The 108,848-nt window shown below is 67.1% G+C and carries 114 protein-coding genes and 1 tRNA gene (2 of these 115 running past the window's edge); 68 read left to right on the top strand and 47 right to left on the bottom strand.

The features are described from left to right. The 11 genes from ACN9MV_RS30005 to ACN9MV_RS29955 form a co-directional block, all read left to right on the top strand. Positions 1–83 carry the end of a hypothetical protein gene (locus tag ACN9MV_RS30005; protein ID WP_426390641.1) on the top strand. 463 nt of this gene lie to the left of the window's left edge, so the window shows 83 of its 546 coding nt (coding positions 464–546); the start codon falls outside the window, past its left edge; its stop codon occupies positions 81–83. 169 nt (positions 84–252) lie between these two features. Next, positions 253–708, top strand: a complete 456-nt coding sequence (locus tag ACN9MV_RS30000; protein ID WP_093057764.1) for a PTS sugar transporter subunit IIA — start codon at positions 253–255, stop codon at positions 706–708. Next, entirely contained in the window at positions 677–946 is a 270-nt protein-coding gene (locus tag ACN9MV_RS29995) for an HPr family phosphocarrier protein (protein WP_093057763.1), read from the top strand. The genes ACN9MV_RS30000 and ACN9MV_RS29995 overlap by 32 nt, the downstream gene beginning before the upstream one ends. A gap of 10 nt (positions 947–956) precedes the next feature. Then, on the top strand, positions 957–2,759 hold the full coding sequence (gene ptsP, locus ACN9MV_RS29990) for a phosphoenolpyruvate--protein phosphotransferase (protein WP_093057762.1): 1,803 nt from the start codon (positions 957–959) through the stop codon (positions 2,757–2,759). Positions 2,760–2,892: 133 nt separating this feature from the next. Next, the gene (locus ACN9MV_RS29985; RefSeq protein ID WP_093057761.1) at positions 2,893–3,267 is read left to right on the top strand and encodes a DUF4148 domain-containing protein; all 375 of its coding nucleotides are present in this window, start codon (positions 2,893–2,895) and stop codon (positions 3,265–3,267) included. 126 nt (positions 3,268–3,393) lie between these two features. Beyond that, positions 3,394–3,861, top strand: coding sequence for a Spy/CpxP family protein refolding chaperone (locus ACN9MV_RS29980; RefSeq protein WP_093057760.1), 468 nt, complete (start codon positions 3,394–3,396; stop codon positions 3,859–3,861). Further along, positions 3,854–4,351 carry a DUF4260 domain-containing protein gene (locus tag ACN9MV_RS29975; protein ID WP_093057759.1) on the top strand — a complete coding sequence of 166 codons (498 nt, stop codon included), beginning with the start codon at positions 3,854–3,856 and terminating at the stop codon, positions 4,349–4,351. Before ACN9MV_RS29980 ends, ACN9MV_RS29975 begins: the two co-directional genes overlap by 8 nt. Next, complete coding sequence (locus tag ACN9MV_RS29970; protein ID WP_426390640.1) at positions 4,345–4,734, top strand: hypothetical protein; 390 nt, start codon at positions 4,345–4,347, stop codon at positions 4,732–4,734. Before ACN9MV_RS29975 ends, ACN9MV_RS29970 begins: the two co-directional genes overlap by 7 nt. A gap of 50 nt (positions 4,735–4,784) precedes the next feature. After that, positions 4,785–5,480, top strand: coding sequence for a response regulator transcription factor (locus ACN9MV_RS29965; protein WP_176928901.1), 696 nt, complete (start codon positions 4,785–4,787; stop codon positions 5,478–5,480). Between the two features lie 91 nt (positions 5,481–5,571). Beyond that, positions 5,572–6,954 carry a HAMP domain-containing sensor histidine kinase gene (locus tag ACN9MV_RS29960; protein ID WP_093057756.1) on the top strand — a complete coding sequence of 461 codons (1,383 nt, stop codon included), beginning with the start codon at positions 5,572–5,574 and terminating at the stop codon, positions 6,952–6,954. Between the two features lie 109 nt (positions 6,955–7,063). Further along, positions 7,064–8,107 (top strand): NADP-dependent oxidoreductase, encoded by a 1,044-nt coding sequence (locus ACN9MV_RS29955; protein ID WP_426390639.1) that lies wholly within the window; start codon positions 7,064–7,066, stop codon positions 8,105–8,107. Positions 8,108–8,132: 25 nt separating this feature from the next. On the opposite strand, the gene ACN9MV_RS29950 is transcribed toward ACN9MV_RS29955, so the two are convergent. The 10 genes from ACN9MV_RS29950 to ACN9MV_RS29905 form a co-directional block, all read right to left on the bottom strand. Continuing rightward, entirely contained in the window at positions 8,133–8,450 is a 318-nt protein-coding gene (locus tag ACN9MV_RS29950) for a hypothetical protein (protein ID WP_093057754.1), read from the bottom strand. 86 nt (positions 8,451–8,536) lie between these two features. Continuing rightward, positions 8,537–9,385, bottom strand: coding sequence for a DMT family transporter (locus ACN9MV_RS29945; RefSeq protein WP_093057753.1), 849 nt, complete (start codon positions 9,383–9,385; stop codon positions 8,537–8,539). 84 nt (positions 9,386–9,469) lie between these two features. Next, positions 9,470–10,177: a helix-turn-helix domain-containing protein gene (locus ACN9MV_RS29940; RefSeq protein ID WP_426390638.1), complete on the bottom strand. Its 708-nt coding sequence runs from the start codon at positions 10,175–10,177 to the stop codon at positions 9,470–9,472. A 50-nt stretch (positions 10,178–10,227) separates the two neighbouring features. After that, positions 10,228–10,779 (bottom strand): hypothetical protein, encoded by a 552-nt coding sequence (locus tag ACN9MV_RS29935; RefSeq protein ID WP_093057751.1) that lies wholly within the window; start codon positions 10,777–10,779, stop codon positions 10,228–10,230. A 43-nt stretch (positions 10,780–10,822) separates the two neighbouring features. Continuing rightward, a complete protein-coding gene (locus tag ACN9MV_RS29930) occupies positions 10,823–11,986 on the bottom strand; it encodes an SLC13 family permease (protein ID WP_426390637.1) in 1,164 nt (387 codons plus the stop codon). Beyond that, entirely contained in the window at positions 11,983–13,242 is a 1,260-nt protein-coding gene (locus tag ACN9MV_RS29925; RefSeq protein WP_426390636.1) for an MFS transporter, read from the bottom strand. Before ACN9MV_RS29925 ends, ACN9MV_RS29930 begins: the two co-directional genes overlap by 4 nt. Before the next feature lie 19 nt (positions 13,243–13,261). Continuing rightward, positions 13,262–14,059, bottom strand: a complete 798-nt coding sequence (locus ACN9MV_RS29920) for a hypothetical protein (RefSeq protein ID WP_426390635.1) — start codon at positions 14,057–14,059, stop codon at positions 13,262–13,264. Positions 14,060–14,210: 151 nt separating this feature from the next. After that, on the bottom strand, positions 14,211–15,572 hold the full coding sequence (locus ACN9MV_RS29915) for a sigma-54-dependent transcriptional regulator (protein WP_426390634.1): 1,362 nt from the start codon (positions 15,570–15,572) through the stop codon (positions 14,211–14,213). Continuing rightward, on the bottom strand, positions 15,557–17,017 hold the full coding sequence (locus ACN9MV_RS29910) for a sensor histidine kinase (RefSeq protein ID WP_426390633.1): 1,461 nt from the start codon (positions 17,015–17,017) through the stop codon (positions 15,557–15,559). Before ACN9MV_RS29910 ends, ACN9MV_RS29915 begins: the two co-directional genes overlap by 16 nt. 37 nt (positions 17,018–17,054) lie before the next feature. Continuing rightward, positions 17,055–18,587: a class I adenylate-forming enzyme family protein gene (locus ACN9MV_RS29905; RefSeq protein WP_426390632.1), complete on the bottom strand. Its 1,533-nt coding sequence runs from the start codon at positions 18,585–18,587 to the stop codon at positions 17,055–17,057. A gap of 179 nt (positions 18,588–18,766) precedes the next feature. Between ACN9MV_RS29905 and ACN9MV_RS29900 the strand changes: the two genes are divergently transcribed. Continuing rightward, a complete protein-coding gene (locus tag ACN9MV_RS29900; RefSeq protein ID WP_093057747.1) occupies positions 18,767–19,264 on the top strand; it encodes a hypothetical protein in 498 nt (165 codons plus the stop codon). Positions 19,265–19,279: 15 nt separating this feature from the next. Here ACN9MV_RS29900 and ACN9MV_RS29895 read toward each other — a convergent pair whose 3' ends face one another. From ACN9MV_RS29895 to ACN9MV_RS29885, 3 genes are read right to left on the bottom strand one after another with little or no spacing between them, the layout of a single operon-like run. Further along, positions 19,280–20,722: an efflux transporter outer membrane subunit gene (locus ACN9MV_RS29895; RefSeq protein ID WP_426390631.1), complete on the bottom strand. Its 1,443-nt coding sequence runs from the start codon at positions 20,720–20,722 to the stop codon at positions 19,280–19,282. 5 nt (positions 20,723–20,727) lie between these two features. Further along, positions 20,728–23,865, bottom strand: a complete 3,138-nt coding sequence (locus tag ACN9MV_RS29890) for an efflux RND transporter permease subunit (RefSeq protein WP_426390630.1) — start codon at positions 23,863–23,865, stop codon at positions 20,728–20,730. A 13-nt stretch (positions 23,866–23,878) separates the two neighbouring features. Continuing rightward, positions 23,879–25,069, bottom strand: a complete 1,191-nt coding sequence (locus tag ACN9MV_RS29885; protein WP_093079107.1) for an efflux RND transporter periplasmic adaptor subunit — start codon at positions 25,067–25,069, stop codon at positions 23,879–23,881. 138 nt (positions 25,070–25,207) lie between these two features. Here ACN9MV_RS29885 and baeS point away from each other — a divergent pair, with 138 nt between their 5' ends. Together baeS and ACN9MV_RS29875 are read left to right on the top strand one after the other, a co-directional pair. Continuing rightward, positions 25,208–26,593, top strand: a complete 1,386-nt coding sequence (gene baeS / locus ACN9MV_RS29880) for a sensor histidine kinase efflux regulator BaeS (protein WP_426390629.1) — start codon at positions 25,208–25,210, stop codon at positions 26,591–26,593. Next, positions 26,590–27,294, top strand: coding sequence for a response regulator (locus tag ACN9MV_RS29875; protein ID WP_426390628.1), 705 nt, complete (start codon positions 26,590–26,592; stop codon positions 27,292–27,294). Before baeS ends, ACN9MV_RS29875 begins: the two co-directional genes overlap by 4 nt. 53 nt (positions 27,295–27,347) lie before the next feature. On the opposite strand, the gene lipA is transcribed toward ACN9MV_RS29875, so the two are convergent. The 4 genes from lipA to ACN9MV_RS29855 are packed head-to-tail and all read right to left on the bottom strand — an operon-like array spanning position 27,348 to position 30,264. Continuing rightward, positions 27,348–28,331: a lipoyl synthase gene (gene lipA / locus ACN9MV_RS29870; protein WP_426390627.1), complete on the bottom strand. Its 984-nt coding sequence runs from the start codon at positions 28,329–28,331 to the stop codon at positions 27,348–27,350. 7 nt (positions 28,332–28,338) lie between these two features. Next, on the bottom strand, positions 28,339–29,034 hold the full coding sequence (gene lipB, locus ACN9MV_RS29865; RefSeq protein ID WP_093057741.1) for a lipoyl(octanoyl) transferase LipB: 696 nt from the start codon (positions 29,032–29,034) through the stop codon (positions 28,339–28,341). Between the two features lie 31 nt (positions 29,035–29,065). After that, positions 29,066–29,374, bottom strand: coding sequence for a YbeD family protein (locus tag ACN9MV_RS29860; protein WP_093079048.1), 309 nt, complete (start codon positions 29,372–29,374; stop codon positions 29,066–29,068). Further along, a complete protein-coding gene (locus ACN9MV_RS29855; protein WP_093079047.1) occupies positions 29,371–30,264 on the bottom strand; it encodes a D-amino acid aminotransferase in 894 nt (297 codons plus the stop codon). Before ACN9MV_RS29855 ends, ACN9MV_RS29860 begins: the two co-directional genes overlap by 4 nt. Before the next feature lie 158 nt (positions 30,265–30,422). Between ACN9MV_RS29855 and ACN9MV_RS29850 the strand changes: the two genes are divergently transcribed. The 20 genes from ACN9MV_RS29850 to ACN9MV_RS29755 all read left to right on the top strand — a co-directional run bounded on the left by ACN9MV_RS29850 (position 30,423) and on the right by ACN9MV_RS29755 (position 50,932). Then, entirely contained in the window at positions 30,423–30,908 is a 486-nt protein-coding gene (locus tag ACN9MV_RS29850) for an ATP synthase subunit I (protein ID WP_426390626.1), read from the top strand. Positions 30,909–30,912: 4 nt separating this feature from the next. Next, positions 30,913–31,782 (top strand): F0F1 ATP synthase subunit A, encoded by an 870-nt coding sequence (gene atpB / locus ACN9MV_RS29845; protein ID WP_093057737.1) that lies wholly within the window; start codon positions 30,913–30,915, stop codon positions 31,780–31,782. A 60-nt stretch (positions 31,783–31,842) separates the two neighbouring features. After that, entirely contained in the window at positions 31,843–32,106 is a 264-nt protein-coding gene (gene atpE, locus ACN9MV_RS29840) for a F0F1 ATP synthase subunit C (protein WP_007830191.1), read from the top strand. An 88-nt stretch (positions 32,107–32,194) separates the two neighbouring features. After that, positions 32,195–32,665: a F0F1 ATP synthase subunit B gene (locus ACN9MV_RS29835; RefSeq protein WP_093057736.1), complete on the top strand. Its 471-nt coding sequence runs from the start codon at positions 32,195–32,197 to the stop codon at positions 32,663–32,665. An 8-nt stretch (positions 32,666–32,673) separates the two neighbouring features. Further along, entirely contained in the window at positions 32,674–33,204 is a 531-nt protein-coding gene (locus ACN9MV_RS29830) for a F0F1 ATP synthase subunit delta (RefSeq protein WP_093057735.1), read from the top strand. Between the two features lie 48 nt (positions 33,205–33,252). Further along, entirely contained in the window at positions 33,253–34,806 is a 1,554-nt protein-coding gene (atpA, locus tag ACN9MV_RS29825) for a F0F1 ATP synthase subunit alpha (protein WP_093057734.1), read from the top strand. Positions 34,807–34,839: 33 nt separating this feature from the next. Then, complete coding sequence (gene atpG / locus ACN9MV_RS29820; RefSeq protein ID WP_093057733.1) at positions 34,840–35,715, top strand: F0F1 ATP synthase subunit gamma; 876 nt, start codon at positions 34,840–34,842, stop codon at positions 35,713–35,715. A 90-nt stretch (positions 35,716–35,805) separates the two neighbouring features. Continuing rightward, the gene (locus tag ACN9MV_RS29815; protein ID WP_093057732.1) at positions 35,806–36,192 is read left to right on the top strand and encodes a hypothetical protein; all 387 of its coding nucleotides are present in this window, start codon (positions 35,806–35,808) and stop codon (positions 36,190–36,192) included. A 137-nt stretch (positions 36,193–36,329) separates the two neighbouring features. After that, the gene (gene atpD, locus ACN9MV_RS29810; protein ID WP_093057731.1) at positions 36,330–37,730 is read left to right on the top strand and encodes a F0F1 ATP synthase subunit beta; all 1,401 of its coding nucleotides are present in this window, start codon (positions 36,330–36,332) and stop codon (positions 37,728–37,730) included. An 18-nt stretch (positions 37,731–37,748) separates the two neighbouring features. After that, on the top strand, positions 37,749–38,168 hold the full coding sequence (locus ACN9MV_RS29805) for a F0F1 ATP synthase subunit epsilon (protein WP_093057730.1): 420 nt from the start codon (positions 37,749–37,751) through the stop codon (positions 38,166–38,168). A gap of 230 nt (positions 38,169–38,398) precedes the next feature. After that, positions 38,399–39,568, top strand: a complete 1,170-nt coding sequence (locus ACN9MV_RS29800; RefSeq protein WP_093079044.1) for an ROK family protein — start codon at positions 38,399–38,401, stop codon at positions 39,566–39,568. Beyond that, positions 39,565–41,103 carry a sugar ABC transporter ATP-binding protein gene (locus ACN9MV_RS29795; protein WP_426390625.1) on the top strand — a complete coding sequence of 513 codons (1,539 nt, stop codon included), beginning with the start codon at positions 39,565–39,567 and terminating at the stop codon, positions 41,101–41,103. The genes ACN9MV_RS29800 and ACN9MV_RS29795 overlap by 4 nt, the downstream gene beginning before the upstream one ends. Next, the gene (locus ACN9MV_RS29790) at positions 41,066–42,097 is read left to right on the top strand and encodes an ABC transporter permease (RefSeq protein ID WP_426390624.1); all 1,032 of its coding nucleotides are present in this window, start codon (positions 41,066–41,068) and stop codon (positions 42,095–42,097) included. The genes ACN9MV_RS29795 and ACN9MV_RS29790 overlap by 38 nt, the downstream gene beginning before the upstream one ends. Before the next feature lie 43 nt (positions 42,098–42,140). After that, complete coding sequence (locus ACN9MV_RS29785) at positions 42,141–43,103, top strand: substrate-binding domain-containing protein (RefSeq protein WP_093057726.1); 963 nt, start codon at positions 42,141–42,143, stop codon at positions 43,101–43,103. A 37-nt stretch (positions 43,104–43,140) separates the two neighbouring features. After that, positions 43,141–44,268 carry a Gfo/Idh/MocA family protein gene (locus tag ACN9MV_RS29780; RefSeq protein WP_426393213.1) on the top strand — a complete coding sequence of 376 codons (1,128 nt, stop codon included), beginning with the start codon at positions 43,141–43,143 and terminating at the stop codon, positions 44,266–44,268. A 25-nt stretch (positions 44,269–44,293) separates the two neighbouring features. Beyond that, positions 44,294–45,001 (top strand): phosphatase PAP2 family protein, encoded by a 708-nt coding sequence (locus ACN9MV_RS29775; RefSeq protein WP_307617324.1) that lies wholly within the window; start codon positions 44,294–44,296, stop codon positions 44,999–45,001. Between the two features lie 77 nt (positions 45,002–45,078). Continuing rightward, positions 45,079–45,600, top strand: coding sequence for a DUF3617 domain-containing protein (locus ACN9MV_RS29770; RefSeq protein ID WP_426390623.1), 522 nt, complete (start codon positions 45,079–45,081; stop codon positions 45,598–45,600). A gap of 39 nt (positions 45,601–45,639) precedes the next feature. Then, positions 45,640–46,668, top strand: a complete 1,029-nt coding sequence (locus ACN9MV_RS29765; protein WP_426390622.1) for a ligase-associated DNA damage response exonuclease — start codon at positions 45,640–45,642, stop codon at positions 46,666–46,668. Beyond that, the gene (locus ACN9MV_RS29760; RefSeq protein ID WP_426390621.1) at positions 46,665–48,320 is read left to right on the top strand and encodes an ATP-dependent DNA ligase; all 1,656 of its coding nucleotides are present in this window, start codon (positions 46,665–46,667) and stop codon (positions 48,318–48,320) included. The genes ACN9MV_RS29765 and ACN9MV_RS29760 overlap by 4 nt, the downstream gene beginning before the upstream one ends. Beyond that, complete coding sequence (locus ACN9MV_RS29755; RefSeq protein ID WP_426390620.1) at positions 48,317–50,932, top strand: ligase-associated DNA damage response DEXH box helicase; 2,616 nt, start codon at positions 48,317–48,319, stop codon at positions 50,930–50,932. The genes ACN9MV_RS29760 and ACN9MV_RS29755 overlap by 4 nt, the downstream gene beginning before the upstream one ends. A 5-nt stretch (positions 50,933–50,937) precedes the next feature. Here ACN9MV_RS29755 and trxC read toward each other — a convergent pair whose 3' ends face one another. Further along, positions 50,938–51,387 (bottom strand): thioredoxin TrxC, encoded by a 450-nt coding sequence (gene trxC / locus ACN9MV_RS29750; protein WP_426390619.1) that lies wholly within the window; start codon positions 51,385–51,387, stop codon positions 50,938–50,940. Between the two features lie 77 nt (positions 51,388–51,464). On the opposite strand from trxC, the gene pdeM reads away from it, so the two are divergent. Further along, complete coding sequence (gene pdeM, locus ACN9MV_RS29745; protein WP_426390618.1) at positions 51,465–52,145, top strand: ligase-associated DNA damage response endonuclease PdeM; 681 nt, start codon at positions 51,465–51,467, stop codon at positions 52,143–52,145. Here the strand turns inward: pdeM and ACN9MV_RS29740 are convergent. The 3 genes from ACN9MV_RS29740 to ACN9MV_RS29730 are packed head-to-tail and all read right to left on the bottom strand — an operon-like array spanning position 52,142 to position 54,196. After that, the gene (locus ACN9MV_RS29740; protein WP_354336831.1) at positions 52,142–52,681 is read right to left on the bottom strand and encodes a TPM domain-containing protein; all 540 of its coding nucleotides are present in this window, start codon (positions 52,679–52,681) and stop codon (positions 52,142–52,144) included. The genes pdeM and ACN9MV_RS29740 overlap by 4 nt on opposite strands. 5 nt (positions 52,682–52,686) lie before the next feature. Continuing rightward, positions 52,687–53,586 (bottom strand): TPM domain-containing protein, encoded by a 900-nt coding sequence (locus ACN9MV_RS29735; protein ID WP_426390617.1) that lies wholly within the window; start codon positions 53,584–53,586, stop codon positions 52,687–52,689. A 10-nt stretch (positions 53,587–53,596) separates the two neighbouring features. After that, positions 53,597–54,196, bottom strand: a complete 600-nt coding sequence (locus tag ACN9MV_RS29730) for a LemA family protein (protein ID WP_371127398.1) — start codon at positions 54,194–54,196, stop codon at positions 53,597–53,599. Between the two features lie 46 nt (positions 54,197–54,242). On the opposite strand from ACN9MV_RS29730, the gene ACN9MV_RS29725 reads away from it, so the two are divergent. After that, positions 54,243–55,001: a hypothetical protein gene (locus ACN9MV_RS29725; RefSeq protein WP_093057717.1), complete on the top strand. Its 759-nt coding sequence runs from the start codon at positions 54,243–54,245 to the stop codon at positions 54,999–55,001. 1 nt (position 55,002) lies between these two features. On the opposite strand, the gene ACN9MV_RS29720 is transcribed toward ACN9MV_RS29725, so the two are convergent. The 7 genes from ACN9MV_RS29720 to ACN9MV_RS29690 form a co-directional block, all read right to left on the bottom strand. Then, complete coding sequence (locus ACN9MV_RS29720) at positions 55,003–55,677, bottom strand: cysteine hydrolase family protein (RefSeq protein ID WP_426390616.1); 675 nt, start codon at positions 55,675–55,677, stop codon at positions 55,003–55,005. After that, entirely contained in the window at positions 55,674–56,606 is a 933-nt protein-coding gene (locus ACN9MV_RS29715; protein ID WP_097197817.1) for an ABC transporter permease, read from the bottom strand. The genes ACN9MV_RS29720 and ACN9MV_RS29715 overlap by 4 nt, the downstream gene beginning before the upstream one ends. Continuing rightward, complete coding sequence (locus ACN9MV_RS29710; RefSeq protein ID WP_371258851.1) at positions 56,603–57,724, bottom strand: ABC transporter permease; 1,122 nt, start codon at positions 57,722–57,724, stop codon at positions 56,603–56,605. Before ACN9MV_RS29710 ends, ACN9MV_RS29715 begins: the two co-directional genes overlap by 4 nt. Positions 57,725–57,743: 19 nt before the next feature. Continuing rightward, positions 57,744–59,270 (bottom strand): ABC transporter ATP-binding protein, encoded by a 1,527-nt coding sequence (locus tag ACN9MV_RS29705; RefSeq protein ID WP_426390615.1) that lies wholly within the window; start codon positions 59,268–59,270, stop codon positions 57,744–57,746. Positions 59,271–59,286: 16 nt separating this feature from the next. Further along, positions 59,287–60,393 (bottom strand): BMP family ABC transporter substrate-binding protein, encoded by a 1,107-nt coding sequence (locus ACN9MV_RS29700; protein ID WP_093057712.1) that lies wholly within the window; start codon positions 60,391–60,393, stop codon positions 59,287–59,289. A gap of 68 nt (positions 60,394–60,461) precedes the next feature. Continuing rightward, positions 60,462–60,848 carry a VOC family protein gene (locus tag ACN9MV_RS29695; protein WP_093079022.1) on the bottom strand — a complete coding sequence of 129 codons (387 nt, stop codon included), beginning with the start codon at positions 60,846–60,848 and terminating at the stop codon, positions 60,462–60,464. Between the two features lie 94 nt (positions 60,849–60,942). Beyond that, entirely contained in the window at positions 60,943–61,944 is a 1,002-nt protein-coding gene (locus ACN9MV_RS29690) for an isopenicillin N synthase family dioxygenase (protein ID WP_426390614.1), read from the bottom strand. Positions 61,945–62,150: 206 nt separating this feature from the next. Between ACN9MV_RS29690 and rutR the strand changes: the two genes are divergently transcribed. Continuing rightward, positions 62,151–62,858 (top strand): HTH-type transcriptional regulator RutR, encoded by a 708-nt coding sequence (rutR, locus tag ACN9MV_RS29685; RefSeq protein WP_093057710.1) that lies wholly within the window; start codon positions 62,151–62,153, stop codon positions 62,856–62,858. 12 nt (positions 62,859–62,870) lie between these two features. On the opposite strand, the gene rutF is transcribed toward rutR, so the two are convergent. The 7 genes from rutF to ACN9MV_RS29650 are packed head-to-tail and all read right to left on the bottom strand — an operon-like array spanning position 62,871 to position 67,399. Further along, a complete protein-coding gene (gene rutF / locus ACN9MV_RS29680) occupies positions 62,871–63,425 on the bottom strand; it encodes an NADH-dependent FMN reductase RutF (protein WP_097197821.1) in 555 nt (184 codons plus the stop codon). A 12-nt stretch (positions 63,426–63,437) separates the two neighbouring features. Next, positions 63,438–64,040 (bottom strand): malonic semialdehyde reductase, encoded by a 603-nt coding sequence (locus tag ACN9MV_RS29675; RefSeq protein ID WP_307617310.1) that lies wholly within the window; start codon positions 64,038–64,040, stop codon positions 63,438–63,440. Continuing rightward, positions 64,037–64,843, bottom strand: a complete 807-nt coding sequence (gene rutD, locus ACN9MV_RS29670; protein WP_426390613.1) for a pyrimidine utilization protein D — start codon at positions 64,841–64,843, stop codon at positions 64,037–64,039. The genes ACN9MV_RS29675 and rutD overlap by 4 nt, the downstream gene beginning before the upstream one ends. Before the next feature lie 5 nt (positions 64,844–64,848). Further along, complete coding sequence (gene rutC, locus ACN9MV_RS29665) at positions 64,849–65,241, bottom strand: pyrimidine utilization protein C (RefSeq protein ID WP_093057706.1); 393 nt, start codon at positions 65,239–65,241, stop codon at positions 64,849–64,851. A gap of 22 nt (positions 65,242–65,263) precedes the next feature. Beyond that, the gene (gene rutB / locus ACN9MV_RS29660) at positions 65,264–66,055 is read right to left on the bottom strand and encodes a pyrimidine utilization protein B (protein WP_426390612.1); all 792 of its coding nucleotides are present in this window, start codon (positions 66,053–66,055) and stop codon (positions 65,264–65,266) included. Positions 66,056–66,068: 13 nt separating this feature from the next. Continuing rightward, the gene (gene rutA / locus ACN9MV_RS29655; protein WP_093057705.1) at positions 66,069–67,181 is read right to left on the bottom strand and encodes a pyrimidine utilization protein A; all 1,113 of its coding nucleotides are present in this window, start codon (positions 67,179–67,181) and stop codon (positions 66,069–66,071) included. Next, positions 67,178–67,399 (bottom strand): hypothetical protein, encoded by a 222-nt coding sequence (locus ACN9MV_RS29650; RefSeq protein ID WP_426390611.1) that lies wholly within the window; start codon positions 67,397–67,399, stop codon positions 67,178–67,180. The genes rutA and ACN9MV_RS29650 overlap by 4 nt, the downstream gene beginning before the upstream one ends. On the opposite strand from ACN9MV_RS29650, the gene ACN9MV_RS29645 reads away from it, so the two are divergent. The 3 genes from ACN9MV_RS29645 to ACN9MV_RS29635 are packed head-to-tail and all read left to right on the top strand — an operon-like array spanning position 67,399 to position 69,489. Beyond that, positions 67,399–67,851, top strand: a complete 453-nt coding sequence (locus tag ACN9MV_RS29645) for a YybH family protein (protein WP_093057704.1) — start codon at positions 67,399–67,401, stop codon at positions 67,849–67,851. The two genes, ACN9MV_RS29650 and ACN9MV_RS29645, sit on opposite strands and share 1 nt — an antisense overlap. Before the next feature lie 53 nt (positions 67,852–67,904). Continuing rightward, positions 67,905–68,927, top strand: a complete 1,023-nt coding sequence (locus ACN9MV_RS29640) for a YheT family hydrolase (protein WP_426390610.1) — start codon at positions 67,905–67,907, stop codon at positions 68,925–68,927. Between the two features lie 4 nt (positions 68,928–68,931). Beyond that, a complete protein-coding gene (locus ACN9MV_RS29635; protein WP_426390609.1) occupies positions 68,932–69,489 on the top strand; it encodes a DUF2946 family protein in 558 nt (185 codons plus the stop codon). 47 nt (positions 69,490–69,536) lie between these two features. On the opposite strand, the gene ACN9MV_RS29630 is transcribed toward ACN9MV_RS29635, so the two are convergent. From ACN9MV_RS29630 to ACN9MV_RS29615, 4 genes are all read right to left on the bottom strand, one after another. Then, positions 69,537–70,148, bottom strand: coding sequence for a c-type cytochrome (locus ACN9MV_RS29630; protein ID WP_093057701.1), 612 nt, complete (start codon positions 70,146–70,148; stop codon positions 69,537–69,539). A gap of 116 nt (positions 70,149–70,264) precedes the next feature. Next, positions 70,265–71,686: an efflux transporter outer membrane subunit gene (locus ACN9MV_RS29625; RefSeq protein ID WP_426390608.1), complete on the bottom strand. Its 1,422-nt coding sequence runs from the start codon at positions 71,684–71,686 to the stop codon at positions 70,265–70,267. Continuing rightward, positions 71,679–74,840, bottom strand: a complete 3,162-nt coding sequence (locus ACN9MV_RS29620; RefSeq protein ID WP_426390607.1) for an efflux RND transporter permease subunit — start codon at positions 74,838–74,840, stop codon at positions 71,679–71,681. The genes ACN9MV_RS29625 and ACN9MV_RS29620 overlap by 8 nt, the downstream gene beginning before the upstream one ends. 18 nt (positions 74,841–74,858) lie before the next feature. After that, on the bottom strand, positions 74,859–76,145 hold the full coding sequence (locus tag ACN9MV_RS29615) for an efflux RND transporter periplasmic adaptor subunit (protein WP_093057698.1): 1,287 nt from the start codon (positions 76,143–76,145) through the stop codon (positions 74,859–74,861). 177 nt (positions 76,146–76,322) lie between these two features. Here ACN9MV_RS29615 and ACN9MV_RS29610 point away from each other — a divergent pair, with 177 nt between their 5' ends. The 8 genes from ACN9MV_RS29610 (at position 76,323) to ACN9MV_RS29575 (ending at position 84,631) form a co-directional block, all read left to right on the top strand. Next, positions 76,323–76,994 (top strand): TetR family transcriptional regulator, encoded by a 672-nt coding sequence (locus tag ACN9MV_RS29610; RefSeq protein ID WP_426390606.1) that lies wholly within the window; start codon positions 76,323–76,325, stop codon positions 76,992–76,994. Positions 76,995–77,037: 43 nt separating this feature from the next. After that, positions 77,038–77,112 (top strand) — tRNA-Arg (locus tag ACN9MV_RS29605). A 67-nt stretch (positions 77,113–77,179) separates the two neighbouring features. Continuing rightward, positions 77,180–78,037, top strand: coding sequence for an inositol monophosphatase family protein (locus ACN9MV_RS29600; RefSeq protein ID WP_426390605.1), 858 nt, complete (start codon positions 77,180–77,182; stop codon positions 78,035–78,037). A gap of 239 nt (positions 78,038–78,276) precedes the next feature. Continuing rightward, the gene (locus ACN9MV_RS29595; protein ID WP_426390604.1) at positions 78,277–80,940 is read left to right on the top strand and encodes a type VI secretion system Vgr family protein; all 2,664 of its coding nucleotides are present in this window, start codon (positions 78,277–78,279) and stop codon (positions 80,938–80,940) included. Next, positions 80,940–82,355: an N-acetylmuramidase family protein gene (locus ACN9MV_RS29590; protein ID WP_426390603.1), complete on the top strand. Its 1,416-nt coding sequence runs from the start codon at positions 80,940–80,942 to the stop codon at positions 82,353–82,355. Before ACN9MV_RS29595 ends, ACN9MV_RS29590 begins: the two co-directional genes overlap by 1 nt. A gap of 16 nt (positions 82,356–82,371) precedes the next feature. Beyond that, positions 82,372–83,019 (top strand): hypothetical protein, encoded by a 648-nt coding sequence (locus ACN9MV_RS29585; protein ID WP_426390602.1) that lies wholly within the window; start codon positions 82,372–82,374, stop codon positions 83,017–83,019. Positions 83,020–83,310: 291 nt separating this feature from the next. Continuing rightward, positions 83,311–83,814: a pentapeptide repeat-containing protein gene (locus tag ACN9MV_RS29580; RefSeq protein WP_258352667.1), complete on the top strand. Its 504-nt coding sequence runs from the start codon at positions 83,311–83,313 to the stop codon at positions 83,812–83,814. A gap of 88 nt (positions 83,815–83,902) precedes the next feature. Then, positions 83,903–84,631, top strand: coding sequence for a glutathione S-transferase (locus tag ACN9MV_RS29575; RefSeq protein WP_093057693.1), 729 nt, complete (start codon positions 83,903–83,905; stop codon positions 84,629–84,631). On the opposite strand, the gene rsmI is transcribed toward ACN9MV_RS29575, so the two are convergent. Then, positions 84,628–85,581, bottom strand: coding sequence for a 16S rRNA (cytidine(1402)-2'-O)-methyltransferase (gene rsmI, locus ACN9MV_RS29570; protein WP_426390601.1), 954 nt, complete (start codon positions 85,579–85,581; stop codon positions 84,628–84,630). The two genes, ACN9MV_RS29575 and rsmI, sit on opposite strands and share 4 nt — an antisense overlap. Positions 85,582–85,633: 52 nt before the next feature. Here rsmI and ACN9MV_RS29565 point away from each other — a divergent pair, with 52 nt between their 5' ends. From ACN9MV_RS29565 to ACN9MV_RS29555, 3 genes are all read left to right on the top strand, one after another. Continuing rightward, positions 85,634–86,008, top strand: coding sequence for a YraN family protein (locus ACN9MV_RS29565; RefSeq protein WP_093057691.1), 375 nt, complete (start codon positions 85,634–85,636; stop codon positions 86,006–86,008). Between the two features lie 87 nt (positions 86,009–86,095). Next, complete coding sequence (locus ACN9MV_RS29560; protein WP_426390600.1) at positions 86,096–86,740, top strand: SIS domain-containing protein; 645 nt, start codon at positions 86,096–86,098, stop codon at positions 86,738–86,740. Continuing rightward, the gene (locus ACN9MV_RS29555) at positions 86,737–87,561 is read left to right on the top strand and encodes a BON domain-containing protein (RefSeq protein ID WP_177192832.1); all 825 of its coding nucleotides are present in this window, start codon (positions 86,737–86,739) and stop codon (positions 87,559–87,561) included. The genes ACN9MV_RS29560 and ACN9MV_RS29555 overlap by 4 nt, the downstream gene beginning before the upstream one ends. Before the next feature lie 51 nt (positions 87,562–87,612). Here ACN9MV_RS29555 and ACN9MV_RS29550 read toward each other — a convergent pair whose 3' ends face one another. Beyond that, complete coding sequence (locus ACN9MV_RS29550; protein WP_426390599.1) at positions 87,613–88,521, bottom strand: NAD(P)-dependent oxidoreductase; 909 nt, start codon at positions 88,519–88,521, stop codon at positions 87,613–87,615. Positions 88,522–88,608: 87 nt separating this feature from the next. Here ACN9MV_RS29550 and ACN9MV_RS29545 point away from each other — a divergent pair, with 87 nt between their 5' ends. Both ACN9MV_RS29545 and ACN9MV_RS29540 read left to right on the top strand, forming a co-directional pair. After that, the gene (locus tag ACN9MV_RS29545) at positions 88,609–89,091 is read left to right on the top strand and encodes a MerR family transcriptional regulator (protein ID WP_093057688.1); all 483 of its coding nucleotides are present in this window, start codon (positions 88,609–88,611) and stop codon (positions 89,089–89,091) included. Then, positions 89,088–90,638, top strand: coding sequence for an MFS transporter (locus tag ACN9MV_RS29540; protein ID WP_426390598.1), 1,551 nt, complete (start codon positions 89,088–89,090; stop codon positions 90,636–90,638). The genes ACN9MV_RS29545 and ACN9MV_RS29540 overlap by 4 nt, the downstream gene beginning before the upstream one ends. A gap of 7 nt (positions 90,639–90,645) precedes the next feature. On the opposite strand, the gene ACN9MV_RS29535 is transcribed toward ACN9MV_RS29540, so the two are convergent. Next, complete coding sequence (locus ACN9MV_RS29535; RefSeq protein ID WP_093057686.1) at positions 90,646–91,782, bottom strand: PilT/PilU family type 4a pilus ATPase; 1,137 nt, start codon at positions 91,780–91,782, stop codon at positions 90,646–90,648. Between the two features lie 27 nt (positions 91,783–91,809). Further along, positions 91,810–92,853: a type IV pilus twitching motility protein PilT gene (locus ACN9MV_RS29530; RefSeq protein WP_007833310.1), complete on the bottom strand. Its 1,044-nt coding sequence runs from the start codon at positions 92,851–92,853 to the stop codon at positions 91,810–91,812. Between the two features lie 51 nt (positions 92,854–92,904). On the opposite strand from ACN9MV_RS29530, the gene ACN9MV_RS29525 reads away from it, so the two are divergent. After that, complete coding sequence (locus ACN9MV_RS29525) at positions 92,905–93,606, top strand: YggS family pyridoxal phosphate-dependent enzyme (protein WP_426390597.1); 702 nt, start codon at positions 92,905–92,907, stop codon at positions 93,604–93,606. Between the two features lie 15 nt (positions 93,607–93,621). Here the strand turns inward: ACN9MV_RS29525 and ACN9MV_RS29520 are convergent, their stop codons facing one another. Continuing rightward, the gene (locus ACN9MV_RS29520; RefSeq protein WP_093057684.1) at positions 93,622–94,089 is read right to left on the bottom strand and encodes an Lrp/AsnC ligand binding domain-containing protein; all 468 of its coding nucleotides are present in this window, start codon (positions 94,087–94,089) and stop codon (positions 93,622–93,624) included. A gap of 148 nt (positions 94,090–94,237) precedes the next feature. Continuing rightward, positions 94,238–94,696, bottom strand: a complete 459-nt coding sequence (locus ACN9MV_RS29515; protein WP_426390596.1) for a hypothetical protein — start codon at positions 94,694–94,696, stop codon at positions 94,238–94,240. Positions 94,697–94,937: 241 nt separating this feature from the next. Here ACN9MV_RS29515 and ACN9MV_RS29510 point away from each other — a divergent pair, with 241 nt between their 5' ends. The 14 genes from ACN9MV_RS29510 (at position 94,938) to ACN9MV_RS29445 (ending at position 107,205) form a co-directional block, all read left to right on the top strand. Next, positions 94,938–96,212, top strand: a complete 1,275-nt coding sequence (locus tag ACN9MV_RS29510; protein WP_426390595.1) for a Glu/Leu/Phe/Val family dehydrogenase — start codon at positions 94,938–94,940, stop codon at positions 96,210–96,212. A 36-nt stretch (positions 96,213–96,248) separates the two neighbouring features. Further along, positions 96,249–96,902 (top strand): nucleoside/nucleotide kinase family protein, encoded by a 654-nt coding sequence (locus ACN9MV_RS29505; RefSeq protein ID WP_426390594.1) that lies wholly within the window; start codon positions 96,249–96,251, stop codon positions 96,900–96,902. Positions 96,903–97,047: 145 nt separating this feature from the next. Beyond that, complete coding sequence (locus tag ACN9MV_RS29500; RefSeq protein ID WP_426390593.1) at positions 97,048–97,671, top strand: DUF2242 domain-containing protein; 624 nt, start codon at positions 97,048–97,050, stop codon at positions 97,669–97,671. Positions 97,672–97,713: 42 nt separating this feature from the next. Then, a complete protein-coding gene (locus ACN9MV_RS29495; protein WP_426390592.1) occupies positions 97,714–98,187 on the top strand; it encodes a MarR family winged helix-turn-helix transcriptional regulator in 474 nt (157 codons plus the stop codon). Further along, positions 98,184–99,209 carry an FUSC family protein gene (locus ACN9MV_RS29490; RefSeq protein ID WP_426390591.1) on the top strand — a complete coding sequence of 342 codons (1,026 nt, stop codon included), beginning with the start codon at positions 98,184–98,186 and terminating at the stop codon, positions 99,207–99,209. The genes ACN9MV_RS29495 and ACN9MV_RS29490 overlap by 4 nt, the downstream gene beginning before the upstream one ends. 38 nt (positions 99,210–99,247) lie before the next feature. After that, on the top strand, positions 99,248–99,766 hold the full coding sequence (locus ACN9MV_RS29485; RefSeq protein ID WP_093057677.1) for an RDD family protein: 519 nt from the start codon (positions 99,248–99,250) through the stop codon (positions 99,764–99,766). 15 nt (positions 99,767–99,781) lie between these two features. Then, the gene (locus ACN9MV_RS29480; protein ID WP_093057676.1) at positions 99,782–100,501 is read left to right on the top strand and encodes an RDD family protein; all 720 of its coding nucleotides are present in this window, start codon (positions 99,782–99,784) and stop codon (positions 100,499–100,501) included. Beyond that, positions 100,498–101,490: a stage II sporulation protein M gene (locus tag ACN9MV_RS29475; RefSeq protein ID WP_426390590.1), complete on the top strand. Its 993-nt coding sequence runs from the start codon at positions 100,498–100,500 to the stop codon at positions 101,488–101,490. Before ACN9MV_RS29480 ends, ACN9MV_RS29475 begins: the two co-directional genes overlap by 4 nt. Then, entirely contained in the window at positions 101,480–102,211 is a 732-nt protein-coding gene (locus ACN9MV_RS29470) for a hypothetical protein (RefSeq protein ID WP_426390589.1), read from the top strand. Before ACN9MV_RS29475 ends, ACN9MV_RS29470 begins: the two co-directional genes overlap by 11 nt. Continuing rightward, positions 102,198–102,986: a DUF4129 domain-containing protein gene (locus ACN9MV_RS29465; RefSeq protein ID WP_426390588.1), complete on the top strand. Its 789-nt coding sequence runs from the start codon at positions 102,198–102,200 to the stop codon at positions 102,984–102,986. The genes ACN9MV_RS29470 and ACN9MV_RS29465 overlap by 14 nt, the downstream gene beginning before the upstream one ends. Beyond that, the gene (locus ACN9MV_RS29460; RefSeq protein WP_426390587.1) at positions 102,983–104,224 is read left to right on the top strand and encodes a DUF4350 domain-containing protein; all 1,242 of its coding nucleotides are present in this window, start codon (positions 102,983–102,985) and stop codon (positions 104,222–104,224) included. The genes ACN9MV_RS29465 and ACN9MV_RS29460 overlap by 4 nt, the downstream gene beginning before the upstream one ends. A gap of 14 nt (positions 104,225–104,238) precedes the next feature. After that, positions 104,239–105,234 carry an AAA family ATPase gene (locus ACN9MV_RS29455; RefSeq protein ID WP_093078969.1) on the top strand — a complete coding sequence of 332 codons (996 nt, stop codon included), beginning with the start codon at positions 104,239–104,241 and terminating at the stop codon, positions 105,232–105,234. Between the two features lie 8 nt (positions 105,235–105,242). After that, complete coding sequence (locus ACN9MV_RS29450) at positions 105,243–106,607, top strand: DUF58 domain-containing protein (protein WP_093078967.1); 1,365 nt, start codon at positions 105,243–105,245, stop codon at positions 106,605–106,607. A 46-nt stretch (positions 106,608–106,653) separates the two neighbouring features. Continuing rightward, entirely contained in the window at positions 106,654–107,205 is a 552-nt protein-coding gene (locus ACN9MV_RS29445) for a DUF805 domain-containing protein (protein ID WP_093057670.1), read from the top strand. A gap of 12 nt (positions 107,206–107,217) precedes the next feature. Here ACN9MV_RS29445 and rocF read toward each other — a convergent pair whose 3' ends face one another. Next, positions 107,218–108,147 (bottom strand): arginase, encoded by a 930-nt coding sequence (rocF, locus tag ACN9MV_RS29440; protein WP_426390586.1) that lies wholly within the window; start codon positions 108,145–108,147, stop codon positions 107,218–107,220. Then, on the bottom strand, positions 108,147–108,848 hold the 3' portion of the coding sequence (locus ACN9MV_RS29435) for a prolyl oligopeptidase family serine peptidase (protein WP_426390585.1). It continues 1,362 nt past the right edge of the window; only the last 702 of its 2,064 coding nucleotides appear in the window; its start codon lies off the right edge, out of view — the gene reads right to left on this strand; the stop codon is at positions 108,147–108,149. Before ACN9MV_RS29435 ends, rocF begins: the two co-directional genes overlap by 1 nt.

The raw sequence follows: 108,848 nt of genomic DNA, 5'->3' as shown, positions 1-108,848 counted from the left end.
CGCTTTACCAAGCCACCGTGCTGGGCAAGCCTTCCTCGGCCGAAGCGTCGAAGACATTCTTCGAGGGCCTGCGGCTTCCGTGAACGATCGCACCATTCGCTATTGTTTTGATAGTGCCTCCCGCGACAGGTGTGGACACACGGCTGTCTCATTTCGCGCGGCGTTGTCTGTTTTTCGGGGCTGCTGCGTTATGTCGTATATCTACTTCCCCTGGGCGCCCCCGCATAATCGACGAGTCGTCCTCCGTCCCGCATGAACAGCATCCTCATCATCGCCCACTCACCGTTCGCACACGCGCTGCGGCAGTGTGCGCTGCATGTGTTTCCCGATTGCGAGCAGGCCATCGTCGCGCTCGACGTGCTGCCCAACGTGTCGCCCGAAGAAACGCTGGCGGCCGCGCGCATCACCCTTGCGCAGCAGCTGCACACGCCGCGCTCGCAGGTGCTGGTGCTGGCAGACGTGTTCGGCGCCACGCCCTGCAACGTGGCGCAGAAGCTGGTGGACGGCGTCCGGTCGCGGCTGGTGGCGGGGGTCAATCTTCCGATGCTGCTGCGCGCCGTCACCTACCGGCATGAGCCTCTGGAGACGCTGGTGCAGCGCGCCCTCGCGGGCGGCACCGCGGGCGTCATGCAGGTGGCGGTGGCGGCTCCCCAGAATCAGGCGAAAAGAAAGCACAGTGATCAAGAAATCCGTGACCATCAGCAATAAGCTGGGCCTGCACGCACGCGCATCGGCCAAGCTGACCAAGCTCGCAGGCAGCTTTCCCTGCGAGGTGTGGCTCTCCCGCGGCGATCGCCGCATCAATGCCAAGAGCATCATGGGCGTGATGATGCTGGCCGCCGGCATCGGCTCGACCGTCGAGCTCGAAACCAACGGTGCGCAGGAAGAAGAAGCGATGAACGCCATCGTCCAGCTCATGGACGACAAGTTCGGCGAAGGCGAGTAAGGACCGTCCCATGACCTTCGCAGTCCACGGCCTCCCTGTCGCCCGTGGCATTGCCATCGGGCGCGCAGTGATGGTGGTGTCGAGCCGCATCGACGTGGCCCACTACTTCATCAAGCCCGAAGAGATCGAGACCGAGATCGACCGTGTGCGCACCGCGCGCAACGCGGTGGCCGACGAGCTCGCCAAGCTGCAGGCCAACGTCGCGCTGATGGGCCCCAACGACGCGCCGCACGAACTCGCGGCGCTGCTCGAGGTGCACCAGATGCTGCTGCAGGACGAGGCCTTGAGCGGCGGCGTCAAGCACTGGATCAGCGAGCGGCTCTACAACGCCGAATGGGCGCTGACCACGCAGCTCGAAATCATCGCGCGCCAGTTCGACGAGATGGAGGACGAGTACCTGCGCGAGCGCAAGGCCGACCTCGAACAGGTGGTCGAGCGCCTGCTGCACCGCATGAAGGGCACGGCCGCCGTGCTGGCGCCGAGCCCGCCGCGCCGCAAGCGCGCCGCCGCCTCGGACGACGACAACGACGACCCCACCGCGGGCGACGGCATCGACGTGCCGCTGGTGCTCATCGCGCACGACCTCTCGCCGGCCGACATGCTGCAGTTCAAGAAGAGCGTGTTCGCCGGCTTCGTCACCGACGTCGGCGGGCGCACCTCGCACACTGCCATCGTCGCGCGCAGCATGGACATCCCGGCCGTGGTCGGCGCGCGCACCGCGAGCCAGCTGGTGCGCCAGGACGACTGGGTCATCATCGACGGGGACGCCGGCGTGGTGATCGTCGATCCGTCGCCGATCATCCTGGCCGAGTACGGCTTCAAGCAGCGCCAGGGCGATCTCGAACGCGGCCGGCTCGCGCGGCTGCGCCACAAGCCGGCCATCACGCTCGACGGCCAGCGCGTCGAGCTGCTCGCCAACATCGAGATGCCCGAAGACACCGTGGGCGCAGTCAAGGCCGGCGCCGTGGGCGTGGGCCTGTTCCGCAGCGAATTCCTCTTCATGGGCCGCGAGTCGACCACGCGCCAGACCCGCCTGCCCGACGAAGAAGAGCAGTACCAGGCCTACAAGCGCGCGGTCGAGGGCATGCAGGGCATGCCCGTCACCATCCGCACCATCGACGTGGGGGCAGACAAGCCGCTCGACAGCAAGTCGGCCAACAAGCAGGAGCACCTGAACCCCGCGCTCGGCCTGCGCGCCATCCGCTGGAGCCTGGCCGACCCGGCGATGTTCCTCACGCAGCTGCGCGCCATCCTGCGCGCGGCGGCGCACGGCGAGATCCACCTGCTGATCCCCATGCTCGCGCACGCGAGCGAGATCCGCCAGACGCTGTCGCTGATCGACTTCGCGCGCACCGAGCTCGACAACCGCGGGGCGGTGCACGGCCCGGTGAAGCTCGGCGCCATGATCGAGATTCCCGCGGCTGCGCTCACGCTGCGCATCTTCCTGAAGCACTTCGACTTCCTGTCGATCGGCACCAACGACCTGATCCAGTACACGCTGGCCATCGACCGCGCCGACGAATCGGTGGCGCACCTCTACGACCCTGCGCACCCGGCGGTGCTGCGCCTGGTGGCCGACACCATCGCCGAGTGCCGTCGCCAGGGCAAGGGCGTGGCCGTGTGCGGCGAGATGGCGGGCGACGTGGCCTTCACGCGCCTGCTGCTGGGCCTGGGCCTGCGCAGCTTCTCGATGCACCCCTCGCGCATCCTCGCGGTCAAGCAGGAAGTGCTGCGCGCCGACACCAGCAAGCTCGAGGCATGGGCCAAGAGCGTGCTCGAGTCCGACGACCCTGCCGCCGTGATGGCGGGTTGAGCGTACTTTTCACTCACCCTTGCGGGTGAGTGAAAAGAAACGATACACGCCGAAACTGCGGCGAAAGGACTTGCGGGAACCCCGCAAGCACGATCAGGCCTCCTCTTCCAACCCTGAAAGAAAGGCCTGCATCATGAAATCTCTCTCCCTGACCCAGATCATTGCCGTTGGCTCGTTCGCCATGCTCGCAGCAGCCGGCGCCAAGGCTGAAAGCTACGAGGGCGTGCAGCCCGCCGTGTCGGCCAAGAGCCGCGCCGACGTCAGCGCCGAAGCCGTAAGCACTGCATCGGCACCCAACCAGAACGTGGTGCGCGGTTCGCGCGGCGCCGAGACCATGGCCGTGTCGACCGAGCGCGGTCGCATCGTCGCCGAAGCCGTGCGCGCCACCGCTGCGCCCGACCAGAACGTGTCGGCCAGCTCGCGCGTGAACAGCCAGGTCATCTCGACGATGCAGAACCCCGTCGACGCGCGCGCCTCGGCTGCCAACGCCAAGAGCAGCCGCCTGTAAGCCGCCTGGCTCGCCTCCACGCGCGTCGCAATAAAACGAAACACGCCGCAACCGCAGCGAGAGGACTTGGCCCGGTGCAGATCGCACCATGGAGCTTCCTCCTCACAGACAACACAAGGAATCACCATGAAGTACTGGATCAAACGAACTCTCTTCGGTTTTGCGGGCGCCGCGATGGTTGCCGGCAGCATCGCCGGCTGTGCCGGTCAACGGCACGGCTGGGGCGGTGGCGACAGCGCCGAGTTCCGCGCGAAGATGATCGAGCGCGTGGGCAGCAAGCTCGAGCTCGATGCCAACCAGAAGCAGAAGCTCACCGTGCTGGCCGAGAAGCTGCAGGCGCAGCGCGAAGCCATGCGCGGCGCCGGCGGCTCGGGCGACCCACGCTCGCAGTTCAAGGCGCTGTTCGCGGGCAACAAGCTCGACCAGGCTGGCGCCACGCGCCTGGTCGAAGAGAAGACCGCCGCAGTGCGCAACGGCAGCCCCGAGATCATTGCCGCCGCTGCCGACTTCTACGACAACCTGAATGCCGCGCAGCAGCAGAAGGTGCGCGACTTCATGGACCGAGGTGGCCGCCGCTGGAGCCATCGTGGATAGGCTCCAATCACCCCCAGGCTTCGCGCACTTCGTGTCGCTTCGCCTTCCCCCTCTCCGGGGGCGACAGCTGTGGACCGGCGAAGCCGGCTCCACCGTATCTCCCGAACAGGCAGCGGCAGCCGGCGGGGTGCGTGCGCTGCTGCGGGTCGAAGGCGCGGTGGTGCTCGGCGTGGCACTCGCTGCCTATGCCCAGTTCGGCGCGGGCTGGGGCGTGTTCGCGCTCTGGCTGCTCGCGCCCGATCTCTCGCTGCTGGGCTACCTCGCGGGGCCGCGCGTGGGGGCGGCTCTTTACAACGCGGCGCATTCGTACGTCGGGCCGGTGCTGCTGCTGGCGCTCGGCGTGCTTGCGGCCATGCCGTGGGCGGTGGCCGGCAGCCTGATCTGGCTGGTCCACATCGGCTTCGATCGCGCACTCGGCTACGGGCTCAAGTACGCGGCGGGCTTTGCCGCCACGCACCTGGGCCGCATCGGGAAGGCCGATCCATGGTGAGCGAACGCGGCACAGTCCCCGTCATGCGCCCGCAGGCCGCGCGCGCATGGATGCTGACCGAGGCGCTCGCGCTCGGCCTCGCATCGATGGTGCACGCCGGCCGCATCGTGCCGGGCTATGCGCATGGGCACGCCCGCATCGCCGAAGCGGTGATCGCCACCGTGCTGGTGCTCGCCACGGTCGAGACCTGGCTGCGCCCGGCGGACGCGCGCCGCGCCGCCATCTTCGGCCAGGGCTTCGCGCTGCTGGGCACGCTGGTCGGGCTCGGCACCATCGTGGCGGGCATCGGTCCGCGCACCGTGCCCGACGTGGTCTACCACGCGCTTTTGCTCTCACTCCTCGTGACGGGCCTGACCTGGGCGGTGCGATGCCGGCAGGTTTGATGGTCAGCGAGGTCATCCGCCATTTCCTTGCCAGGAGGCACAATCCCGCCATGCCGCGCATCCTGCTGATCGACGACGACGAACACCTCGCCGCGCCGCTGACCACCTACTTCGCACGCTTCGGCTGCACGCTCGAGAGCGCCGTGCGCCCGAGCGAAGGCCTCGCCAAGCTGCGTGCCGGCACCTACGACGCAGCCATCCTCGACGTCATGCTGCCCGAGATGGACGGCTTCGCGCTGTGCCGCGAGATCCGCAAGGAAAGCGACATTCCCATCGTCATGCTCACTGCCCGCGGCGAAGTGATGGACCGCGTGGTCGGCCTCGAACTCGGCGCCGACGACTACGTGCCCAAGCCCTTCGAGCCGCGCGAGCTGGTGGCGCGCGTGCAGACCATCCTGCGCCGCCAGCGCAGCGTGCCGCAGGCGGTGATCAACGGCACGCAGCACCGCGTGTTCGACGGCCTGTCGATCGACCTCGACCGGCGCCAGGTGCTGCGCCATGGCGAGCGCGTGGAGCTCACGGGCACCGAGTTCGAACTGCTGGCGCTGCTGGCCGCCGAACCCGGCAAGGTGTTCAGCCGCGACGACATCCTCAACCGCCTGCGCGGTCACGAGGCCGAGCTCTACACCCGCGCGGTCGACATCGTGGTGAGCCGCCTGCGCAAGAAGCTCGAGCCGCTGGACTGCATCAAGACGCTGCGCAACGCCGGCTATGCGCTGGCCGTGGCACGAAGCGAACCTGCATGAGCGCAGCGCCGGGCCGCCCCAAGCAAGCTCGCACCGCAGCGCGAAGCGCGAAGGTATTTCAATGAGTCTCGGCCGTCGGGAATCCCGCAGGATGAGGTGGCGCGGCGAGGAGTGCCGCGACGAGCAATCGCGTGAGGACTGGCATGCGAAGTGGCATGCGCGCTGGAACGAGAAGGTGCAGGGCAAGCGCCGCTGGCGCCGCTCGCTGCGTGTGCGGCTGGTGCTGATGTTCGTGGTGCTGGCCATGGTGATGGCGGCGGTGTTCATGGGCGGCATGAAGAAGGCCTTTTCCACCGGCTGGGCCGAAGCCGCCAAGCCGATGCTGACCGACTACGCCGACCGCCTGGTCTCGGAGATCGGCACGCCGCCCGACGTGGCGCGCGCACAGGCGCTGGTGGCCCGGCTGCCCATCACCATCCGCATCGTCGGACCCAAGGTCAACTGGGATTCCAACCCCGGTGGAGCGAACAGCCCCGGCGGTTGGATGCACGACCGCGAAGACGTGTTCGGGGGTGACAAGTGGTTCATCCGCCCCACCGCAGACGGCCACCGCGTGATCTTCGGCTGGGCGCCCAAGCTCTGGCAACTGGCGCCGCGTGCCACCGGCTGGGCCACGCTCGGCGTGCTGCTGTCGTGCGTGCTGCTGGGCTATGCCTACGTGAGCCGGTTGCTGCGGCCGCTGATCGACATTCGCGAAGGCGCGCAGCGCTTCGGCCGTGGCGAGTTCACGCAGCCCATTCCAGTGCGCCGCAACGACGACCTCGGCGACCTTGCCGAACGCATCAACACCATGGCCGACGACATCCAGGCCATGCTCGACGCCAAGCGCGGTCTGCTGCTCGCCCTGAGCCACGAACTGCGCTCGCCGCTCACGCGTGCCCGGCTCAATGCCGAGCTGCTGCCGATCACGCCCGAAGGCCAGGCCGAGCGCGAGGCGCTGCTGCGCGACCTCAACGAGATGCGCGACCTCATCAGCGACCTGCTCGAAAGCGAACGCCTCGCGAGCCCGCATGTGGCGCTGCAGCGCGAACCGGTCGACCTGGCGGCGCTGATCCGCGAGATCGTGGCCGAGATGCCCGGTGCGCAGAACGTGCACCTCGACCTGGCCGAAGGCCTGCCGCCGCATGCCGTCGATCGCATGCGCATCCGCCTGCTGGTGCGCAACCTGCTGGACAACGCACTGCGCTACAGCGCCGACGCGCCGCGCCCGCCGTGCGTGTCGCTGCGCGCGGTGCTCGACGGCAGGAAGCAGGGCATCGAGATCGAGGTGCGCGACCACGGCCCTGGCGTGGACGACGAGCAACTCGAACGGCTGACCGAGCCCTTCTACCGCACCGACGGCGCACGGGCGCGCGCCACCGGCGGCGTCGGCCTCGGCATGTACCTGTGCCGGCTGATCGCCGAGGCGCACGGCGGCGAGCTGACGGTGCGCAACGCCGGGCCGGGGCTGCAGATCATCGTCAGGCTGGCCTGAGGCAAGGCGGCTCGGCGGGCGCTGTCACCTGCGCTACCAGCCCGCCCGCAGGCCACGGCTACGATGCGCCTCCGTGCCAGCGTCCGGCATTCAAGGTCAAGGAGACACCATGAGCAGCTCACTCACCAACCACCAGGTTCGCCTCGCCAAACGCCCCGAGGGCACGGCCACCCGCGAAAACTGGAAATTCACCACCGAACCCGTCGGCGAGCCGGCCGAGGGCGGCGTGCTGGTCAAGACGCTGTCGCTGTCGCTCGACCCCGCCATGCGCGGCTGGCTCAACGACGCCAAGAGCTACATCCCGCCCGTGGGCATCGACGAAGTGATGCGCGCCGGCGGCGTCGGCCGCGTCATTGCCTCGAAGAACCCGCAGTTCGCTGTGGGCGACACCGTCTACGGCACGCTGGGCGTGCAGGAATACATCCTGATCCCCGAGGACCAGGTCAAGCGCAACGGCCTGGTCAAGATCGACCTGCGCGTGGGCACCATCACCCAGTGGCTCAACGTGCTGGGCATGCCCGGCATGACCGGCTACTTCGGCCTGATGGACGTGGGCATGCCCAAGGCGGGCGAGACGGTGGTGGTTTCCGGCGCGGCCGGCGCCGTGGGCCAGACCGTGGGCCAGCTGGCCAAGATCAAGGGCTGCCGCGTGGTCGGCATCGCCGGCGGCGCCGCCAAGTGCGACTGGGTGGTGAAGGAGCTGGGCTTCGACGCCTGCATCGACTACAAGGCCGGCGCAGGCGCGGTGCGCGAAGGCCTCAAGACCCACTGCCCGAAGGGCGTGGACATCTACTTCGACAACGTCGGCGGCGAGATCCTCGACATGGTGCTGGCGCGGCTCGCGCGCAAGGCCCGCATCATCATCTGCGGCGCCATCAGCCAGTACAACAATGCCAACAGCATGCCCGCGGCCGGCCCCAAGAACTACCTGAGCCTGCTGGTGAACCGCGCGCGCATGGAAGGCATCGTGGTGTTCGACTACGCCGACCGCTATCACATCGCCATCGCCGAGATGGCCGGCTACCTGAAAGACGGGCGCATGAAGAGCAAGGAAGACATCGTGAAGGGCCTGGACACCTTCCCCGAGTCGCTCAACAAGCTCTTTGCCGGAGAGAACTTCGGCAAGCTGGTGCTGCAGGTGGCGGAAGCCTGAAAAAGAAGCTGAAGAAGGCGCTTTTTCAGCTTTCGTCGGGCCGCATGGGAATGTCGCCCATCGCCTCGTCTTCGCGAAGGCCCCTCGCGGCCTTCAGCAGTTCGATCGACATGCCGTCGCCATGGCCTGCAAAACCCCTGGCGATGCCTTCAAGCACTGTCGACAGGCCGGTGTCGCCGTCGCCGCGCGCGTCCATGCTGATGTTGAGCACCCGGGCCGCCATCTGGCGGTAGGTGACGGCGCCCGCGCCCTCCAGCGCGGCCACCAGGTCGAGGTACAGCGCCAGGTTCAGGTCGAACACCAGCTTGGGCGTGATCTCGAAATCCCTGTTCTTGTCGTCCATGTGGGTTGGCTCCTTTATTCCTGAGCCTCCACTCTAGCCAGAAAAGAAGACGCCGAGCCGTCGGATACAGCCTGATTCTGCGCAAGTCAGCGCGCGCGCGTGCCCATGACCGCCGCCGAGACGATGAGCCAGGCCGCCACGGCGATGGTCCAGGTGAGCGGCCGGCCGGTGACGAGCAGCAGCAGCGCGGTCGAGCCCAGCGGCGTGAGGTAGCTCAGGATGCCGATCTGCCGCGCGTCGCCGCGCTTGAGCGCGATGTCCCACACGAAGAAAGCCGCGCCCAGCGGGCCGAGGCCGCAGAGCACGAGCAGCAGCCAGTCCCGGCCCGACAGCGCCACCGAGGGCTCGAGCACGGCGTGGCAGGCCAGCGAGAGCACACCCGAGACCAGCCCGAACAGGCCGATCGCCGAGGTCGGGAAGGCCGCCACGCGCTTCGTCCAGAGCGAATAGCTCGCCCAGACGAAGGCCGAGCCCAGCGCCGGCACGAAGCCCCAGTACTCCTGCGCCCCCGTTGCCGCCGCGCCGCCGCTGCGCGCGCCGAGGATCGCGATCGCTGCGCCCGCGAAGCCCAGCAGGGCAGCCACCACGTGCAGCGGCCGCAGCGACATGCCCGGCAGCAGCACCGGCGCCAGCACCACCATCAGCAGCGGCCACAGGTAGTTGACGAGGTTGGCTTCGACCGGCGGCGCATGCCGCAGCGCGATGAACAGCAGGAAGTGAAAGCCGAACAGCCCGTAGATGCCCAGCGCCAGCGTGCACGGCGGCACCCGCCAGGCCGAGCGGTCGCGCAGCACCAGTGGCCAGCTCGGCACGCTGCCGATGATCAGCGCAAGCCCGGTCAGGAGAAAAGGCGGCAGATGCGACAGCGCAGTGCCGAGCGAGGCGAGCGTGGCCCAGAGCGCGATGGCCAGCAGGGCGTAGACGGTGGACGACATGGGCGGCAAGGCTAAGCGACGCGGTCGTCGCGCAATGACGGTCCGTCGTCGCGCAACGACGGTCTTGCGCCGGGGAGGGCGCAGTCAGCGGCGCAGTGCGGCTGTGAGTGCGGAGGGCGACCGGTAGCCCGTGCGGCGTGCCGCCTCAGCCACGCTCATGCCGCCCAGCCGCAGCTCACGCGCATGCGCCAGCCGCAACGAGCGCAGCCAGTGCATCGCGCTCACGCCCTGCTCGTCGCGGCAGCGCTGCGCGAACTGGCTCGGGCTCAGGCAGGCGACATCGGCCAGGTCGGCCACGCTCAACGGCTCGTGCCAGCGGGCCCGGGCCCAGTCGGCGAGCAGGGGCCAGTCGATACGACGTCGGCGCGAATCGGCAGATGCCGGCGCCGGGCTCCAGGCCTCCAGCAACAGCGCGGGGCCGTGCTGCAAGGCCAGGGCCGAGGCCTGCGGCTGCTTCATGCATTGCGCCAGGTAGCGCGCCAGCGCGTGCAGTTGCGGCGAATCGGGCGATGCGCGCTCGGCGCAGCGGGCCCATGCCGGTTGCGTGGTGTCGAGCACCAGGCACAGGCTGCCGTGCTTGCGCGCGCTGAAGTCGTGCCGGTCGCCCGGGGCGACCACCTGCGCCTCGCCCGCGCCGATGCCGGCGCCCCGGCCTTCCACTTCGATCTCCAGCACGCCGTCGAGGCCGATCAGCACCTGGAAGTGGTCGTGCGCGTGGCTGCCATGCGAGTGGCCGTAGTCGCGCAGGGCGAGTTCATGGTGGGGCGACGGGGAGGAACCGAGGACAGGCATGGGCTGTCATGGATTGTCCGCGCAGCGCCCCGGCAATGCCACAGGCAGCATCAGCTTCCGTCGACGTCCTGCAGCGCCTGCCCGTTGACCCGCACCGCTTCGACCACGCGCCCCTGGCCCGTCGCCAGCGGCTGTGAGCGGCCCTCGGCCCGCACCTTGTCGCCGACCTTCAGCGCCAGCCGCGCGAGGCCGTCGGGCTTTGTGTGGACGAAGTCGCCGGTGTCCAGCACCACGCCGTTGGCCTGTCCGTGGCGCGCGTAGTTGAAGCGGACTACCGTGCCGTCGATGCGTTCACCGGCGTCCACCTGCCGCGGCGCCTTGCCGTCGACCGAGGCCAGCCGCTCGAAGCGGTAGACCGTGTGTTCGGTTTCGCCTTTGGGCGAGGGGTCTTGTTCGATGCCCTCGATCACCAGCGCCTGGCCGGCCTGCAGGCCGGCAAACGCGGGCGCGGCGCATTCGTCGTGGCGATCGAACACGAACTGCGTGGGCACGCCGTCGGTGTCGATCAGCACGCCTTCGATGTGGCCCTTGGGGCTGTAGACCAGGTGCTGGAAACGGCCTTCGACCGACCAGACGTCGAGAGTGTCGTGAGGATGTGGCATGGAATGTCCTTTTTCGAGTGTGGTTGTGAAACGGAAAACGCGATCAACCGAGCCGCAGCAGCACCGCCGATGCCGCGCACACGATCAGGAAGGGAATGCCGATGCGATGGAACTCGCGCAACCCGTGCGGCACCTTGGCCAGCCGCAGCGCGATGAGATTGGCCAGCGAGCCCAGCACGCAGCCGAAGCCGCCCACGCTCACCCCCGCCGCCAGCGCGGGCAGGTCGTGCACGTAGCGGTCCAGCAGGATGGTGGCCGGCACGTTGCTGATGAACTGCGAAGTGACGATGGCCGCCAGGTACGCACGCCAGCCCTCGGCAATCGGCCACTGGCCCATCAGCGAAGCCACGGCCGGCAGTTCGGCCAGCTGTCGCAGGTCGACGAACATCAGCGCGATGATGGCGAGCAGCGCCCAGTCGACGCCCAGCAGCACGCGGCGCTGGAACAGCAGGTAGGCGACAAACACCACCGCCAGGCCAGCCAGCAGCCAATGCCGGTCGAGCGCGACGACGAAGCCCACGAACAGCACGCCCGACAGCGCCAGCAGCCTCGGCTGCACCGGTGAGACCTCGGCCGCCGGCTTGAGCGCGATGGCCGTGCGCGGCACCAGCAGCCACACGGCCACGAACAGCCAGAACAGCATGACGAGCACGGTGGGCGCCATCATCAGCATGAAGCCGCCGAAGCTTTCGCCGGTGCGGTGCCACAGGTACAGGTTCTGCGGATTGCCGATGGGCGTGAGCGCGGAGCCCGCGTTCACCGCCAGGGCCTGGAGCACCACCAGCCGCGCCAGCGGCAGGTGCGCCTGCGTGGCCAGCACGCGCGTGAGAGGTACCAGCAGGAACAGGCTCACGTCGTTGGTGACCAGTGCCGACAGCACGGCGGCCGTGGCGGTGAGCAGCAGCGCCAGTTGGCGCAGATTGGTGGTGCGCGCCAGCAGCCGCTGGGCGGCCGACTGCAGCATGCCGCTCTTTTCCACGCCCTGCGTGATGGCGAGCAGCCCGGCCAGGGCCCCCACAGTCTGCCAGTCGATCAGCTTGAGCCAGTCCATCGGCGCGCGCGGGCGCACGAAGGCGAACAGCACCGCCACCGCCACCAGCACCCAGAGCAGGCCGTTTCCGCCGCTTTCGTGGGTTGCGGGAGCGTCGGCGGCGGCAGCGGCGGACGAGGGGGAAGATGCCAGGGTCGGCACGGTGTCTTTGGTCATGGAGCGGCGGTGGTCAGTGCGGAGGCGGCCGGCGCGTTCGCCATCGAACGGCGCCGGTCGCGAGTTTCCGGCATTGCGAGCGCAAACAGCGTCAGCGCAGCGGCCGCGATGCCCGCCAGCATCACGAAGGCCGTGCCATAGCCGGCCAGGTGCGCGACCGTGCCCGCCACCAGGTTGCTGAGCGCCGCGCCAAGCCCCACGCAGGCCGCGCCGATGCCCAGCGCGAAGTTGAAGTGCCCGCTGCCGCGCGTGATGTCGCCGATCATCAAGGTCAGCATCACGCCGAAGATGCCCGCGCCGATGCCGTCCAGCACCTGCAGCGACAGCAACGCGGCCGGGCTGTCGGCCAGCAGGTACAGCAGCCCACGCACCGGCAGCACCGCGAAGCCGGCCAGGAAGATGGGCTTGCGCGCCAGCCGCGGCGCCCAGCGCCCGACCGCCAGGGCAATCGGAATGGTGACCAGCTGCGTGACGATCACGCCGCCCGACAGCCACAGCGTGGCCGAGGTGCCGGCCTGCGTGCCGACCTTCTGCGCCACCAGCGTGAGCAGGGCGGCGTTGGCCAGGTGGAACAGGAAGGCGCAGACCAGCAGCACGATGAAACGGCGGTCGTACCAGCGTGCGGTGGAACGTGGCGTGTCGGCTTCGTGATCGGCATCGGCGCCGCGCGCCAGCCGTGGATCGACGTCGCGCTTGCGGATCAGCATGGCCGCCGCGATGGTCGGCAGCGCCATCGCCACCGCGTAGAAGAACATGGCATGCGGCCCGAACGCGTGGCCCACCCAGCCGGTGCCCAGCGCCCACAGCACCGTGCCGGCCGCTGTGATTGCGGCGTTGCGGCCGACGCGCGCATCCAGCCCGGCGCGACCCACCATGCCCAGGCTGACGGCCGCGATGGCCGGCGCCACCAGCGTGCCCGCAGCGCCGATGAGCGACTGGCCCGCCAGGATCACGCCGTAGCCCGGCCAGTTCGCCATGACCACCAGGCACACCGCGATGAGCGAAATGGCGCCCGCGATCCAGCGCGGCTTGTGCCGCGCGCTGTCGATCAGCGCACCGGCCGGCGCCTGCACCAGCAGCCCGACCAGCGCCGAGACGAACATCACGGTGCCGATGCGCTGCGGGTCCCAGGCCAGCGTGCCGGCCATGAAGACGATCAGGAACGGGCCGACGCCGCCCTGGATGTCGGGCGCGAAGAAGGCCAGTGCGTCGAGTGCGCGCAGGCTGCGGCGCGAAGGTGCGGCGGAGGAGGTCATGGCAGGCTGGACTGGAAGATCAGGATGCCGGCATCGGGGCCGGTGGCGCCATCAGCGGCGCGTATGGCGCGGGGCCGGCGCCCCTCGCGCCGCGGGGGCCGCCGGGGCCTCGGTGCGCAGGCACCAGCCCCGGGCCGCCGAACACCTCGCGCACCGTGTCCGCGGTCGGACCCATGCTGGTGGCCTCCAACGCCGTGCCCTGTGCGCCGCGCGTGCCCCAGCCGCGCGCATGGAACTGGGCGCCGGGCTGCAGTTGCGCGCCGTACATCGCGCCGATGTGCGGCGGAAAGCGCACGGTGGTCTTGTCTGCAAGCAGCACGCCGTGTACGTCGCCACGGTCGGTGTACAGCAGGCGATCGATGCGCCCGCCCGCCGACAGGGCAACGAGCGCGCCCGGTTCGCGCGGCGGCGGGGCCATGCCGGGCACCGGCGGCTCGTCGGTCACGCTGCGGCCGTTGGCGGCGAGCGACTGCATGCGCACCACCGGCACGCCGGGTGCGCGCCAGCCGCTGACCTGCACCGTATCGCCGGGCCTGAGTACCTGCATTACGGCGGCCGAGAGGTGCGGCGGAAATGCGACCTGCGTGCCGTCGGCCAGCAGCAGCCCGTCGGCCTCGCCGTTCGGGTTGAGCAGCCATTGCTGCACGCGGCCGCTGGCGACCGTGCCCGCTGTCGGCACGGCGTGTGGCAGTGGCGCGGTGGCGCCGGGCCGCTGCGGGGGGATCGGTCCGCCCGGTGATGGGGGCGGCATCTGGGCGAAGGCGGCGCTGCCGGCCAGCAGGCAGGCGGCGGCGATGAAGGTGATGCGGGGTGTCATGGTCAGTTCCTTGTGTGGATGGATGCCCAAGGACATCTCACACAACGTGCCAGCTCACGAATCCTTTGAAATCAACGACTTGCGTGCGTCCGGCGGCTTGCTGCCGCATGATCCGGAGACACCGGGTGTCCGGTTTGCGGACACCTGCGGCTCATTCGAGCCCGTACTGCGCCAGCTTGCGATACAGCAGTTGCCGGTGAATGCCCAGCCGGCGTGCCGTTTCGGCGCGGTTGCCCTGCGTCTGTGCGAGCGCGTGCGCGATCAGCAGGCGCTCGAGCCTCTCGACGGCGGCTGGCAGTTCGCCCTCGAGCCAGTCGGCGGGCAGCGTGGCGGGGGCTTCGCCGGGAGCCGCGGCACCGAGCGCGAGGTCCAGGTCCGCGCCGCCGATCACGCGGTGCCGCACCAGCGCCTGGCAGCGCTCCATCACGTTGCGCAGCTCCCGCACGTTGCCCGGCCACGGGTGGCTCAGCAGCCGCTGCGCCGCCTCGGCCGACAGCGCCTTGGGCACGGCATCGGGCGCACCCTGCAAGGCGGCGCGGCGCAGGAAGTGCTCCGCCAGCGGAATGATGTCGGCCAGTCGCTCGCGCAGCGGCGGCATGCGGATCGACAGCACGTCGAGCCGGTACAGCAGGTCTTCCCGGAAGCGTCCTTCGCGCACGGCGGCGGCCAGGTCGCGGTGCGTGGCAGCGACCACGCGCACGTCGACCTTCACCGTCTTGTGGCTGCCCAGCGGCGTGACTTCGCCCTCCTGCAGGGCGCGCAATATCTTGGCCTGCACGTCCAGCGCCATGTCGCCGATCTCGTCGAGCACCAGCACGCCGCCGTCGGCCGCGCGAAAGCACCCGGGCCGCTCGCCGGTGGCACCGGTGAAGGCGCCGCGCATGTGGCCGAAGAGTTCGCTTTCGAGCAGTTCCTTCGGAATGGCCGAGCAGTTGACGGCCACGAAAGGGCGTTCGGCGCGGGCCGAGTAGCGGTGCAGGGCGCGCGCCACCATTTCCTTGCCGGTGCCTGTCTCGCCGAGCACCAGCACCGGCATCGCGTTGGCGGCGGCCAGGCCGATGCGCTTGTGCACCTCGCGCATCGCCTGGCTCGGGCCGATCAGGTCGGTGTCGTCGTCCCCGGTGTTGCTGGCCGATGGCGAGGCTGCCGTGTGCCGCTGCAGCGCGCGTTCCAGCACCTCGCGCACCGCCTCGCGGCTGATCGGCTTGGCCAGGTGGTCGAAGGCACCCAGCCGCATCGCCTCGATGGTGTTGCCCGCGCTCGAGAACGCGGTGAGCACGATCACCGGCGGCAGCCGCGCCATGCGCGCCTGCAGGGCCGCAAGCGTCTGCAGGCCATCCATTCCGGGCATGCGGTGGTCGAGGAACACGGCGTCGAAGCGCTCGCGCGACAGCGTCTCGATGGCCTCGTTGCCGCTGGCGACGGCGACCGTCTCGTGGCCCAGGCCCTGAAGCGTTTCGGCCAGCGTGTCGCGGAAGGCGTCGTCGTCGTCGACGATCAGGAGGTGCGCCATGGAAGTTCCAGTTCGAAGCGGGTGCCCGGTGTCAGCGGCACATGATGCAAGTCACCGCTGTGCGCCAGCGCCACCTCGCGCGCCAGCGCCAGGCCCAGCCCGGTGCCGTCGGCACGGCCGGTGGCGAAGGGCTCGAACAGGCTGGCCTGCAGCGATTCGGGCACGCCGGGGCCGTCGTCGTCCACGCGGATGGCCAGCGTGCGCGCATCGGGCTGCAGGGCCGAGAGCACGACGTGGCCGCCGCGCGGCGCATGGCGCACCGCGTTGTCGAGCAGGTTGTCGACCGCGCGCGCCAGGTGCACCGGGTCGAACACGGCGCTGGCGGGCGTGTCGTGCTGCAGCGTGACCTGCACGCCGGCGGCATCGGCCTTGGGCGCCACGGCGGCCACACGCTCGTCGAGCCAGCGGTGCAGCTCCACTTTTACCGGTGCCAGCGTCACCGGCTGCACGAGCGCAAGAAGGCTCTGCACCAGCCCATCGAGCCGGTCGATCTGCCCGACGATCACGCGCAGTGCCTCGCCCTGCTTCTCGGGCGTGGCGGCCAGCGCGTTCTCGGCCTTCAGCCGCATGGTGGCGATGGGGTTGCGGATCTCGTGCGCGATGCCGCCCGTCATGCGGCCCAGCGCGGCCAGGCGCTGGTCGCGGCTGCGCTGCTGGGCGGCCGCGCGCAGGTGGGCGCGGGCCTCCTCGAAGCGCTGGCGGTAGTGGTTGAAGCCGTCGACGATGCGGTCGAGCTCGAGCACGCCGGTGCGAGGCAGCTCGGGCATGGCGCCGCCGTCGGCATCGGCCTGCGCCAGCCGGTTTTCCAGGCGTTGCACGTGGCGCAGTCCGCGCAGCAGGATGAAGCCCAGCCACAGGCCCGAAGCCAGCACCAGCAGCAGCAACACGCCCAGCCCGGTGCGCAGGCTGTCCTGCGCAGCCAGCGCACCGCCGTTGGTGCGGGTCATGGTCCAGGCCGCCAGGTCGTTGCCCGGCGCCGCCAGCGGACAGGCCGCGACGATCAGCGCCTCGCGGCTGCCGCGCACCACGTCGGTCTGCGGCTGTTGCGTGCGGGCCGCGAGCTGCGCCATTTCGGCGATCAGCGGCTGCTCGGCGGCAGGCACGTCGCGCTTCACGCCGCTGCCTTCGTAGGTGGGGTAGGCGTAGGCCAGCTGGCCGCCGCTGGCCTGCCACACGCCGCCTTCGACGTGCGGCGCCTCGACCAGCACCAGCTGCAGCAGCACTTGCAGCAGGTCGACCTGGGGTTGTGCGGGGGCAGGCGCGGTGGCCGACCTGGCATAGCGCGCGGCGATGGCCCGGCACGACTGCTCGGTGGCCGTGCGCCCCGCCGCCACCTGCGCCCCCGCACTGCTGCGGTACAGCGTCAGCATCACCACGGCCAGCGCGGCGCACATGCCGAACAACAGCACCCAGAAGAACAGCAACTGACCGCGCAGGGATTTCATCTGGCGCGGTCCTGCTCCGCCTTCGGGCTGCTGCGCATCAGCCGTGGTCACGTTCACGCAGTTCGCGCTTGAGCACCTTGCCGATGGCGCTGCGCGGCAGCTCGTCGATGAAGCTCAGCCGCGCCAGGCGCTGCGTCTTGCCGAGCTGCGCGTTGGTCCATTGCAGCAGCGCGTCTTCGCTCGTGGCGTCGCCCTCGCGGCGCACCACGAAGGCCACCGGCGTCTCGCCCCATTGCTCCGACGGTACGCCGACCACCGCCACGTCGGCCACTGCCGCATGGCCGCGCAGCACGGCCTCGAGGTCGCTCGGGTAGATGTTGAAGCCGCCGCTGATGATCATGTCCTTCTTGCGGTCGAACAGCGTGAGGAAGCCGTCGGCGTCGAAGCGGCCCACGTCGCCGGTGCGGATGAAGCGCTTGCCGGTGGCGTCGAACCACTCGGCCTCGCGCGTCTTCTCGGGCTGGCGGTGGTAGCCGGTCATCATGCCGCCCGAGTGGCCCACCACCTCGCCGGCCACCTCGGTGTTGCCGCGCGGCAGCTCGTTGCCTTCCTCGTCGATCAGGCGGATGTCGCTGCCCTCGGCGGGCTGGCCCACCGTGTGCAGCTTGGTCGGGTGCAGGTGCGCTTCCAGGATGCAGGTGCCGCCGCCTTCGGTCATGCCGTAGAACTCGATCAGCCCGCCGGGCCAGCGCTTGAGCACGTCGGCCTTGAGCGTGGCGTTGAAGGGCGCGCTGGTGCTGAATTTGTGGCGGAAGGAGGAGAGGTCGTGCTCGTCGAAGCGCGGGTGCGCCATCAGCCGCTGGTACTGCACCGGCACGAGCATGGTGTGCGTCACGCGGCGCTGCGAGGCCAGCTGCAGGTAGCCGAGCGCGTCGAACTTGGGCATCAGCACCACGCAGCCGCCGAAAGCCAGCGTGGGGAAGAACACCACCAGCGTGGTGTTGGAGTAGAGCGGCGTCGACAGCAGCGTGACGGTGTCGGTGCTGTATTCGTACCTGGCGCCGCGCTGCACGTGGGACCAGCGCATGCCGTGGCCCTGCACGATGCCCTTGGGCTCGCCGGTGGTGCCCGACGAATAGATGATGTTGAAGGCCCACGCGGGCTGCACCTCGACGGCCTCGGGCTGCGAACCGGCCGGCGCCAGCCAGCCTTCGATGTCGCGGCCGACCTGCGAGCCGTCGAGCGCGACGCGTGCAATGCTGCCTTCCTTCGCGGGGCCGATCACGTCGGCTGCCGATGCGTCACTGAACAGGATGCGCGCGTCGGCGTCGTCGATCATTCGGGCCAGGCTGGCGGGCGTGGAGCCGGGCGCCAGCGGGGCCACCGCGACGCCCGCGCGCAGCGCGCCCAGGAACACGGCCGCGTAGTTCACCGACGACGAGGCGCAGATGGCAATGGCGTCGCCCGCCTTGAGCCCGTCGCGCTGCAGGCTGGCCGCGACGCGGTCCATCAGCGCGTCGAGCGCGCGGTAGTCCAGCGTGCGCGTGGCATCCGCCAGCGCGGTGTGATCGGGGGTGTGTTGTGCGTGGAGGCGAACCAGATCGGCAATGGCGCCGAAACTGCGTTCCATAGAGGCTTGAACAGCGGGGTGCATGGGAGAGTCAGTCCTTCATCTTGGCCAGCCGGCAGGATAGCGGACCTGTTGCGCGTGGCCAGCGCCTGGGCGACGCCTGCCGGTGCAGGACACAGCGCCGTCAGTTGCCGATCAGGAAGGCGGGGCCACGATGCCCGACCACCAAGGAGCTCACCATGGGATTACTCGACATCCTCCAGCAGGCCATCGGCAACAACAGCAACAACGCCGAGGACCACATCGACCAGGTCGCGCAGCACGCCTCGCCCGGCGAACTTGGCGCGGGGCTCGCCGCAGCCATGCGCTCGGACCAGACGCCGCCTTTCGGCGACACGGTCGGCAAGCTGTTCGGCCAGTCGTCGCCCACGCAGCAGGCTGGTGTGCTCAACCAGATCCTGGCCACGCTGGGCCCGGCCGCCGCCTCGGCGCTGGCCGGCGGCGTGCTCGGGCGCGTGCTGCAGCCGGGGCAGACGCAGGTCACGCCCGACCAGGCCTCGCAGCTGTCGCCCGCGCAGGTGACCGAGATCGCCACGCATGCCGAGCAGCAGCATGCGGGCGTCATCGACGAGGTGAGCCAGTTCTACGCGCAGCACTCGGGGCTGATCAAGACACTGGGCGGCGCGGCCATCGCCATCGCGCTGGCGAAGATGAAAGAGAACGCCACGCGCGGCTGAAAGACTCCGGGTCGATCAGCGTGCCGACGCCGTGGTTTCGGCCTGCACCGTGTCCCCGCCGCCCATCACCTTGTAGAGCGTGATGCGGTTGCTCTGCTCCGACAGCCGCAGGCCGATCAGCGTCTGCTGCGCCGTATACAGCGAACGCTGCGCGTCCAGCACTTCGAGAAAGCTGTAGCTGCCGCTGCGGTAGAGCGCGTTCGACAGCGTGTAGCTCGTCTGCGTGGCATCGACCAGCGATTGCTGCGCCGCAATCTGCTCGCCGATCGAACCGCGCGTGGCCAGCGCATCGGCCACTTCCCTGAACGCGGTCTGCACGGTCTTCTCGTAGGTGGCGAGGTCGATCTCGCGCTGCGCCTTCGCCGAGTCGAGGCTGGCGCGGTTGCTGCCGGCGTTGAAGATCGGCAGGCTGACCGACGGTGCGAAGCTCCAGGTGCTGTTGCCGCCCTTGAACAGGCCCGACAGCGCCGTGCTCGACGAGCCCGAGCTCGCGGTCAGCGAGATCGTCGGGAAGAAGGCCGCGCGCGCCGCGCCGATGTCGGCGTTCGAGCCCTGCAGCGTGTGCTCGGCGGCCAGTACGTCGGGCCGCTGCTGCAGCAGCGTCGAAGGCAGCCCCGCGGGCACGTCGACCAGTGCGCTGGCCGTAGCCATGCCTGCGGCCGGCAATAGCTCGTCCGGCACGGTGGCGCCGGCCAGCAGGTCCAGCGCGTTGCGGTCGAGCGCTACCTGCGCGGTGTAGCTGGCCACGTCCACGCGCGCCGAATCAACGGTCGTCTGCGCCTGGGCCAGCGACAGCGCCGAGCTGGCGCCCAGTTCATGCATGCGGCCGGTCAGCGCATACGTGCGCTGCTGGCTGGCCAGCGTGTCCTGCGCGAGCTTCAGCCGTTCGTTGTCCGCGGCCAGCGTGAGCCAGGCCGAGGCGACTTCCGCCACCAGGCTGATCTGCGTGCTTCGGGTCGTGGCCTCGGTCGACAGGTAGCTTTGCAACGCCGCCTCGTTGAGGTTGCGCACACGGCCGAACAGGTCGAGCTCGTAGCTGCTGAAGCCCAGCGACGCGCTGTATGTCGAGCCGATGGACGATTCGCCGCTGCTGCTTGTTGCCGCCGAGGTGCGCGCGCGGGTGGCACCCGCCGTGGCCGCGATGCTGGGGAACAGTTCGGCGCGCTGCACGCCGTATTGCGCGCGCGCCTTCTCGATGTTCTGCACCGCCACGCGCAGGTCGCGGTTGTTGGCCAGCGCGAGCGCGATGGTGCGGCGCAGCCGGTCGTCGGTGATGAAGCTCTGCCAGCCGGTGGTGGCGGAGACGGTTGCATCCTTGGCCTCCTTCGCACCCGTGGAGGCGGGCCAGGTGGCGGGCACCGGCGCTTCGGGCCGCGAGTACACGGGCGCGAGGTTGACGCAGCCGGCCAGCAGCGCGGCTGCAACGAGTGCGGAGAGTCTGAAATGAATTCGGGTCATGGCGTTCATGCCTCAGGCAGCACGGTCAGCGGGGATGCCGCCGCGGGTTTTTTCTTTTGCGCGAAGAAGCGCCGGATCACGACGAAGAACAGCGGCACGAAGAAGATGCCCAGCGCGGTGGCGGTCGCGATGCCGCCGAGCACGCCCACGCCGATGGCGCGGCGGCTGCCCGAGCCCGCGCCGGTGCTGAGTGCCAGCGGCAGCACGCCGAACATGAAGGCCAGCGAGGTCATGAGGATGGGCCGCAGCCGCAGGCGCACGGCCTGCAGCGTGGCATCGACCAGCGCAACGCCTTCGTCCTGAAGCTGCTTGGCGAATTCCACGATCAGGATCGCGTTCTTCGCCGACAGCCCCACCGTGGCCAGCAGCCCCACCTGGAAGTACACGTCGTTCGACAGCCCCGCCAGCTTCGTGGCCAGCACCGCGCCCAGCACGCCCAGCGGCACCACCAGCATCACCGAGAACGGCACAGACCAGCTCTCGTAAAGCGCGGCCAGGCACAGGAACACGAACAAAATCGACACCGCGTAGAGCAGCGGCGCCTGTGAGCCCGACAGGCGTTCCTGATACGAGCTGCCGGTCCATTCGTAGCCGATGCCCTGCGGCAGCTGCTTCATGATGTTTTCCACCGCATCCATTGCTGCACCCGAGCTCACGCCCGCGGCGGGGTCGCCGATCAGCTCGAACGACGACATGCCGTTGTAGCGCGACAGCTGCGGCGAGCCGTACGTCCAGCGGCTGCTGGCGAAGGCCGAGAACGGCACCATCTCGCTGCTGGCGTTGCGCACGTACCAGCTGTTCACGCTATCAGGCTGCATGCGGAAGGGCGCGTCGGCTTGTACGTAGACCTTCTTCACGCGGCCGTTGTTGATGAAGTCGTTCACGTAGCTGCCGCCCATGGCGCTCGACAGCGTGTCGTTGATGTCCGAGGTCGACAGGCCCAGCGCCGCGGCCTTGCGGTCGTCGATGTCGATGGCGAACTGCGGTGTGTCGTCCAGGTTGTTGCTGCGCACCTGGCTCAGCGCGGGGTCTTTCTTGGCCAGGGCCAGGAACTGCTCGCGCGCCTGTGCCAGCGCATCGTGGCCGATGCCGCCCAGGTCTTGCAGCTGCACGTCGAAGCCCGCGTTCGAGCCCAGGCCGCGCACGGCCGGCGGCAGCATCACGAACACGTTGGCGTTGCTGGTGCGCGCGGCCATCTCCATCGTGAAGCGGCGCGACAGCGATGCGGCGTCTTGCCCGTCGCCGCCGCGTTCGCTCCAGTCCTTCAGCGTGATGAAGGCATTGCCCGTGGCCTGGTCGCCGCTCAGGCCGGTCAGCGTGATGAAGTGGGCAACCTCTTTTTGTGAGGACAGGTATTGCTCGAAGCTCTTCATGGTCTGCTGCAGCTGCTCGTCGGTGGCGCTGGCGGGCAGCTTCACCTGGGCCATCAGCGTGCCTTGGTCTTCGTCGGGCAGGAACGAGGTGGGCAGGCGCATGAAGGTCACGGCCAGCACGCCCACCAGCAGCGCGTACACCAGCAGGCTGCGCTTGCCGCGCCGCAGCAGGCCGCCGACGCCCGAGCGGTAGCGGTCTGCATTGCGCTCGAAGTTGCGGTTGAACCAGCCGAAGAAGCCGCGCTTCTCCTGATGCTGGCCGGCCTCCACGGGCTTGAGCAGCGTGGCGCACAGTGCCGGCGACAGCGTAAGCGCCACCAGCACCGACAACAGCATGGCCGCGACGATGGTCACCGAGAACTGGCGATAGATCACGCCCGTCGAGCCGCCGAAGAAAGCCATGGGAATGAACACCGCCGACAGCACCAGTGCAATGCCCACCAGCGCGCCGGTGATCTCGCGCATCGACTTGCGCGTGGCTTCCTTCGGCGAGAGCCCTTCCTCGGTCATGAGCCGCTCGACGTTCTCCACCACCACGATGGCGTCGTCCACCAGGAGGCCGATGGCCAGCACCATGCCGAACATGGTCAGCGTGTTGATCGAGTAGCCCAGCAGCGCCAGCACGCCGAAGGTGCCCAGCAGCACCACCGGCACCGCGATGGCGGGCACCAGCGTGGCGCGCAGGTTCTGCAAAAAGAGGTACATGATCAGCACGACCAGCACCATCGCCTCGCCCAGCGTCTTGGCCACTTCCTCGATGGAGATGCGCACGAAGGGCGTGGTGTCGTAGCCGACCACGGCCTTCATCTGGTTGGGGAAGAAGGGCGCCAGCTCCGCGAGCTTGGCCTTCACCGCGTTCGACACCGTGAGCGCGTTGGCGCCGGTGGCCAGCTTCACGCCCATGCCGGACGACGGCTTGCCGTCGAAGCGCGAGCTGACGGTGTAGCTCTCGCTGCCGAGCTCGATGCGCGCGACGTCGCCCAGCCGCACGATCGCGCCGCTGCTGCTGTCCGACTTGACGATCACCTCGCGGAACTGGTCGGCGGTGCGCAGCTTGCTGCGCGCGGTGATGGTCGCGGTGAGCCGCTGGCCCGCGGCCGCCGGCAGCGCGCCGAGCTGGCCGGCCGAGACTTCGGTGTTCTGGCTGGTGAGCGCGCTGGTCACGTCCGAGGGCATCAGCGAATACTTCTGCAGCCTGGCGGGGTCGAGCCAGATGCGCATGGCATAGCCCGAACCCAGCGTCTGCACGTCGCCCACGCCGTCGATGCGGCTGAGCACGTCGAGCAGGCTGCTGGAGATGTAGTCGCCGATGTCGGTGGCCGAGGCGCTGCCGTCCTGCGAGACCAGCGAGACGATCATCAGGAAGTCGGTGCCCGACTTGGTGACCGTCACGCCCTGGCTCTGCACCGATTGCGGCAACTGCGACTCGGCCTGCTGCAGCTTGTTCTGCACCTGCATCTGCGCCACGTCGGCGTTGGTGCCGGCCTCGAAGGTGAGCTCGATGCGCGCGGTGCCCGACGAGGTGCTGCTCGACGACATCGAGACGAGCCGGTCGAGGCCCTTCATCTTCTGCTCGATCACCTGCGTGACCGAGTCCTCGATGGTCTTGGCCGAGGCGCCGGGGTAGGTCGCGTTGATGGAGACCTTGGTGGGTGCGATGTTGGGGTATTGCTCCAGCGAAAGCGTGGCAATGGACAGCCCGCCGGCAAGCATGATGACGATGGCGATGACCCACGCGAAGATGGGCCGGTCGATGAAGAAGCGTGCCATGTGCGTTGCTTCCTCAGCGGCTGGTGCCGGCGCTTGCCGCGCTGGCCACCGTTGCGGTGGTGTCGGCGGTCACGGGTTTCACTGTGTCGCCCACTTTGACTTTGAGCGAGCCCTCGACGATCACGCGCTCGCCCGCCTTCAGCCCGTCGGTCACCTGCCAGCGGTTGCCGACAGCGCGCGACACCTTCAGCGCGCGCTTCTCGACCTTGTTGTCGGCAGTGACCACCAGTGCCGATGCATCGCCGCTGGCCGTGCGCGTCACCCCCTGCTGCGGCACCAGCAGCGCCCGTTCGGCCACGCCCTCTTCGAGCACTGCGCGCACGTACATGCCGGGCAGCAGCGTGCGTTCGGGGTTCGGCACCAGGATGCGTAGCGTGACCGCGCCCGTGCCTTCGCTGACGGTGACGCTCGCGAACTGCAGGCGCCCGGCGTGGGCGTAGACCGTGCCGTCTTCCAGCAGCAGCTTCACGGAGGCTTCGCTCTTGTCGCTGCTGCTCTTGAGCGTGCCGGCCGCCAGTTCGCGCTGCAGCCGCAGCAGATCGGTGGTCGATTGCGTCACGTCGACATGGATCGGGTCGAGCTGCTGCACGGTGGTGAGCGCGGTGGTCTGGCTGGCCGTGACCAGCGCGCCCGGCGTGACCGTCGAGGCCTCGATGCGCCCAGCGATCGGCGCGGTGATACGTGTGAAGCCGAGGTTGATGCGCGCCGTGTCGAGCGAGGCGCGGGCCACGCCGAGTTCGGCCTCGGCCTGCTGCAGCGTGGCCTGGCTGTCGTCGTTGGTCTGCTGGCTGACGGCGTCGATCTTCGCGAGTTCGGCATTGCGGCGCGCGGTGACCTTCGCGGAGTTGACCGTGGCCTCGGCCTTGGCGACGCTGGCCTGCGCGCTGGCGTAGGACGCCTTGTAGCTGGCGGGGTCGAGCTGGTAGAGCACCTGCCCGGCCTTGACCAGCGCACCTTCTTCGAACAGGCGCTGCTGCACGATGCCGCCGACCTGCGGGCGGATCTCGGCGCTCAGGCGGGCGCGGGTGCGGCCCGACAGCTCGGTGGTGATCGGCTGGTTCTCGGGCTGGATGGTGACCACGCCGACTTGCGCGGCGGGGAGCTGGGGCGGTGCGGAAGAAGAGCCGGAGCATCCCGCGATCGCGCCCAGCAGGCCGAAGGCCAGGGCGCACGCGAGGCCGGTGCGGATGAAGCGGGAAGACATGTTCAGAAGATTCCAATCGGGTTTGGAATCCATGGTCTTCAGTGAATGTGGAGCGAATGTGGAGGTCCCTGCGGCATGCACGGCCATGGGCGCCGAGTGCACCGCGCGGGCCTCATCTGGCTTATCTTGTGGCCCTTCATGAAGATCAGCATCACCACCAAGCTCTTTCTCGCCGTGCTGGCCACCGCCGTGCTGGCCGTGGTCGCGATGGGCGCGGCCTCGCGCTGGAACTTCGAGCGCGGCTTTGTCGGCTACCTCAACGAGCAGGGCGTGGAGCGGCTCGACTCCGTGCTGCCGAACGCCGTCGCGGCCTACCGGCAGAACGGCAGCTGGGACTTCCTGCGAGACGACCCTGGCCCCTGGTTCGAGATCATGCGGCCCGCGCCTTCCGCCTCGGGCGAGCGCTTCGAGCCGGGGCGCACCCCGGCGCTGGTGTCCGACCTGACGGGCGCCGTGCTGCGCATCGCGCTGCTCGATACGGACAGGAAGGTGATCGTGGGCTTCAGGGAGATTCGCAAGGGTGCCATTGAACGCGCCGTGGTGGTCGACGGCAAGACCGTGGGCTGGGTCGCGATGATGCCGTTCCAGAGCGTGAGCGAGGCCGGCGACCAGCGCTTCCAGAAAAACCAGCTGCGCGCGAGCTGGGTCATCGGCAGCCTGTGCGTGCTGCTGGCCGCGGGCATCGCATGGTGGATCGCGCGGGTGCTGCTCGCGCCCGTCAAGCGTGTGGCGGCGGCCACGCACCGATTGACATCGGGCGACTACGCGAGCCGCGTGGCGGTGGCATCGCACGATGAGGTGGGGCAACTGGCGCGCGACTTCAATTCGCTGGCCTTCACGTTGCAGCGCAACGAGCGGATGCGCCGCGAGTTCATGGCCGACGTGTCGCACGAGCTGCGCACGCCGCTGGGCGTGCTGCACGGCGAGCTGGAGGCGATGGAGGACGGCGTGCGCCGCCTCGATGCGCAGGCCGTGCGCTCGCTGCAGCACGAAGTGGGCATGCTCAACAAGCTGGTGACCGACCTGTACGACCTGTCGATGGCGGACGTGGGCGCACTCGCGTACCGCAAGGCCGACATCAACCTGCGCGAGCTGCTGGAGCTGAGCGTGGATTCGTTCCGCGAGAGGCTGGCTTCGGCTGGCCTGCGACTGGAGCTGGTGCTGCCCGCGCAGCCGCTGATGATGTTCGCCGACGAGCGGCGCATGCAGCAGCTCTTCAGCAACCTCGTGCTCAACGCCTGCCGCTATACCGACGCGGGCGGCGTGCTGCGCATCGAGGCGCGCGAGGCCGACAACCAGATCGCGATCGATCTCATGGATTCGGCGCCGGGCGTCGACGCGGCGCTGCTGCCGCGCCTGTTCGAGCGCTTTTTCCGCGGCGAGGGTTCGCGCAACCGGGCCAGTGGCGGCGCGGGGCTCGGCCTTGCCATCTGCCGCAGCATCGTCGAAGCGCATGGCGGCACCATCGAGGCCAAGGCTTCACCGCTGGGCGGGCTGTGGATTGCGGTGCGGCTACCGCAATGAACGACACGACCATGGCAACTGCTTCTTCTTCGTCCGCGCACATCCTGATCGTCGAGGACGAGCCGCGCATGGCGGCGCTGCTCGCCGACTACCTCCAGGCCTCGGGCTACACCTCGCAATGGATCGCCAACGGGCTGGAGGTTGTGCCCTCCGTGAAGGCTCGCCGGCCGGACCTTGTGCTGCTCGACCTGATGCTGCCCGGACAGGACGGCATGAGCGTGTGCCGCGAGCTGCGGTTGTTCAGCGAGGTGCCCGTCATCATGCTCACGGCGCGCGTCGAGGAGGCCGACCGCCTGATGGGCCTCGAGATCGGCGCTGACGACTACATCTGCAAGACGCCATTCAGTCCGCGCGAGGTGGTGGCGCGCGTGAAGGCGCTGCTGCGCCGCAGCGGCTATGCGTCGCGCGAGGCATCGCCCCTGCAGATCGACGAGCAGACGTACAAGGCGACGCTGCACGGCACCCCGCTGGGGCTCACGCCGATCGAGTTCCGCCTGCTGAAGGCGCTGGCCGATGCTCGGGGCCGCGTGCTGTCGCGCGACAAGCTGCTCGACCATGTGCATGCAGACCAGCGCGCGGTGACCGATCGGGCGGTGGACAGCCATGTGAAGAACCTGCGCCGCAAGCTCGATGCGGCGAGCCGGGGGCAGGAGTTGATACGGTCGATCTATGGGGTGGGGTACCGGCTCGATCTTCTCTGAATAGAAAAAGGCCCTCGATGGGGCCTTTCTTCTCTTTGCTGTCTTCGAAACGGTCAGACGCCGGCGGCGTGGGCCTGCTGATCGGCGTGATAGCTGGACCGCACCATCGCACCCACCGCCGCATGGCTGAAGCCCATCTTGTAGGCCTCTTCCTCGAACATCTTGAAGGTGTCGGGGTGCACGTAGCGGCGCACCGGCAGGTGCGAGCCCGACGGCGACAGGTACTGGCCGATGGTCAGCATGTCGATGTCGTGGGCGCGCATGTCGCGCATGACCTGCAGGATTTCCTCGTCGGTCTCGCCCAGGCCGACCATGATGCCGCTCTTGGTCGGCACGTTGGGGTGCAGCGCCTTGAACTTCTTCAGCAGGTTCAGGCTGAACTGGTAGTCGCTGCCGGGGCGCGCTTCCTTGTAGAGGCGCGGCGCGGTTTCGAGGTTGTGGTTCATCACGTCCGGCGGGGCGGCCTTGAGGATCTCGAGGGCGCGGTCGTCGCGGCCGCGGAAGTCGGGCACCAGGATCTCGATCTGCGTCATCGGCGAGAGCTCGCGGATGTTCTTGATGCAGTCGACGAAGTGCTGGCTGCCGCCGTCGCGCAGGTCGTCGCGGTCGACACTGGTGATCACCACGTACTTCAGGCGCAGCTTGGCGATGGTCTTGGCGAGGTTGAGCGGCTCGTCCTTGTCGAGCGGGTCGGGGCGGCCGTGGCCCACGTCGCAGAACGGGCAGCGGCGCGTGCACTTGTCGCCCATGATCATGAAGGTGGCGGTGCCGTTGCCGAAGCATTCGCCGATGTTCGGGCACGAAGCCTCTTCGCAGACGGTGTGCAGGTTGCTCTCGCGCAGGATCTGCTTGATTTCGTAGAAGCGCGTGGTGGGGCTGCCGGCCTTGACGCGGATCCACTCGGGCTTCTTGAGCACTTCGCCGGTCTGCACCACCTTGACGGGAATGCGCGAGAGCTTGGCCGCCGCTTTCTGCTTGGCCAGGGGGTTGTAGTTTTCGGCGCTCTGGGCGTCGCGGACGACTTCTGTGGTGCTCATTGGTGTGTCAAGGCGCCAGGAAAGTGGAGAGCTTCTGGCTCAGCACCGTGGCGGCTTCTTCCCATGTGGTTTGGATGCCGATTGTAGAAAGGTCGACCGTTTGCAGCCCTGCATAGCCGCAAGGGTTGATGCGGGAGAAGGGTTCGAGGTCCATCTGTACGTTGAGCGCCACGCCGTGGTAGGTGGCGTGGCGGCTCACCTTGATGCCCAGCGCGGCGATCTTTCCGAGGCCGCGGAACGGGTCGGCGGCGGGCATCGGGCCGGTCAGCGCGGCGTGCGAGAACGGGTCGTCCAGGCGCACGTAGATGCCCGGCGCGCCGGGCACGCGGTGGCCGGTCACGCCGAAATGGGCGAGCGTGCGCAGCACCGATTCCTCGATGCGGTAGACGTATTCCTTGACGAAGTAGCCCGCCCGGCGCAGGTCGATCAGCGGGTAGGCCACGACCTGGCCGGGACCGTGGAAGGTGACCTGGCCACCGCGGTCGGTCTGCACGATGGGGATCGCGCCAGGGTTCAGGATGTGGTCCTGCTTGCCCGCGATGCCTTGCGTGAACACCGGAGCGTGCTCGCAAATCCATAGCGCATCGGGTGTGTCGGGCGTGCGTTCCAGCGTGAACTGCTTCATTGCTGCGAAGGTATCGGCGTAGTCGACGCGGCCCAGAGGGTGCAGCTCGATGGCGGGGACGGTGGCGGTGTCTGTCATGGCATGGTCCGCCGCGCGGGCCGCTTGTGGGTCAAAGCACGACCTTGACCATCGGGTGCGCGGACAGCGCGCGATACAGGTCGTCGAGCTGTTCGCGGCTGGTGGCCGTGACGGTGATGGTCACGCCGAGGTAGTTGCCGGCCTTGCTGTCGCGCAGCTCGACGGTGGTGGCGTCGAAGGTCGGGTCGAATTGCTCGGCGATCTGCGTGACGGCATGCACGAAGCCGTCGACCTTGGCGCCCATCACCTTGATCGGAAACTGCGAGGGGTACTCGATCAGCGACTCCTTGCGCGGGTCGGGGATCGCGTTGGTGTCGGTGGTAGTCGTGTTGTCGGTCATGCCAGGGCTCCGTGCTTCTGTGCGTTGTGTTGCTTGGCCTGCTGGTAGGCCGCGTACAAGCTCTTGTAGATGGGGCCGGGGCGGCCGTTGCCAATAGGTTGGCCGTCGAGCGTGACGACGGGCAGCAGCTCCTTGCTGGCCGAGGAGATCAGCAACTCGTCGGCGGCGAACACCTCTTCGCGCGAGATGGGGCGCAGCGCAAAGGGAATGCCATGCGCCTTGCACAGGCGTTCGAACAGGCTGTAGCGGATGCCGGTCAGCACGAGGTTGTTCTTGGGCGGGCCCATCAGCTTGCCGTCCTTCACGATCCACACATTGCTCGACGAGGCTTCGCTGAGCCATTCGTCGCGGAACATGATGGTCTCGGCCGCACCGGCTTCCACGCTGATCTGCCGCGCGAGCACGGCGCCCAGCAGGCTGGTGCTCTTGATGTGGGCCTTCTGCCAGCGGAAGTCGGCCGCGGTGACGCAGGCCACGCCCTTGGCGCGGATGGCGTCGGAGATGGGCGGCAGCGGGTTCACCATCACGAACACCGTCGGGCGCAGGCCGCGCACCATCGCGTGGTCGCGTGGTGCCACGCCGCGCGTCACCTGAAAGTACACTGACTGGGGTTCGTCGCCGCCGGGCTCGACCAGCCGCATCACGATCTCGCGCCATTGCTCGAGCGAAAGCGGGTTCTCTATTTGCAGCTCGGCGAGCGAGCGGTCGAGGCGGGCCATGTGCTCCTCGAAGCAGAAGGGCTGGCCGAAGTAGACGGGGACGTATTCGTAGATGCCGTCGCCGAAAATGAAGCCACGGTCGAGGACGCTGATCTTCGCGTCGCGCAGGGCGGTGTACTCGCCGTCGAGGTAACAAAGCGTGGCAGGCAGGGCGTCGGTGATAGGGTGCATGAAGGAATTATGGTTGTGCGCGCCGCGTCGGGTTCGCGTCAGGGAATGCAGCGTCGATTTGCATGCGCGACAGCGCGGGGTGGCGGGACCGGCTGGGTTTTTACTTATAATCAATGGCTTTGTAGAAATTCTGGGTCGTCATCCGGGCTTCATTCGAAATGAAAACAATCGCCCGTCAAGACTCGGAGGTCGCTGAAGACCTCGATGCAGAATTCAAGCCGTTGACCGCCGATGAGGCGCGTGAACTGCGAGCAAAGAACCCTTCGGTCTCCCCATGGCGGGTGATCGCGGGTCAGTTGGTTGTCGGTCTGGTGGTGGCTCTGGCCGCCTGGGGACTGACGGGGAGGCAAAATCTGGGTTGGTCCGCCGCTTACGGTGCGATCGCGGTGGTTGTTCCATCGGCGGTTTTCGCACGCGGGCTGACCGGTCGGTTTTCTTCCTTGAATCCGGGCGCTGCGGTGTTCGGATTCTTCCTGTGGGAAATGGTCAAGATGGCCTTGTCCGTGGCGATGCTGATCGCCGCGCCAAGGCTGATAACGGCGCTGAGCTGGCCAGCAATGCTGATCGGCCTGGTGGTGACAATGAAGGCGGCCTGGTTGGCGGTGATGTTCTCGCCCCGGCGCCGGCAACAGAGAGACGAGTAACGGAATGGCTGCTGAAAACGCTGCGGAACATGGTCAGACCGCGGGTGAATACATCGTTCACCACTTGACGCACCTGCAAAGCTCCAAGCCCGGAGGTGTTGCTGACTTCTCGGTTTTCAATTTCGACTCGCTCTTTTTCTCGATCACGCTCGGCATCCTGGGTTGCTGGCTGCTCTGGCTGGCTGCCCGCAAGGCCACTTCGGGTGTTCCCGGCCGTTTTCAAGCGGCTGTCGAACTGCTCGTCGAAATGGTCGACCAGCAGGCCAAGGGCATCGTCCACAACGCCACGAGCCGCAAGTTCGTCGCACCGCTGGCCCTCACGATCTTCGTGTGGATCTTCCTGCTGAACGCAATGGACCTGTTCCCGGTCGATTTGTTCCCGGCAATCTGGGCCAAGATCTTCCACATCGCCGGCGAAGACCCGCACCACGCCTACCTGCGCGTCGTGCCCACCGCCGACCTCTCGGTGACCATGGGCATGTCGGTGGCAGTGCTGCTGATCTGCATCTACTACAACATCAAGATCAAGGGCGCCGGCGGCTGGATCCACGAGCTGTTCACCGCACCCTTCGGCAACCACTGGGCGCTGTACCCCTTCAACTTCGCCATGCAGATGATCGAGTTCGTCGCCAAGACGGTCTCGCACGGCATGCGGTTGTTCGGCAACATGTACGCCGGTGAACTGATCTTCCTGCTGATCGCCCTGATGGGCGGTGCCTGGTCCATGTCGGCCACCGGCATCGGCCTGGCCATCGGCCACATCATCGCGGGCACGGCCTGGGCCATCTTCCACATCCTGATCATCACGCTGCAAGCCTTCGTGTTCATGATGCTGACGCTGGTCTACATCGGCCAGGCCCACGATCACCACTGATCATCAGTTTTCGTTTCTGTTTTTTGTTTTCTCTTCAACCAAAGTCCTCTAGGAGTCATCATGGAAGTTATTAGCTTTGTTGCACTGGCCGCCGGCCTGATCATCGGTCTGGGCGCTGTGGGCGCATGTATCGGCATCGGCATCATGGGCAGCAAGTACCTCGAGTCGGCCGCACGTCAGCCTGAGCTCATGGGTGAACTTCAAACCAAGATGTTCCTGCTGGCTGGTCTGATCGACGCCGCTTTCATTATCGGCACCGGTATCGCTCTGTGGTTCGCAACGGCCAACCCGTTCCTGGCTCAGATCGCCAACCTGCCGAAGTAAGTCTTTCTCGTCGGACCTGCGTCGTCGTTCCCTAGTCCTCTGGCGTCTAGCGAATGGCTTCGATTCAATCCCAAAGAGAGGGTGAAAAGTGAGCATTACCGGTACCCTGATCGTTCAGATGATCGTGTTCCTGATCCTGGTCGGGTTCACGATGAAGTACGTGTGGCCGCCGATCGCGAAAGCGCTGGACGACCGCGCTGCGAAGATCGCCGAAGGCCTCGCTGCCGCCGACAAGGCCAAGTCCGAGCTGTCCGCCGCCAACAAGCGCGTGGAAGCCGAGCTGGGTCAGGCGCGCAACGAGTCCGCACAACGTCTTGCCGACGCCGAACGTCGCGCCCAGGCCATCGTTGAAGAGGCCAAGGCCCGCGCGACCGAGGAAGGCAACAAGATCGTTGCAGCCGCACGCGTCGAAGCCGACCAGCAGGCACTGAAGGCCCGTGAAGCACTGCGCGAGCAGGTTGCCGCACTGGCCGTCAAGGGCGCAGAGCAGATTCTGCGCAAGGAAGTGAATGCAGGCGTTCACGCCGATTTGCTCGCCCGTCTGCAGACCGAACTCTGATAGAAGCCATGGCAGAACTCGCCACCATTGCACGCCCCTACGCCGAGGCGCTCTTCAAGGCGTCGTCGTCCGACGTCGCCGGAACCAGCGCCTGGCTCGAAAAGATTGCCGCCATCGCGGCCGATCCGGAGCTCCAGCAGTTCGCCGACAACCCGAAGGCCACGGCCGAACAGGTGATCGGCGTGGTCGCCGGTGCATTCGGTGCACCGTTGGCCGCTCATGCCCAGAACTTCCTGGGTGCGCTCCTCGAGAACGGGCGCTTTTCGGTGCTGCCGGAAATTGCGAAGCAGTTCCGGGCACTGGCCAACGCGAAGAGCGGTTCGTCCGACGCCGTGGTCTACAGCGCCTTCCCGATCGACGGCGCTGCGCTGGCCAATGTGTCGGCCGCGCTCGAAAAGCGTTTCGGTCGCAAGCTCCAGGTCACGGTCCAGCAAGAGCCGGAACTGATCGGCGGCATTCGTGTGGTGGTCGGCGACGAGGTGCTCGACACCTCCGTCAAAGCGCGCCTTGAACAAATGAAAGTTGCGCTGGCAGCCTGACGGTTTCCAGCCCTCTACTTGTAGCCTCAAAGAAAGAAGGAAAGAGTCATGCAACTCAATCCCGCAGAAATTTCCGAACTGATCAAGAGCCGCATCGAGGGCCTCGGGGTCAGCGCCAACATCCGTAACGAAGGCACCGTGGTGTCGGTGACGGACGGCATCGTGCGCGTGCACGGCCTGTCCGACGCGATGCAGGGCGAAATGCTCGAATTCCCGCCCACGGCAGACGGCACGCCGTCGTTCGGCCTGGCGCTGAACCTCGAGCGCGACTCGGTCGGCGCCGTGATTCTGGGCGAGTACGAGCACATCTCAGAAGGCGACACCGTCAAGTGCACGGGCCGCATCCTGGAAGTGCCCGTGGGCCCCGAGCTCATCGGCCGCGTGGTGAACGCACTGGGCCAGCCCATCGACGGCAAGGGTCCGATCAACGCCAAGATGACCGACGTGATCGAAAAGGTCGCACCGGGCGTGATCGCCCGCAAGTCGGTCGACCAGCCGATGCAGACCGGCCTGAAGTCCATCGACTCGATGGTGCCCGTCGGCCGTGGCCAGCGCGAGCTGATCATCGGCGACCGCCAGACCGGCAAGACGGCAGTGGCCATCGACGCGATCATCAACCAGAAGGGTCAGAACATGACCTGCGTCTATGTTGCGATCGGCCAGAAGGCTTCGTCGATCAAGAACGTGGTGCGCGCACTGGAACAAGCCGGTGCCATGGACTACACCATCGTGGTTGCGGCTTCCGCTTCGGAATCGGCTGCCATGCAGTACGTGTCGGCCTACTCGGGCTGCACGATGGGCGAATATTTCCGCGACCGCGGCGAAGACGCCCTGATCGTCTATGACGACCTGTCCAAGCAGGCCGTTGCCTACCGCCAGGTCTCGCTGCTGCTGCGCCGCCCGCCGGGCCGCGAAGCCTACCCCGGCGACGTGTTCTATCTCCACAGCCGTCTGCTCGAGCGCGCAGCCCGCGTGAACGCCGACTACGTCGAAGCCTTCACCAAGGGTGAAGTCAAGGGCAAGACCGGTTCGCTGACCGCACTGCCGATCATCGAAACGCAAGCCGGCGACGTGTCCGCTTTCGTGCCGACCAACGTGATCTCGATCACCGACGGCCAGATCTTCCTGGAAACCAACCTGTTCAACGCAGGTATCCGCCCCGCCATCAACGCCGGTATCTCGGTGTCGCGCGTGGGTTCGTCGGCTCAGACGAAGATCATCAAGGGCCTGTCCGGCGGTATCCGTACCGACTTGGCGCAGTACCGTGAACTGGCTGCGTTCGCGCAGTTCGCTTCCGACCTGGACGAAGCCACCCGCAAGCAGCTCGACCGCGGTGCCCGCGTGACCGAACTGCTGAAGCAGGCGCAGTACAGCCCGCTGCCGATCTCGCTGATGGGCGCGTCGCTGTTCGCCGTGAACAAGGGCTTCATGGACGACCTCGAAATCAAGAAGGTGCTGCCGTTCGAACATGGCCTGCACCAGTTCCTGAAGTCCAGCCACGCCCCGCTGCTCGACAAGATCGAGAAGGCCAAGGCGCTCGACAAGGAAGCGGAAGCCGAATTGCTGGCAGCCGTCACCGCGTTCAAGAAGTCGTTCGCCTGATCGACCCCTTGATCGACGCAAGAAGGAGCTCTCATGGCAGCTGGTAAGGAAATCCGCGGCAAGATCAAATCGGTGGAAAACACCAAGAAGATCACCAAGGCCATGGAAATGGTCTCGGTTTCCAAGATGCGCAAGGCGCAGGAACGCATGCGCGCCGCTCGCCCCTACAGCGAAAAGATCCGCAACATCGCAGCCAACCTCGGCAAGGCGAACCCGGAGTACACCCACGCGTTCATGAAGACGACCGATGCCAAGGGCGTCGGCTTCATCATCGTGACCAGCGACAAGGGCCTGTGCGGCGGCTTGAACACCAACCTGCTGCGTGCCGTCACCGGCAAGCTGCGCGAAGCGCAGGCAGCGGGCAACGTGGTCGAGTCGGTCGCCATCGGCAACAAGGGTCTGGGTTTCCTGAACCGCATCGGCGCCCGCGTGGTGGCCCATGTGACGCAGCTGGGCGACACGCCGCATCTGGACAAGCTCATCGGGCCGGTCAAGACGCTGCTGGACGCCTATGCCGAAGGCAAGCTGTCGGCGGTGTACCTGTGCTACACGAAGTTCATCAACACCATCAAGCAAGAGCCGATGGTGGAGCAACTGCTGCCGCTGAAGGCCGAGACGCTGCAAACCGAGTCGGGCCATCATTCGTGGGACTACATCTACGAACCCGACGCGCAAAGCGTGATCGACGAGCTGTTGGTGCGCTACGTGGAATCGCTGGTGTACCAGGCCGTGGCCGAAAACATGGCGTCCGAGCACTCGGCGCGCATGGTGGCCATGAAGGCTGCCACCGACAACGCGGGTAACGTGATCAGCGAACTGAAGCTGGTCTACAACAAGACCCGTCAGGCAGGCATCACCAAAGAGCTGTCCGAAATCGTGTCCGGCGCGGCCGCGGCCGCAGGCGTTTGATTGAAGCAATGCAACAGGCCGCGTTGCTGATCGGATGCGCTCTGCGCGCCCGGTAACCCAAGGCCTTTATTTAAGGGGACTCTGCGCAAAATGAAGAAGATTCTTGCTCTGGTGGCTATTGCTGCCGCTCTGACTGCTTGCTCCAAGAAGGAAGAGGCGCCCGCGCCTGCACCGGCTCCCGCTGCTGCACCCGCCGCTCCGGCTCCTGCCCCCGCTCCCGCAGCAGCGCCGGCTGCTCCCGCTGCAGCCCCGACGGCATCGGCCGCCGACCTGCCGCAGGAGTGCAACGACTACCTGGCCAAGGTGCAGACCTGCGTGGGTTCGCAAAGCGGCGCCGCTGCTGACGCGATGAAGGCCAGTCTCGACCAGACGAAGGCCACCTGGGCTTCGATGGGCGCCGACAAGGCCGCGTTGGGTCAGGCCTGCAAGGCTGCTTCGGACGCTTTCGCTGCGCAAGCGACGGCCATGAAGTGCTGATGAACTGACGAGAAGAAGTAGAGATTCAAGGGTGCCGGCCCGTCCGGCATTCTTGCAAAAGCGGCCCGTTTTGGCACCAGGACGCTTCTGCAAGAACCTGTCGCAAATTTATTGAGATCCATCCAGAAGGAAACGCCATGGCTGAAGGAAAAATTGTCCAATGTATCGGCGCCGTGGTCGACGTGGAGTTCCCGCGTGACCAGATGCCCAAGGTGTACGACGCCTTGAAATTCGAAGGCGGCGGGCTGACCCTCGAAGTTCAGCAGCTGCTCGGCGACGGCGTGGTGCGCACCATTGCACTGGGCTCGTCCGACGGCCTGCGCCGCGGCCTGATCGTGACCAACACCGGTGCACCCATCACCGTGCCGGTCGGCAAGGCCACGCTCGGCCGCATCATGGACGTGCTCGGCCGTCCGATCGACGAGCGCGGCGAAGTGGGCCAGGAGCTCACCGCTTCCATCCACCGCAAGGCTCCCGCGTACGACGAACTGTCGCCCTCGCAAGACCTGCTGGAAACCGGCATCAAGGTGATCGACCTGGTGTGCCCGTTCGCCAAGGGCGGCAAGGTGGGCCTGTTCGGCGGCGCCGGCGTGGGCAAGACCGTGAACATGATGGAACTCATCAACAACATCGCCAAGGCTCACTCGGGTCTGTCGGTGTTCGCCGGTGTGGGTGAACGTACTCGCGAAGGCAACGACTTCTATCACGAGATGGCCGACTCCGGCGTCGTGAACCTCGAGAAGCTCGAGGACTCGAAGGTGGCCATGGTCTACGGCCAGATGAACGAACCCCCGGGCAACCGTCTGCGCGTGGCGCTGACCGGCCTGACCATCGCCGAGTCGTTCCGCGACGAAGGCCGTGACGTTCTGTTCTTCGTGGACAACATCTACCGCTACACGCTGGCCGGTACCGAAGTGTCGGCTCTGCTGGGCCGCATGCCTTCCGCCGTGGGCTACCAGCCGACGCTGGCTGAAGAAATGGGCCGCCTGCAAGAGCGGATCACGTCGACCAAGGTCGGCTCGATCACCTCGATCCAGGCCGTGTACGTCCCCGCCGACGACTTGACCGACCCGTCGCCCGCCACCACCTTCGCTCACTTGGACTCGACCGTGGTGCTGTCGCGCGACATCGCCTCGCTCGGTATCTACCCCGCCGTGGACCCGCTGGACTCGACCTCGCGCCAGCTCGACCCGAACGTGGTCGGCGAAGAGCACTACAACGTGGCCCGCGCCGTGCAAGGCACGCTGCAGCGCTACAAGGAACTGCGCGACATCATCGCCATTCTGGGCATGGACGAACTGGCTCCCGACGACAAGCTGGCCGTGGCCCGCGCCCGGAAGATCCAGCGTTTCCTGTCGCAGCCGTTCCACGTGGCCGAAGTGTTCACGGGCTCGCCCGGCAAGTACGTGCCGCTGGCCGAAACCATCCGTGGTTTCAAGATGATCGTGAACGGCGAAGCCGACCACCTGCCGGAACAAGCGTTCTACATGGTGGGCACCATCGACGAAGCGTTCGAAAAAGCCAAGAAGGTCGCTTAAGGCGACATAGGAACTCAGATGGCAAACACCATTCACGTCGACGTGGTCAGCGCGGAAGAGTCGATCTTCTCGGGCGAAGCCAGGTTCGTCGCGCTGCCCGGTGAAGCCGGTGAGCTCGGCATCTATCCGCGCCACACTCCGCTGATCACGCGCATCCGCCCCGGCGCCGTGCGCATCGAAACGGCCGACGGCAAGGAAGAGTTCGTCTTCGTGGCCGGCGGCATTCTCGAAGTGCAGCCCAACGCCGTCACCGTGCTGTCCGACACCGCGATCCGCGGCAAGGACCTCGATGACGAGAAGGCCAACCAGGCCAAGGCCGCCGCCGAGGAAGCGCTGAAGAACGCGAAGAGCGACATCGACATCGCGATGGCGCAGTCCGAGCTGGCCGTGATGGCCGCCCAGATCGCGGCACTGCGCAAGTACCGCCAGAAGAAGTAATCGGTCTTCCCGATTGCTCCGACAAGAAGCCGCCTTCGGGCGGCTTTTTTGCGTCCGTACGCTTTCGCTCGATCATCTTTGGCTGAAACATGGTCGAAGTTCGGCCTTGTCTGGCTGAAGAGCGCCGCCTAGTATTCGCCTTCGTCCAGCAGCCGGGGCTGCGGGCGCAAAGCAAAAGAACACCGGAGACAAAGCGCGTGGCACCCTGGAGTGGCATCACTGCGGACGAGATGCGGCTGCTGGAAACGACCTTCTGGTCGGCCGGCGGCTCGCGCCACGCCATGGCCGAGCAACTCGGCTTTTCCAAGAGCAAAGCCAACGGGCTGATCGCCGGCCTCGTCGACCAGGGCCTGCTCGCCGAAGCCGGCCTGCAACGTTCCTCAGGCGGTCGCCGCGCGGAAAACCTCCAACTGCATGCCGGCCTTGGCGTGCTCGTCGGCATCGACATCGGCGCCACCAGCCTCGACGTGGCCGTGCTGCGGCCCGATCTCACCGTGCTCGCGCAACACGACGAACCCGCCGACGTGCGCGAAGGCCCCGCCGTGGTGCTGGCCCGCGTGCGCACGCTCATGCGTGAACTGCTGGCCCGCTGCAACGCGAGCGCCAAGGACGTGCTCGGCATCGGCATCGGCGTGCCCGGCCCCGTCAACTTCGAGATCGGCCAGCTCGTGAACCCGCCGCTGATGCCCGCGTGGGACAGCTTCTCCATCCGCGACTACCTGCGCGAGGACTACGCGGCGCCCGTCTTCGTCGACAACGACGTGAACCTCATGGCGCTCGGTGAGCTGTGGCGCCTCAAGCGCTCGCTGACCAACTTTCTCGTCATCAAGATCGGCACCGGCATCGGCTGCGGCATCGTCTGCCACGGCGAGGTGTACCGCGGCGCTGCAGGCTCGGCCGGTGACGTGGGCCACATCTGCGTCGACCAGGAAGGCCCCCGCTGCCACTGCGGCAACCTCGGCTGTGTCGAGGCCATGGCCGCCGGCCCCGCGATCACGCGCATGGCGATGCAGGCTGCGGAAGCCGGCGAGAGCGCGACGCTGGCCGAGTGCCTGCGCGTGCATGGGCGCATCGACGCCATCGATGTGGGCCAGGCCAGCCGCGGCGGCGACACGGCCGCCAACGCCATCATCCAGCGCGCGGGCAGCCTGATCGGGCAGATGCTCGCGTCGGTCGTCAACTTCTTCAATCCGTCGCATGTGTTCATCGGCGGCGGCATCACGCGCATCGGCCCGCTGTTTCTTGCGGCCGTGCGGCAGAGCGTGTACCAGCGCTCGTTGGCGCTCTCCACGCGGCACCTGGAGATTCAATACACGCCGCTGGGCATGCAGGGCGGCTTGATCGGCGCCGGCGTGCTCGCGATGCAAGAGACCCTGAAGGCCCGCGGAGTGGCGCCATGAACGCGGCCGAGAACATCAAGGGCAGCGTCGCTGTCGAGTTCGATGGCGTGGTCAAGGCATTCGGCCCCGTGCAGGTGCTGCACGGCGTGAGCTTTGCGCTCGCGCCCGGCCACGTCTACGGACTGCTCGGCGAGAACGGCGCGGGCAAGTCCACGCTGATGAAGATCCTGGCTGGCTACGAGACGCTGAGCGGAGGCACGCTGAGCGTCAACGGACAGCCGCAGCAGTTCGCGAGCTCGCGCGATGCCGAAGCACTGGGCATCGTGCTGATCCACCAGGAGTTCAATCTCGCCGAAGACCTGAGCGTGGCGCAGAACATCTTCCTCGGCCACGAGAAGAAAAAGGGCTGGCTGCTCGACGACGCCTCGATGGAACGCGACGCCGCCACCGCACTTGCAGCAGTGGGCCTGAACATCGACCCCCGCACCAAGGTGCGAAAGCTCATCGTCGCCGAGAAGCAGCTCGTCGAGATCGCGAAAGCCATCGCCCGCCGCGCGCGCCTGCTCATCATGGACGAGCCCACGGCCACTCTGACGCCGGGCGAGACCGAGCGCCTGTTCAAGCTCATCGCCCAGCTGCGCGCCGATGGCGTCACCATCGTCTATATCTCGCACAAGCTCGACGAAGTGGAGCAGGTGACGGACGAAGTCATCGTCATGCGCGACGGCCGCTTCGTCGCGCGTGCGCCGACGTCCGAGGTCACGCGCCAGCAGATGGCCAACCTCATGGTGGGCCGCGAACTGGCCGACCTCTACCCGCCGCGCGACGTGGTCGTCGCCGCCGACGCGCCCGCCATGCGCGTGCGCAACTTCTGCGTGCCCGGCTGGGCGCAGGACGCGAGCTTCGAAGTGCGCCCCGGCGAAATCCTCGGCTTCGCGGGCCTCGTCGGCGCGGGCCGCACCGAACTCTTCGAGGGCCTGCTAGGCCTGCGTCCCGCGAGCGGCAGCGTAGAGATGCTCGGCAAGCCCGTGCCCTACAACAAGGGCTGGCGCAACCCGCGCGATGCCGCGAAGCACGGCCTTACCTACCTCAGCGAAGACCGCAAGGGCAAGGGCCTGCACGTCAATTTCGGCCTGCGCCAGAACCTCACGCTGATGGCGCTCGAGCGCTACGCCCAGCCCTGGCTCAAGCCCGAGGCCGAACGCGGCGCCTTGGCCGAGGCGGTGAAGGACTACGGCATTCGCACCGGTTCGCTCGACGTGAAGGCATCGTCGCTGTCGGGCGGCAACCAGCAGAAGCTCGCGCTCGCCAAGGTGCTTCAGCCGCAGCCCAAGGTAGTGGTGCTCGACGAGCCCACGCGCGGCGTCGACGTGGGCGCCAAGCGCGACATCTATTTCCTGATCCAGCGACTCGCCCGCGAAGGGCTCGCGGTGATCGTCGTCTCGTCGGAGCTGATGGAGCTGATCGGCCTGTGCCACCGCGTCGCGGTGATGCGCGCGGGCCGTCTCGTTGCCACGCTCGACGCGGACCATCTGACTGAAGAGGAGCTCATCGCTCATGCCACCGGAACAGCCAACACCACCGCAGACGCTTGAAGCCGCGCAGCAGCAGCACCGCAGCGAGGCCAAGCCGGGCTGGGTACATCGCCTGCACGGGCTCGGCCCGGTCATCGGCCTCGTGCTGCTGTGCATTGCCGGCACGCTGCTGAACGGCGACTTCGCGACCCTCGACAACGCGATGAACGTGCTCACGCGCACGGCCTTCATCGGCATCATCGCGGTGGGCATGTGCTTCGTGATCATCTCCGGCGGCATCGACCTGTCGGTGGGCTCGATGGCCGCACTCATCGCGGGTAGCGTGATCATGTTCATCAACTGGGCCGGCCCGGCCTCGGGCTCGCCGCTGCTCGCGGTGGTGATGGGCGCTGTACTGGCGGTGGTGCTCGGTGCGGTGTTCGGGCTCGCGCATGGCCTGCTCATCACCAAGGGGCGCATCGAGCCCTTCATCGTGACGCTGGGCACGCTCGGCATCTTCCGCGCATACCTCACGTACTTTGCCGACGGCGGCGCGCTCACGCTCGACAACGACCTGTCGGACCTCTACGCGCCGGTGTACTACGCGAGCCTCGCGGGCATTCCGGTGCCGGTGTGGGTTTTCGTGATCGTCGCGGTCATCGGCGGCATCATCCTCAATCGCACAGCGTATGGGCGCTACGTGCAGGCCATCGGCTCGAACGAACAGGTGGCGCGCTACGCGGCAGTCGACGTCGACCGCGTGAAGATCCTCACCTACGTGCTGCTCGGCGTGTGCGTAGGCATTGCCACGCTGCTGTACGTGCCGCGCCTCGGCTCGGCCTCGCCGACCACCGGCCTGCTGTGGGAGCTCGAAGCCATTGCCGCGGTGATCGTCGGCGGCACCGCGCTCAAGGGCGGCGCGGGCAGCATCACCGGCACCGTGGTGGGCGCGATCCTGCTCTCGGTCATCAGCAACATCCTGAACCTCACCAGCATCATCAGCGTGTACCTGAACGCTGCGGTGCAGGGCTTCGTGATCATCATCGTCGCGTTCCTCCAGCGAGGCCGCCGCTAATCCCTTTCCCGTTCGTTCCATCAACCACAAGGAGACACCCAGCATGACGACTTTCACCCGACGCCTCGCACTCACGGCGGTTGCCGCCGCAGCGTTCGCCAGCCTGCCCGCGCTTGCCGCGGAAAAGGTCAACCTCGGCGTTTCGATTCCCGCGGCCACGCACAGCTTCATGGGCGGCATCAACTACTGGGCCAACCAGGCGAAGAAAGACCTGGAGAAGGAACACAAGGACCTGAAGATCACGATCAAGACGGCGGCCAACGCGCCCGAGCAGGCCAACCAGCTGCAAGACCTGTCGACCGTCACCAAGATCAACGCGCTGGTCGTGTTCCCTTTCGAATCCGCCGCGCTGACCAAGCCGGTTGCGCAGGTCAAGGCCAAGGGCGCCTATGTCACCGTGGTCGACCGCGGCCTCACCGACACCAGCGCACAGGATGCCTATGTGGCCGGCGACAACACGGCCTTCGGCAAGATCCCGGCCGAGTACATCGTGAAGCAGCTGGGCGGCAAGGGCAACGTGGTGGCGCTGCGCGGCATTGCGACCACGCTCGACAACGAACGCATGGACGCCTTCAACGCCGTGCTCAAGGGCAGCCCCGACATCAAGCTGCTCGACGCCAAGTACGCCAACTGGAACCGCGACGACGCCTTCAAGGTCACGCAGGACTACCTGACGCGCTTCAAGAGCATCGATGCCATCTGGGCAGCCGACGACGACATGGCCGTTGGCGTGCTGAAGGCCATCGAGCAAGCCAAGCGCGACGACATCAAGATCATCTTCGGCGGCGCGGGCGCCAAGGGCATGGTCAAGACCATCATGGACGGCAAGGACAAGCGCATCACCGCCGATGTGAGCTACTCGCCGAAGTTCATCTACGACGCGATCAAGCTGACGGCCGAGGCACGCCTGAAGGGCGAGAAGCTGCCGGCGACGACGATCATTCCTTCGGTGCTCATTACCAAGGAAAACGCGAAAGACTTCTACCACCCCAACTCGCCTTTCTAAGGTGACCGAGATCGCTTCACGCAAGCTCCGCTACGCCATGGTCGGCGGCGGCCGCGACGCCTTCATCGGCGGCGTGCACCGCAAGGCCATGGCGCTCGACGGCCAGATCGAACTCGTGGCCGGCGCGCTGTCGTCGAGCCCGGACAAGGCACGCGCCTCGGGCCGCGACCTCGGCCTGGCCGATGACCGCAACCACGGCGACTGGCAGGCGCTGCTGGCCGACGAGCTGAAGCGCCCGGAGGGCGAGCGCATCGACTTCGTGTCGATCGTCACGCCCAACCACGTGCACTTTCCGGTGGCGCAGGCCTTTGCCGAAGCGGGCTTCCATGTGGTCTGCGACAAGCCGCTGGTGCACACGCGCGAGCAGGCCGATGCGCTGGTCGCGACCGTGGCGAAGCAGGGCACGGTGTTCGGCGTCACCTACAACTACACCGGCTATCCGATGGTGCGGCAGGCGCGCGAGATGGTGCGCTCGGGCCAGATCGGCGAGGTGCGCAAGGTCGTCGTCGAATACAACCAGGGCTGGCTCGCAAGCCATGTCGAGGGCGGCACCAACAAGCAGGCCGACTGGCGCACCGACCCCGCACGCAGCGGCGCGGCCGGCGCCATCGGCGACATCGGCTCGCACGCCGAGAACCTCGTGGCCACTGTCACCGGCCTGCAGATCGAAAGCCTGTGCGCCGACCTCGGCGCGCTGGTGCCGGGCCGCATGCTCGACGACGACGGCAGCCTGCTGCTGCGTTTCAAGGGCGGCGCGCGCGGTGTGCTCATCGCTTCGCAGATCAACACCGGTCTGGAGAACGACCTGCGCCTGCGCGTATCGGGCACGCTGGGCACGCTCGAATGGCGCCAGGAGCAGCCGAGCCGGCTGGTGCACCTGCCGCATGACGGGCCCCTGCGCGTGCTGACGCGTGGCGCGGCGTGGCTGTGCGAATCGGCGCAGCGTGCGAGCCGGCTGCCGGCGGGGCATCCCGAAGGCTTCATCGAGGCCTTCGCCAACGTATACGCAGGCGTTGCTGCGGACATCCGCGCCCGGCTCGCGGGCCAGCCGGCCGATCCGCTGGATGCCGACTACCCGCGCGTGGAGGACGGCGCGCGTGGGGTGCGCTTCATCGAACGCACGGTGGCTTCGTCGAAAAGCGAATTAAAGTGGACGCCCTGGTAGCGCGCAGCGCGCTGCACAGGCCTCCATGACACCCTCCGCATCCGACGCTTCTTCCACTTCATCGGCAACGCAGCCCTGGCTCGCCGCCCTCTGGCGCCGCTGCATCACGCTGTTCCCCCTGAAGCTGGTCGGCAACACGGTCGCCACCCTCGGCTTCTTCCCGCTGTACTTCTGGATCATGAAGAACGCCGGCCAGGCCTGGGTGCTGCCGCTCACGCCCGTCGACCGGCTGATCGCCTTCTGGCCGGCGCTGCTGCCGGTGTACCTCTCGCTCTGGGGCTACATCGCGCTGCCGGTGCTGCTGGCCAAGGACAAGCGCGAGCTGCTGGGCTTCTCCTTCGGCTGCGCGGCCATGACGGCGCTGGCGCTGCTCGTGTTCTGGTTCATGCCCACGGCGATTCCCAACTTCGCGGTCGAGGCGGCCCCGGGCACCTCGCTGCAATTCCTCAAGATGGTCGATTCGGCCGGCAATGCCTTTCCCTCGCTGCACGTCTCGTTCTCGGTGTTCGCCTGCGTCATGCTGGCGCGGCAACTGCGCGATGTGGGGGCGCCGGTTTGGCTTCGCATCGTGAACGTGGCCTGGGCCGCGGGCATCGTCTATTCGACGATGGCGGTGCGCCAGCATGTGCTGATCGACGTGCTGGGTGGCCTCGCGCTGGGCGTGGCGCTCGGTGTCGGCACGCGGCAGCGCGGCCCGGTGCTCGCGCCGGCGCAGCAGGCGCGTCCGGCTTAGGCCGATTGCGCTATTCCGCCGCCGCGGTGCACGCGGTACAACCCGGGGATCGTCGTCCACCGATGCGGGAGCCCGTCATGAAGATCCGTTTGTCCGCCGCCGCTGCCTGCATGGCGGCCAGCGCCATCGCGTGTCCCGCGTTCGCGCTCGATTTCCCTTCGCGCAAGCCCGGCCTGTGGGAAATCCAGTCCGGAGACCCCACGGGCAAGGGCGCCGGCCACACCATGCAGCAGTGCATCGACGCGGCCAGCGACAAGGCCTTGCGCGACATGGGCCAGGGCATGGGCAAGGACATGTGCTCCAAGCAGGAGCTGCGCGCCGACGGCGGCAAGCTGGTGATGGACTCGGTCTGCAAGATCGGCAACACCGTCGCCACCTCGCATGCGGTGATGAGCGGCGACTTCAGCACCGCCTATCGCATGGAAAGCAAGTCGACCTACAACCCGCCGCTGATGGGCCGCGCCGAAGGCGCGAGCGTCATGGAAGCCAAGTGGATCGGCCCCTGCAAGGCCGGCCAGAAGCCGGGCGACATGGTCATGTCCAACGGCATGAAGATGAATGTGCTCGACATGATGAACAACCGGCCCAAGAAGCCGTAGCCTGTCGCGAAAACCCGGCTGCGCCTACCATGGCGTGCCATGCCCGCAAAGCAGGAAGAAGATCTCCTCGTTGTCGCCCGGCCCGAGGGCCTGTACTGCCCGCCCGGCGATTTCTACATCGACCCGTGGCGGCCGGTGGCGCGCGCCGTCATCACGCACGCGCACTCTGACCACGCGCGCCCCGGGCATGCGCACTACCTGGCCCACACCGACAGCGCCGGCACGCTGCGCACGCGACTCGGCCCTGACATCGACCTGCAGACGCTGGCCTACGGCGAGGTCATCGAGCACCACGGCGTGCGCGTCTCGCTGCATCCGGCCGGCCATGTTCTGGGCTCCGCGCAAGTGCGGCTCGAACACGGCGGGCGCGTGTGGGTGGCCTCGGGCGACTACAAGACCGAGCCCGACGGCACCTGCACGCCCTTCGAGCCCGTGCCTTGCGACACCTTCATCACCGAGTCGACCTTCGGCCTGCCGATCTACCGCTGGCCCACGCAGGCCGTGCTGTTCGCGGAGATCGATGCATGGTGGCGCGCCAATGCGGAAGCAGGACGCGCGTCGGTGCTGTTCTGCTATGCCTTCGGCAAGGCGCAGCGCATCCTGCACGGGGTGGACGCGAGCATCGGGCCGATCGTCGTGCACGGGGCGGTGGAGCCGCTCAACGCCGTGTACCGGGCGGCGGGCGTGGCATTGCCGCCTACCTCGCGCGTGAGCGATGAAGGCGTCGATGCCGCATTGCTGAAGCGCGCGCTGGTGCTCGCGCCGCCATCAGCACAAGGCTCGCCGTGGATGAAGCGCTTCGGCAACTACGCCGATGCCTTTGCGAGCGGGTGGATGCAGTTGCGCGGCACCCGGCGGCGGCGCGGCGTGGACCGCGGCTTCGTGATGTCCGACCACGCCGACTGGCCTGGACTGCAGCAGGCAATTGCAGGCACCGGCGCGGAGCGCGTGTTCGTCACGCATGGCAGCGTGCAGGTGATGGTGCGATGGCTCACCGAGATCGGCCTCGACGCGAAGGGCTTCAAGACCGAGTACGGCGACGAGGACGATCAGGAGGCAGAGGCATGAAAGCTTTCGCCGCCCTCTACCGCGACCTCGACGCCAGCACGTCGAGCCTCGCCAAGCAGGCGGCACTGCAGCGCTACCTGCGCGACGCAGATGCTGCCGATGCCGCATGGGCCGTCTACTTCCTCGCCGGCGGCAAGCCGCGCCAGCTCGTGCCCACCAAGCTGCTGCGCCTGCTTGCACAGGAAGCGGCGGGCCTGCCCGAATGGCTGTTCGACGAAAGCTACGACGCCGTGGGCGATCTCGCCGAAACCATTGCGCTGCTGTTGCCGCCACCGAGCGAGGCGCATGAGCTCGGCCTCGCCGGTTGGGTCGAGCAGCATCTGCTGCCGCTGCGCGAAGCCGCAAAGACTTCGCCCGAGCAGCTTGCCGACCGCCTGCGCGCACAGTGGCGGCAGCTTGCTGCCGAAGAGCGGCTGGTGTACTTCAAGCTCATCACCGGCGCGTTCCGCGTCGGCGTGTCGAAGCTGCAGGTCACGCAGGCGCTCGCCGCGGTCGGCGGCATCGATGCCAAGCGCGTCGCGCAGCGGCTCATGGGCTACACGCACATCGGCGCGCGGCCAAGGGCCGATGACTACCGCACGCTCATCGCCCCCGAGTCGAGCGCCGAGCAGGTGCAGAAGACCAGCGGCCAGCCTTACCCCTTCTTCCTCGCGCATCCGTTCAACCTGCCGCTCGATCAGTTCGACGCCGCGCTGGGCCCGCCGTCCGACTGGATCGTGGAATGGAAATGGGACGGCATCCGTGCGCAGCTCATCAAGCGCGCGGGCGTCGTGTGGCTGTGGTCGCGTGGCGAAGAGCTGGTGACGGAGCGCTTCCCCGAGCTTGCCGCTCTCGGTGAAGCCCTGCCCGACGGCACCGTGCTCGACGGCGAGATCGCCGTGTGGCGCGACGACCGCGTGCAGCCCTTCGCCGAACTGCAGAAGCGCATCGGCCGCAAGACGCTGGGCGCGAAGCTGCTGCGCGACATTCCCGTGGTGCTGCTGGCCTACGACCTCCTCGAATGGGAAGGCCGCGACCTGCGCGTGCTGCCGCAGTCGCAGCGCCGCACGCTGCTCGACGACCTGGTCACGCGCATGCAGCATCCCTCGCTGCTGCCGAGCCCGATGCTCACGGGCTCAGACTGGCCCGATCTCGCACGCCAGCGCGAAGCGGCACGCACCATGGGCGTCGAAGGCATGATGCTCAAGCGTCGCGACGCGCAGTACGGCGTGGGTCGCACCAAGGACGTCGGTGTGTGGTGGAAGTGGAAGATCGACCCGCTCAGCGTCGATGCGGTGCTGATTTACGCGCAGCGCGGCCACGGCCGGCGCGCGAGCCTCTTCAGCGACTACACCTTCGCCGTGTGGGACGGCCCGCCCGGGCAGGAAGACCGAAAGCTCGTGCCTTTCGCCAAGGCCTACTCGGGCCTCACAGACGCAGAGATGGCGCGCGTGGACGCAATCATCCGCAAGACCACGGTGGAAAGCTTCGGGCCGGTGAAGAGCGTGAAGCCGACACTGGTGTTCGAGTTGGGCTTCGAGGGCATCGCGCGCAGTACGCGGCACAAGAGCGGCATCGCGGTGCGGTTTCCGCGGATGCTGCGGTGGCGGGAAGACAAGCCGGTGGAAGAGGCGGACACCCTGCAGACGCTGGCGGCGTTGTTGCCCCTATGAAAAGGGCCGTCAAGCAGGCGCTCGACGTGTGGTTCGCCGCGCGTGGCTGGAAGCCCTTCAAGTTCCAGCGCGAGGTCTGGAAGGCCATCGGCGAAGGCAAGTCCGGCCTGCTGCATGCCACTACCGGTGCAGGCAAGACCTACGCGGTGTGGCTCGGCGCACTGCAAGCCTTCTCGCAGGCTCGCAAGGCAAGCGCGCGGCCTGCGGCCCCGCCGCTCACCGTGCTGTGGCTCACACCCATGCGTGCACTTGCCGCCGACACGCTGCGTGCGCTGCAACAGCCGCTGGAAGCCCTCGGCACCGAGGTGCATCCGTGGAGCGCGGGCGCGCGCAGTGGCGACACCACGTCTGCCGAACGCAGCGCGCAGAACCAGCGCCTGCCCACGGTGCTCGTCACCACGCCCGAAAGCCTTTCGCTGCTGCTCGCGCGTGCCGATGCCCGCGAGGTGCTCGGCCACGTGCAGATGGCGGTGGTCGACGAATGGCACGAGCTGCTCGGCAACAAGCGCGGTGTGCAGGTGCAGCTTGCGCTCGCGCGGCTCAAGCGCTGGAACCCCGGTCTTGCGATCTGGGGCATGTCGGCCACGCTGGGCAATCTGCATGAGGCGATGCATGCGCTGCTGGGGCATGAAGAAGGCGTGCTCGTGCAGGGGCAGGTGCCGAAGAAGCTCGTCATCGATTCGCTGCTGCCCGGCACCGCCGAGCGCTTTCCATGGGGCGGACACCTGGGCCTCACGATGCTGCCGCAGGTGATCAGCGAGATTGCCGCGAGCAAGACCGCGCTGGTCTTCACCAACACACGCTCGCAGGCCGAGATCTGGTACCAGGCGATGCTCGAAGCCAAGCCCGAATGGGCCGGCCTCATCGCGCTGCATCACGGCTCGCTCGACCGCAAAGTGCGCGAGTGGGTCGAGCTGGGCCTGAAGAGCGGCGAGCTGAAGGCTGTGGTGTGCACGTCGAGCCTCGACCTGGGCGTGGACTTTTTGCCGGTCGAGCGCGTGCTGCAGATCGGCTCGCCCAAGGGCGTGGCGCGGCTGCTGCAGCGCGCGGGCCGTTCGGGCCATGCGCCGGGGCGGCCGTCGCGCATCACGCTCGTGCCCACGCACAGCGTCGAGATGGTGGAAGGCTCGGCAGCGCGCACGGCCATTGCGGCGGGCCACATCGAGGCGCGGCATTCGCCCGACCAGCCGCTCGACGTGCTGGTGCAGCACCTGGTGACGGTGGCACTCGGCGGTGGCTTCGTGCCCGGCGAGCTGTACGACGAGGTGCGCGGCACGGCCGCATACGAAGGCCTCTCCCGCGAGAGCTGGCAGTGGTGCCTCGACTTCGTCTCGCAAGGCGGCCCATCGCTCGCGGCCTATCCGGACTACAAGCGCGCCGTGCCCGATGCAGAAGGCGTCTGGCGCGTGCCAGATGCGCGGCTCGCGCGGCGGCATCGCATGAACATCGGCACCATCGTGAGCGACGCGAGCATGTCGGTGCAGTACCTCGGCGGCTCAAAGATCGGCAACGTCGAAGAGAGTTTCGTTGCGCGCATGAAGGCCGGCGACTGCTTCCTCTTCGGCGGCCGGTTGCTCGAACTCGTGCGCATCCACGACATGACGGCCTGGGTGCGGCGCGCCAGTGGCAAGCGCCCTGCGGTGCCGCGCTGGAGCGGCGGGCGCATGCCGCTGTCGAACACGCTGGCCGATGCGGTGGTGCAGCAGCTGGCGCTGGCCGGCGAGGGGCACTACGACTCGCCCGAGCTGCAATGCGTGCGCCCGTTGCTCGAAATACAGCAGCAGTGGTCGGCACTGCCGACGCCGCAGACGCTGTTGGCCGAGACCTTGAGCACGCGCGAGGGCTCGCACCTGTTCCTCTATCCGTTTGCGGGCCGGCATGTGCACCTTGGGCTCGCGAGCCTGCTGGCCTGGCGCGTCGCGCAGCACGAGGCGCGTACCTTCTCGATCGCAGTCAACGACTACGGCTTCGAGCTGCTGAGCGCGACCGAGGTCGATTGGGCCGCGCTGCTGCCGCAGGTGCTGAGGCTGCCGGAAGGCGATGACGCGCATGCGGTGTTGCTGCACGAGGTGCTGGCGTCGCTCAACGCGAGTGAACTCGCGCAGCGGCGCTTCCGCGAGATCGCGCGCGTGTCGGGGCTCATCTACCAAGGCTATCCGGGCGAGAAGCGCAGCAGCAAGCAGTTGCAGGCATCGTCCTCGCTGTTCTGGGAGGTGTTCCGCAAGTACGACCCCGGCAACAGGCTGCTGCAGCAGGCCGAGCAGGAACTCCTCTCGCAGGAGCTCGAAATCGGCCGCCTGCGCGCCAGCCTCGAGCGCATGGCCACGCAGCAGCTCGTGCTGAAGCCGCTGGCGCGGCCGACGCCGTTCTCGTTTCCGCTGATGGTCGAGCTGTTCCGCGAGAAGCTGTCGAACGAGAACGTGGCCGACCGCATTGCGCGCATGGTCGAGCAGCTGGAGAAGGCTGCAGGTGGCGCTGTCACGGCTGGTGGCGTGGAGCGCGTGAAAGGCACGCTGGCCTTCGGTCAGGAGGGGCCGGGCAAGCCGGCGAAGTCGTCATCAGGCGCTCGGCGCGAGCGCAGGCGGCCTTCGCGTCCGTTGCCGCCGCTTTGAGCGGGTCAGCCGGCGCCGTGCGCCTTCACCCACCGCACGATGTCCGCCGCACTCATCGCACCGGCCTGTCGCGCTACTTCGCGGCCACCGCGGAACAATGCCAGCGTCGGGATGCTGCGGATGTTGAAGCGCGTGCCCAGGGCAGGCACGGCCTCGGTGTCGACCTTGGCCAGCCGCACTTGCGGTTCGAGCTGGGCCGCGGCCTGTTCGTAGCCGGGCGCCATCTGGCGGCACGGGCCGCACCAGGGCGCCCAGAAGTCGACCAGCACCGGGATCTCGTTGCGCGAGATGTGGCGGTCGAAGGTGGCTTCGTCCGGCAGCGCGGTCGAATGGCCGGCGAACAGCGGGCGGTGGCAGCTGCCGCAGTCGGGCGCACTGCCCAGCTGCGCCGCGCGCACGCGGTTGGTCGTGTGGCAATGCGGGCAGACGATGTGCAGCGAGGGCGATTCGGTCATCCGTAGAAACTGGGGGCTGCTGGAGCCCATTGCAAGACGGTCGCCTGCCAGAGCGTCTTTTGCGACACTGGCAGCCCGTGACCTTTCCAGACTCCTCCGCATCGTCGTTCCCTGTCCATTGGGCGGGCGAATTGCTGCACCTGCTGCCCGAGCGGGCGCTCTGGTGGCCCGATGCGCGCGTGCTGTTCGTGGCCGACCTGCATCTGGGCAAGGCCGCGACCTACCGCGCGCTCGGCCAGCCGGTGCCGGGCGGCACCACGCAGGAAAACCTGGCGCGGCTCGATGTGCTGATCGAACGGCATGCACCGCAGCGCATCGTGTTTCTCGGCGACTTCCTGCACGCGGCGCAGGCGCGCACCGTGCTCGCCACGGTGGAGGCTTGGCGCACGCGCCATGCGGGCGTCGCGATGACGCTGGTGCGCGGCAACCACGACAGCCGCGCGGGCGATCCGCCGGACACGCTCGGCATCGAGGTGGTCGACGAGCCATTTCTGCTCGGGCCGCTCGCCTGCTGCCACCATCCGCAGACCCATGCGACGCACTTCGTGCTGGCGGGGCACCTGCATCCCGTTTGCAGGCTCCATGGGCCGGGGCGCGACAGCGTGCGGCTGCCTTGCTTCGTGAGCGATGCGCAGCAGGCCGTGCTACCGGCTTTTGGCGAGTTCACGGGCGGGTGGTTGATGGAATCGGCGCCGGGGCGGCGCTTTCATGCGGTGGGTGGCGATGCCGTGTGGGCCTTGCCGCCGCAGGAAGGCTAGAGCACGACGGGCTCGTCCGGCAGCTCGTTCACGTCCACATCGCCCTCGCCCAGCGGAAAGTGTTCTACCAGCAGGGCCGAGATTTCTTCCAGCGCCTGCGTGAGCCCATCCTCGAAACGGCCTTCGCGAAAGGCCGCGCCCATGCGCTGCGCCATTGCGGCCCATTCGGCATCGTCTACGCGCGCATTGATGCCGCGGTCCGCCACGATCTCGATGGCGTGTTCGGCCAGCAGCAGGTAGATGAGCACGCCGTTGTTGTGTGCGGTGTCCCACACGCGCAGCTTGCCGAACAGCGTGACGGCACGCTCGCGCGGCGGTGCATGGCGCCACAGGTACGACATCGGCAGGCCGGCCTCGACGCAGATGCGGATCTCGCCGCTGTGGCGTCGCTCGCTCGCGGCCACGCGGCCTGCAAGGCGCTCCAGCGCGGCCGGTGGCAGTGCACGGCGAACCTCGGACTCGTCGATCCAGCGGTGGCGCCAGATGCGGCCGAGCTTCGAGAAGAAGCTGGCGTCGGTTGGATTGGTCGTCGTCATCGTGTTCACCAGTCCCCCGACGCGCCGCCGCCGCCGAAATTGCCACCGCCGCCGGAGCTGAAACCTCCTCCGCCGCCGCCCCCACCACCACCGCTCCAGCCTCCGCCTCCACCGGAGCTCCAGCCGCCACCCCCGCCGCCGCCCGGACGCCCGGCGCCCGCGACCAGCGAGACGATGAGCGCGACAAGCGCCGCGATCACCGCGATGGCGATGCTGGTGGTGATGAAGAAAACGACCACGCCCACACCGCCGCCCACGACCATCGTGCCCAGCTTCTTGCCGAGGACGGCGCGCGCGACCGGCGCACCGATGAAGACGCCGACGAACAGGAAGATCGCGAGGTTCTCCCAGTCGAAACCACCACCGCCGCCTCCGCTGCCCGTGTCGCGCGAAGGCTCCGGCAGCGGCTCGCCGTCGACCAGGCCGATGAGCCGGTCCACCGCCGCGTTCAGACCGCCCGCGAAGTCGTTGTTGCGAAAGCGCGGCTTCATCTCCTCGTCGATGATGCGCACGGCCGCGAGGTCGGGCACCGCGCCTTCGAGCGCCTTGGCCGTGGCAATGCGCATCTTGCGATCGTCCTTGGCCACGACCACCAGCAGGCCGTCGCCGACGTCCTTGCGGCCGATCTTCCAGGCGTCGCCCACGCGCTGCGTGTAGCTGGCGATGTCCTCGGGCGCGGTGGTCGGCACCATCAGCACCACGATCTGCGAGCCCTTGCGCTGCTCGAAGGCTGCGAGCTTGGTGTCCAGGCCGTTGCGCTGTGCGCTGTCCAGCGTGCCGGTCTGGTCGATCACCCGCGCGGTGAGCGCGGGCACCGGCGGCAGGCCCTGGGCCAGCGCGACCCCGGCCAGGGTCGCGAGAACGAGCGCGGCCAGTGCGCGACGGAGCAGTGCGGCAATGGCCATTTGTGCTGGCTTACTTCTTCGGAGCGCTGAAGTCGACAGTAGGCGGCGTGGAAATCTGCGCCTCGTTCTGCACCGAGAAGTTGGGCTTCGGTGCGTAGCTGAAGATCTTGGCCGTGATGTTGGTCGGGAAGCTGCGCGCGAGCACGTTGTACTCCTGCACGCTTTCGATGTAGCGGTTGCGCGCCACGGTGATGCGGTTCTCGGTGCCTTCCAGCGTCACGCGCAGGTCGCGGAAGGCCTGGTTGGCCTTGAGCTCGGGGTAGCGTTCCGACACCACCATCAGCCGCGACAGTGCCGACGAGAGCTCGCCTTGCGCCTGCTGGAACTTGTTGAAGGCTTCGGGGTTGTTCAGCGTCTCGGGCGTCACCTGGATCGAGGTGGCCTTGGCGCGCGCCTCGATCACCTTGGTGAGCGTGTCCTGCTCGAAGCTGGCCTCGCCCTTCACGGTGGCCACGATGTTGGGCACGAGGTCGGCGCGCCGCTGGTACTGGTTGAGCACCTCGCTCCAGGCCGATTTGCTGGCCTCGTCGAGGGACTGGAACTGGTTGTAGCCGCATCCGCTCAGGGACAAGACCGCCGCGAGAATCAAGAGCCAGCGCTTCATCATCATTTGCATTACCTCCGCAGAATTGCCGGAAGGTAGCATAGATGGCTCCATGTCCCTCGACCCTCTACAAGCCCTGCAGGCCGCCAACCGTGCGGTACTGCCCGTTGCTTCCGACGCTTTCGGCACGCTGCTGATCGCGGGCGCGACCGGTGCGCTGGGAGCGGAGCTGCTGCGGCGACTGGCCGGCAGCCACCGGCACGCCCATACCCGCGTGCTGGCGCGCGAGCCCATTCGCGATGGGTTGCGCGGCGTGGAAACCTACCTGAGCCCGGCCCCGCCGATCGCGCAATGGCCGCTGACTTCGGCCCACACGGCCATCGTCGCCTTCGACCCGCCGCGGCTGTACCACGACCGCGAACGCGCGCTGTGGGTGCCCGAGCCTTCAGATTTGCCCGAACTGGCCCGATGGCTGCGCGCCTGCGGCGTGCAGACGCTGGCCATCGTGCAGCCGCACGACCAGGGCCGGCTGCCCGAGGCGCTCAAGCGGGGGCTCGCGAGCCTCGACGAGCAGGCGGTGGTGGCCTGCGGCTTCGAGCGCGTGATCCTCGTGCGCTCGGCGCGCAAGCCGGTGAATGCGAAGTTCGCCAACCCGCTCGAGCGGCTGGCCGCGTGGATGCTGTCGGTCGTGCGCTTCATGGTGCCGAGCAGCGAACAGCCGGTGCGCGCATCGAAGGTGGCCGAGCTGGTCGACGTGGCGCTGCGCATCGCGCCGCCGGGCGTGCACGTGGCCGCACCCGAAATGGTGTGGCAGGCCGCCCAGGGCGACATGCCCGGCGTGGCCGCACGCTGGCTTGGCGTATCGGGTTAATTCAGCTGCGCCACTGGCGCAGCAGCTCCGCCGAATCGACCACCAGCCCGAGGTGCAGCGACACCATCGCGAGCGCCGCGCCCTCCAGGTGCGGGTCGGTGCCGCGCACCAGGTCGCGCAGCACGATCACGCGGTAGTTGTGGTTGTTGGCGTCGAAGGCCGTGTTGAGCACGCAGCAGTCGGTAAAGCCGCCGTTGAGCACCACCGTCTCGATGCGCTGGTTGCGCAGCAGAAAGTCGAGGTCGGTCGGGTAGAAGGCCGACAGCCGGCGCTTGCTGTCCACGCGCATGTCGCCGGGCTCGACGCGCGTGACCCACTCGGTCCACTTCGAGCCTTCGATGGCGTGCGCGTCGGCATTCGGAATCTCACCGACATGCAAAGGAAAGGTGCGCCGCCATGCAGAAGGAATGCCGCGAATGTCGTCCACGCCATTGGGCCGCAGCACCGACTTGATGTGCACGATGCGCACGCCCAGCGCGCGCACTTCGTCATGGAAGCTGTCGATGGGCGCCACCACGTCGCGTGCGCGCGGCGCGGGGCAGGGGCAGTCGGGGCTGTCGTCGAGGTGGCCCCGGTGCATGTCGATGGAGACGACCGCGGTGGTGGCGGGGTTCAGGTAGTCGGCGAATTGCGCCGCGTCGAGCTCGCGCTCTTCGTTGTAGACCCAGGCCTTCATCGGCGTTCTTCTCTCACGTAGGGTTGGCCCAGCGCGCCGGGCTCTTCATCGGCGCCGCGCCGCGAGAGCGCGACCCACACCATCACGCCGAGCGTCACCGCATACGGCGTCATCATCACGAAGTACTGCGGCAGCTGCACGCCGGCTGCGGCCAGCTGCGGAATCAGCGCCTCGATGCAGCCGAACAGCAGCGCGCCGACCAGCGCCTTCCACGGCGACCAGCGCGCGAAGATCACCAGGCCCACCGCGATCCAGCCGCGTCCGCCGGTCATGCCCGCGATCCACAGCTTGGTGCTGACCACCGAGATGTAGGCGCCCGCCAGCCCCACCAGCGCCGAGCCCGCGAGCACCGCCGCGAAGCGCCATGCCGTCACGCGGATGCCGGCCGCGTCGGCCGCCTGCGGGTTCTCGCCCACCGCGCGCAGCCGCAGGCCGGTGGAGGTGCGTGCAAAGAACCACGCCACCGCGCCGAAGATCGGCAGCGTGAGCCACACCATCGCGTTCTGCTCGAAGAGCCTGCCCACGACCGGCAGCAGCGACAACGGCCACAGCGCCATCGCGCCGATGCCTTCGGTGGCATGGTTGGTCCAGTCGGCCATCGAGCCGACCAGCGCCGTGAGCCCCTGGCAGAAGAACACCAGTGCGAGACCGGCAATCACCTGGTTCACGCGCAGCCAGATCACCATTACCGCGAACAGCACCGACACCACGCTGGCCGCGAGCATCGCGAGCACCAGCGACACGGCCGGCTGCCCGATGGCGATCTGCGCGCCGATGCCGGCGAGTGCGCCGACCAGCATCAGCCCTTCGGCGCCGAGCGCGAGCACGCCCGCGCGCTCGCAGATGATGAGGCCGAGTGCCGCGAGCGCATACGGCACCGCGAAGTCAGGCGTGCTCGCGAGCCAGTTGAGCATGATGCTGCCGCTCATTGCGCAGCCTCCCCGCCCACGCGGCGCAGCCGGTGGCGAATGAAGAAGTCGCTCGACGCCACGCACACCACGATCACCGCCTGGATGAGCTGCACCATCGAGAACGGCACCTGGTAGAACACCTGCAGGCTGCGTCCGGTGACGAACAGCGCCGCCACCAGCAGCGCCACCACCGTGGCCGCGAGCGGGTTGTTGCGCGCGAGAAAGGCGATGAGGATGCCCGAGAAGCCATAGCCCTGATAGAAGGCCTGCGTGAGCCGACCCTCCTGCCCCGCGACCACCGCGAAGCCCGCGAGTCCGGCCATCGCGCCCGACAGCAGCACCGCGCCGTAGATGGTGCGCCGCACCGGCACGCCGTTGGCATGCGCGACGCGCGGGTTCGCATCGACGAAGCGCAGGTAGAGCCCCACGCGGCTCACGCTCACCAGCCACCACGCCAGCAGCGCGACCACGCCTGCGAGCAGGATCGAACTGCCGATGCCCGCACCCAGCTCGGGCAGCCGCTCGAACACGCGGAACTGCGGCGAGTACGGAAAGTTGTCCTTCGGGTCCTTCCAGCTGCCGTAGACCAGGTGCAGCAGGAAGTTGGCCGCCATGTAGTTGAGCATCAGCGTCGAGATGATCTCGTTCACGCCGAGCTTCAGCTTGAGCCACGCGGGGCCCAGCACCCACAGCAGGCCGCAGCCGATGGCTGCCGCAAACATCAGCGGCAGGCGCAGGTTCTCGGGGCCGATCTGCCACATCGAGATGGTGGTCGCGCCGATGGCGCCCCAGATCATCTGGCCCTCGAGGCCGAGGTTCCAGAAGCGCGCGCGGAATGCGATGGAGCCCGCCAGGCCGACGAGGATCATTGGCGCGGCCTGGAACAGCACGGCGCGGAAGTTCTGGCCGTCGAAGAAGGTCTGCATCACGAACTCGTTGGCGAGTTCATCGGCGGGCACGCCCGCGGCCACGAGGATCGCGGCGGAGATGGCGAAGCCCACGAGCAATGCGGCCGCGAGGATCAGCGCCTGCCAGCGCCAGGCCATGTGCTGGCGGATTTCGAGCGCGTAGCGGCGGCGCGCGAGCGGTTGTGTGTGCTGCTGCGAGTTCACCTGGGTCCTGGGCGCTTGTGCCATGTCGACGGAGAGCGAGGCATCAGCCATGGTCCACCATCGCCTGTCCGATGGCCTGCCGGTCGGCGGGCTGCGCGAACTCGCCGGCGATGCGCCCGCGCGTCATCACGCCCACGCGGTCGGCCAGCTGCAGCACTTCGTCGAGGTCTTCGCTGATCAGCAGCACCGCCGCGCCGCTGTCGCGCGCGGCGCGCAGCCGCGCATGCACCTCGGCACTGGCGCGCACGTCGAGCCCGCGGCTCGGGCTGTGCGCAAGCACCAGCGTGGGCGACTTGCCGAATTCGCGCGCGAGCACCAGCTTCTGTGCATTGCCGCCCGAGAGCAGCGCGGCCTTCTGCGCGACCGAGCGCACGCCCTGCACGTCGAAGGCGCGCACCGCCTCCTGCGTGTCGCTCTGGATGCGGCCGCGGCGCAGACGCCACACGGGGCCGTAGCGGCCGGTGTACACGCGGCCGATGGCGTAGTTCTCGGCGACAGAAAGGCCACCCGCGAGCGCGAGCCCGTAGCGGTCGGCCGGAATGGCTGCAATGCCGATGCCGCGGCGTGCCGATGCGGCCATGGTCTTCAGGTCGCCGTGGCCTTCGAGTCGTATCTCGCCTTCGGTGGCTTCGCCCGGCAGGCCCATGATCGCGCCCGCCAGTTCGCCCTGGCCGTTGCCGCCGACACCGGCCAGGCCGTAGATTTCGCCCGCGTGCAATTCGAGATCCACGCCGTCGAGCACGCGCCGGCCTTCGGGCGAGGCGGGTGCGCGCAACCCGCGCACCGAAAGGCGCACGGGGCCGCGCGATGCGGTCGAAGCCTGGAATCCTTGCGTGGCAATCGATTCACCCACCGTGAGCTTCACCAGCTCGGCGACCGATGCTTCGCCCGGCTTCAGCGTGGCCACCGTGCGCCCGCCGCGCATCACCGTCACGCGGTCGGCATACGTCTTCACATCGGCCATCTTGTGCGTGACCAGCACCACGGCGGAACCGGCGCGCGCCAGGCCCTGCACCGTCTGCAGCAGGCGCGCGGCCTCCTGGTCGGTCAGCACGGCCGTGGGCTCGTCGAGGATCAGGATGCGCGCACCCGCGAGCAGCACCTTGAGGATCTCGACGCGCTGCTGTTCGGCAATCGACAGTGCATCTATGCGTTTCGACGGATCGATGTCGAAACCCAGCTCCGAGGCCTTGTTGCGGATGTCGCGCTCGATCTCGCGCAGCCGCTCGCCGTGACTTTGAAACTCGGCCGGCGGCGGCGCGGTGAGCAAGATGTTCTGCGCCACGGTGAACGGTCGCACCAGCTTGAAATGCTGATGGACCATGCCGATGCGGTGCTTCGCCGCGTCACGCGGCCCGGCGAAGCGCACCGCGTTGTCGTCCACCAGCAGCTGCCCGGCCTCGGGCGCGTAGAGCCCGGCCGCGATGTTCATCAGCGAAGACTTGCCCGCGCCGTTCTCGCCCAGCAGCGCATGCACTTCGCCCCAGCGCGCGGCAAAGTGAGCGTCGGTCAGCGCCGCGAAGCCGTCGAAGGACTTGCGGATACCGGTGAGTTCGAGCGCGTTGGGCATGGCTTCTTCGGGTTGCTTACTTCTGCGTGACCACGCCCTTGACGAACCAGTCCATCTTCCACAGGTCCGCATCGGACAGCACCGCGCCCTTGGCAACGCGCTCCTTGCCGTCGCGGTCGGCCAGCGGGCCGGCGTAGACCTGCTTGCCCTTCATGATCGCGTCGCGCTCGGCGGTGATGACCGCGGCCTTGTCCTTGGGCACGGCGGGGCCGAAGCCCGCGATGTCGGTGCCGCCGTCCTTCATCTCGATGAAGGCGCCGTACTGCGCGGGCTTCCAGTTGCCGGCCATCACCTTCTTCAGCTCCGGCGTCAGGAAGCGGTCCCACACCCACACCGAAGAGCAAAGCGTGGCCTTGGGCGCGAACTGGCGCAGGTCGCGGTGGTGGCCGGTGCCGTACACGCCGCGCTCCTGCGCGACGATCTGCGGCGTGGGGCTGTCGACGTGCTGGCCGATCACGTCGGCGCCCTGGTCGATGAGCGCGGCGGCGGCGGCGCGTTCCTTCACCGGGTCGTTCCAGGCGCCGGTGTAGATCACGTTGACCGTGGCGTTCGGGTTCATCTTCTGCGCGCCGAGCGCGAAGGCGTTGATGGTCCAGTTCACCACGCCGAAGGGGTTGGCTGCGACGAAGCCGAGCTTGCCGGTCTTCGATGCGGCGCCGGCGGCCATGCCGCAGAGGTATTGGCTTTCGTAGGTGCGGCCGTAGAACGATTCGAGGTTGCTGCCGTTGGTGGTGCCCGAGCCGTTGAGGAAGGCGACATCGGGGTACTTGGCGGCCAGGTCCTTGAAGCTGTCGGAATAACCGAAGGCCGTGCCGATCACGATGTTGGCGCCGCGCTGGATGAACTTCTCCGCAGCGGGCTTGATGGCCGATGCGTCTTCAGGCACGTTCTCGACGAACTGGATCTTCTGGCCGATTTCCTTTTCGATCTTCACGCGGGCCTCGTCGAAGGCCTGCGTCCAGCCTCCGTCGTTCTTCGGGCCGAAGTAGAGCATCGCGATCTTCGGCTTGTCCTTCAGCGTGAAGCCGTCGGCGGCTGCGGCGGGCAGTGTGGTGAAGAAGGCGCCGCTGGCTGCGATGGTCATCGCGAGACCCAGGCCGGGAGTGAGTGTGCGCAACTGCATGGGACTACCTTTGGTGAGAGGCTTTGAAGAAAGGGAGGACGGAAAAAAGAGAACGAGCGCAGCGCGCGTCACATCATGAAGTTGATGCGGAACACATTGCCCTCGGGATCGAGCAGCACCGACTGGTACCAGTTGTAGTAGGTGACGTACGGCGGCTTGACGAGCGTGGCGCCGGCTTCGAGCGCGACCGGCACCATGCGGTCGACGTCGGCCTGGCTGTCGACGTCGATGTTCAGCAGGAACTTGACGCCGCGTGTGTCTGAAAACTCGCTCAGGTGCAGCAGTTCGTAGGCATCGAGTGCGTTGAAGCCAAGGCTCGACTTGCCGGTGTCCAGGCCTCGGAAGATGGGTGAGCGGATCGCTTCGATCTCTTTGAAACCGAATACTCGCTGGTAGAAGCCGCTGAGTGCGACCACGTCTTTTGCGAAGACGTTGACGTAGGAGAGGTGGGCCATGTCAGTTGCTCATTGGGCGTTTGCTGTTGTTCTTGTTCGGGGTGCGAGCACGCCGTCGGCGTGATCGCACCCCGAAGAACAGCAGGCAGTCATCTCAAGCCATCGCCTTCGTGCCACCAAAGGTCGTCTGCTTGACGAACTTCGAGGTCAGGTGGTCCCCAGAAGAAATCGGCGCGTACTTCGCCGACTCCGCGGGCGCGAGGCAGCTAGGCAGGCACTCGACCATCGCGTCGTAGTTCGGCTGATGGAAGAACACCAGCGATTGCCGGCGATTGGTGCTCGCGACCTCGAAGGGTGGGTTGATCACGCGGTGCAGCGTGGACACCCACTGGTCGTTGGTCCACTGCATCATGAGGTCGGCGATGTTGACCACCAGGCCGCCTTCGACCTGCGGCACGTCGACCCACTGGCCGGCCTTGTTGAACACCTGCAGGCCCTTGTCGTCGGGCAGCACGATGGTGAGGCTGCCGTAGTCGCTGTGCGCGCCCGCACGCAGCTGGCCGGGCAGTGGCTGTTCGCGCTGTGGCGGATAGCTCAGCACGCGGAACATGCTGATGTGCTTGTCGATCTTGTCGTCGAAGAAGGTCTCGGGCAGCGACAGACCGAGCGCGAAGACACGCATCAGCGAGCGCGAGAGATCGCTCATCGCCTCGAAGTAGCCTTCGTAGGCTTCGCGGAAACCCTCGATGGGCGGCCAGCTGTTGGGCTCGAAGTGCGGGCCGGCGGCGGGGCCGCGGTGGTAGTCGTCTTGCGGCACGTTCGACGGGCCGATAGAGAAAGATTCCTTCAGGTCGCCGGGGGCTGCTTCTTCGAGGCTGTACGAGAGCCCTTCCTCGCCCACCGCGCTGTAGCCGCGCACCGCGTCTTCGCGCGGGCGGTCGACCTTGCGCTTTTCGCCCAATGGCATGTCGAAGAACTTGCGCGAGAGCGACGACACGCGCGAGATCAGCTCGGGCGCAATGCCGTGGTTCGTGATGACGAGAAAGCCGATGCTGCGGCAGGCCTCGTCGACCTTCTTCGCGACCTCGGCCTTGCCTTCGGCGGTGCCCGCGAAGTAGGGCGCTAGATCGATGATGGGGACGGACAGCAGGGTCATGGCAGGTTCCTCATGCTTGGCATGCCTTTCGCCATGCAACGTCTGTGCCAGTTGGACCAAATGGACAAAACGCATCCGTCGCGTCAGCATGGTGCGCAACGACGCGCTGCGAAGGCGGCTGCGGCGCAAGGCGATGCACCACGGCCTTACAGTGGTGCGCTGTGCTGTCTGCCGATTCACCAACGAACGAACAAGAGCGAGGGAAGATGCCGAAGACCAAAGCGCTGGCCGCCAGTGCCAGCAAAGAGAAGAGCCCGGCGCGCAAGCGCGCAAAACCCGCGGTGCGCAGCGCGTCCGCGGTGAGCCGCCGGTTGCGCCAGATCGAGGACAAGCGCAGCGCGATCCTCGGTGCGGCGCTGGGGCTGTTCTCCCGCTTCGGCCTGCATGGCACGTCGATCGACCAAGTGGCGGCACGCGCCGATGTATCGAAGAGCAACCTGCTCTACTACTTCGCGAACAAGGAAGAGCTCTACGTCAACGTGCTGCGAGATCTGCTCGCGCTGTGGCTCGAACCGCTGCGCGGCTTCAGTGCCGAGCAGGACCCGGGCGAGGCCATTGGCGACTACATCCGCCGCAAGCTCGTGGTCTCGCGCGACCGGCCCGATGCATCACGGCTGTTCTGCCTGGAAATGATCCAGGGCGCGCCGCTACTGCGCGACGAGCTCGACCGCGAACTGCGTACGCTGGTGGAGAAAAAGTCGGAGGTGATTCGCGCGTGGGTCGAAGCGGGAAAGCTGGCGCCCGTCGATCCGCATCACCTGATCTTCGCGCTGTGGGCGGTGACGCAGCACTACGCGGACTTTGGCGTGCAGGTGCAGGCGCTGTCGGGGCATACGCTGGACGATGAGGCGTTCTTCGAGAAGACCGTCGAGAACGTGCAGCGCATTTTTCTTCAAGGCATCACGCCGCGCTGATTCGGGAGGAGGTCAGTGCGGCGGCGCCGCGATCTCGTGATAGCGCCGGTCGAAGTAGATCAAGCCCTGCGTCGCACCACCGATGGCAATGGCCACCGCTTCGCAGAACAGCACGTCGTGCGTGCCCGCGCTCGTCGCATGCACCACGCGGCAGTCGAAGGAAACGGCCGCGTCGTCGAGCATCGGCGAGCCAGTGGTCTTGTGGCTCCACTGGCCGGCGGCGAAGCGCTCGTCCATCGGCGTCTTGCCGCCGAACAATGCGGAGAGCGACTGGTGCCCCGCGGCCAGCACGTTCACGCACAGCACGCCGTTGGTCTTGAACGCCGGGTACACCGAGGCCGAACGGTTCAGGCACACCAGCAGCGTCGGCGGCTCGTCGGTCACGCTGCACACGGCCGATGCCGTGAAGCCGGCGCGACCCGCGGGGCCGTCGGTGGTGATGATGTTCACCGCCGCGCCCAGCCGCGCCATCGCGTTGCGGTAGTCGGCCTTCTCCAGGCTCGGCAGCAGGCCGGCGGGGTTCGATGACGATGAAGCAGCGTGGGAGGCCATGGCATTCAGCAGCATGTGGTGAGTCCTTCAGGCCAGCACGCAGGCCTCGTCGAAGGGCAGCCGCGGCAGGCGGCCGAACACCTTCGACGCATCGCCGTGGCCCAGGTTGATGAGGAAGTTGACGGTCCAGTCGGTGCCTTCGAAGAAGGCCGCGTCGACTTTCGCCTTGTCGAAGCCCGACATCGGGCCTGCATCGAGGCCGACCGCGCGCGCTGCGAGCAGCAGGTAGCCCGCCTGCAGGCTGGCATTGCGAAAGGCGGTTTCGTGCGCGGCCTCGGGGCTGCCGGTGAACCAGCTGCGCGCATCGGCATGCGGGAACAGCGTGGGCAGCTTGTCGTAGAACTTGCGGTCCCACGCGGCGATGACCGTGACCGGTGCGGCCATGGTCTTGTCGAGGTTGCCCTTGGAGAGAGCCGGTGCGAGGCGCTGCTTGCCTTCGGGCGTGCGCACGAAGACGAAGCGCGCGGGCGAGCAGTTGGCCGATGTGGGGCCGAGGCTCGCCAGCGCGTAGATCTGCTGCAGCTGTGCGTCGGTGACGGGTTCGTCGGTCCAGCCGTTGTGGGTGCGCGCGCCGGTGAAGAGAAGCGACAGCGCGGCGTCGTCGAGTGTGGATGCAAGAGTTGTGGTCATGCTGGAACGGCGGATGCGCTGACCCGCGAGAGAAAGTCGAGCAGGCTGCGGTTGAAGGCTTCGGCCTCGGTCACGCTGTGGGCATGGCCGCCGTGCGGCATGAAGTCGAGCGTGACGTCGCTCAGGCCATCGGCCAGGCGCTGCGAGCAGGTCCAGGGCACGAGCGTGTCGTCTTTCGCCGCGGCGATGAGCGTGGGCGCGGTGATGTCGGCAAGACGGGCGTCGATGTCGAAGGCGCGCAGGGCAGCGATGCGCGCACGCATGTTGGCCTCGCCCGGGAAGTGCGCGAAGGCGTGATCGACTTCGTCGGCCACGCGCTGTGCGTGTTCGGCGGCCCAGGCTGCGGGGTACAGGAAGATCGGCTGCGCTTCCACGTACGCGCGCGGGCCGCATGCGCCGAGCAGTGCGAGCCGCGCATCGAAGCAGCGCGCCGAATGCGGGTTGGGCTTCGACCACGCGTTGATGAGCGCGAGGCTCGCGATACGCGATGGCGCGTCGATCGCTAGCTGCAGACCCACGAGGCCGCCGAGTGCATGGCCCGCGAAGTGGCATTGCGAAGTGTTCGTGGCGTCGAGGATTTCGAGCACGTCCTTCGCCATGTCTTCGATGGCATACGCCGCTGGCAATGCAGTAGGGCTGCGGCCGGTGCCGCGCTGGTCGTACGCAATGACGCGGTGCCCGGCGGCAACCAGCGCGCCGAGCTGCGGCTGCCAGAACCCGGCCGAGCCACCGAGGCCCGACGACAGCAGCACGGTGGCTGCGGCATCGGACGGCCCGTGCACTTCGTAGTGCAGCGACGGCATGTGCTTCAGCCCTTCTTGCCGACGTGCGCGATCGAGGCGATCTCGACCAGGGCATCGGGCTTCACCAGGCCGCACTGGATGCAGTAGCGCGCGGGCTTGGTGCCGGGAAAGAACTCGGCATACACCGTGTTGATCTTCCCGTAGTCGGCCCAGTCCTTGATCATGATCTGGTTGAAGGTCACGTCGTCCATGGTTCCGCCCGCTGCCTCGACCACGCCCTGGATGATGGTGAGCACGTGACGAGCCTGCGCGGCCGCGTCGCCCACGTGGACCACGTTGTTGTCCTTGTCGAAGGGCAGCGTGCCCGATACGTAGAGCACGCCGTCGGCGAGCGTGCCGGGAACATAGGGGGCGAGTGGTACGCCGGTGCCGGGCGGGATGATGGCTTGCTTGGGCATGAAGAGAGCTCCTTGAAAAGAATCAGACAGTGGCCGCTTCGGCCGGTGCGGGTTGGGTGATGGATGCGGGTGCGAAGGTGCTGCAGAAGTGCTCCACCGTGGAGACCCATCCGAAGAAGGTCTCGACGTTGTAGACAGATGCCTTCTGGATCGCGGGCCCGCCGAGTTCGTGCGTCGCGTCTTCGAGCATCACGGCGAAGTATTCGAGGTGAAAGGCGTCGCGCAGCGTCGATTCGACGCACACGTTGGTGGCGATGCCGGTGAACACCAGGTGGCGGATGCCACGCGAGCGCAGCGTGCTGTCGAGCGTGCTGTTGAAGAAGCCGCTGTAGCGCGTCTTCGGCACGACGATGTCGCCGGGCTGCGGCTTCATCTCTTCGATGAGTTCGTAGTCCCAGCCGCCCTTGGCGAGGAACTTGCCCTGCAGCTCGGGCTTTGCACGCATGGTCTTGAGTGCGTTCGACTTGTGCCAGTTCGGCGAGCCGGGGCCGCCGGCCTCCACGTATGCCGCGTCCCAGCCGTTCTGCAGGAACACGACCAGCATGCCGGCCGCGCGCGCCGCCGCCATGGTGCGCGCGATGTTGGCGATGGTGCCTTGCGCGCCGGAGATGTCGAAGCCGGCCGAGTCGACGTATCCGCCGATGGATGCATAGGCGTTCTGCATGTCGACGACGATCAGCGCCGAGTCGCTCGCGTGCAGTGCCAGCGGCTCGGGGCGCGCGGGCAGCACCAGCGGTGCCGGGGCGCCCGGCAGGCGCGGTGCGCCAACGGGGGTGTTCGATGTGAGGGTGGTGTTGCGTGCGGGAGTGCTCACGTGACGCTCCTGCTCAGGCCGCGAGGCGTTCGGGTTCGACCCGCGACGGCACGGGGCTCTGCACGTGCGCGCGGCTCTTCATGTGCGGCTGGATGCGTTCGCCGAAGGCCTCGACGCCCTGCAGGAAATCGTCGAAGGTCAGCAGCACGCCTTCGGTGCCGGGCACCTCGGCCATTTCGTCGAGCATGCGCGCGACGTTTTCATACGAGCCCACGAGCGTGCCCATGTTGATGTTCACGGCCGATGTCGGGTCGGCCATCTGGCGCACGTTGGTGTCGGCGCCCGACTTGGTGTCGGCCGCGCCCTGCTGGCCCAGCCATGCGATCGCTTCGTGATCGGCGCCGGCCTTGTAGTGCTCCCACTTGGCGCGCGCGGCCTCGTCGGTCTCGTCGGCGATCACCATCATCAGCACGTAGGTGGTGACGTGGCGACCTGTCTTCGTGGTGGCTTCGATGAGCTTCTCGGCCGCGGGCGCGAAGGCCTTGGGCGTGTTCACGCCCTTGCCGAAGCAGAAGTTGTAGTCGGCGTATTTGGCCGAGAACTCCATGCCCGCGTCGCTCTGGCCGGCGCAGATCACCTTCATGTCGGCCTGCGGCTGCGGGCTCAGGCGGCAGTCGTCCATCTTGAAATGGTCGCCCTTGAAGTCTGACTGGCCGGTGCCCCAGAGGTCGCGCAGCACCTGGATGTATTCGCTCAGGTACTGGTAGCGCGTGCCGAAGAACTGGTCGCCGGGCCACATGCCCATCTGCGAGTACTCGGGCCGCTGCCAGCCGGTGACGAGGTTCAGGCCGAAGCGGCCGTTGGAGATCGAATCGATGGTGGACGTCATGCGCGCCACGATGGCCGGCGGCATGACCAGCGAGGCAGCGGTGGCAAAGAGCTTGATCTTGCTGGTGACCGCCGCGAGGCCCGCCATGAGCGTGAAGGACTCGAGGTTGTGGTCCCAGAACTCGGTCTTGCCGCCGAAGCCGCGCAGCTTGATCATGGACAGCGCGAAGTCGACGCCGTAGCGCTCGGCCTTCAGCGTGATCTGCTTGTTGAGTTCGAAGCTGGGCTTGTACTGCGGTGCGTTTTCGGAAAGCAGCCAGCCGTTGTTGCCGATGGGAATGAAGATGCCGACGTTCATGGAAGGGCTCCTGTTGCGAGGTCGCGAAGCTCCTTGCATGCGCCGTGCCAGTTGGATAAGCCATTTGAAATCAATGACTTATGGAAAATCGGCATCCGCGTTTTGACCATTTGGTCCAAAACGGAGCAGATGTTCTGGCCGGATTGCGGCAGCACGGTGCAGCCCGGACCAAAGCGGTGCAGTGCCGCCGTCACGGACAGCGCGGCAAAATCGCGCAATGCCCAAGACCCCACTCCGCGCCGCCGCGGCCATCGGCGGCACTGCCGACGACGTCGAAGCGGCCTTCTATGAAGCGCTGCAACGCGGCGACATCGATGCGCTGATGGCCTGCTGGGCCGACGAGGACGAAGTGTTCTGCGTGCACCCCGGCGGCCCCCGGCTGGTGGGGACCGTGGCGATCCGCGCGGCCTTCGAGCAGATGTTCGGCAACGGCGCGATCCACGCCATGCCGGCGCGGGTGCGCAAGATCGAGTCGCTCGGCAGCGCCGTGCACAACGTGCTCGAGCGCATCGAGGTGCTCACGGCCGAAGGCCCGCGCCATGCCTTCGTGCTGGCCACCAACGTCTATCACAAGACCGCCCAGGGCTGGCGCATGGTGGCGCACCATGCGAGCCCGGGCAGCGCGCGCGAGCCGGACGACGCGAACGATCCGCCCCAGACCCTGCATTGATGCCTTCCTTCGCTGCTTCTTCTTCCGCTGCTTCTCCTGCTGTTCTCCAGACGATGGACTACGCGGCACCGCGCTGGCTGCCCGGCGGCAACCTGCAGACCATCTGGGCTGCGCTCTACGCCCGGCGCTTCGACGGGCCGGCCCCGGTCTACCGGCGCGAACGCTGGCCCACGCCAGACGGCGACTTCATCGACGTCGACTTCGTGGATGCGCCAGCGCCAGGCCCGAAGCCGCTGCTGGTGCTGTTCCATGGGCTCGAAGGCTCGTCGCGCAGTCATTACGCCGAAGCCTTCGCTGCCTTTGCGGCGTCTCGCGGCATGGCCTTCGCGGTGCCGCATTTCCGCGGCTGCAGCGGCGAACTGAACCTGGCGCCGCGCGCCTACCACTCGGGCGACTTCGAGGAGATCGGCTGGATCCTGGCGCGCATGCGCGACCTGCATGCGCAAAAGGGCGGCGGGCCGGTGCTGGCTGCGGGTGTGTCGCTCGGCGGCAATGCGCTGATGCGCTGGGCCTCGGAGGCGGGCGAGACCGCTTCGGGCGTGGTGGGCGCGGTGGCCTCGGTCTGCGCGCCGCTCGACCTCGCGGCGGGCGGCGAAGCCATTGGCCAGGGCTTCAACAAGCTGGTCTACACGCGCATGTTCCTCGCGACCATGAAGCCCAAGGCGCTGGCCAAGCTGGCGCAGTTTCCGGGCCTGTTCGACCGCGAGCGGCTGATGTCGTCGCGCAACCTCTACGACTTCGACAACGTCTTCACCGCGCCGCTGCACGGCTTTCGCGATGTCGACGACTACTGGTCGCGGGGCTCGGCCAAGCCGCACCTGGCTTCGATCCGCGTGCCTGCGCTGGTGGTGAATGCGCGCAACGATCCGTTCATTCCGGCGCGCAGCCTGCCGAAGCCCGGTGAGGTGGGGGCGCACGTCACGCTGTGGCAGCCCGCGCACGGTGGGCATGTCGGCTTTCCGATGGGGCTGCCGCCGGGGCATGTGCGCGGCATGCCGGAGCAGGTGGGCGGCTGGCTGCAGCTGCATGGCGGCGCTTCGGCTGACGGTAGGGGCTTGTCGCCAGGACGAGAATGACGCGATGGACGACATCGTCAAACAAGCATTGGCCAAGTGGCCCAACGTGCCGCACTGCTACGGTTGGCTCGGCCTCGACGCGCGTGGCAACTGGTACATGCGCGACGACCGCACACAGGCCATGGGCCCGTTCCGCGCGGCCAAGGGCTCGATGCTGCGGCACGACAAGCTGATCGACTTCATCCATCGCAACTACGAGCACGACGACGAGGGCCAGTGGTTCTTCCAGAACGGGCCGCAGCGCGTGTATGTGGAGCTGGAGGCTTCGCCGCAGGTATGGCGGGTCGCCGAAGACGAGGGTGGTGGTTTCACCGTCACGGCCCATACGGGCAAGGCGACTGAGGTGTCGGGCTGCCTGCTCGACGAGGACGGCCGGCTCTATCTGGTTTCGCCTTTCGGGCTCGGGCTGGTGCACACGCAGGACGTGGGCATCGCTGCCGAGGCCGTCGAACGCGGGCTGTGGATACCGGAGGCGGTGCAGGCCAGCGAGCTGCCCGGCCGCTTCGGACACGTGCTGAGCCCGGCTGAGCGCCACGCCGAAGCCGTTGCCTTGCGCCCATGAAAAAAGCCGGCGCTGAGCCGGCTTTCTTGCGTGACTAGGGAAAACGCTTACTTCGCAGGAGCGCTGGCCGCAGGGGCCGCACCCGAGGCACCTTCAGCGGGTGCAGCAGCGGCCGGACGGTCCGGCACCGGGAACTTGGCTCCGCCGGCGTTGGCCATGTAGACCACTGCACGACCCACTTCGAGGTCTTCGAAGTCGCCGCCGCCCTGCGGGGGCATGGCGCCCTTGCCCTTCAGGGCATGCTCGAGGAGCGTTGCATAGCCTTGGCCGATACGGGGACCCCAAGCGGCTGCGTCCTGGAAGTGCGGGGCGCCGGGAATGCCGGGCGCTCCGTGGCAGGCGACGCACTGGGCCTTGAACACGACCTCGCCTGCAGCGAGCGGGCGGTTGGCGTCGCGGATCTCGATGGCGCCGACCTTCTTGAGGCGTTCGGCCACTTCGCGGTCGCGCGCTTCCTTGGTCACGCCGTAGAGCGACATGCTGTCGCCCTCCGCGATGCCTGCGGGCTTGGTGCCCGAGACCACGTAGGAGACAAGACCCACGATGATCAGGATCGGGGCTATGAAGGAGAAAAATACCGCGAGCAGCAGTTGCTTCGGGTTCTTGATCGGCCCGGTGTGGGCTTCTTCTGTGGCCTGGTAATGCGGGTCTGCGCTCATTGGCGTCCTCAATTATCGGGGGCTCGTCGGGGGGCTTGTCCTAACCAACCGGCGATTATAGAGAGGCCCCTTGCCCGAACGGACAAGGGACCACCCTTATCGGACGCCTTGGCGTCTCAGCCCTTGTCGCGTGTGGCCCAGCCGCCACCCAGCGTCCGGTACAGCGTGACCTGGTTCTGCAGCTGCAGCAGGCGCGTGGTCACGGCCGATTGCTGCGCCGTGAACAGCGAGCGCTGTGCGTCGAGCAGGTCGAGCGCGCTGGCGATGCCGTTGCGATAGCGCAGGTCGGAGAGCTTGAAGCGCACCGCCTCCGCATCGGCCTGCGCACGTTGTGCGCGCACCTGCTCGCCCAGCGTGGCGCGGCCCGCGAGGGCATCGGCCACTTCGCGGAACGCGGTCTGGATCGATTTCTCGTACTGCGCCACCGCGATTTCGCGCCCGGCCTTGGCCGAGTCGAGCGTGGCGATGTTGCTGCCGGCGTCGAAGATCGGCAGCGTCACCGTCGGCGCGAAGGACCAGGCCTTCGAACCGCGATCGAACAGGCCCGAGAACTCGCTGCTCGCGGTACCGATGGAACTCGTCAGCGACACACGCGGGAAGAAGTTCGCGCGCGCCGCGCCGATGTTGGCGTTGGCCGCAATCAGCTGCTGCTCGGCCGAGCGGATGTCGGGCCGTTCGGCCAGCAGGTCGGAAGGCAGGCCGGCAGGCACGTCGGGCATCGGCTTGATGCCGTCCAGGCCCTTGATGCCGCCCGCCGTGGCGTCGGGTGGTACCGGCGCGCCCAGCAACAGGGCGAGGGCGTTCTCGTCCTGCATGCGCGCGCGCTGCTGCTCCGCATAGGATGCGCGCGCCGTTTCCAGCAGCGAGTTGGCGGCCTGGAAGTCGAGCTCCGAGGACACGCCGTTGTCGAAGCGCATCTTCGTGAGGCGCACCGACTCTTCGCGCGTGACCATCGTCTGGCGCGTGATCTCGAGCAACTCATCGTCGGCCAGCAGCGTGAGCCAGCCGTTGGCGACCGACGCGATCAGGCTGATCTGCACCGCCTTGCGCGTCTCGTCCGTGGCGAGGTACTGCGCCAGCGCCTGGTCCTTCAGCGCGCGGATGCGGCCGAAGAAGTCCAGCTCCCAGGCGTTGAAGCCCAGGTTGACGCTGTACGACGACGACACGCTGCCCACGTTGGAGTCGAAGGCCTGGTAGGGGTTCGGGCTCGAGCGCGAGCCCGAACCAGTGAGGCCCACAGCCGGGAACAGCGCCGAGCGCTGGATCTGGAACTGCGCGCGCGCCTGCTCGATGTTGAGCACCGACACCCGCAGGTCGCGGTTGTTCACGAGCGCGGTCTGGATCAGGCCCGCGAGCCGCGCGTCGGTGAAGAAGTCCTGCCAGGGCAGGTTGGCTGCGGCCTGGCCGGGCGGCTGCGCCGGGTCGCCCGGGTAGGTGGTGGGCACAGGCGCCGCCGGGCGCTCGTAGGTCGGAATCAGCGAGCAGCCGGCCAGCAGCATCGCGGCAGCCAGGGCTGTGGGAATCAGTTTCTTAGTCATGTTTTTCCTCCGCGATGCCGGCGGCTTCGGCGTGTCGCTTGTCGGCTTCATGCTGGCGCGCGCTGCCCTTGAACAGGGTGCGCACCACCACGAAGAACACCGGCACGAAGATCACGGCCAGTGCAGTGCCCGTCACCATGCCGCCGAGCACGCCGGTGCCGATGGCGCGCTGGCTGGCGGAGCCGGCGCCCGAGGCGATTGCGAGCGGCACCACCCCGAGGCCGAAGGCCAGCGAGGTCATGATGATCGGGCGGAACCGCAGGTGGGCGGCGGCCAGCGCCGATTCGATGACGCCCTTGCCCTGCGCCTGCAGGTCCTTGGCGAACTCGATGATCAGAATCGCGTTCTTCGCGGACAGGCCGATGATGGTGATCAGCCCCACCTGGAAGTACACGTCGTTCGAATAGGCGCGCAGCATCGTCGCCACCAGCACGCCCAGCACGCCCAGCGGCACCACCAGAATCACCGACAGCGGGATCGACCAGCTTTCGTACAGCGCGGCCAGGCAGAGGAACACCGCCAGGATCGCGAAGCCGTACAGCACGATGGCCTGCGAGCCCGCGAGCTTTTCTTCACGCGACTGGCCGGTCCACTCGAAGCCGAAGCCTTGCGGCAGCTGCGCGGCGAGCTTTTCCATCTCGGCCATCGCGGCGCCCGTGCTGTAGCCGGCGGCGGCGTCGCCGCTGATGCGGATCGCCGGGTAGCCGTTGTAGCGCACCGTCTGCGTGGCGCCCGTGACCCACTTGGTGGTCGCGAAGGCCGACAGCGGCACCGGCTGGCCCTGCGTGTTGCTGGCGTTCAGCTTGAGCAGGTCGTCGGGCTGCATCCGCGCCGGAGCGTCGGCTTGCACCACCACGCGCTGCAGGCGGCCGCGGTTCGGGAAGTCGTTGATGTAGCTCGAACCCAGGCCGGTCGACAGCGTCGCGTTGATCGCGTCGAAGCTCACGCCAAGCGCATTCGCCTTGTCGCGGTCGATGTCGATCTGCAGCTGCGGCGCGTCTTCCAGGCCGTCGGGGCGAACCTGCGCCAGGACCTTGCTCTGCGAGGCCATGCCCAGCAGCTGGTTGCGTGCGTTGATCAGCGCCTCGTGGCCTGCGCCCGAGCGGTCCTGCAGACGGAAGCTGAAGCCGCTGGCATTGCCCAGTTCAGGAATGGGCGGCGGGCTCAGCGGGTAGATGAAGGCGTCGCGGATGCCCGACAGCGCACCGAAGGCACGGCCGGCCAGCGCGCTGGCCGAGTGGACCGGGTCCTTGCGCTCATCCCAGTCCTTCAGCGTCACGAAGGCGAGGCCCGCGTTCTGGCCCTGGCCCGAGAAGCTGAAGCCCATCACGCCCACCATGCTCTGCACTTCGGGCTGCTTCAGGATGAAGCCCTCGACCTGCTGCATGACCGACAGCGCGCGCTCCTGTGTCGCACCAGGCGGCAACTGCACGTTCACGATGATGTTGCCCTGGTCTTCCTGCGGCAGGAACGAGCTCGGCAGCCGGGTGTAGGTGAACACCACCGCGCCGATGATGGCCAGGTAGATCACGAGGTAGCGGGCAGCGCGGCGCAGGATGCGAGCGACCACGCTCTCATAGCCCTTGGCCGTGCGCGCGAAGCCGCGATTGAACCAGCCGAAGAAGCCGGTCTTCTCGTGATGGTGGCCGGCCTCCACCGGCTTGAGCAGCGTGGCGCACAGCGCCGGCGTGAGCGACAGAGCCATGAATGCCGAGAAGGCGATCGAGGCCACCATCACCGCCGAGAACTGGCGGTAGATGTTGCCGGTCGAACCCGCGAAGAACGCGAGCGGCACGAACACCGAGATCAGCACCACCGTCACGCCGATGATGGCGCCGGAGATCTGCTTCATGGCCTTGCGCGTGGCTTCGAGAGGCGGCAGCCCCTCCTCGCTCATGATGCGCTCGACGTTCTCCACCACCACGATGGCGTCGTCCACCACGATACCGATCACCAGCACCATGCCGAACATGGTCAGCACGTTGATCGAGAAGCCGAGCGCCAGCAGCGAGGCGAACGTGCCCAGCAGCGCGATCGGCACCACGATGGTCGGGATGATCGTGTAGCGCCAGTTCTGCAGGAACAGGAACATCACCACGAACACCAGCGCCACGGCTTCCAGCAGCGTCTTGACCACTTCGGTGATCGAGATCTGCACGAAGCGCGAGCTGTCGTACGGAATGTTCCACTTCACGCCCTGCGGGAAGTAGCGCTCGAGTTCGGCCATCTTGGCGCGAACCGCCTTGGCCGATTGCAGCGCGTTGCCGTTGGGCGTGGGCTGGACGCCGATACCGACCGCGGGCACGCCGTTCAGGCGGGCCGAGGTGGCATACGACTGGCCGCCGAGTTCGACGCGTGCCACGTCCTTCAGCCGCACGGTCGAGCCATCGGTGTTGGCGCGCAGCACGATGTTCTTGAACTGCTCAACGTTGACGAGCTGGCCGTTCACGGTCACCGTGGCCGCGATGGCCTGGCCGGGGATGTTGGGCAGGTCGCCGAGCGTGCCCGAAGACACCTGGGCGTTCTGTGCACGGATGGCGTTGTTGACGTCGGTCGCCGACAGGTTGAAGCCCTGCAGCTTGGCCGGATCGATCCACACGCGCATCGCGTTCTCGGAGCCGAACAGCTGGGCCTGGCCCACGCCGACCACGCGCTGCAGCTCGGGCACGACGTTGCGCGCGGTGTAGTCGCCGAGCGCCACCGGGTCGATGTTCGGGTTGTCCGAGGACAGCATCACGAACATCAGGAAGTTGTTGCGCGACTTGTCCACGCGCACGCCCTGCTGCGTCACGGCAGCCGGCAGGCGCGGCGTTGCGCGCGACAGCCGGTTCTGCACGTCCACCTGTGCGAGGTCGTCGTTGGTGCCGGCCTCGAAGCTGATCGTGATGGAGCCGGTGCCGTCGGCCTGGGCCACCGATTCCATGTAGATCAGGCCTGGCGAGCCATTCATTTCACGCTCGATGACGGACAGCACGCTGTCCTCGAGCGTCTGGGCCGAGGCGCCGGGGTAGGCGACGTTGATGACGATGGCGGGGGGCGCCACCGGCGGGTACTGCGAGATCGGCAGCTGGGTGATTGACACGCCGCCCACCACCAGGATGAACAGTGCGATCACCCAGGCGAAGATCGGTCGGTCGATAAAAAATTTGGCCATTTGCGGGCGCGCTCCTGATTACTTCTTCTCGGCCGCGGCCTTGTCGGCCGGGGCGGCAGGCGCCGCCGGTGCGGACCCCGCTGCGGCCGGCGTGGCCGCGGCGTTCGGGTTCGGCTTGGTCCAGGGGACCGCCTTCACCGGCGTGCCGGGCGGCATCATCTGCAGCTTCTGGAAGCCGTCGACCATCACCTGCTCGCCGGCCTTCAGGCCATCGAGCACCACCCACTGGTTGTCCTTGGCGGCGCTGATCTTCACGGTGCGCTTGCTGATCTTGCCGTCCTTGTCGACCACCGACACGGTGTCACCCTGCTGGGTGCGCGTGACGGCCTGCTGCGGCAGCGTGATCGCGTTGGTGGCCTGTGCCTGTTCGAGCTTCACGCGAACGTACAGGCCGGGCAGCAGCTCGCCCTTGGGGTTGGGCACTTCGGCGCGCAGCGTGACCTGGCCGGTGGTGGAGTCGACCGTGAGGTCGGAGAACAGCAGCTTGCCTTCCAGCGGGTAGTCGGTGCCGTCCTCCAGCACCACGCGGATGGTTGCGGCTTCCTCGCCGCTCGCGCGCTTGTATTGGCCGGCGGCCACTGCGCGGCGCAGCTTCATCGCGTCGGAGGCCGACTGCGTGAAGTTCACGTACAGCGGGTTGATCTGCTGCACCACGGCGAGCTCGGTGGCGTCGCCCTGGCCCACCAGTGCGCCTTCGGTGACGAGGGCGCGGCCGATTCGGCCCGCGATGGGCGAGGTCACGTCGGCGTAGCCCTGGTTGATCTTGGCGGTCTGCAGCGCCGCGCGGCCCGAGGCCACATCGGCTTCGGCCTGCTTGGCAGAGGCCACGGCGGTCGCGTATTCCTGCTTGCTGACCGCATTGGCTTCGACCAGCGGCTTGTAGCGGTCGGCGAGGGCCTTGGCCTGCACGGCATTGGCTTCGGCGCGGGCCAGCGTGGCCTGGGCGTTCTGCGTGGCGGCCACCAGCGGGGCGGGGTCGATGCGGAACAGCAGCTGGCCGGCCTTCACGTCGCTGCCTTCGCGGAATTCGCGCTTCAACAGGATGCCCGAGGCACGGGCGCGGACCTGGGCGACGCGGGAGGCCTCGAGGCGGCCGGGCAGTTCGGTGACGAGGCCGACATCGGTCGGCGCAGCCACCACCACGCCCACCTCGGGTGCAGGGGGGTGGCCACCACCGCCGGCGCCGCCCGGACCGGCGGGCGCATCGCTCTTGCCACAGCCCGCAAGGACCAGCAGGACGACGGCGGCCACGGTCGCGAGACGCGGCGAAAAGGACGAATGACGCGAAACATGCAGGAGAGGCATGCGATTCCTTTGAAGCGAAGACGGGAGATGGCGCGTTCGCGGAACAAACCGGAAACCTGTGTAGCCAGGTGGGCCATCGAGGAAACCGGCGAGTTTACATACATTCATGGATGTATAGTGACAACCACGAATGGCCCCACGATACATAGAGGGCGTTGTCTTTACAAATCAGGAGACTTGGTGGCACGTCGGACGAAAGAAGAAGCATTGGCCACGCGGCATCGGTTGCTCGATGCCGCGGAGCTGCTGTTTCAGGCGCAGGGCGTTTCGCAGACCACGCTGCAGCAGATCGCGCAGCAGGCCGGCGCGACGCGCGGCGCCATCTATTGGCATTTCAAGGACAAGGCCGACCTCTTCAACGCGATGATGGAGCGGGTCATCCTGCCGCTGGAAGCCGCGCCTAAGCCCGCCACCGCAGGCGTCACCGACGACCCCCTGGCCGAGATCGAGGAAGGCATGATCCACGCGCTCACCCTCATGGCCACCGACCCCCAGGTGCGCCGCGTATTCGATGTGGCGACCCACAAGGTCGAATACACCCACGACATGGCCTCGGTGCAGCAGCGCCACCTCGACGCCCGCAACGCCTGCGTGGGCGACTTCGAGAAGGCCCTGCGCCTGGCCGCGCGCCGCGGCCATATCAAGCTGCCGCTGCCGGGCAACGCGGCGGCGCAGGGGTTGCACGCACTCATCAGCGGGCTCATCCAGAACTGGCTGCTCGACCCCGAGGCCTTCGACCTGGTGCACACCGGAAGGCGCACTTTCCGGGTCTATCTGGCGGGGCTCGGGTTCGCCCGGCCGCTGCCGGGCACCGCTGTTGCGGCTGAAGCCGAATCGGTCGCCGCCTGATAGGCGATAATGCGTGGCTCCGGTGCATGCCGGACCCCAATTCCTCGCTGTATTTCAACGGATAGAATTCGGCCCTCCGAAGGCTGAGATCCAGGTTCGATTCCTGGCGGCGGGACCAGATAAAAGGCCGGAAGCTTTCAGAAGCTTCCGGCCTTTTTCATTTTTCCCCGGAGAAATGCCTCTGCATGAAAACATTCACTCGCCATGACGCGGTGATCGTGGGGAAGATCCTGGCCGAAGTCGCGCGCGCCGAGATCATGCCGCGCTTCAATGGCTCGATGGCCAGCAGCACGAGAGAAAAGTCCTCCACCTTCGACGTGGTCACGGATGCAGACGAGGCTGCGGAACGCGAGATTGCGCAGCGGCTGCTTCAGCTCTATCCAGGCGCGCTCGTCATTGGCGAGGAGGCGGCTGGTCGCGACCCCGGCGTGCTGTCGCGGATCGCAACGGCCGACCTCGCGTTCATCATCGACCCCATCGACGGAACGAAGAACTTCTCTTCCGGCGTTCCTCTCTTTGGCGTCATGCTCGCGGCCACGGTGCGAGGCGAGGTTGTCATGGGCGTCATCCATGACCCTGTCTGCGACGACACGTCATTCGCAGTGCGCGGGGGCGGTGCCTGGCGGCAAGGGGCCGATCTGATCGACAAGGAGATAAAGGTCGCTCTCCCTGTGCCGGTCAACCAGATGCACGTGGTGGCTGGCACCAACTTCCTTCCGCAGCCTATGCGCTCGACGGTGATCCGGAATTTGCCGAAGGTCGCCATGAACTTCTGGATGCGTTGTGCTGCGCATGAATACAGGATGGCGGCCGCGGGCCATTGCCACGCGCTGCTCTATTACAAGCTGATGCCCTGGGACCACGCCGCGGGCTGGCTCATTCATGAAGAGGCAGGCGGCTACAGCGCTCATTTCGACGGGTCGCCGTACAAGCCGGACCATGTCACTGGCGGGTTGATCTGCGCGCCCGATCAGAGCTCTTGGGGTTTGTTGAGAGACGCTCTTTTTTCGGATGCGCCCGAGGGCGATCCGACTACCGACTAGTAAACACTCGAAACCAACGTTCCCGCCGAGGCACGCAAGCCACTTTTGGCGCGTGTATTCGTTCACGGATTCGCAGGCACTTCTCATTGCTGCCTGCTGGAAAGCTCCAGGCACTTACATACTCTGACAAAGCTTACCGCCGTTAGAGCGGAGCGATTTCAGGGAGGATCCATGTCCATCTTCGATGGCACGCGCTGGCATGTTCGCCCGGCGTGCGTCTTTGCGTCTTCGGCGGTGCAATGACCCGCCGCGTCACCATTCAAACGCCGCTGGGAGCGGCGCTGCAATTCCATCGGCTTGCCGGTCGTGAGGCGCTGAGCCGGCTCTACGATTTCGAAGTCGACCTGCTGGGCAGCAGCAACGGCATCGATCCGAAACTGCTGCTCGGAAAGCCCGCCACCGTGGCGGTGCAAACGGAAAGCGGCGGCACGCGCTACCTGGGCGGCGTCGCCGCAGGCTTCGGGCTTCAGCAGGAAGACGCCCGGCATTCTTTCTATCGCCTTCAGTTGCGGCCTTGGCTGTGGCTCGCGACGAGGCGCAGTGATTTCCGCGTATTCCAATCAAGGAGTGTTCCCGAAATCGTGATGGAAGTGCTGGAGCGCTACGGCTTTCCCTCCGAACAGAAGCTCAGCCGCAGCTACCGCACGTGGGATTACTGCACTCAATACGACGAGACCGATTTCGCCTTCATCTCGCGCCTGTGCGAACACGAAGGTATCTATTACTACTTCAGGCACGAGGCCTCGCAACAGGTGCTCGTGTTCGCGGACGACATCGCCACATCGCACGATCCGCTGCCCGGTGGCGAGACGGTGCGCTTCCATCCCCTGGAGAAGGCGGGCATGACTGGAGGAGGCCCGAGGCCGAACGAGCGCATCTACGAATGGAAGAGCGGCGAAGAAGTCCGCTCCGGCTTTCACTTCACCAATGAATACGACCCCCTCAAACCCAGGGCGGACCTCTCGAGTCAGCTGCAAACGCACTCGGGTCATGCATTCGACGACTTCGAGTTGTACGCATGGCCCGGCGGCTACAAGCAGCACGACGACGGAGAGACCTATACGCGCATTCGAACCGAAGAGCAGTTGAGTGCGCACTGTGTTGCGGGTGGGCGCTCCAACCGGCGCGAGCTCGCGCCAGGCTACACATTCGAGCTCGCCAGCCACCCAAGGGACGACCAAAACCAGAAGTACCTTCTGACCAGCGTCGAATACGAGCTGCAAGAAAACCTCCAGGCCAGCGAAGGTGCCAATGCCGGCGAGGGCTCCGTCCAGCGCTTTGCCTTCGAAGCGCAGCCAGTCAGCTACGCATGGCGACCGGTGCGCACCACGCCAAAGCCTCGCACGCGTGGTCCGCAGACGGCCATCGTGGTCGGCCCGAAGAATGAAGAAATATGGGCCGACCAGTACGGCCGCGTCAAAGTCCAGTTCTACTGGGATCGCCTCGGCCAGCGCAACGAGAACTCCAGCTGCTGGGTGCGCGTGTCCACGTCCTGGGCCGGCGACACCTTCGGCACAGCGGCCTTGCCACGCATCGGCCATGAAGTCATCGTCGATTTTCTGGGTGGCGATCCGGACTACCCCATCATCACCGGACGCGTGTTCAACGCAGAGAACATGCCGGCGTGGCGTTTGCCCGAACAGACGAATCTCTCAGGCATTCGCAGCCGCGAGCTCAGCGCAAACGATGGTTCGGGCAGTACGGGCGGAGCACGCGGCAATCATCTGGCGCTGGACGACCACCCCGGAAAGATCCAGGCGCAACTCAAGAGCGACCACCTCAGCAGCAGCCTGAGCCTTGGCCACATCGGTCGCATCGATGACACGGCAGGCCGCAAGGACGACCGGGGCGAGGGCGCCGAACTGCGTACCGATGGCCATGCCGCAGTGCGCGCCGCCAGGGGCCTGTTGCTTTCCACCGAGACACGACCCGATGCGCAGGCGCACATCACAGACCTGGGGGAGACCGTGGCGCGCCTGACAGCCGCACGCGATCTGCACGAACGCCAGAGCCAAACTGCCCAAGAAGCCAAGGCGCACGAAGCGGGCGACCAGGATGCGGTCACGACGGTTCTCAAGGAGCAGAACGACGCCATCAAGGGCAAGGGCGGCGATGGTGGCCCGCAGCAAGGCGCGTTTCCGGAACTCAGCGAACCTCACCTCGTGCTCGCCAGCGCGGCCGGCATCCAGAGCACCGCGGCGGGCGCCACCCACATCGCCAGCATCACCCACAACGCGTTGAGCAGCGGTGGCCATACCAGCATCAGCGCAGGCAAGGGCTTCCTGGTCAGCGTGAAGGAGGCCGCACGCCTCTTCGCCTACAAGGCCATCCGCCTGACAGCCGCTACCGCCGGCATAGACATCGTCGCCCTGCAGAACAGCATCAACCTGCTGGCCAAGCTCGACATCAAGCTGGAGGCCAACAAGATCAGCATCACCGCTAAGGAAGAGATCCTGATCAATGGAGGCAGCAGCTTCACCAAGTGGAGCGCCTCGGGGATCGTGCATGGGACGAAAGGCCTTTGGCGTGAGCACGCGGGCACCCATAGCTATGCAGGGCCGAAGAATCTGCCCGCGCCCTTCGCGACTCTTCCCATTGCGGAAATCAAGCAAGACGAGGAGCACAAGTACGTTCAGAAATTCGATGTCACCACGCTGGTCGACTACGCCCCAATGGCCGCAGTGCTGCAAGGCCAGCCGTACCGAATCTATCTACCGGATGAGACCTTGATCCAGCAAGGCAACGTGTCCGAGACGACTGCTCAGGTCCGCACGAAAACATCAACCAAGGTGCGCTGCGAAATCGGGGCGGGCGATTGGACGGTGCATGAGCACGGATATGACCACGAGCAGGCCAATGGCAGTGACGCCAAGCAGAGCCACGAGAACCAAGGCACCTGGTAATGGCTAACCCAACTTCCAATACGCCAACTGATGGCAAGCCAAGCACTGCTGGCAATGTCCTTCCTCCCTCCGAACTGGCGCCGCCTGGCCCTGTCGGAGTTGTGCGCAAGCCCGGTGATCCTGAAGTGGAAGTCACCTTCGTGTTCGTGGATGCGGTCAAGCACGGCATCAAAGGGCTGGACGTCAAGATGGAGGGAGGCGGAAAAAGCGAAATCGCCATCACCGGTGAGGATGGCACCGCAGCGATCTGGCCTGATGCCAAGCGTGGCGAACCGATCAAGATTTACGTCAAGAAACGGTCCGGCGATTTGGACCTCAAGGGCACCGTCACGCCTAGGCTGGATGTCAACAATTACACGATCCAGAGTCCTGAATACCACCTCGAAGCCATTACAAAACTGGATGCCGAAGAGCAGCTGGAGCAGGACTTGAATATCCCCAGCGTCAAGGAGGGGGAAGTCATGACCGTGGAGCGATTGACTGGAGAGTTGGCCCCTTACATTGCGTCCAAGCAGGTTGTGACGGAGAGCGGAAAAGTGCTGAAGGACAGTCCAATCAAAAAGAAAATTGTGACGATAGATCCAAGAACCAAGAAAGCAAAAACAAAAATTGAAATCGAGCACCATTACAAAGCCGTTGAGATAGGAAAGCCTCATACCGTCGCAATGAATGTGCTGGGCTCACGCTTGAACTATCCGCGATCATTGGATATTAGTGATGCAATGTTTCAATCCATGAAAGCAGAACTAGACAAGGAATTGGTTTCCATGAAGATCATCAAGACTGGTGATCCAGGGATTGAAGTTGCAGCGATTAAGGCGATCGTCAGTGTGGAGTCTAGTGGGAGCGGATTCACCGTCAATGGTTTGCCAAAAATTCTTTTCGAGAGGCACATATTTTATGCTTTGACGGCTCCTCCCGCACCACCAAAAGGCCAAAAGCCAAAATCACATCCGTATGCGAAATTCCCAGATATCTGCAACCCGCAGAGAGGCGGATATGACGGCGGATTTGAGAAAGAAGCATTTGGGGAAGTCGAGTTTGGCAAAAGACTATCGACAGGGGATAGGTACGAAATATTCCAATACGAAAGACTTGTCAAAGCTGCATTGCTGGATAGGGATGCAGCGATATGCGCTTGTTCTTGGGGGGCGTTCCAAGTGGTCGCGAAACCCTATATTGAGTTTGGCTATTCCAGTCCGTCTGAAATTGCAAATGCGTGCATGGAGTCCATCGAAGGTCAATGTCGCTTGTTTGTTTCATTCTTAAAAATGAGAGACAAGAGATCGGCGATAGCAGCTTTGTACAACAAAGATTGGGAAGGGTTTACGTCAAAATATAATGGAGGGAGTTGGAGGAAGGATAATCCGGATTATCCGGAAAAAATGAAAAACAAATACGAAGAATTCAAATGAATTAATTGGAGTAATCGTGAGGGGTTTTAAAAGTATTGCAATCTTATTGTGTCTTGCGTGGTGCGGAAGCCCTTGGGCTGGCATACTTTATTATTTTTCGGATGGCGAGCTTGTTGCCTTCGAAGAAGCAGGAAAGATTAGCGGGTCTTACTTGAATGTGATGCGCGCGGATGAAAAATCGCTTGAGTGCAAATTTACTTTCAAAACTGCAGGGCAGAGTAAGAAATACGCGAAGCGTAAGATATTCGCAGAAGAGAGAAGTAAATATTTTCATGCCAAAGCAAATGGCTATCTTCATAGAGCAGGCGACGATTGGAGGATTCAAATTGAATTTCCAAGTGCAGGATGCAGATTGTTTCCATGGGATTTCTTTTCATCAAATGAAAAAAATGCCAACAGATTTTCTGTAGAGGAAAAAAAGACTGCCTTTGGAATTTTCGTCTTGAAAGAAAATACAAGCTATCGCAATGAAAATGGCGGCAAGCTCGAGATAAATGACTCTAGGCGCGATTTTCTATGGAAGGGTGATCTTGTGGCGGTCATTAAGAAAAAAGATGGTTTTTCTTATATTGATCACTATTTTGGATATGGTGGAGGGGCTTATAAAGTAAGGTCTTCTGGATGGGTCAAATCGTCTGATGTTGGTAATGCAATCTCTCGCTAATGATGGTGGAGAGTCTGATGAAGGAATCACATCAACCTGAGACGGGTTTGAGCCCTCTTGCCAAAAAATCGCAAAGCACAAGATCCAATTACCTGCGGGCACGCTCGACACTTCAAAAATCCCGCTGGTGTCGAGTGGGCTGTGGCGAGTTGATTGCGGACGGGCCGCTCGGCTGGTGGCCGTGCTGCAGCGAGGCTTGCCTGGAAGCCTGGAATGCTCGCTCTCCCACAGTTCAGCTCTCGCGCATCGAGTGGCCTCCTCGCCAGCAAAGCCACGAATGAACAGACCGTAATGAGTTCGCAAGAAATCATCCTCAACCACGACCTCTGGCGCAAAGGCGCGGGTGGTGCCCCGGCCGGCTTGGTTGGACAAGCAGATAGTTCTGCCTACGTCGGTCTTGACCTCGATCTGGCCCAGTTCACCGAGTCAGCGTTCTTCGGTAGCAGTTTCACCGGCACGACTTTTCATCAGGCCCGGTGGGTTGCCTGCACGTTCACCGACTGTGTCTTCAGTGGCTGCGGTTTCGGCGATATCTCGATCTCAGACTGCACCTTCGTCAACTGTGTCTTCGAGTACACCGAGTTCGAGCGAAGCACCCTCAGTGGTAGTTGCTTGATGCAATGCAGCTTGAACGAGGTCAGCTTCGATCAGGGTCGTTGGTCTGAAGTCAAGCTGCTCGAATGCACCGGTACGCGGATCAAAGCCGTTGGATTGCGCGGTGAGCGCATTGACTTCATGGGCAGCAACTTCGAGCAGCTGGAGTTTGAGGACACGATCCTCAACAGCGCGATGTGACGAAGCGTTCTTAGCCGCACGGTGCTGCGCTGACACGAGCACACGCGCACGGTTGCCATGGTCCCCGCACTCGTGACACCATGGCCGCATGCCCTACCAACTCCATTACTGGCCCACCATTCAGGGCCGCGGCGAATTCGTGCGGCTCGCGCTCGAGGCGGCTGGCGCTGACTATGTCGACGTGGCGCGGCTACCTGAAGCCAAGGGCGGAGGCGAGTCAGCCCTCGGCGAGCGGCTGGACGACCCCAACAGTGCGCGCCCCGCGTTCGCGCCGCCCTTTCTCGTCGATGGCGACATCGTGGTCGGGCAGACCGCCGCGATCCTGCTGTACCTGGGGCCTCGGCTCGGCCTGTCTGGCGTGGGCGAATCCGACGGGCTGTGGACGCACCAGCTGCAGCTCACCATCGCCGACGTGGTGGCCGAGGCGCACGACACGCACCATCCGATCTCGGTTGGCGCTTACTACGAAGACCAGCGCGACGCAGCCGTACAGCGTGCACGGGCCTTTCGTGACGAGCGCATCCCGAAGTTCCTGAACTGGTTCGAGCGGGTGCTCCAGCGCAACCCCGCGGGCAGCCTGCACCTGGTGAGTGATGTGCTGACCTATGCGGACCTGTCGCTGTTCCAACTGGTGGACGGCCTGCACTACGCATTTCCGAAGGCCACGGCCAGGGCGCTGGCCGCAACGCCCGCGGTCGAGAAGCTGCATGCCAACGTCAGGCGCCGCCAGCGCGTGCATGACTACCTGCAGAGCCCGCGCCGCATTGCGTTCAACGAAGACGGCATCTTCAGGCGCTACGCCGAGCTGGACGCCTAGGCTTCTTCCGCGCCATTGCGAATGCGCAGCGCGGTCTCGTACAGCGTATTGCGCGGCGCGCCGCTGATTTCGGCAGCCAGCTTCACCGCGGTCTTCACGGGCAGCTCGGCCAGCAACAGGCGCAACACGCGTTCACCTTCCGCGCCGCCGTCGCCGCTCACCGCCACGGGGTGCAGCACCAGCGCGAACTCGCCGCGCGTGCGGTCGCGGTCGGCGCTGAACCACTCGGGCAGGGCGCTGGCCGCGACGGTGGCGATTTCCTCGAACTGCTTGGTGAGCTCGCGGCCGACGGTGATGCGGCGCTCGCCCAGCGTGGCCAGTGCACGCGCCAGGCTCTCGATACGGTGGGGCGCTTCGAGCAGCACCACGGCGCGCGGCTCTTGCGACAGCGCCTGCACGGCGGTGTCGCGCTCGCCAGCCTTGCTCGGCAGGAAGCCGGCGAAGACGAAGGCGCTGCTGCTGGAATTACCGTCGCTGCCGCCATCCGCCACGAGGCCTGCCGCGCCGATCAGCGTGGTCACACTGCTGGCGCCCGGCAGCGGCAGCACGCGCTGCCCGGCCGCGCGCACGGCTGCGGCCAGTCGCGCGCCGGGGTCGCTTACGCCGGGTGTGCCGGCGTCGCTGACATAGGCGATGCGCTCGCCCTGCGCGAGCCGCGCGACCACGGTCTGCGCGGCCTCGGCTTCGTTGTGCTGGTGCACCGCCAGCAGCCGCGCGCCGGGGCGGTCGATGCCGTAGGCGCGCAGCATGCTCTGGGTGTGGCGCGTGTCCTCGCAGGCGATGGCGTCCACCAGCTGGAGCACGTGCAGCGCGCGCAGCGTGATGTCGGCCAGGTTGCCGATGGGCGTGGCGACCACGTAGAGCGTGCCCTGCGGATAATGCTGCGCACCCGCGGCGTCGTGCGCGGCCGCGAGGGCGGCGCCGAAAGAAGCAGGGGCGAGTGAAGCCAAGAGGTTTCTCCGTCGGAACGAACGAACAAAAAAAGATTGCAGGCAGGGAGCCATGAAGACCACCACAACGAAGCATCGGGGCGATGCGGCGGAAGACGCCGCGCTCGACTACCTGCGGGACGCCGGCCTGTTGCTGCTCGCGCGCAATTATCGGACGCCCGGGCGCGGCGGCGGCGAGATCGACCTGATCATGCGCGATCCGCGCGGCTCCTCAGGCGGCACGCTGGTGTTCGTCGAGGTCCGTCAGCGCAGCGCCGGCACGCACGGCGGCGCGGGCGGCAGCATCACAGGGCTGAAGCAGCGGCGCATCGTGTTCGCCGCGCAGCACTACCTGAGCCGGCTGCGCGTGGTGCCGCCATGCCGTTTCGACGTGGTGCTGGTCGAGGAGAAAATCACCTGGCTTCAAGGCGCCTTCGATGCCGGCTGAAGTGCCCCGCATGGGGAACTGAAGCCCTGCCGAGGGCTCCACAACTCACACGTCTTGTTTCACAACCCCCAGTTATCATCCCGCCTCATGCTTGAGCAACGTATTCAGCAGCACTTCATCGATAGTGCCGACCTCAAATACCAGACCGGACCGGTCCTCAGCAAACCCATCTCTCAAGCGATGCAGGCCATCCTGGCCTGCGTGACCAGCGGCGGCAAGGTGCTGGCTTGCGGCGCCGGCGTGTCTGGCCTGCTGGCGGCCCAGTTCGCCGCGCAGTTCGTGGGCCGCTTCGAACGCGAGCGGCCCGAACTCGGTGCCATCGCGCTGCCCGGCGACACCACCGACCCTGAGGCCGACAGCGCCAGTGCTGCGGATGCCGATCGCTTTGCCCGCCAGGTGCGTGCGCTCGGCCAGGCCGGCGACGTGCTGCTCGCTCTGAGCGCCAGCGGGCAGTCCGCGTCGGTGCTGGCCGCGGTGGCTGCAGCGCACGAGCGCGATATGACCGTGGTCGCGCTGCTGGGCAATGCCGTTTCGGGCGTGCCCTCGGCTCCGGGCGCGGGCAGCAGCGGCTCGGGCGGCGCCATCGGCCGCGCGCTGCGCGAAACCGACGTCCAGATCAGCGTGCCGCACGAGCGTGCGGCACGCATCCACGAAATCCACCAGATCGCGCTGCATTGCCTGTGCGACGGCGTGGATGCCCAGTTACTCGGAGAACAGGAAGCTTCCTCATGACCATGACGACCATGAAGACGACATCGACCCAGCGTTTCGCCCTTGCCCTGACACTGGGCGCCGCATTGGTTGCAGGCCTTTCTGCCTGCGTGCCGCTCGTCGTGGGTGGCGCGGCCGTGGTGGGCGTGGGCATGGTGGCCACCGACCGCCGCAGCTCGGGCGCACAACTGGATGACCAGGGCATCGAGCTGCGTGCCGCGGCCCGCGTGCGCGATATCGCCAACGACCAGATGTACGTGAGCGTCACCAGCTTCAACCGCCAGGTGCTGCTGACCGGCGCCGTGGGCAGCGATGCCGACCGCCGCCGCGTCGAGGACGAGGTGAGCCGCATCGTGAACGTGCGCTCGGTGGTGAACGAACTGACCATCGGCGCCTCGAGCACCTTCCAGGACCGCTCGAACGACCTCTACATCACCGGCAAGGTGAAGGCCTCGCTGCTCGATGCCAAGGACATCTTCGCCAATTCCTTCAAGGTGGTGACCGAGCGCGGCACGGTCTACCTGATGGGCATCGCCACGCGGCGCGAAACCGACCGTGCCACCGAAATCACGCGCGGCATCTCGGGCGTGGTGAAGGTGGTGCGGGTGGTCGAGATCGTGAGCGAAGCGGACCTGGCAGCCAGCCAGGCGGCGAACCAGGCTGCGGCGCAGCGTGGCGGTACGGGCCCGGCGCCGGTGACGTCGGCCTCGCCGTCCACGCCTTCGTCGTCGTCTTCTTCTTCCACCTCGCGCGTGCCGCTGCCGCCGATGGAGCCGCTGCCTGCGTCGGGCTCCACGTCCACGCAGCCTTCGGGCAACGCGACGACCTCGCCGGTGCGCTGACAAACAGGCAGCAGCGTCGCAATGAAAAGAGCCCGCATCAGCGGGCTTTTTTCATTTGAGTCGAATGATGAGGCTCGACGTGTCCCAGCGTCGCCCGCCGGCCTGCTGAACGTCGGCATAGAACTGGTCGACCAGCGCCGTCACCGGCACGCGCGCGCCGTTGCGCTTGGCCTCGTCGAGCACCAGGCCCAGGTCCTTGCGCATCCAGTCGACCGCGAAGCCGTAGTCGAACTTGCCTTCGATCATGGTCTTTCCGCGGTTCTCCATCTGCCAGCTCTGGGCCGCGCCCTTGCTGATGACGCCCAGCACCGCCTCCATGTCGAGCCCGGCGCGCTGGCCGAAGGCGATGGCTTCAGACAGGCCCTGCACCAGGCCCGCGATGGCGATCTGGTTCACCATCTTCGCGAGCTGGCCGGCACCGCTTTCGCCCAGCAGCGTGACTGCGCGCGAGAACGCCATGGCCACGGGCTTGATGCGCTCGAACGCCGCCGTGTCGCCGCCGCACATCACCGTAAGCGCGCCGTTCTGCGCGCCGGCCTGGCCGCCCGAGACCGGCGCGTCGATGAAATGCAGGCCCAGCGCCTGCGCGGCCTTGGAGAGTTCGCGCGCGACGTCGGCCGAGGCGGTCGTGTGGTCGACCAGCACGGCGCCTTTCTTCATGCCGGCGAAAGCGCCGTCGTCGCCCAGTACAACTGAGCGCAGGTCGTCGTCGTTGCCGACGCAGCAGAACACGATGTCGGCGCCGGCGGCCGCTTCGCGCGGGGTGGCGGCATGGCGCCCGGGCGGGCCGAACTCGGCGGCCCAGGCCTGTGCTTTGGCGGGTGTGCGGTTGTAGACCGTGACGCTGTGGCCGGCCTTGGCCAGGTGGCCTGCCATGGGGCCGCCCATGACGCCGAGGCCGAGGAAAGCCACTGTCTGCGCGGGGACGGATTCGTAGGTGCGGGTGTTGATGCTGCTCATGGGACGACAGCTTAAAGCCATTCCGCGACAGGTGCGATGACCTCAACCTGTACGTGAACGTACAGGTTTGAGTAGAATGCCACGACCATGACCGACCCGAGCCCCGCCAAGACCATTACCGTGCGCGATGCAGCGGCCCGGCTCGACGTGACGCCGCGCACGCTCAAGTACTACGAGGAGCTGGGCATCGTGGTGCCGGTGCGCAGCGAGGGCGGCTACCGCCTCTACGAGCAGGCTGACCTCGACAAGCTGGCGCGTGTGCTGCGCATGCGCTCGCTGGGTTTTTCGCTGACAGCCATCACCACGATGCTGCAGCAGCCGATGGAGGCGCCGGCCGAAGGCGGGCGCCCGCGGCTGTCGAATGCGTCACTCAAGACGCTGCGCGAAACGCTCACCGAGCAGTTGGGCACGCTCGATGCGCGCGTGGCGCAGGTCCGCAGGGAGCTCAAGGAGGCGGCTTCGCTACAGGTTCAATTGCGGCGCGACCTCGACTATGTGGAGCGTCGCCTGGCCGGCGAGCCGGTGGAGGAGGCGCTCGAACAGCGCCGCAAGGAACGGCCGGCGTCATGAGCACTTCGGCTCTGGCGTGGCCTTCGCGCGGCAATGCCGCGGCCGCGCTGCTGCCCTGGGCCATCGGCCTCGTCACGGCCATCGACTATTTCGACAACGCGCTGTTCGCCTTCTTCGCCAGCTACATCGCCGGCGGCGTCAACGCCTCGCCCGACGAACTCGTGTGGGCTTCCAGCGCCTATGCGCTGGGCGCGGTGCTCGGCATCCTGCATCAGCATGCGTGGATCGAGCGGCTGGGTTACCGGCGCTACCTGGCCGTCTGCATGTTCGCCTTTGCCCTGGGCGGCGTGGGCGCGGCGCTGTGCGACAGCTCGATGCAGCTCACGCTCGCGCGCGCCGTGCAGGGCTACTTCGTCGGCCCGATGCTCGGCGCCTGCCGCATCCTGATCCAGATCGGCATTCCGCCCGCACGCCGCGCCAAGGCGCTGAAGGCGTTCATGGTGCTGATCGTCTTCGGCGGCGCTCTGGCGCCCATCGCGGGCGCCTTTCTCGTGACCAACTTCGATTGGCGCTGGCTGTTCGCGAGCACCGCGCCGGTTGCGGCGCTGATCGGGCTGCTCGTGCTCTGGACGCTGCCCGACATCGGCGACGTCGAGCCGCACGAGCGCACCGAGCCGCACTACGTCGCCTACGTGGTGTTCGCACTCGCGCAGGCTGCGCTGCAGGTGGTGCTGACGCGCTCGCACTTCGAGCTGTTCACCGGATCGCCAGCGCTGATCGGCCTCACCATCGCCGGCGTGGCGGGGCTCGCGTGGTTCGGCTGGCAGCAATGGCAACACCCCGCGCCGCTGGTGCGACTGCATGCGCTGCGCAACGCGTCGTTTCGCGTGGGGCTGGCGCTCTACGTTGTCTACTACTACCTCTCGACGGGCTTCAGCTACCTGCTGCCACGGATGATGGAAGGCGGGCTCGGCTTCACCGTGGGCAACACCGGCTACTTCACGGGTGCGGCCTCGCTCGCGACCGGGCTGCTGGTGTTCGTCTACCTGAAGTACTCGGCGCGGCTGGCCCGCAAGAAGTGGCTCATCGTCACGGGCTTCGGTATTGCGGCGCTGGCGGCATGGTGGCTGTCGCGGGTCACGCCGCAGGCGGGGCGCGAGGCCTTGCTGGTGCCGCTGCTGTTGCGCGGGCTGCTGATGCTGTTCGTCGTGCTGCCGGTGGCGAACCTCACCTTCAGGCCCTTTGCGGCAGAGGAGTTCGCGCACGGCTATCGGCTGAAGAACCTTGTGCGCCAGCTGGCGATTTCATTCGCGACCTCGAGCGTGATCGCGCTGCAGCAGCACCGGCTGGCGCTGCATGAGGTGCGGCTCGGCGAATCGGCCAATCCCGCGAACGCGAGCTTCATGCAGGCGCTGGATTCGTTGACCCGTGGGTTCGCGGCGGCGGGCCACGCTGCCGGCGAGGCGCATGCCATGGCGCTGGGCACGCTGTACCGCACGCTGGAACAGCAGGCCACGTTCATGGCCTCGCTGGACGGGTTCACCGCGATGGCGGTGGTTGCGCTGGCGGCGGGAATCTTCGCTGCGTGGCAGCGAACGATCGATTGACTGCCGCTCAAACGATCGCGAAGTGCTCCGTGCCTGCAGCCAGGTCGGTGCTGCGCGCACGCTGGCTGTTCAGCTTGATCTGCAGCCGCAGGTCATTCGCCGAGTCCGCGTTGCGGATGGCATCTTCGAAGGTGATCGAGTGGCTTTCGAACAGGTCGAACAGCGCCTGGTCGAAAGTCTGCATGCCCAGGTTGCGGCTCTTGCGCATGATCTCCTTGATTTCGCCGACCTCGCCCTTGAAGATCAGGTCGGAAATCAGCGGCGTGTTCAGCAGCACTTCAACCGCGGCCACACGGCCCTGGCCGTCTTCGGTTGGCACCAGCCGCTGCGAGACCAGCGAACGCAGGTTCAGCGACAGGTCCATCAGCAGTTGCGCGCGGCGCTCTTCGGGGAAGAAGTTGATGATCCGGTCCAGCGCCTGGTTGGCGCTGTTGGCGTGCAGCGTGGCCATGCACAGGTGGCCGGTTTCGGCGAAGGCCACCGCATGCTCCATGGTCTCGCGGTCGCGGATTTCGCCCATCAGGATCACGTCTGGCGCCTGGCGCAGCGTGTTCTTCAGCGCGGCTTCCCAGCTGTCGGTGTCGATGCCCACTTCGCGCTGCGTCACCACGCAGTTCTTGTGCGGGTGCACGAACTCGACCGGGTCTTCCACCGTCACGATGTGGCCGTACGAATTTTCGTTGCGCCAGTCGATCATCGCGGCCAGCGTGGTCGACTTGCCCGAGCCCGTGGCGCCCACCATGATGGTGAGGCCGCGCTTGGTCATTGACACGTCTTTCAGAATCTGCGGCATGCCCAGGCCGTCGATGGTCGGCAGCTTGGCGGGAATGGTCCGCAGCACCATGCCGACCTTGCCCTGCTGCACGAAGGCGTTCACGCGGAAGCGGCCGATGCCGGTCGGCGAGATCGCGAAGTTGCATTCCTTGGTGCGCTCGAACTCCGCCGTCTGGCGGTCGTTCATGATCGAGCGCGTGAGCGCCAGCGTGTGCGACGCGCCCAGTGCCTGCTGCGACACCTTGGTGACCTTGCCGTCGACCTTGATGGCCGGCGGAAAGTCGGCGGTGATGAACAAGTCGCTGCCGTTGCGGCTCACCATGAGCTTGAGCAGGTCGTTGATGAACTGGCTGGCTTGATCGCGTTCCATGATGTCTGTGCTCCGAAGGGCTGTGGATCAGCCGGGGAAATTCTCGGGAATCTTCGCCTTGCCGCGGGCTTCTGCAGCCGAGATGGTATTGCGGCGCACCAGCTCTGTCAGGTTCTGGTCGAGCGTCTGCATGCCCGAGCCCTGGCCGGTCTGGATGGTGGAGTACATCTGCGCAACCTTGGCCTCGCGGATCAGGTTGCGGATGGCTGGCGTGCCCAGCATGATCTCGTGCGCCGCCACGCGGCCCTGGCCGTCCTTGGTCTTGCACAGCGTCTGCGAGATCACGGCCTGCAATGACTCCGACAGCATCGCGCGGATCATTTCCTTTTCCTCGCCGGGGAACACGTCGATGATCCGGTCGATGGTCTTGGCGGCCGACGACGTGTGCAGCGTGCCGAACACCAGGTGGCCCGTTTCGGCCGCGGTCATTGCGAGGCGGATGGTTTCGAGGTCGCGCAACTCGCCCACCAGGATGGCGTCCGGGTCTTCGCGCAGTGCGGAGCGCAGCGCGTTCGAGAACGACAGCGTCATCGGGCCCACTTCGCGCTGGTTGATCAGGCACTTCTTCGACTCGTGCACGAACTCGATCGGGTCTTCCACCGTGAGGATGTGGCCGTACTCGTTTTCGTTGAGGTAGTTGACCATCGCAGCCAGCGTGGTCGACTTGCCCGAGCCCGTGGGGCCCGTCACCAGCACCAGTCCGCGCGGCTTGAGCGCGAGTTCGCCGAAAATCTTCGGCGCGTTCAGCTGCTCCAGCGTCAGGATCTTCGAGGGAATGGTCCGGAACACCGCGGCCGCGCCGCGCGCCTGGTTGAAGGCATTCACACGGAAGCGCGCAAGGCCGTCGATCTCGAACGAGAAGTCGACCTCCAGGAACTCTTCGTAGTGCTTGCGGTGCGTGTCGCTCATGATGTCGTACACCATGGCGTGCACGCCCTTGTGATCGAGCGCGTCGACGTTGATGCGGCGCACGTCGCCGTTCACGCGGATCATGGGCGGCAGGCCTGCGGAAAGGTGCAGGTCGGAGGCTTTGTTCTTGACGCTGAACGCCAGCAATTGGGTGATGTCCACGGGGCTCCTCGGCTCGAGTTCGGTGACGTTTTGATACGATTTTGGACGATTATGACGATGATTGGCGACGACCTCCAGCAAGTAAACAGCCGGATCGCAAAGGCATGTGTAACGGCCGGCCGCGACCCGGGTGAGGTGCGGCTGCTGGCGGTGTCAAAGACCTTCGGGCCGGAGGCGGTGCGCGAGGCGCATGCGGCGGGCCAGTCGGCCTTCGGCGAGAACTACGTGCAGGAGGGTCTGGACAAGATCGAAGCCCTCGCCGATCTGCGCGCCACCCTCGAATGGCACTGCATCGGCCCTCTGCAAAGCAACAAGACGCGGCCCGTGGCCGAGCACTTCGACTGGGTCCACAGCATCGACCGGCTGAAGATTGCCGAGCGCCTGTCGGCCCAGCGGCCGACTCAGCTGCCGCCGCTCAATGTATGCCTTCAGGTTAATGTGGACGGCGGCGCCAACAAGTCCGGCGTGCCGCCTGAAGAGGCACTGGCGCTGGCACGCGCTGTGGCGGCTTTGCCACAGCTGTGGCTGCGCGGGCTCATGGCGATCCCCGAACCGGCGGCGGACTTCGAGGCGCAGCGCGCGTTGTGCCTGCGCGCGCATGCGGTGTACCAGTCGATTCGCGACGCGGGCATCGAACTCGACACGCTGTCGCTCGGCATGAGCGCCGATCTTGAAGCGGCGATCAGCGCAGGCAGCACGATGGTGCGTGTCGGCACGGCGATCTTCGGTGGGCGGGCACGCAAGCCCGCCTGAGGTCAGCTGGCGCGCTCACACCCCCAGCGGGAGGCGCGCGCTGCTCTTCACTTCTTCCATCACCGCATAAGTCCGCGTCTCGCGCACGCCGGGCAATTGCCACAGCACGGTGCCCGCGAACTCACGATAGGCGGCCATGTCGGCCATGCGGGTCTTGAGCAAATAGTCGAAGCCGCCCGCGACCATGTGGCATTCCATGATCTCGTCGCGCACCTGCACGGCCGCCTTGAACTGGTCGAACACATTGGGCGTGGTGCGGTCGAGCAGCACCTCGACGAAGACGGTGAAACCGCGGCCCAGCTTGTGCGGATCGAGGCGAGCCTCGTAGCCCAGGATGAAGCCGTCGCGCGTGAGCCGCTGCACCCGCGCCAGCACCGCGGTGGGTGAGAGCGCCACTGCCTCGGCCAGCTTGAGGTTGGTGATGCGGCCGTCCTCCTGAAGGATCTTCAGCAGCCGGAGATCGATGCGGTCCAGGTCGAGCATCAGAAGATTATCCGGCCAGAACGCTGATTGCTGGCGGAAGATGCGGCCTATGACCGCCGACCATAGGAGATAGAACCAAGGCGCTGGCGGTGGTCTACCCTGGCCTACCCAGGGCGCCGCCGCGCGCCGTCAGCTCTTTCGCGCGCTCTCAGCGAACCTGGGTCTGCGACTGCGCCGCCGCCTGCTGGTCCTTGAGTTGGTCAACCAGCGCGCCGTACGCAGGGCTCGCGCGCAGCTTGGCGTATTCGGCCGCGGCCTGGCGGTAGCCGGGCTTCGTCATATCGGCGCCGGCTTCTCCGCTCTGCTGGGCCGCCAGGCCCGACTGGATCCATAGCCGCGTGTCGGCCGCCACCGCGGCGCGGGTGTTGGCCGAGACTGCGACTGCTCCCTGCTGATAGCTGCTGGTGTAGCCCTGCGTGGGTGCGGTCTTCAGCCACTGCACTGCGTCGGCGGTCACCGCGGAGCGCGTCGTCGACGAGGTCAGCGGCACGGGACGCGGATCGCCCTCGGCGTAGTTGCCGGCGAAGCTCGGCGCTGCGATCACGCCCAGCAGGGCGGCGAGGGTGGCGGTGCCGAGCAGTCGGGTGGCGGAAGCTTGCTTGTTCATTCGGGACTCCTTGAGGGTGGTTGGGTTGCCTTGGTTGGTGAAGCCAACTCTACGAAGCGCATCCGCGGGGTCGATAACCCGTAGATGACGTTTCTGTCAGGTACATCGATGCGATGTGCCGCCCGGGGCTGCGAAACCAAACCTCTCTTGCATAACCGCCAGCGCGGCGCGCATAAGCCATGGCGCGACGCGCGGGAGAGGTCTATCGTTGCGGCCACCCGTTTAAACCAAGGGATCTCTCATGAGCGAAAAACTCTCCTTCGTCAATCCGACCGCGAACAGCCCGTGGGGCACCTATCTCTCGCAGGTCGACCGCGTCGTGCCGTACCTCGGCCCGCTGGCCCGCTGGGTCGAAACCTTGAAGCGCCCCAAGCGCGCGCTGATCGTCGACGTGCCGATCGAGATGGACGACGGCACCATCGCCCACTTCGAGGGCTACCGCGTGCAGCACAACATGAGCCGCGGCCCCGGCAAGGGCGGCGTGCGCTTCCACCCCGACGTCACGCTCGAAGAAGTGATGGCGCTGTCGGCCTGGATGACCATCAAGACCGCGGCCGTCAACCTGCCGTACGGCGGCGCCAAGGGCGGCATCCGCGTCGACCCCAAGAAGCTGTCGCTGCAGGAGCTGGAAAAGATCACCCGCCGCTACACCAGCGAGATCGGCATCATCATCGGCCCGCACACCGACATCCCCGCGCCCGACGTCAACACCAACGGCCAGATCATGGCGTGGATGATGGACACCTACTCGATGAACGTCGGCGGCACCGCCACCGGCGTCGTTACCGGCAAGCCGCTGCACCTGGGCGGCTCGCTGGGCCGCGTCAAGGCCACGGGCCGCGGCGTGTTCGTCACCGGCCGCGAAGCCGCTCGCCGCCTGGGCATGGACCTGCGCGGTGCGCGCATCGCCGTGCAGGGCTTCGGCAACGTGGGCTCGGTCGCGGCTGAACTGTTCGCGGAAGCCGGCGCCAAGATCGTCGCGGTGCAGGACCACACCGGCACCATCGTCAACACCAACGGCCTCGACCTGGCCAAGCTGATCCCGGTGGCCAACAAGGACGGCGTAATCGCCTTCAAGGCCGGCGGCGACATCGTGCCGAACGAAGACTTCTGGAACGTCGCCTGCGACATCCTGATCCCGGCCGCACTCGAAGGCCAGATCACCGCCGAGCGCGCACAGAAGACTACCGCCAAGCTGGTGCTCGAAGGCGCCAACGGCCCCACGGTGCCGACCGCCGACGACATCCTCGCCGAGCGCGGCGTGCTGGTCGTGCCCGACGTGATCTGCAACGCCGGCGGCGTGACCGTGAGCTACTTCGAATGGGTGCAGGACTTCTCGTCCTTCTTCTGGGACGAAGACGAGATCAACGTGCGCCTCGACCGCATCATGATGAATGCGCTCAACCAGATCTGGGACACGGCGGACAAGCACAAGATCACGCTGCGCACGGCGACGTATGCGGTGGCTTGCGAGCGCATCCTGATGGCTCGTCAAGAACGCGGCCTGTACCCCTGATGATTTCTTGACGCTCGGGGACGGTACGCTCGGGGGATGAGCACCATCCCCGCGCAGAAACTTCCTCCTCTCCCAGCGGACAGCGCCGCCCGCCTGCAGGCCCTGATGGCCGGCGGGCAGCGCAAGCTGCTGGGGCTGGTCGGCGCACCCGGCGCGGGCAAGTCCACGCTCGCGGCGGCGCTGCTCCAGTCGGTGGGTGCAGATCGCGCCCAGGTCGTCCCCATGGACGGCTTTCACCTCGCCAACGTCGAGCTGCAACGGCTCGGCCGCTCCGGCCGCAAGGGCGCGCCCGATACCTTCGACAGCGCCGGCTATGTCGCGCTGCTGCAGCGCCTGCGCGAGCAGCGGCCCGATGGCGACATCGTCTACGCTCCCGAATTCCGCCGCGAGATCGAGGAGCCGATTGCCGGCGCCATCGCCGTACTGCCCACGACGCAGCTTGTCATCTCCGAAGGCAACTACCTGCTGCACGACGTCGGCCCGTGGGCTGGCGCGGCGGCGATGTTCGACGAGGTCTGGTACGTGGACATCGACGATGCGGTGCGTGAGGAGCGCCTGGTGCGGCGCCACCAGCAGTTCGGTCGCAGCGCCGAGGAGGCGAGCGCCTGGGTGGCGAGCACCGATGCGCCCAATGCGCGGCTGATCGCGGCGACGCGGGCGCGCGCGCATCACGTGCTGCCCTGGTCCTGAAAATCTCGCGTGGCAGGGAACGCTGGCGCGCGGGCGCGCTCGAAGCCTTGCCGGCAAGGCGCCGGTTAGCATTCGCCGCTCCATGCCGTCCATGCACCTCACTTCTTTCCCAGTTGTTCGCGCCCGGGTTCTCGTACTCGGCCTGTTGTCCGCCCTTGTACTTGCCGGCTGCGGCAGCACATCGCGCCGCGTGAATTACGAGCCCGAAGCCTTCGGCTCGACCACCACCCATACCCGCGACTACGAGGCCACCGAGGCCCAGACCTGCGAGGCCGCGCGCCGCGCGCTGCTGAGCCAGGGCTACATGATCACGGCGGCCAACGCCGATCTCGTGACCGGGCGCAAGAGCTTCCAGCCGGCGGCCGAGGTGCATGTCGAGGTCGAGTTCCGCGTGGTCTGCGCGCGCGAGAGCACAAGAAGCGGCAAGGCCAGCAAGAGCACCGTGGCTTTTGCGACCGCGCTGCAGGACCGCTACGGCATCAAGAAGGTGAACAACTCGGCCAGCCTGGGCGTGGGCGCGATCGGCTCGCTTTCGCTGCCGTTCTCGGGCAGCGACGACGCGATGGTGAAGGTCGCGAGCGAGACGCTGACCGACGAGCGCTTCTACGACCGCTTCTTCGCGCTGCTCGACCGTTTCCTCGAAGGCCCGGAAGCGGAGGACGAAGCCGGGACGCCCGCGGAAACAACGCCGGTCGCCTCGCCGCCTGCTCCCGCCGCTGCCCAGCCCGCCGTCACCTATCCGGTGAACTCGTCGCCGAACCGGGGCTGACGCCGGGCTCCAAAGTACCAAGATTCGTCTTACAATCTGGGCATGGCTTCCACCATCCCGGATCCGGCGCAATGCGCCTCGCGCCTTCGCACCTCGGTGTCGCAGCTGACGCGCCAGTTGCGCAGCGGCAGCGCCGCGCCTGATGGCCCCAGCGTGGCCAAGCTCAGCGTGCTCGGCCAGTTGCATCGGCATGGGCCGTGCACGCCCACCACGCTGGCAGGGCTCGAACGCGTCAAGCTCCAGTCGCTGACCCGGCTACTGGCCGAGCTGGAAGCCGAAGGCTGGATCGGCCGCACGCCGCACCCGACCGATGGGCGCCAATGGCTGCTGTCTCTCACGGCCGAGGGCATACGCCGTCTGAAGGCGCTCATGCGTTCGCGCGAGGCGGCATTGGCCGAAGCGATCGGCGCCACGCTCGATGCCGATCAGCGCGCCTTGCTGCTGCAGGCCTGCGGGCTGATCGACGGCATCGCCGCCGCGCTGGAAGGCGGCGATCCACCGGCGCCAGGGGCATGAACGGCGCTCCGGCCCTGCAACGCCTGACGGGACCGTGGCGCCACGGCCGCTGGCGTCCCGGCGTACAACTGGCAGCGGCGGTGGCCATCGCCTGGGGCGTCGCCACCGCGTTGCACCTGCCCGAAAGTTTCTGGGCGGTGATGAGCGTGCTGATCGTCATGCGCCCGAGCGCCGGCTCCACGCTCGATGCCGGATGGAACCGCGTGAGCGGCACGGCCGCCGGCGCGCTGTGCGGCCTGGCCGGCGTCTATCTGCAGCACCACGGCGCGCCGATGCTGGCGACCACGCTGGCCGTCGTCATGTTGCTGGCGTTTGCCAGCGCGGCTGCGCCGGGCTTGCGCAGCGCACCGGTGGCCGCGTTGATCATCCTGTCGGCCGGCGGTATTCCCGGCCATTCGGCGCTGCAGGTTGCGCTGCTGCGCATGGCGCAGATCGGCATCGGCGTGGGAGTGGCGCTGGCGGTTTCGACGCTCGTGTCCGAGTACCACGCGGGCGCGCGTTTCGACGAGGGCTGCGCCGCGTTGCTGCACGGCATCGCGAAACGCATGGCCGCTGCGCGAAGGCCTGCCGGTGCCGAGGCGGAGCGCATTCACGCGGGCACGCGCGCGTCGCTGGGCCGGCTGGCCGTGCTGGCCGGCGGCGCTGACCTGGAGGCGCGGTGGTGGCGCCGCGGCACCGCCGGGGGGCACAGCGCCTATCGCGACAAGGCCCGGCTGGCGGCGCGCATCTTCCAGGACGCCGTGGTGCTGGATCGCGTGTTCCGGCAGATGCAGGGCGCGCAGGCCGACGCCGCATGGCGCGAAGCGGCGCAGGCTGCCGGTGCCGCAGTCGCCGGCATGGCCGATGCGCTCGCGGGCAAGGGCGCGCCACCGGACCTCGATGGGCTCGACCGCTGCGCGCAGGCGTCGCAAGGCTCCCCGTCGAATGCACTCCTGGCCGCACCCCTGAGCCTGCTGCTGGACGACCTGCGCAACCTGCAGAGTGCCCTTGTTCGCCCACTGCCGGAGCAGCCCACCCACTAGAATCTTCCGAAAATCAATCGTTTCGGAGAGGGACGGGCATGGAAGATCAGTCGCAGGACGCGCGCTACGCGCCTCCGCAATCCCATGTAGAGGACGTGCTGCAGCCGGGCCAGACGCAGCCCGGCGAACTCGCAACGCGCGGCACGCGGTTTCTGGCCGCGATGCTCGACGCCGGCATCTCCATCGCCGTGATATGGCTCCTGGCGAAGTTCACGCCCATCAACCTCTGGGAGGACGACGGCCTCGGACTCTGGGAGCCACGCATCTCCAGCGCGGCCTCCGGCATCGTTCTCTACCTCGTTCTGCACGGCTATCTGCTGGCCACTCGCGGCCAGACCATCGGCAAGGCGCTGTTCAAGATCCGCATTGCCCGGCCCGACGGTTCGCGGGCGCAGATCGGACGCATCCTGGCCCTGCGCGACGGCCCGGCGTTCTTCACGACCATCTGGCCGTTGCTCGGGCCGATCTACGTGCTGATCGACAGCCTCTTCATCTTCCGTGCGTCGCGCCGCTGCCTGCACGACCAGATCGCCGACACCGTCGTGTTGCAGGCCTGAGCGAGCGCTTCGCCAGTGCGCCTCGACACGCTCTACACCGCCGAGACCCCGGAAGGCATCGCGCTCTCGCTGCGCCCGGCCGGCCTGGTCGCGCGCGGGCTGGCGTATCTCATCGACTTCGCGATCCGGCTCGGCATCTTCACCGTGATCTCCATCGCCGTCGGCATGATGGGCAAGATGGGCTTCGGCATCCTGCTCATCAGCTACTTCTGCCTCGAGTGGCTCTACCCCGTGATCTTCGAACTCACGCGCGCGGCGGCCACGCCCGGCAAGCGCGTGATGGGGCTGCGCGTGGTGATGGACTCGGGCCTGCCCGTGACGCCTGCCGCCGCGCTCACCCGCAACCTGCTGCGCGCGGCCGACTTCGTGCCGGCCTTCTACGGCGCGGGCATCGTGTCGATGCTGTGGCGGCGCGACAGCAAGCGGCTGGGTGACCTGGCCGCCGGCACGCTGGTGGTGTTCAGCGACCATGTGAGCCTGCACGGCGAGGTGCCCGCGGCCGAACCGCAGGCCCCCGCGCGGCCGCTGTCGGCGCGCGAGCAGATGGCCATCGTCTCGTGGGCCGGTCGCGCGACGCGCCTGACCCCCGAGCGCTTCGACGAACTCGCCCGCGTCGCCGAACCAGTGCTGGGCCCCGACACTTCCGGCGCCTCCGCGTCGCAACGCCTGCTGGGCGTTGCGCAGTGGGTGCTGGGCCGCCGCGCCGGCGCCGATGCGCGAGGAGGCGGGCGATGACGCCACTCGATTTCGAAGCCGCCTACGCGCCGCTGTGGACCGAGCTCGAAGCCGTCATCCGCGTGGCCGAGACCAAGCGCAAGTTCGACGGCGCGCGGCTCGCCACGCTGTACCGCCGCGTGTGCGAGCACCTGGCGCTGGCGCAGGCGCGCGCCTACCCCATTCACCTCACCCAGCGACTCGAAAGCCTGACCCAGAGCGCGCACCGGTTGATCTACCGGCAGCACGACTACGGCCTGGCACGCTTCGCCCGGCTCGCGCTGGTCGATTTTCCCGAGGCGGTGCGGGCGCACCGCGTCTACCTGCTGGTGTCCGCGCTGATGTTCGTGCTGCCCTTGCTGGCGGCGGGCTGGGCGGCCTACCGCGACCCGGGCTTCATCCTGCACCTGCTCGACGCCAGCGCCGTGCAGCAGTTCGATTCCATGTACAGCGACAGTGCCGAGTCGCTGGGCCGCACGCGCAGCGCGGGCGACGACTGGCAGATGTTCGGCTTCTACATCATGCACAACATCGGCATCGGCTTTCGCTGCTTCGCGGCCGGCATATTCGCCGGCGTGGGGAGTGCCGCGGTGGTGGTGTTCAACGGCGTGCAGATCGGCGCGGTCGGCGGCTACCTGATCGCGGCGGGGCACGCCGAGAACTTCTGCTCCTTCGTCATCACGCACTCGGCCTTCGAGCTCACGGCCATCGTGCTGGCGGGCGCGGCCGGCCTGCGGCTCGGCTATGCGTGGGTCGGGCCCGGCCGTTACACGCGGCTCGAGTCGCTGCGGCTGGCCGCGCGCCATGCCGTGGTGATCGTCTACGGCGTCATCGGGCTGCTGCTGATCGCCGCTGCGATCGAGGCCTTCTGGTCGTCGGCGCGCTGGATCGCGCCGGCCGTGAAGTACGGCGTGGGCGGCGCCTGCTGGGTGCTGGTGCTGGCGTACCTGGGCTGGCAGGGCCGGCCGCGCGCCGCTGCTGCTGCAAAGGCTGAAGACCGTGCAGGTTGACGGCCTCGCCATCGCGCTGCGGCCACGGCCCATGGCCGAGGCTGCGGATCTGGGCGCCCAGCTGGTGCGCAGCCATGCGCGCTCGGTGTGGCGCACCTTCCTGCCGGTGTACGTCGTGACCGTGCTGCTGGCGCTCTGCACGGTCGAGATCGCCGGCTGGCTGCCCAGCCTGCTGATCTTCTGGCTCAAGCCCTGGTTCGACCGCAGCCTGCTGTTCGTTCACTCGCGCGCGGTGTTCGGGCAGGAGACGCGCTGGGCCGACCTCTGGCAAAACCGCCGCGCAGTGTGGGGCGGGCAACTGCTGCGCACGCTGCTGTGGCGGCGGTTTTCGCCCTGGCGTTCGTTCACCCAGGCTATCGACCAGCTCGAAGGCCAGCGCGGAAGCGCCCGGCGCAAGCGGCGCACCCAGTTGCTGCGCGGACGGCGCGGCGCGGCCACGGGCATGCAGATGGTGTTCGCCAACGTGGAGATGGCGCTTGATATCTGCCTGCTGTCGTTGCTGTTCTGGTTCGCGCCGGAGGGCAGCGCGAAGGATCTGTTCGGTTGGCTCACGCAGTCGGACGTTCCGCTGCAGAGCCTGCTGACGGCGGGGGCCTATGCGCTCGTTGTCGGCGTGCTGGAGCCGTTCTACGTGGCGGCCGGTTTTGCGATGTACCTCAACCGCCGGGTAGAGCTCGAAGCGTGGGACATCGAGCAGGAGTTCCGCCGTGGGTTCCGCTGACACCTCCAGGCTTTGCGCACTTCGTATCGCGGCGGCTGTGTTGGCTGTGTGCGCCATCGTCGCGATGACGCCGCCGGCAGTCGCTGCCGAGGCCCCGACCCGCGAACAGGTGAAGACCGCAGTCGACAAGGTCCGCGCCGATCCGAACATGCCCGGCACCAAGACCGAAAGAAAGCTGCGCTTCAAGGAACGCGACGACGAAGAGGAAGACGAACCCGAGAAGAAGACCGACAGCCTCGACTGGCTGCGCGATTTCATCAGGTCGGTGGCCGAGGGCGCGCGCTGGCTCATCTGGGGGCTGGGCGCGCTGGCGCTGGCCTGGCTGGTGGTTCGCCTGCGCCGCTGGATGCAGGTGCGTGCCGGCGGTGCGCGGCCCGGCAAGGAACTGCTGCCCAGCCATGTCGGCAGCCTCGACATCCGGCCCGAAAGCCTGCCCGACGACATCGGCAACGCCGCGGCCGCACTCTGGCAGCGCGGCCAGCACCGGCCCGCACTGTCGCTGCTGTACCGCGGCGCGCTGTCCCGCCTCGTGCACGCGCATGAAGTGCCGGTGCGAGCCGCGAGCACCGAGGGCGAATGCATGCTGCTCTCCGCGACCCGGCTGGCGCCCGATGCGCAGGCCTTCTTCGTGCGACTGGTCGGTGTCTGGCAGCTGGGGGCGTACGGCGGTCGGCTGCCTTCCACCGCGCAGGTGCTGGCGGTCTGCGGCGAGTTCGATCGGCATCTTTCCGCCGCCGTGCCGGCCGTCGCCGATCTGAAGGGCGCCGTCGCATGAATGCCTGGCTGGTTCGCATCGGCTCGGTGCTCGTGCTGGCGGCAATCGGCTTCTGGCTGGTCTCCGCCACCGAATGGGCCGACACCGAAATACCGACGCCCGCGAGCGGCGAGGCCAAGAAGAATTCGTTCTACGGCGCGCAGGTGATGCTGCGCGAGCTCGGCGTCCAGGTGGTCAAGCACGACAGCCTCGACACCATGCCCCCCGCGCAGGCACGGCTGGTGCTCGCCTCCAGCCACTGGGACATGTTCCCCGAGCGCGAACAGCGCCTGCGCCAATGGGTCGAGCAGGGCGGGCACCTCGTGATGCCCAGCCACCTCGTCAACAGCGACCTGCTGGAAGGCTGGATCCCGCTGGTCCGCGAAAAGCCGCCCGCCGGGGACGAGAAGAAAGAGTCGAAGGAGCCGTCCGGACCCAGGAAGCGACTGCCCAAGTCGCAATTTGCCGAACCCGCCAAGGACGCGGATTGCCATGCGGTGACCGAGCCCGAAAACGTGCCAGCGAGCTTCACAGGTGGCCGCAGCTTCCGCATCTGCACCTGGTGGTCGCCAGCGCGCTACCGGACCGCCGACAAGCAGCCGCCGCCCCTGTGGACCGTGCTCGGCGCGAAAGGCACCGAAGCGATCCGCGTGCAGGTCGGCCGCGGCACCGTCACCGTGATGCCCTGGGGCCTGTGGCACAACGCGAGCCTGACGCGCGGCGACAACGCGCTGTTCGCCGTTGCCGCGGTGCAGGCGCGCAGCGGCGCCGAAGTCTGGTTCGTTGCCGAGGAAACGCGCGAACCCTTCCTGCGCTGGATCTGGAACAAGGGCTGGGCGGCCCTGCTCGTGGGCCTGCTGGCGCTGGCTGTTGCGCTTTGGCGAGCGGCCGTGCGCTTCGGGCCGCTGGCGCCCTCGGCCGGCACGCATCGGCGTTCCATGGCCGAGCAGGTGCGCGGCACCGCCGGCTTCCTGCACATGCACGGCGCCGACGCGCTGCACGCCGCGCAGCTGCGCGCGCTGAACGAATCCGCCGGCCGCCAGCTGCGCGGCTATGCGCGCCGCGATGCCGCCGCGCGCGCCGCCGCCATCGCGCAGGCCACCGGGCTGGAGGCGGCCATGCTCGTTCGGGCGATGGGCGAGCGGGCCCGCCATGCCGGCGCCATGTCGGTCGACCTGGAGGTGCTGGAAACCGCGCGCCGGCGGCTCGACGCCCACGGGCCGTTCATGCCTTCACCTTCTTCTTCATCCACATCCTGAACCGAGAGACGCTCATGCAAGCCATCCAACCCGAAGAACTGACGCGTGCGGCCCAGTGGCTGCAGACGCTGCGCGCCGAGGTCGGCCAGGCCGTGGTCGGCCAGCTCGAGGCGGTCGACCAGACGCTGATTGCGCTGGTCGCTTCGGGCCACGTGCTGATCGAAGGCGTGCCGGGGCTCGGCAAGACCCTGCTTGCCCGGGCGCTGGCGCAGGCCATGACGCTGCGCTATGCGCGCGTGCAGTTCACCCCCGACCTGATGCCCTCGGACATCACGGGCCACGCGGTGCTCGACCTCGCCGCGCGCGGCGAGAGCAGCCTCGGCACGCTACGCGTGCACCAGGGCCCGGTGTTCACCAACCTTCTGTTGGCCGACGAAATCAACCGCGCGCCGGCCAAGACCCAGAGCGCGCTGCTCGAAGTCATGCAGGAGTACCAGGTCACGCTCGAAGGCACGGCCATGCCGCTGCCGCGCCCGTTCATGGTGATGGCCACGCAGAACCCGATCGACACCGAAGGCACCTACCCGCTTCCGGAGGCACAGCTCGACCGCTTCCTGCTGAAGATCGACATCGGCTTTCCGAGCCACAGCGAAGAGAACGCCATCGTGCAGCTGACCACGCGCCAGCGTGCCGGCAACCAGTTTCCGCTCGAGGCCGTGCGCCCCTGCCTCGACGAGGCGCAGGTGCTCGAACTGCAGCGGCTGGCCTGCCTGGTGCAGGCCGACGAGCGCGTGATCGACTACGCGGTGCGCATCGCGCGCGCCACGCGCGACTGGCCGGGGCTCTCGTCCGGCGCCGGGCCGCGCGGCACCATGGCCCTGGTGCGCGCCGCCCGCGCCGCCGCGCTGATGGCCGGGCGCGACTTCATCACGCCCGACGACGTGGCGCGCCAGGCGCTGCCCGCACTGCGGCACCGCGTGATGATCTCGCCCGACGCGCAGCTCGAAGGCCTGGGCGTCGACACCCTGCTGCGCGCCGCCCGCGACAGCGTAGAGGCACCAAGGCTCTAGGCCCGCGGATGCGCGCTGCTGTTCCGATCCCCGCGCGTGCGGCCGTGCTGGCGCTGGCCGGCCTGACCGTGGCCGCGTCCGTGGCGCTGCTGCTGGGCGTGCCGGTGGGCTACGTCGCCATCGCGGCGGGCGTGCTGCTTGCGCTGGGGCTCGTGCTGGCGGGCGTCGATCTCTGGCAGAGCCTGCGCCTGTGGCGCGCCGCGCCGTTGCGCATCGAGCGCAGCCTGCCCGGCGCGTTTTCGCTCGGCGTGCCCACGGTGCTCACGCTCACGCTAGTGAACGAAGGCGCGCAGGCCTGGCAGGTGTCGGTGTTCGACGAGCTCGATGCCCACTTCACCTTCGAGGGCCTGCCGCAGACCGTCGCCGTGCCGGCGCTCTCGCAGGTTGCGCTGCGCTACACCGCCACTGCAACGCAGCGCGGCGTCGCGCAATTCGGCGCCACCCAGCTGCGCTGGCGCACCCGCTTCGGCTGCTTCGACATGCGCCAGACGCTGGGCGAACCGCGTCGGCTGCGCGTGTATCCCAACTTCGCCGCGCTGGCGCGCTACGCGTGGCTGTCGGGCGACCGGCGGCTGGCGCAGATCGGCATCAAGACCTATGCGCAGCGCGGGCTAGGCACCGACTTTCGTCAACTTTCTGACTACAAGACCGGCGACTCGCTGCGCCACATCGACTGGAAGGCCACGCAGCGCCAGCGCCGACCCATCGTGCGCGAGTTCCAGGACGACCGCGACCAGTGCGTGCTGTTCCTGCTCGACTGCGGCCGCCGCATGCGCGCCGACGAAGGCGCGCTGGCGCTGAAGGCCAACAGCCACTTCGATGAGGCGCTCAATGCGCTGATGCTGCTGAGCTACGTGGCGCTGAAAGAGGGCGACGAAGTCGGCGCCATGACTTTCGGCTGCCCCGCCGAAGAGCGGCGCGACTTCGCACCGCGCAAGGGCACCGCCACCCTCAACGCGCTGATGAACCGGCTGCACGACATCCAGCCCGGCGCCACCCATTCGGACTACCTCCTGGCCGCGCAGGAAATGCTGCGCGTGCAGAAACGGCGCGCACTGGTCATCGTGCTGACCAACTTCCGCGACGAGGACGCGGCCGAGTTGCGCCCCGCGATCAAGCTGCTGCGCCGCAAGCACCTCGTGCTGGTCGCGAGCCTGCGCGAGCGGGTGCTCGGCCGCATCGCCAGCCAGCCGCTGGTGCATGCGCGCGACGCCGTCGATGTTGCGGCGGCGCATCTGTTCGAGCAGTCGCGCCGCGATGCTTTTGCGCGGGTGGTCGGCAACGATCCGCTCTCGGTAGACGTGGAGCCGGCCGACCTCGCGGTGGCGTTGGTGAACCGCTATCACGCCGTCAAAAGGGCTGGTCTTTTGTAAAGGTCTTTGCCCAAAATGTGAACTTCACAACAGAGGAGAGAAGTACATGACAGAGATGACCAATCCCTACGCTGCGCCCCGCGCCACGGTGGCCGACGTATACGAGGGCGATGCGGGCGTCCAGCCCGTGAAGCTGTGGTCCGCCAAGGGCCGCATCGGGCGGGCGCGCTTCCTGGCGTACACGATGTTTTCGTACATCATCTTCATCGTCGCGGCCACCTTGCTGGGTTTCATTCTCGGCATCGCCGGCCTCGGGCGTTCCGAGGGGCTGATCGTGGCGCTGACCTTCCTGCTCGCGATTCCGTATTTCGTCTTCTACGTGCTCACGGGCATCCAGCGCTCGCACGACATGGACTGGTCGGGCTGGATGCTGTTCCTGGCGCTGATCCCGCTGGTCGCGCTGATCTGGATCTTCAAGTCGGGCACCAAGGGCAGCAACCGCTTCGGCGCGCCGCCGCCGCCCAACACCACTGGCGTGCTGATCGGCGCATGGCTGCTGCCCGTCATCGTGGGGCTCGGCATCGTCGCGGCCATCGCGCTGCCGGCCTACCAGGGCTACGTGACGCGGGCCAAGGCCGCGCAGGTCGAGCGCCCCTGACCTGAAGAACTCCTAGCGCACCAGCGTCGACTTGCCGAAGAGGCTCTCGATGAGTTCGACGGCCACTTCCGCCGTCTGGTTGCGCACATCGAGCGCCGGGTTCAGTTCCACCACGTCGAGCGAGCCCAGCCGCCCGGTGTCCGCGATCATTTCCATGCACAGCTGCATCTCGCGGTAGGTCGGCCCGCCGCGCACGCCGGTGCCCACGCCGGGCGCGTCCGCCGGGTCGAGGCAGTCGAGGTCGAAGCTCACGTGCAGGTGCGTGTCTTCGTCCACGTCCTGCAGTGTCTCTGTCATGGTCGTGCGCATGCCGTGCTCGTCGATGTGGCGCATGTCGAACACGCTCAGGCCCAGCGTGCGAATGGCTTCCTTCTCGTCGCCGTCCACGCTGCGGATGCCGATGAAGCGAATGGCGTCGTGCTGCAGCGCCGCGCGCTCGCCGCTCCAGCCCGTGAGCACGGCCGGCCCGTGGCCCAGCAGGCATGACACCGGCATGCCGTGCAGGTTGCCGCTGGGGCTCGTGGTCTCGGTGTTGACGTCGGAGTGCGCGTCCAGCCACAGCACGCGCAGCTTCTTGCCGCGCTTGCGTGCATGCCACGCCACCGCGCTGATCGAGCCGATGGCCAGACAGTGGTCGCCGCCCAGCATCACCGGCACGTTGCTGGCACCCAGCGCGGTGTCGACGGCCGCGTACACCGAGCGGTTCCAGGCGATCACTTCGTCGAGGTGGCGCAACCCGTTGGTCGGCGGCGCCCAGGGCGTGGCCGGGCCCGCGAGGTTGCCGCGGTCGATGACTGTGTAGCCCTGCCGCGCCAGTGCCTCGGGCAGGCCCGCAACGCGCAGCGCGTCGGGCCCCATGCCGGCGCCGCGCACGCTGGCGCCGATGTCGGTCGGCGCGCCGATCAGTTCGAGGGTGACGGGGGTGCTGCTGGCATTGCTCATCACGGCTTCTCCAGGTGTTGCCACAGGTACGCGTAGCCCAGTGCGTCCATGAAAGCGGATTCCTTGTTGTCCGTTGCAGCGCTGTGGCCGCCTTCCAGGTTCTCGTAGAAGCTGCTGTCGTACCCCAGCGCCACCATCTTCGCGTGCATCTTGCGCGCATGCACCGGGCCCACGCGGTCGTCGCGCGTGGAGGTGGTGAAGAGGGCGGGCGGGTATGCCTGGCCCGGCTTCGCGTTCTCGTAGGGCGAGAAGGTCTGGATGAATTCCCACTCGTCGGGCTGGTCGGGGTCGCCGTACTCCGCGATCCACGAGGCGCCCGCCGACAGGTGCGTGTAGCGCCGCATGTCGAGCAGCGCCACCTCGCTCACGACGGCGCCGTAGAGCTTCGGGTACAGCGTGAGCATGTTGCCCATCAGCAGGCCGCCGTTGCTGCCGCCCATCGCGCCCAGGTGCCCGGGCGAAGTGATCTTTCGGGCGAACAGGTCTTCGGACACGGCCGCGAAGTCTTCGCAGGTACGCAGCCGGTTCTCCTGCAGTGCGGCCTGGTGCCAGCGCGGGCCGTACTCGCCGCCGCCGCGGATGTTGGCGATGACGTACACGCCGCCCTTGTCGAGCCACGCACGGCCGATGCTGCCGCTGTAGCTGGGCTGCAATGAAATCTCGAAGCCGCCATACGCGTACTGCAGCGTGGGGTTCTTGCC

The sequence above is a fragment of the Variovorax sp. R-27 genome (assembly GCF_049913215.1).
Lineage (GTDB): Bacteria > Pseudomonadota > Gammaproteobacteria > Burkholderiales > Burkholderiaceae_C > Variovorax.
This window is presented reverse-complemented; position numbering and strand designations above follow the sequence as displayed.

Bases quoted from the DNA above. Each gene is read 5' to 3' on its own strand.
- rutA (WP_093057705.1), bottom strand. From the start codon at position 67,181: ATGAACGTCGGCATCTTCATTCCCATCGGCAACAACGGCTGGCTGCTT.
- ACN9MV_RS29900 (WP_093057747.1), top strand. From the start codon at position 18,767: ATGGGATTACTCGACATCCTCCAGCAGGCCATCGGCAACAACAGCAAC.
- ACN9MV_RS29920 (WP_426390635.1), bottom strand. From the start codon at position 14,059: ATGACACCCCGCATCACCTTCATCGCCGCCGCCTGCCTGCTGGCCGGC.
- ACN9MV_RS29890 (WP_426390630.1), bottom strand. From the start codon at position 23,865: ATGGCACGCTTCTTCATCGACCGGCCCATCTTCGCGTGGGTCATCGCC.
- ACN9MV_RS29580 (WP_258352667.1), top strand. From the start codon at position 83,311: ATGAGTTCGCAAGAAATCATCCTCAACCACGACCTCTGGCGCAAAGGC.
- ACN9MV_RS29600 (WP_426390605.1), top strand. From the start codon at position 77,180: ATGAAAACATTCACTCGCCATGACGCGGTGATCGTGGGGAAGATCCTG.
- ACN9MV_RS29710 (WP_371258851.1), bottom strand. From the start codon at position 57,724: ATGGCACAAGCGCCCAGGACCCAGGTGAACTCGCAGCAGCACACACAA.
- rutD (WP_426390613.1), bottom strand. From the start codon at position 64,843: ATGCCGTCGCTGCACTACGAAGTGCACGGGCCGTCCGATGCCGCAGCC.
- ACN9MV_RS29775 (WP_307617324.1), top strand. From the start codon at position 44,294: ATGACACCCTCCGCATCCGACGCTTCTTCCACTTCATCGGCAACGCAG.
- ACN9MV_RS29475 (WP_426390590.1), top strand. From the start codon at position 100,498: ATGACGCCACTCGATTTCGAAGCCGCCTACGCGCCGCTGTGGACCGAG.
- ACN9MV_RS29555 (WP_177192832.1), top strand. From the start codon at position 86,737: ATGACCATGACGACCATGAAGACGACATCGACCCAGCGTTTCGCCCTT.
- ACN9MV_RS29595 (WP_426390604.1), top strand. From the start codon at position 78,277: ATGACCCGCCGCGTCACCATTCAAACGCCGCTGGGAGCGGCGCTGCAA.
- ACN9MV_RS29715 (WP_097197817.1), bottom strand. From the start codon at position 56,606: ATGAGCGGCAGCATCATGCTCAACTGGCTCGCGAGCACGCCTGACTTC.
- ACN9MV_RS29640 (WP_426390610.1), top strand. From the start codon at position 67,905: ATGGACTACGCGGCACCGCGCTGGCTGCCCGGCGGCAACCTGCAGACC.
- ACN9MV_RS29550 (WP_426390599.1), bottom strand. From the start codon at position 88,521: ATGAGCAGCATCAACACCCGCACCTACGAATCCGTCCCCGCGCAGACA.
- lipA (WP_426390627.1), bottom strand. From the start codon at position 28,331: ATGAGCACCACAGAAGTCGTCCGCGACGCCCAGAGCGCCGAAAACTAC.
- ACN9MV_RS29615 (WP_093057698.1), bottom strand. From the start codon at position 76,145: ATGCCTCTCCTGCATGTTTCGCGTCATTCGTCCTTTTCGCCGCGTCTC.
- ACN9MV_RS29795 (WP_426390625.1), top strand. From the start codon at position 39,565: ATGAACGCGGCCGAGAACATCAAGGGCAGCGTCGCTGTCGAGTTCGAT.
- ACN9MV_RS29910 (WP_426390633.1), bottom strand. From the start codon at position 17,017: ATGAAATCCCTGCGCGGTCAGTTGCTGTTCTTCTGGGTGCTGTTGTTC.
- ACN9MV_RS29875 (WP_426390628.1), top strand. From the start codon at position 26,590: ATGAACGACACGACCATGGCAACTGCTTCTTCTTCGTCCGCGCACATC.
- trxC (WP_426390619.1), bottom strand. From the start codon at position 51,387: ATGACCGAATCGCCCTCGCTGCACATCGTCTGCCCGCATTGCCACACG.
- ACN9MV_RS29490 (WP_426390591.1), top strand. From the start codon at position 98,184: ATGAACGGCGCTCCGGCCCTGCAACGCCTGACGGGACCGTGGCGCCAC.
- ACN9MV_RS29725 (WP_093057717.1), top strand. From the start codon at position 54,243: ATGTCCCTCGACCCTCTACAAGCCCTGCAGGCCGCCAACCGTGCGGTA.
- ACN9MV_RS29855 (WP_093079047.1), bottom strand. From the start codon at position 30,264: ATGCACCCTATCACCGACGCCCTGCCTGCCACGCTTTGTTACCTCGAC.
- ACN9MV_RS29460 (WP_426390587.1), top strand. From the start codon at position 102,983: ATGAATGCCTGGCTGGTTCGCATCGGCTCGGTGCTCGTGCTGGCGGCA.
- atpB (WP_093057737.1), top strand. From the start codon at position 30,913: ATGGCTGCTGAAAACGCTGCGGAACATGGTCAGACCGCGGGTGAATAC.
- ACN9MV_RS29720 (WP_426390616.1), bottom strand. From the start codon at position 55,677: ATGAAGGCCTGGGTCTACAACGAAGAGCGCGAGCTCGACGCGGCGCAA.
- ACN9MV_RS29770 (WP_426390623.1), top strand. From the start codon at position 45,079: ATGAAGATCCGTTTGTCCGCCGCCGCTGCCTGCATGGCGGCCAGCGCC.
- ACN9MV_RS29455 (WP_093078969.1), top strand. From the start codon at position 104,239: ATGCAAGCCATCCAACCCGAAGAACTGACGCGTGCGGCCCAGTGGCTG.
- ACN9MV_RS29815 (WP_093057732.1), top strand. From the start codon at position 35,806: ATGAAGAAGATTCTTGCTCTGGTGGCTATTGCTGCCGCTCTGACTGCT.
- ACN9MV_RS29935 (WP_093057751.1), bottom strand. From the start codon at position 10,779: ATGCCACATCCTCACGACACTCTCGACGTCTGGTCGGTCGAAGGCCGT.
- ACN9MV_RS29965 (WP_176928901.1), top strand. From the start codon at position 4,785: ATGCCGCGCATCCTGCTGATCGACGACGACGAACACCTCGCCGCGCCG.
- ACN9MV_RS29515 (WP_426390596.1), bottom strand. From the start codon at position 94,696: ATGAACAAGCAAGCTTCCGCCACCCGACTGCTCGGCACCGCCACCCTC.
- ACN9MV_RS29575 (WP_093057693.1), top strand. From the start codon at position 83,903: ATGCCCTACCAACTCCATTACTGGCCCACCATTCAGGGCCGCGGCGAA.
- ACN9MV_RS29905 (WP_426390632.1), bottom strand. From the start codon at position 18,587: ATGGAACGCAGTTTCGGCGCCATTGCCGATCTGGTTCGCCTCCACGCA.
- ACN9MV_RS29945 (WP_093057753.1), bottom strand. From the start codon at position 9,385: ATGTCGTCCACCGTCTACGCCCTGCTGGCCATCGCGCTCTGGGCCACG.
- ACN9MV_RS29970 (WP_426390640.1), top strand. From the start codon at position 4,345: ATGGTGAGCGAACGCGGCACAGTCCCCGTCATGCGCCCGCAGGCCGCG.
- ACN9MV_RS29705 (WP_426390615.1), bottom strand. From the start codon at position 59,270: ATGCCCAACGCGCTCGAACTCACCGGTATCCGCAAGTCCTTCGACGGC.
- ACN9MV_RS29950 (WP_093057754.1), bottom strand. From the start codon at position 8,450: ATGGACGACAAGAACAGGGATTTCGAGATCACGCCCAAGCTGGTGTTC.
- ACN9MV_RS29695 (WP_093079022.1), bottom strand. From the start codon at position 60,848: ATGGCCCACCTCTCCTACGTCAACGTCTTCGCAAAAGACGTGGTCGCA.
- ACN9MV_RS29620 (WP_426390607.1), bottom strand. From the start codon at position 74,840: ATGGCCAAATTTTTTATCGACCGACCGATCTTCGCCTGGGTGATCGCA.
- ACN9MV_RS29785 (WP_093057726.1), top strand. From the start codon at position 42,141: ATGACGACTTTCACCCGACGCCTCGCACTCACGGCGGTTGCCGCCGCA.
- ACN9MV_RS29895 (WP_426390631.1), bottom strand. From the start codon at position 20,722: ATGACCCGAATTCATTTCAGACTCTCCGCACTCGTTGCAGCCGCGCTG.
- ACN9MV_RS29980 (WP_093057760.1), top strand. From the start codon at position 3,394: ATGAAGTACTGGATCAAACGAACTCTCTTCGGTTTTGCGGGCGCCGCG.
- ACN9MV_RS29565 (WP_093057691.1), top strand. From the start codon at position 85,634: ATGAAGACCACCACAACGAAGCATCGGGGCGATGCGGCGGAAGACGCC.
- ACN9MV_RS29885 (WP_093079107.1), bottom strand. From the start codon at position 25,069: ATGTCTTCCCGCTTCATCCGCACCGGCCTCGCGTGCGCCCTGGCCTTC.
- ACN9MV_RS30000 (WP_093057764.1), top strand. From the start codon at position 253: ATGAACAGCATCCTCATCATCGCCCACTCACCGTTCGCACACGCGCTG.
- baeS (WP_426390629.1), top strand. From the start codon at position 25,208: ATGAAGATCAGCATCACCACCAAGCTCTTTCTCGCCGTGCTGGCCACC.
- ACN9MV_RS29755 (WP_426390620.1), top strand. From the start codon at position 48,317: ATGAAAAGGGCCGTCAAGCAGGCGCTCGACGTGTGGTTCGCCGCGCGT.
- ptsP (WP_093057762.1), top strand. From the start codon at position 957: ATGACCTTCGCAGTCCACGGCCTCCCTGTCGCCCGTGGCATTGCCATC.
- ACN9MV_RS29985 (WP_093057761.1), top strand. From the start codon at position 2,893: ATGAAATCTCTCTCCCTGACCCAGATCATTGCCGTTGGCTCGTTCGCC.
- ACN9MV_RS29740 (WP_354336831.1), bottom strand. From the start codon at position 52,681: ATGACGACGACCAATCCAACCGACGCCAGCTTCTTCTCGAAGCTCGGC.
- atpG (WP_093057733.1), top strand. From the start codon at position 34,840: ATGGCAGCTGGTAAGGAAATCCGCGGCAAGATCAAATCGGTGGAAAAC.
- ACN9MV_RS29540 (WP_426390598.1), top strand. From the start codon at position 89,088: ATGAGCACTTCGGCTCTGGCGTGGCCTTCGCGCGGCAATGCCGCGGCC.
- ACN9MV_RS29630 (WP_093057701.1), bottom strand. From the start codon at position 70,148: ATGAGCGCAGACCCGCATTACCAGGCCACAGAAGAAGCCCACACCGGG.
- ACN9MV_RS29520 (WP_093057684.1), bottom strand. From the start codon at position 94,089: ATGCTCGACCTGGACCGCATCGATCTCCGGCTGCTGAAGATCCTTCAG.
- ACN9MV_RS29700 (WP_093057712.1), bottom strand. From the start codon at position 60,393: ATGCAGTTGCGCACACTCACTCCCGGCCTGGGTCTCGCGATGACCATC.
- ACN9MV_RS29790 (WP_426390624.1), top strand. From the start codon at position 41,066: ATGCCACCGGAACAGCCAACACCACCGCAGACGCTTGAAGCCGCGCAG.
- ACN9MV_RS29860 (WP_093079048.1), bottom strand. From the start codon at position 29,374: ATGACCGACAACACGACTACCACCGACACCAACGCGATCCCCGACCCG.
- ACN9MV_RS29915 (WP_426390634.1), bottom strand. From the start codon at position 15,572: ATGGCGCACCTCCTGATCGTCGACGACGACGACGCCTTCCGCGACACG.
- ACN9MV_RS29590 (WP_426390603.1), top strand. From the start codon at position 80,940: ATGGCTAACCCAACTTCCAATACGCCAACTGATGGCAAGCCAAGCACT.
- ACN9MV_RS29505 (WP_426390594.1), top strand. From the start codon at position 96,249: ATGAGCACCATCCCCGCGCAGAAACTTCCTCCTCTCCCAGCGGACAGC.
- ACN9MV_RS29730 (WP_371127398.1), bottom strand. From the start codon at position 54,196: ATGATGATGAAGCGCTGGCTCTTGATTCTCGCGGCGGTCTTGTCCCTG.
- ACN9MV_RS29800 (WP_093079044.1), top strand. From the start codon at position 38,399: ATGCGGCTGCTGGAAACGACCTTCTGGTCGGCCGGCGGCTCGCGCCAC.
- ACN9MV_RS29960 (WP_093057756.1), top strand. From the start codon at position 5,572: ATGAGGTGGCGCGGCGAGGAGTGCCGCGACGAGCAATCGCGTGAGGAC.
- ACN9MV_RS29955 (WP_426390639.1), top strand. From the start codon at position 7,064: ATGAGCAGCTCACTCACCAACCACCAGGTTCGCCTCGCCAAACGCCCC.
- ACN9MV_RS29525 (WP_426390597.1), top strand. From the start codon at position 92,905: ATGACGATGATTGGCGACGACCTCCAGCAAGTAAACAGCCGGATCGCA.
- ACN9MV_RS29830 (WP_093057735.1), top strand. From the start codon at position 32,674: ATGGCAGAACTCGCCACCATTGCACGCCCCTACGCCGAGGCGCTCTTC.
- ACN9MV_RS29930 (WP_426390637.1), bottom strand. From the start codon at position 11,986: ATGACCAAAGACACCGTGCCGACCCTGGCATCTTCCCCCTCGTCCGCC.
- ACN9MV_RS29445 (WP_093057670.1), top strand. From the start codon at position 106,654: ATGACAGAGATGACCAATCCCTACGCTGCGCCCCGCGCCACGGTGGCC.
- ACN9MV_RS29560 (WP_426390600.1), top strand. From the start codon at position 86,096: ATGCTTGAGCAACGTATTCAGCAGCACTTCATCGATAGTGCCGACCTC.
- ACN9MV_RS29485 (WP_093057677.1), top strand. From the start codon at position 99,248: ATGGAAGATCAGTCGCAGGACGCGCGCTACGCGCCTCCGCAATCCCAT.
- rocF (WP_426390586.1), bottom strand. From the start codon at position 108,147: ATGAGCAATGCCAGCAGCACCCCCGTCACCCTCGAACTGATCGGCGCG.
- ACN9MV_RS29535 (WP_093057686.1), bottom strand. From the start codon at position 91,782: ATGGAACGCGATCAAGCCAGCCAGTTCATCAACGACCTGCTCAAGCTC.
- rutC (WP_093057706.1), bottom strand. From the start codon at position 65,241: ATGCCCAAGCAAGCCATCATCCCGCCCGGCACCGGCGTACCACTCGCC.
- ACN9MV_RS29780 (WP_426393213.1), top strand. From the start codon at position 43,141: ATGGTCGGCGGCGGCCGCGACGCCTTCATCGGCGGCGTGCACCGCAAG.
- ACN9MV_RS29625 (WP_426390608.1), bottom strand. From the start codon at position 71,686: ATGACTAAGAAACTGATTCCCACAGCCCTGGCTGCCGCGATGCTGCTG.
- ACN9MV_RS29495 (WP_426390592.1), top strand. From the start codon at position 97,714: ATGGCTTCCACCATCCCGGATCCGGCGCAATGCGCCTCGCGCCTTCGC.
- ACN9MV_RS29510 (WP_426390595.1), top strand. From the start codon at position 94,938: ATGAGCGAAAAACTCTCCTTCGTCAATCCGACCGCGAACAGCCCGTGG.
- ACN9MV_RS29925 (WP_426390636.1), bottom strand. From the start codon at position 13,242: ATGACCTCCTCCGCCGCACCTTCGCGCCGCAGCCTGCGCGCACTCGAC.
- lipB (WP_093057741.1), bottom strand. From the start codon at position 29,034: ATGACAGACACCGCCACCGTCCCCGCCATCGAGCTGCACCCTCTGGGC.
- ACN9MV_RS29690 (WP_426390614.1), bottom strand. From the start codon at position 61,944: ATGACCCTGCTGTCCGTCCCCATCATCGATCTAGCGCCCTACTTCGCG.
- ACN9MV_RS29805 (WP_093057730.1), top strand. From the start codon at position 37,749: ATGGCAAACACCATTCACGTCGACGTGGTCAGCGCGGAAGAGTCGATC.
- ACN9MV_RS29735 (WP_426390617.1), bottom strand. From the start codon at position 53,586: ATGGCCATTGCCGCACTGCTCCGTCGCGCACTGGCCGCGCTCGTTCTC.
- ACN9MV_RS29635 (WP_426390609.1), top strand. From the start codon at position 68,932: ATGGACGACATCGTCAAACAAGCATTGGCCAAGTGGCCCAACGTGCCG.
- ACN9MV_RS29850 (WP_426390626.1), top strand. From the start codon at position 30,423: ATGAAAACAATCGCCCGTCAAGACTCGGAGGTCGCTGAAGACCTCGAT.
- rutR (WP_093057710.1), top strand. From the start codon at position 62,151: ATGCCGAAGACCAAAGCGCTGGCCGCCAGTGCCAGCAAAGAGAAGAGC.
- ACN9MV_RS29765 (WP_426390622.1), top strand. From the start codon at position 45,640: ATGCCCGCAAAGCAGGAAGAAGATCTCCTCGTTGTCGCCCGGCCCGAG.
- ACN9MV_RS29760 (WP_426390621.1), top strand. From the start codon at position 46,665: ATGAAAGCTTTCGCCGCCCTCTACCGCGACCTCGACGCCAGCACGTCG.
- rutF (WP_097197821.1), bottom strand. From the start codon at position 63,425: ATGCTGCTGAATGCCATGGCCTCCCACGCTGCTTCATCGTCATCGAAC.
- atpE (WP_007830191.1), top strand. From the start codon at position 31,843: ATGGAAGTTATTAGCTTTGTTGCACTGGCCGCCGGCCTGATCATCGGT.
- ACN9MV_RS29545 (WP_093057688.1), top strand. From the start codon at position 88,609: ATGACCGACCCGAGCCCCGCCAAGACCATTACCGTGCGCGATGCAGCG.
- atpD (WP_093057731.1), top strand. From the start codon at position 36,330: ATGGCTGAAGGAAAAATTGTCCAATGTATCGGCGCCGTGGTCGACGTG.
- ACN9MV_RS29645 (WP_093057704.1), top strand. From the start codon at position 67,399: ATGCCCAAGACCCCACTCCGCGCCGCCGCGGCCATCGGCGGCACTGCC.
- atpA (WP_093057734.1), top strand. From the start codon at position 33,253: ATGCAACTCAATCCCGCAGAAATTTCCGAACTGATCAAGAGCCGCATC.
- ACN9MV_RS29940 (WP_426390638.1), bottom strand. From the start codon at position 10,177: ATGCCTGTCCTCGGTTCCTCCCCGTCGCCCCACCATGAACTCGCCCTG.
- ACN9MV_RS29450 (WP_093078967.1), top strand. From the start codon at position 105,243: ATGCGCGCTGCTGTTCCGATCCCCGCGCGTGCGGCCGTGCTGGCGCTG.
- ACN9MV_RS29675 (WP_307617310.1), bottom strand. From the start codon at position 64,040: ATGACCACAACTCTTGCATCCACACTCGACGACGCCGCGCTGTCGCTT.